General features: G+C 66.3%; 100 protein-coding genes, 6 pseudogenes and 2 riboswitches (2 of these 108 cut by a window edge). Of the genes and pseudogenes, 65 read left to right on the top strand and 41 right to left on the bottom strand.

Annotation, left to right across the window (positions count from 1 at the left end):
• Both G6N33_RS27920 and G6N33_RS26200 read left to right on the top strand, forming a co-directional pair.
• Positions 1-62: pseudogene (locus tag G6N33_RS27920) on the top strand (oxidoreductase); its annotated part reaches 22 nt to the left of the window's first position; the annotation flags it as partial.
• Positions 63-66: 4 nt separating this feature from the next.
• Positions 67-905 (top strand): annotated as a pseudogene (locus G6N33_RS26200) (hypothetical protein).
• On the opposite strand, the gene G6N33_RS26195 reads toward G6N33_RS26200, so the two are convergent.
• The 5 genes and pseudogenes from G6N33_RS26195 to G6N33_RS26175 form a co-directional block, all read right to left on the bottom strand.
• Positions 906-2,267 (bottom strand): HNH endonuclease signature motif containing protein, encoded by a 1,362-nt coding sequence (locus tag G6N33_RS26195; RefSeq protein WP_044505773.1) that lies wholly within the window; start codon positions 2,265-2,267, stop codon positions 906-908.
• A gap of 82 nt (positions 2,268-2,349) precedes the next feature.
• A pseudogene (locus tag G6N33_RS26190) lies at positions 2,350-2,989 on the bottom strand (M24 family metallopeptidase); the annotation flags it as partial.
• A 25-nt stretch (positions 2,990-3,014) separates the two neighbouring features.
• Positions 3,015-3,692 carry a TetR/AcrR family transcriptional regulator gene (locus tag G6N33_RS26185; RefSeq protein WP_044505775.1) on the bottom strand — a complete coding sequence of 226 codons (678 nt, stop codon included), beginning with the start codon at positions 3,690-3,692 and terminating at the stop codon, positions 3,015-3,017.
• Positions 3,693-3,875: 183 nt separating this feature from the next.
• On the bottom strand, positions 3,876-4,499 hold the full coding sequence (locus G6N33_RS26180) for a hypothetical protein (protein WP_044505777.1): 624 nt from the start codon (positions 4,497-4,499) through the stop codon (positions 3,876-3,878).
• Between the two features lie 104 nt (positions 4,500-4,603).
• Positions 4,604-5,410 carry a SigB/SigF/SigG family RNA polymerase sigma factor gene (locus G6N33_RS26175; protein WP_044505778.1) on the bottom strand — a complete coding sequence of 269 codons (807 nt, stop codon included), beginning with the start codon at positions 5,408-5,410 and terminating at the stop codon, positions 4,604-4,606.
• Positions 5,411-5,966: 556 nt separating this feature from the next.
• On the opposite strand from G6N33_RS26175, the gene G6N33_RS26170 reads away from it, so the two are divergent.
• The 4 genes from G6N33_RS26170 (at position 5,967) to G6N33_RS26155 (ending at position 9,601) form a co-directional block, all read left to right on the top strand.
• Positions 5,967-6,851 (top strand): SDR family NAD(P)-dependent oxidoreductase, encoded by an 885-nt coding sequence (locus G6N33_RS26170; protein WP_044505779.1) that lies wholly within the window; start codon positions 5,967-5,969, stop codon positions 6,849-6,851.
• 293 nt (positions 6,852-7,144) lie between these two features.
• A complete protein-coding gene (locus G6N33_RS26165; protein WP_044511740.1) occupies positions 7,145-8,365 on the top strand; it encodes an FAD-dependent oxidoreductase in 1,221 nt (406 codons plus the stop codon).
• Positions 8,362-8,982: a DUF4389 domain-containing protein gene (locus G6N33_RS26160; protein ID WP_044505781.1), complete on the top strand. Its 621-nt coding sequence runs from the start codon at positions 8,362-8,364 to the stop codon at positions 8,980-8,982. Before G6N33_RS26165 ends, G6N33_RS26160 begins: the two co-directional genes overlap by 4 nt.
• Entirely contained in the window at positions 8,972-9,601 is a 630-nt protein-coding gene (locus tag G6N33_RS26155; protein WP_044505782.1) for a class I SAM-dependent methyltransferase, read from the top strand. Before G6N33_RS26160 ends, G6N33_RS26155 begins: the two co-directional genes overlap by 11 nt.
• A gap of 14 nt (positions 9,602-9,615) precedes the next feature.
• Here G6N33_RS26155 and G6N33_RS26150 read toward each other — a convergent pair whose 3' ends face one another.
• Together G6N33_RS26150 and G6N33_RS26145 are read right to left on the bottom strand one after the other, a co-directional pair.
• Positions 9,616-12,141, bottom strand: a complete 2,526-nt coding sequence (locus tag G6N33_RS26150; RefSeq protein WP_044505784.1) for an ABC transporter permease — start codon at positions 12,139-12,141, stop codon at positions 9,616-9,618.
• Positions 12,138-12,824, bottom strand: coding sequence for an ABC transporter ATP-binding protein (locus G6N33_RS26145; RefSeq protein ID WP_408632810.1), 687 nt, complete (start codon positions 12,822-12,824; stop codon positions 12,138-12,140). The genes G6N33_RS26150 and G6N33_RS26145 overlap by 4 nt, the downstream gene beginning before the upstream one ends.
• Before the next feature lie 376 nt (positions 12,825-13,200).
• Between G6N33_RS26145 and G6N33_RS26140 the strand changes: the two genes are divergently transcribed.
• Positions 13,201-13,986, top strand: coding sequence for a heavy metal-binding domain-containing protein (locus G6N33_RS26140; protein ID WP_044505785.1), 786 nt, complete (start codon positions 13,201-13,203; stop codon positions 13,984-13,986).
• Complete coding sequence (locus G6N33_RS26135; protein WP_044505786.1) at positions 13,986-14,363, top strand: DUF5073 family protein; 378 nt, start codon at positions 13,986-13,988, stop codon at positions 14,361-14,363. Before G6N33_RS26140 ends, G6N33_RS26135 begins: the two co-directional genes overlap by 1 nt.
• Before the next feature lie 42 nt (positions 14,364-14,405).
• Here G6N33_RS26135 and G6N33_RS26130 read toward each other — a convergent pair whose 3' ends face one another.
• Together G6N33_RS26130 and G6N33_RS26125 are read right to left on the bottom strand one after the other, a co-directional pair.
• Positions 14,406-14,810: a hypothetical protein gene (locus tag G6N33_RS26130; RefSeq protein WP_081662288.1), complete on the bottom strand. Its 405-nt coding sequence runs from the start codon at positions 14,808-14,810 to the stop codon at positions 14,406-14,408.
• Between the two features lie 80 nt (positions 14,811-14,890).
• Complete coding sequence (locus G6N33_RS26125; protein WP_044505789.1) at positions 14,891-15,556, bottom strand: TetR/AcrR family transcriptional regulator; 666 nt, start codon at positions 15,554-15,556, stop codon at positions 14,891-14,893.
• 163 nt (positions 15,557-15,719) lie between these two features.
• Here G6N33_RS26125 and G6N33_RS26120 point away from each other — a divergent pair, with 163 nt between their 5' ends.
• Positions 15,720-17,486, top strand: coding sequence for an N-acyl-D-amino-acid deacylase family protein (locus G6N33_RS26120; RefSeq protein WP_044505791.1), 1,767 nt, complete (start codon positions 15,720-15,722; stop codon positions 17,484-17,486).
• A 59-nt stretch (positions 17,487-17,545) separates the two neighbouring features.
• Here the strand turns inward: G6N33_RS26120 and G6N33_RS26115 are convergent, their stop codons facing one another.
• The gene (locus G6N33_RS26115; protein ID WP_044511744.1) at positions 17,546-18,145 is read right to left on the bottom strand and encodes a TetR/AcrR family transcriptional regulator; all 600 of its coding nucleotides are present in this window, start codon (positions 18,143-18,145) and stop codon (positions 17,546-17,548) included.
• A 202-nt stretch (positions 18,146-18,347) separates the two neighbouring features.
• Between G6N33_RS26115 and G6N33_RS26110 the strand changes: the two genes are divergently transcribed.
• Positions 18,348-18,893, top strand: a complete 546-nt coding sequence (locus tag G6N33_RS26110) for a class I SAM-dependent methyltransferase (protein ID WP_044505792.1) — start codon at positions 18,348-18,350, stop codon at positions 18,891-18,893.
• A gap of 14 nt (positions 18,894-18,907) precedes the next feature.
• Here the strand turns inward: G6N33_RS26110 and G6N33_RS26105 are convergent, their stop codons facing one another.
• From G6N33_RS26105 to G6N33_RS26090, 4 genes are all read right to left on the bottom strand, one after another.
• Positions 18,908-20,269 carry a DEAD/DEAH box helicase gene (locus G6N33_RS26105; RefSeq protein WP_044511746.1) on the bottom strand — a complete coding sequence of 454 codons (1,362 nt, stop codon included), beginning with the start codon at positions 20,267-20,269 and terminating at the stop codon, positions 18,908-18,910.
• Positions 20,270-20,524: 255 nt separating this feature from the next.
• Positions 20,525-20,806, bottom strand: a complete 282-nt coding sequence (locus G6N33_RS26100) for a thiocyanate hydrolase (protein WP_231382641.1) — start codon at positions 20,804-20,806, stop codon at positions 20,525-20,527.
• A gap of 89 nt (positions 20,807-20,895) precedes the next feature.
• Complete coding sequence (gene scnC, locus G6N33_RS26095; RefSeq protein ID WP_044505794.1) at positions 20,896-21,606, bottom strand: thiocyanate hydrolase subunit gamma; 711 nt, start codon at positions 21,604-21,606, stop codon at positions 20,896-20,898.
• Positions 21,603-22,463, bottom strand: coding sequence for an SH3-like domain-containing protein (locus tag G6N33_RS26090; protein WP_044505795.1), 861 nt, complete (start codon positions 22,461-22,463; stop codon positions 21,603-21,605). The genes scnC and G6N33_RS26090 overlap by 4 nt, the downstream gene beginning before the upstream one ends.
• A gap of 168 nt (positions 22,464-22,631) precedes the next feature.
• Here G6N33_RS26090 and G6N33_RS26085 point away from each other — a divergent pair, with 168 nt between their 5' ends.
• Entirely contained in the window at positions 22,632-23,480 is an 849-nt protein-coding gene (locus G6N33_RS26085; protein ID WP_044505796.1) for an enoyl-CoA hydratase-related protein, read from the top strand.
• Here the strand turns inward: G6N33_RS26085 and G6N33_RS26080 are convergent.
• The 7 genes from G6N33_RS26080 to G6N33_RS26045 form a co-directional block, all read right to left on the bottom strand.
• Complete coding sequence (locus G6N33_RS26080; protein ID WP_044505797.1) at positions 23,477-25,177, bottom strand: FAD-binding protein; 1,701 nt, start codon at positions 25,175-25,177, stop codon at positions 23,477-23,479. The two genes, G6N33_RS26085 and G6N33_RS26080, sit on opposite strands and share 4 nt — an antisense overlap.
• A complete protein-coding gene (locus G6N33_RS26075; RefSeq protein ID WP_044505799.1) occupies positions 25,174-26,559 on the bottom strand; it encodes an aromatic ring-hydroxylating oxygenase subunit alpha in 1,386 nt (461 codons plus the stop codon). Before G6N33_RS26075 ends, G6N33_RS26080 begins: the two co-directional genes overlap by 4 nt.
• Positions 26,560-26,584: 25 nt before the next feature.
• On the bottom strand, positions 26,585-28,135 hold the full coding sequence (locus tag G6N33_RS26070) for an acyl-CoA synthetase (RefSeq protein ID WP_044505800.1): 1,551 nt from the start codon (positions 28,133-28,135) through the stop codon (positions 26,585-26,587).
• A 9-nt stretch (positions 28,136-28,144) separates the two neighbouring features.
• Positions 28,145-29,017, bottom strand: coding sequence for an enoyl-CoA hydratase/isomerase family protein (locus G6N33_RS26065; RefSeq protein ID WP_044505802.1), 873 nt, complete (start codon positions 29,015-29,017; stop codon positions 28,145-28,147).
• A gap of 5 nt (positions 29,018-29,022) precedes the next feature.
• Positions 29,023-29,268, bottom strand: coding sequence for a lipoyl domain-containing protein (locus G6N33_RS26060; RefSeq protein ID WP_044505803.1), 246 nt, complete (start codon positions 29,266-29,268; stop codon positions 29,023-29,025).
• Positions 29,208-30,182 carry a transketolase C-terminal domain-containing protein gene (locus G6N33_RS27630; RefSeq protein WP_081662289.1) on the bottom strand — a complete coding sequence of 325 codons (975 nt, stop codon included), beginning with the start codon at positions 30,180-30,182 and terminating at the stop codon, positions 29,208-29,210. Before G6N33_RS27630 ends, G6N33_RS26060 begins: the two co-directional genes overlap by 61 nt.
• Positions 30,183-30,273: 91 nt before the next feature.
• The gene (locus G6N33_RS26045; protein ID WP_044505805.1) at positions 30,274-31,149 is read right to left on the bottom strand and encodes a mycofactocin-coupled SDR family oxidoreductase; all 876 of its coding nucleotides are present in this window, start codon (positions 31,147-31,149) and stop codon (positions 30,274-30,276) included.
• A gap of 265 nt (positions 31,150-31,414) precedes the next feature.
• Between G6N33_RS26045 and G6N33_RS26040 the strand changes: the two are divergent.
• A pseudogene (locus tag G6N33_RS26040) lies at positions 31,415-32,560 on the top strand (CaiB/BaiF CoA transferase family protein).
• A 163-nt stretch (positions 32,561-32,723) separates the two neighbouring features.
• A complete protein-coding gene (locus tag G6N33_RS26035) occupies positions 32,724-33,011 on the top strand; it encodes an ANTAR domain-containing protein (RefSeq protein ID WP_044505806.1) in 288 nt (95 codons plus the stop codon).
• 199 nt (positions 33,012-33,210) lie between these two features.
• On the opposite strand, the gene G6N33_RS26030 is transcribed toward G6N33_RS26035, so the two are convergent.
• Complete coding sequence (locus G6N33_RS26030; protein WP_044505808.1) at positions 33,211-33,957, bottom strand: IclR family transcriptional regulator; 747 nt, start codon at positions 33,955-33,957, stop codon at positions 33,211-33,213.
• A 66-nt stretch (positions 33,958-34,023) separates the two neighbouring features.
• Here G6N33_RS26030 and G6N33_RS26025 point away from each other — a divergent pair, with 66 nt between their 5' ends.
• A complete protein-coding gene (locus tag G6N33_RS26025; protein ID WP_044505810.1) occupies positions 34,024-35,364 on the top strand; it encodes an FAD-binding oxidoreductase in 1,341 nt (446 codons plus the stop codon).
• On the top strand, positions 35,364-36,197 hold the full coding sequence (locus tag G6N33_RS26020) for a DAPG hydrolase family protein (protein WP_044505811.1): 834 nt from the start codon (positions 35,364-35,366) through the stop codon (positions 36,195-36,197). Before G6N33_RS26025 ends, G6N33_RS26020 begins: the two co-directional genes overlap by 1 nt.
• Positions 36,198-36,201: 4 nt before the next feature.
• On the opposite strand, the gene G6N33_RS26015 is transcribed toward G6N33_RS26020, so the two are convergent.
• Positions 36,202-36,756 (bottom strand): TetR/AcrR family transcriptional regulator, encoded by a 555-nt coding sequence (locus G6N33_RS26015; protein ID WP_044505812.1) that lies wholly within the window; start codon positions 36,754-36,756, stop codon positions 36,202-36,204.
• 198 nt (positions 36,757-36,954) lie between these two features.
• Between G6N33_RS26015 and G6N33_RS26010 the strand changes: the two genes are divergently transcribed.
• Positions 36,955-38,169, top strand: coding sequence for a cytochrome P450 (locus G6N33_RS26010; protein WP_044511749.1), 1,215 nt, complete (start codon positions 36,955-36,957; stop codon positions 38,167-38,169).
• 19 nt (positions 38,170-38,188) lie between these two features.
• Here G6N33_RS26010 and G6N33_RS26005 read toward each other — a convergent pair whose 3' ends face one another.
• Positions 38,189-40,012 (bottom strand): DUF4407 domain-containing protein, encoded by a 1,824-nt coding sequence (locus G6N33_RS26005; RefSeq protein WP_101528369.1) that lies wholly within the window; start codon positions 40,010-40,012, stop codon positions 38,189-38,191.
• A gap of 216 nt (positions 40,013-40,228) precedes the next feature.
• Between G6N33_RS26005 and G6N33_RS26000 the strand changes: the two genes are divergently transcribed.
• Together G6N33_RS26000 and G6N33_RS25995 are read left to right on the top strand one after the other, a co-directional pair.
• Positions 40,229-40,786, top strand: a complete 558-nt coding sequence (locus G6N33_RS26000) for a hypothetical protein (RefSeq protein WP_044505817.1) — start codon at positions 40,229-40,231, stop codon at positions 40,784-40,786.
• Between the two features lie 92 nt (positions 40,787-40,878).
• On the top strand, positions 40,879-41,307 hold the full coding sequence (locus tag G6N33_RS25995; protein ID WP_081661941.1) for a type II toxin-antitoxin system Rv0910 family toxin: 429 nt from the start codon (positions 40,879-40,881) through the stop codon (positions 41,305-41,307).
• A 21-nt stretch (positions 41,308-41,328) separates the two neighbouring features.
• Here G6N33_RS25995 and G6N33_RS25990 read toward each other — a convergent pair whose 3' ends face one another.
• The 3 genes from G6N33_RS25990 to malQ form a co-directional block, all read right to left on the bottom strand.
• A complete protein-coding gene (locus G6N33_RS25990) occupies positions 41,329-41,613 on the bottom strand; it encodes a hypothetical protein (protein ID WP_044511752.1) in 285 nt (94 codons plus the stop codon).
• 117 nt (positions 41,614-41,730) lie between these two features.
• The gene (locus G6N33_RS25985; protein ID WP_044505819.1) at positions 41,731-42,201 is read right to left on the bottom strand and encodes a nuclear transport factor 2 family protein; all 471 of its coding nucleotides are present in this window, start codon (positions 42,199-42,201) and stop codon (positions 41,731-41,733) included.
• Positions 42,202-42,203: 2 nt separating this feature from the next.
• Positions 42,204-44,354: a 4-alpha-glucanotransferase gene (malQ, locus tag G6N33_RS25980; protein WP_044511753.1), complete on the bottom strand. Its 2,151-nt coding sequence runs from the start codon at positions 44,352-44,354 to the stop codon at positions 42,204-42,206.
• Between the two features lie 409 nt (positions 44,355-44,763).
• Between malQ and eccB the strand changes: the two genes are divergently transcribed.
• Positions 44,764-46,284 carry a type VII secretion protein EccB gene (gene eccB / locus G6N33_RS25975; RefSeq protein ID WP_044505820.1) on the top strand — a complete coding sequence of 507 codons (1,521 nt, stop codon included), beginning with the start codon at positions 44,764-44,766 and terminating at the stop codon, positions 46,282-46,284.
• Positions 46,281-50,453, top strand: coding sequence for a type VII secretion protein EccC (locus G6N33_RS25970; protein WP_044505822.1), 4,173 nt, complete (start codon positions 46,281-46,283; stop codon positions 50,451-50,453). Before eccB ends, G6N33_RS25970 begins: the two co-directional genes overlap by 4 nt.
• 52 nt (positions 50,454-50,505) lie before the next feature.
• Here the strand turns inward: G6N33_RS25970 and G6N33_RS25965 are convergent, their stop codons facing one another.
• Positions 50,506-51,681: a cytochrome P450 gene (locus G6N33_RS25965; RefSeq protein ID WP_044505824.1), complete on the bottom strand. Its 1,176-nt coding sequence runs from the start codon at positions 51,679-51,681 to the stop codon at positions 50,506-50,508.
• Positions 51,682-51,916: 235 nt separating this feature from the next.
• Here G6N33_RS25965 and G6N33_RS25960 point away from each other — a divergent pair, with 235 nt between their 5' ends.
• The 22 genes and pseudogenes from G6N33_RS25960 (at position 51,917) to G6N33_RS25855 (ending at position 76,287) form a co-directional block, all read left to right on the top strand.
• Complete coding sequence (locus tag G6N33_RS25960; RefSeq protein ID WP_044511755.1) at positions 51,917-52,123, top strand: ferredoxin; 207 nt, start codon at positions 51,917-51,919, stop codon at positions 52,121-52,123.
• A 465-nt stretch (positions 52,124-52,588) separates the two neighbouring features.
• Positions 52,589-53,818, top strand: coding sequence for a PPE family protein (locus G6N33_RS25955; protein ID WP_044505827.1), 1,230 nt, complete (start codon positions 52,589-52,591; stop codon positions 53,816-53,818).
• Between the two features lie 175 nt (positions 53,819-53,993).
• Positions 53,994-54,293: a PE family protein gene (locus tag G6N33_RS25950; RefSeq protein ID WP_044505828.1), complete on the top strand. Its 300-nt coding sequence runs from the start codon at positions 53,994-53,996 to the stop codon at positions 54,291-54,293.
• 10 nt (positions 54,294-54,303) lie between these two features.
• A complete protein-coding gene (locus G6N33_RS25945) occupies positions 54,304-55,509 on the top strand; it encodes a PPE family protein (protein WP_269473925.1) in 1,206 nt (401 codons plus the stop codon).
• A gap of 485 nt (positions 55,510-55,994) precedes the next feature.
• Positions 55,995-57,218 carry a PPE family protein gene (locus G6N33_RS25940; protein WP_101528848.1) on the top strand — a complete coding sequence of 408 codons (1,224 nt, stop codon included), beginning with the start codon at positions 55,995-55,997 and terminating at the stop codon, positions 57,216-57,218.
• Positions 57,219-57,276: 58 nt separating this feature from the next.
• Complete coding sequence (locus G6N33_RS25935) at positions 57,277-58,485, top strand: PPE family protein (RefSeq protein WP_269473924.1); 1,209 nt, start codon at positions 57,277-57,279, stop codon at positions 58,483-58,485.
• A 476-nt stretch (positions 58,486-58,961) separates the two neighbouring features.
• Complete coding sequence (locus G6N33_RS25930; RefSeq protein WP_044505831.1) at positions 58,962-59,261, top strand: PE family protein; 300 nt, start codon at positions 58,962-58,964, stop codon at positions 59,259-59,261.
• A gap of 185 nt (positions 59,262-59,446) precedes the next feature.
• The gene (locus tag G6N33_RS25925; protein WP_025735564.1) at positions 59,447-59,743 is read left to right on the top strand and encodes a WXG100 family type VII secretion target; all 297 of its coding nucleotides are present in this window, start codon (positions 59,447-59,449) and stop codon (positions 59,741-59,743) included.
• Positions 59,744-59,792: 49 nt separating this feature from the next.
• Positions 59,793-60,077 (top strand): WXG100 family type VII secretion target, encoded by a 285-nt coding sequence (locus G6N33_RS25920; protein ID WP_036469090.1) that lies wholly within the window; start codon positions 59,793-59,795, stop codon positions 60,075-60,077.
• Positions 60,078-60,167: 90 nt separating this feature from the next.
• Entirely contained in the window at positions 60,168-61,070 is a 903-nt protein-coding gene (locus G6N33_RS25915) for an ESX secretion-associated protein EspG (RefSeq protein WP_044511756.1), read from the top strand.
• A 257-nt stretch (positions 61,071-61,327) separates the two neighbouring features.
• Positions 61,328-62,839 (top strand): type VII secretion integral membrane protein EccD, encoded by a 1,512-nt coding sequence (eccD, locus tag G6N33_RS25910; protein ID WP_044505840.1) that lies wholly within the window; start codon positions 61,328-61,330, stop codon positions 62,837-62,839.
• Positions 62,817-64,718, top strand: coding sequence for a type VII secretion-associated serine protease mycosin (locus G6N33_RS25905; protein ID WP_163771726.1), 1,902 nt, complete (start codon positions 62,817-62,819; stop codon positions 64,716-64,718). Before eccD ends, G6N33_RS25905 begins: the two co-directional genes overlap by 23 nt.
• A 19-nt stretch (positions 64,719-64,737) precedes the next feature.
• Complete coding sequence (gene eccE / locus G6N33_RS25900) at positions 64,738-65,934, top strand: type VII secretion protein EccE (protein WP_044505846.1); 1,197 nt, start codon at positions 64,738-64,740, stop codon at positions 65,932-65,934.
• Complete coding sequence (eccA, locus tag G6N33_RS25895) at positions 65,931-67,766, top strand: type VII secretion AAA-ATPase EccA (protein ID WP_044505848.1); 1,836 nt, start codon at positions 65,931-65,933, stop codon at positions 67,764-67,766. The genes eccE and eccA overlap by 4 nt, the downstream gene beginning before the upstream one ends.
• Before the next feature lie 96 nt (positions 67,767-67,862).
• Positions 67,863-68,038, top strand: a riboswitch (M-box (ykoK) riboswitch).
• 339 nt (positions 68,039-68,377) lie between these two features.
• On the top strand, positions 68,378-69,577 hold the full coding sequence (locus tag G6N33_RS25890) for a PPE family protein (protein WP_044505850.1): 1,200 nt from the start codon (positions 68,378-68,380) through the stop codon (positions 69,575-69,577).
• A gap of 21 nt (positions 69,578-69,598) precedes the next feature.
• Entirely contained in the window at positions 69,599-70,804 is a 1,206-nt protein-coding gene (locus tag G6N33_RS25885) for a PPE family protein (RefSeq protein ID WP_044505852.1), read from the top strand.
• A 5-nt stretch (positions 70,805-70,809) separates the two neighbouring features.
• The gene (locus G6N33_RS25880; RefSeq protein WP_044511758.1) at positions 70,810-71,118 is read left to right on the top strand and encodes a DUF732 domain-containing protein; all 309 of its coding nucleotides are present in this window, start codon (positions 70,810-70,812) and stop codon (positions 71,116-71,118) included.
• A gap of 1,010 nt (positions 71,119-72,128) precedes the next feature.
• Positions 72,129-73,382: a PPE family protein gene (locus G6N33_RS25875; RefSeq protein ID WP_163771724.1), complete on the top strand. Its 1,254-nt coding sequence runs from the start codon at positions 72,129-72,131 to the stop codon at positions 73,380-73,382.
• Positions 73,383-73,386: 4 nt separating this feature from the next.
• Positions 73,387-74,786: pseudogene (locus G6N33_RS25870) on the top strand (PPE family protein).
• Between the two features lie 46 nt (positions 74,787-74,832).
• A complete protein-coding gene (locus G6N33_RS25865; RefSeq protein WP_044505854.1) occupies positions 74,833-75,156 on the top strand; it encodes a DUF732 domain-containing protein in 324 nt (107 codons plus the stop codon).
• Complete coding sequence (locus tag G6N33_RS25860) at positions 75,153-75,485, top strand: DUF732 domain-containing protein (RefSeq protein WP_231382387.1); 333 nt, start codon at positions 75,153-75,155, stop codon at positions 75,483-75,485. The genes G6N33_RS25865 and G6N33_RS25860 overlap by 4 nt, the downstream gene beginning before the upstream one ends.
• A gap of 91 nt (positions 75,486-75,576) precedes the next feature.
• Positions 75,577-76,287, top strand: a complete 711-nt coding sequence (locus G6N33_RS25855; RefSeq protein ID WP_231382388.1) for an MgtC/SapB family protein — start codon at positions 75,577-75,579, stop codon at positions 76,285-76,287.
• 3 nt (positions 76,288-76,290) lie between these two features.
• Here G6N33_RS25855 and G6N33_RS25850 read toward each other — a convergent pair whose 3' ends face one another.
• On the bottom strand, positions 76,291-77,484 hold the full coding sequence (locus G6N33_RS25850) for an NAD(P)/FAD-dependent oxidoreductase (protein WP_044505856.1): 1,194 nt from the start codon (positions 77,482-77,484) through the stop codon (positions 76,291-76,293).
• Positions 77,485-77,544: 60 nt separating this feature from the next.
• On the opposite strand from G6N33_RS25850, the gene G6N33_RS25845 reads away from it, so the two are divergent.
• Positions 77,545-78,489 (top strand): sterol desaturase family protein, encoded by a 945-nt coding sequence (locus G6N33_RS25845; RefSeq protein WP_044505857.1) that lies wholly within the window; start codon positions 77,545-77,547, stop codon positions 78,487-78,489.
• A 107-nt stretch (positions 78,490-78,596) separates the two neighbouring features.
• Positions 78,597-79,274, top strand: a complete 678-nt coding sequence (locus G6N33_RS25840; protein ID WP_044505858.1) for an Rv1815 family serine proteinase — start codon at positions 78,597-78,599, stop codon at positions 79,272-79,274.
• A 49-nt stretch (positions 79,275-79,323) separates the two neighbouring features.
• Here G6N33_RS25840 and G6N33_RS25835 read toward each other — a convergent pair whose 3' ends face one another.
• Positions 79,324-79,767, bottom strand: a complete 444-nt coding sequence (locus tag G6N33_RS25835; RefSeq protein ID WP_101528786.1) for a nitroreductase family deazaflavin-dependent oxidoreductase — start codon at positions 79,765-79,767, stop codon at positions 79,324-79,326.
• Between the two features lie 119 nt (positions 79,768-79,886).
• Between G6N33_RS25835 and G6N33_RS25830 the strand changes: the two genes are divergently transcribed.
• From G6N33_RS25830 to G6N33_RS25820, 3 genes and pseudogenes are all read left to right on the top strand, one after another.
• Positions 79,887-80,570: a TetR/AcrR family transcriptional regulator gene (locus G6N33_RS25830; RefSeq protein ID WP_196806359.1), complete on the top strand. Its 684-nt coding sequence runs from the start codon at positions 79,887-79,889 to the stop codon at positions 80,568-80,570.
• Between the two features lie 145 nt (positions 80,571-80,715).
• Positions 80,716-81,219, top strand: a complete 504-nt coding sequence (locus G6N33_RS25825) for a VOC family protein (protein WP_044505861.1) — start codon at positions 80,716-80,718, stop codon at positions 81,217-81,219.
• 49 nt (positions 81,220-81,268) lie between these two features.
• A pseudogene (locus tag G6N33_RS25820) lies at positions 81,269-82,761 on the top strand (FAD-binding protein).
• A 184-nt stretch (positions 82,762-82,945) separates the two neighbouring features.
• Here the strand turns inward: G6N33_RS25820 and G6N33_RS25815 are convergent.
• Positions 82,946-84,865 (bottom strand): ABC transporter ATP-binding protein/permease, encoded by a 1,920-nt coding sequence (locus G6N33_RS25815; protein ID WP_044505865.1) that lies wholly within the window; start codon positions 84,863-84,865, stop codon positions 82,946-82,948.
• 94 nt (positions 84,866-84,959) lie between these two features.
• Here G6N33_RS25815 and G6N33_RS25810 point away from each other — a divergent pair, with 94 nt between their 5' ends.
• The 13 genes from G6N33_RS25810 to gcvP all read left to right on the top strand — a co-directional run bounded on the left by G6N33_RS25810 (position 84,960) and on the right by gcvP (position 98,514).
• Positions 84,960-86,603: an acetolactate synthase gene (locus tag G6N33_RS25810; protein WP_044505866.1), complete on the top strand. Its 1,644-nt coding sequence runs from the start codon at positions 84,960-84,962 to the stop codon at positions 86,601-86,603.
• 56 nt (positions 86,604-86,659) lie between these two features.
• The gene (gene secA2 / locus G6N33_RS25805) at positions 86,660-88,990 is read left to right on the top strand and encodes an accessory Sec system translocase SecA2 (protein WP_044505867.1); all 2,331 of its coding nucleotides are present in this window, start codon (positions 86,660-86,662) and stop codon (positions 88,988-88,990) included.
• A 92-nt stretch (positions 88,991-89,082) separates the two neighbouring features.
• Positions 89,083-89,682 (top strand): CDP-alcohol phosphatidyltransferase family protein, encoded by a 600-nt coding sequence (locus G6N33_RS25800; RefSeq protein WP_044505868.1) that lies wholly within the window; start codon positions 89,083-89,085, stop codon positions 89,680-89,682.
• Positions 89,675-90,601 carry a DUF881 domain-containing protein gene (locus G6N33_RS25795; RefSeq protein WP_044505869.1) on the top strand — a complete coding sequence of 309 codons (927 nt, stop codon included), beginning with the start codon at positions 89,675-89,677 and terminating at the stop codon, positions 90,599-90,601. The genes G6N33_RS25800 and G6N33_RS25795 overlap by 8 nt, the downstream gene beginning before the upstream one ends.
• Before the next feature lie 31 nt (positions 90,602-90,632).
• A complete protein-coding gene (locus G6N33_RS25790) occupies positions 90,633-90,965 on the top strand; it encodes a small basic family protein (protein ID WP_044505870.1) in 333 nt (110 codons plus the stop codon).
• Positions 90,966-90,988: 23 nt separating this feature from the next.
• Positions 90,989-91,864, top strand: a complete 876-nt coding sequence (locus G6N33_RS25785; protein WP_101528668.1) for a DUF881 domain-containing protein — start codon at positions 90,989-90,991, stop codon at positions 91,862-91,864.
• A 26-nt stretch (positions 91,865-91,890) separates the two neighbouring features.
• Positions 91,891-92,289: a glycine cleavage system protein GcvH gene (gene gcvH, locus G6N33_RS25780; protein WP_044511764.1), complete on the top strand. Its 399-nt coding sequence runs from the start codon at positions 91,891-91,893 to the stop codon at positions 92,287-92,289.
• Positions 92,290-92,557: 268 nt separating this feature from the next.
• Positions 92,558-93,031: a glycogen accumulation regulator GarA gene (garA, locus tag G6N33_RS25775; RefSeq protein WP_408632809.1), complete on the top strand. Its 474-nt coding sequence runs from the start codon at positions 92,558-92,560 to the stop codon at positions 93,029-93,031.
• The gene (gene ftsR, locus G6N33_RS25770) at positions 93,031-93,771 is read left to right on the top strand and encodes a transcriptional regulator FtsR (RefSeq protein WP_044505873.1); all 741 of its coding nucleotides are present in this window, start codon (positions 93,031-93,033) and stop codon (positions 93,769-93,771) included. Before garA ends, ftsR begins: the two co-directional genes overlap by 1 nt.
• Positions 93,772-93,888: 117 nt before the next feature.
• Positions 93,889-94,383, top strand: coding sequence for a bifunctional nuclease family protein (locus G6N33_RS25765; RefSeq protein WP_044505875.1), 495 nt, complete (start codon positions 93,889-93,891; stop codon positions 94,381-94,383).
• A 27-nt stretch (positions 94,384-94,410) separates the two neighbouring features.
• Entirely contained in the window at positions 94,411-94,560 is a 150-nt protein-coding gene (locus G6N33_RS25760; protein ID WP_155945854.1) for a hypothetical protein, read from the top strand.
• Positions 94,561-94,746: 186 nt separating this feature from the next.
• Positions 94,747-95,379, top strand: a complete 633-nt coding sequence (locus G6N33_RS25755) for a MerR family transcriptional regulator (RefSeq protein WP_044505877.1) — start codon at positions 94,747-94,749, stop codon at positions 95,377-95,379.
• A gap of 42 nt (positions 95,380-95,421) precedes the next feature.
• Positions 95,422-95,519: riboswitch (glycine riboswitch) on the top strand.
• Between the two features lie 157 nt (positions 95,520-95,676).
• Positions 95,677-98,514 carry an aminomethyl-transferring glycine dehydrogenase gene (gene gcvP, locus G6N33_RS25750; protein ID WP_044505878.1) on the top strand — a complete coding sequence of 946 codons (2,838 nt, stop codon included), beginning with the start codon at positions 95,677-95,679 and terminating at the stop codon, positions 98,512-98,514.
• An 11-nt stretch (positions 98,515-98,525) separates the two neighbouring features.
• On the opposite strand, the gene G6N33_RS25745 is transcribed toward gcvP, so the two are convergent.
• The 9 genes from G6N33_RS25745 to G6N33_RS25705 form a co-directional block, all read right to left on the bottom strand.
• Complete coding sequence (locus G6N33_RS25745) at positions 98,526-99,386, bottom strand: alpha/beta fold hydrolase (RefSeq protein ID WP_044511765.1); 861 nt, start codon at positions 99,384-99,386, stop codon at positions 98,526-98,528.
• 226 nt (positions 99,387-99,612) lie between these two features.
• Positions 99,613-101,730 (bottom strand): substrate-binding domain-containing protein, encoded by a 2,118-nt coding sequence (locus G6N33_RS25740; protein ID WP_101528667.1) that lies wholly within the window; start codon positions 101,728-101,730, stop codon positions 99,613-99,615.
• A 63-nt stretch (positions 101,731-101,793) separates the two neighbouring features.
• Positions 101,794-103,989 carry a malate synthase G gene (locus tag G6N33_RS25735; RefSeq protein ID WP_044505880.1) on the bottom strand — a complete coding sequence of 732 codons (2,196 nt, stop codon included), beginning with the start codon at positions 103,987-103,989 and terminating at the stop codon, positions 101,794-101,796.
• 307 nt (positions 103,990-104,296) lie between these two features.
• Positions 104,297-105,337, bottom strand: a complete 1,041-nt coding sequence (locus G6N33_RS25730) for a hemolysin family protein (RefSeq protein ID WP_044505882.1) — start codon at positions 105,335-105,337, stop codon at positions 104,297-104,299.
• Positions 105,334-106,701 (bottom strand): hemolysin family protein, encoded by a 1,368-nt coding sequence (locus G6N33_RS25725; RefSeq protein WP_044505884.1) that lies wholly within the window; start codon positions 106,699-106,701, stop codon positions 105,334-105,336. Before G6N33_RS25725 ends, G6N33_RS25730 begins: the two co-directional genes overlap by 4 nt.
• A 219-nt stretch (positions 106,702-106,920) precedes the next feature.
• On the bottom strand, positions 106,921-108,357 hold the full coding sequence (locus G6N33_RS25720) for a GuaB1 family IMP dehydrogenase-related protein (RefSeq protein ID WP_044505885.1): 1,437 nt from the start codon (positions 108,355-108,357) through the stop codon (positions 106,921-106,923).
• 49 nt (positions 108,358-108,406) lie between these two features.
• On the bottom strand, positions 108,407-109,873 hold the full coding sequence (gndA, locus tag G6N33_RS25715; protein WP_044505886.1) for an NADP-dependent phosphogluconate dehydrogenase: 1,467 nt from the start codon (positions 109,871-109,873) through the stop codon (positions 108,407-108,409).
• A gap of 98 nt (positions 109,874-109,971) precedes the next feature.
• On the bottom strand, positions 109,972-110,922 hold the full coding sequence (locus G6N33_RS25710) for a M56 family metallopeptidase (protein WP_061555649.1): 951 nt from the start codon (positions 110,920-110,922) through the stop codon (positions 109,972-109,974).
• Positions 110,923-110,963: 41 nt separating this feature from the next.
• On the bottom strand, positions 110,964-111,353 hold the full coding sequence (locus tag G6N33_RS25705) for a BlaI/MecI/CopY family transcriptional regulator (RefSeq protein ID WP_044505888.1): 390 nt from the start codon (positions 111,351-111,353) through the stop codon (positions 110,964-110,966).
• A gap of 348 nt (positions 111,354-111,701) precedes the next feature.
• Between G6N33_RS25705 and G6N33_RS25700 the strand changes: the two genes are divergently transcribed.
• Genes G6N33_RS25700 through G6N33_RS25680 form a run of 5 tightly spaced genes read left to right on the top strand, consistent with a single transcriptional unit; the run spans position 111,702 to position 115,145 of the window.
• Positions 111,702-112,124, top strand: a complete 423-nt coding sequence (locus G6N33_RS25700) for a PaaI family thioesterase (RefSeq protein WP_044505890.1) — start codon at positions 111,702-111,704, stop codon at positions 112,122-112,124.
• Positions 112,125-112,172: 48 nt separating this feature from the next.
• Positions 112,173-112,475: an urease subunit gamma gene (locus tag G6N33_RS25695; RefSeq protein WP_044505891.1), complete on the top strand. Its 303-nt coding sequence runs from the start codon at positions 112,173-112,175 to the stop codon at positions 112,473-112,475.
• Positions 112,472-112,783: an urease subunit beta gene (locus G6N33_RS25690; RefSeq protein WP_044505892.1), complete on the top strand. Its 312-nt coding sequence runs from the start codon at positions 112,472-112,474 to the stop codon at positions 112,781-112,783. The genes G6N33_RS25695 and G6N33_RS25690 overlap by 4 nt, the downstream gene beginning before the upstream one ends.
• Positions 112,783-114,504 (top strand): urease subunit alpha, encoded by a 1,722-nt coding sequence (locus G6N33_RS25685; protein WP_044505893.1) that lies wholly within the window; start codon positions 112,783-112,785, stop codon positions 114,502-114,504. Before G6N33_RS25690 ends, G6N33_RS25685 begins: the two co-directional genes overlap by 1 nt.
• Positions 114,505-114,509: 5 nt before the next feature.
• Positions 114,510-115,145, top strand: a complete 636-nt coding sequence (locus tag G6N33_RS25680; RefSeq protein WP_044505894.1) for an urease accessory protein UreF — start codon at positions 114,510-114,512, stop codon at positions 115,143-115,145.
• 125 nt (positions 115,146-115,270) lie between these two features.
• On the opposite strand, the gene G6N33_RS25675 is transcribed toward G6N33_RS25680, so the two are convergent.
• A protein-coding gene (locus tag G6N33_RS25675; protein WP_044505895.1) for an agmatinase family protein crosses the window boundary here: on the bottom strand, positions 115,271-115,343 show its end. Its footprint extends 1,091 nt past the window's final position; only the last 73 of its 1,164 coding nucleotides appear in the window; its start codon lies off the right edge, out of view — the gene reads right to left on this strand; its stop codon occupies positions 115,271-115,273.

Genomic DNA, 115,343 nt, shown 5'->3' with positions numbered 1-115,343 from the left:
CCCGTGACCGCCGGGTGGCCGTCAACCACATGCTGGTGCGAGCCGCCGAACAGACCTGGTAACCAGATGGGTTCACGGTGGGTCGTCGGCGATCGGTACGACCTGCGCATTCCCGCCGACCCAGCGTCGCTGCACGCGGCAGGAGCGGAATTTCCCACCGAGGCGTTCCGGGCACCGGGTGTGCTGAGGGACGGCGTTGCCGTCGCCGGTGTCACGGATTTCGCCGAAGTGGATGGCGGCAGCACGGGCCGAAAGGCCGTGCTGGCGGTCGAATCTGACACGGCCGCACCGACTCCGCACACCCACCTGTTCGTCAAGTTCTCCCGGGATTTCGACGATCCGATTCGCGACGCAGCTGGAGCCCGAAGTGCGATTCGGGGCCCTGTCCCGGACGCCGGGGTTTCCGATCGCGGTGCCTACGGTGCTGTTCGGCGACTACCACCGGGCCAGCGGGTCGGGGATAGTGATCACGGAGCGGATCCGATGCGGCACCAACGGGATTGAACCCCAATACCCCAAGTGCCTGGACTACGAAATGCCCGAGCCGCTCGCGCACTACGGCGCGTTGGTCGCCGCACTGGGACGCCTTGCCGGAACGCATCGATCCGGGCGCCTACCGGCGGAGGACTTTCCGCCGGCACGGCGGCCCGGAGCTGGACGTTGCCCGGTTGCGTCGCCACACGCTGCTGTACGCGGCGGCCATGGGGGTCGCCTGGCTGTTGGACGTGCCCGCGTTGATTCGCAAGCGGTTCGATATCGCGCCGAGCAGTCGCACCGCTCCGCGGATCCGCAACGACGAAAGCGTGCGTGCGCCACTGCAGATGTTGGCGAACCTGCTGACTGTGTGGGAGCGGTACCGGGTGGGGGATTTACTCGATGCCGCCCTGGCCGAAGAAGCCGCCTAGCTACGGCACTTCGTCGTCGGCGTCCTCCAGTAGCTTTTCCGGGTGGTGGAATGTGTTGACGCGCGGCTGGCCACGATCCACGTGCGGTGGCGGAAGCCATTCGGTGTCGCCTTTGGCGTTCTTGCGCGTAGTCCAACCCGTTTCGACCAACCGATTGTCGACCCCACACGCCAGCGTGAGTTCGTCGATGTCGGAGCGGCGGTTGGTGGTCCAGCCGCGCACATGGTGGACCTGACTGTGGTACGCGGGTGCGTCGCAACCCGGTCTCGAGCAGCCGCGGTCTTTGGCATACAGCATGATTCGTTGTGCCGGGGACGCCACCCGCTTGGTGTGGTACAGCGCGAGCGGCTTGGCGCTGTCAAAAAGAGCCAGATAGTGGTGGGCATGGCTGGCCAAGCGCAATAGATCGGTCATCGGAATCACGGAGCCACCGCCGGTATGAGCCTTGCCCGCGGCGGCTTGGACATCTTTCAATTCGGCGGTGACCACGATTGATACCGGTAGACCATTGTGCTGGCCAAGCTTTCCCGACGCCAGCACGCCGCGTAGACCGGCGAGCAGTCCATCGTGGTTGCGTTGGGCTTGAGTTCGGATATCGCGCCGGACCGCGTCCGCATCCGGAGTCTCGTCGACGATGGGCGTCGGATCGTCGGGGTTGCATGCGCCTGGAGCACCCAGCTTGGCCAACACCGGTTCGAAGGTGGCTCGGGCTTCGGGGGTGAGGTAGCCGCTAATCCGCGACATGCCATCGCATTCCTGTGTACCGAGGGTGATTCCGCGCTTGCGGGCGCGGGCCTCATCGCTGAATTCGCCATCCGGGTTGAGCCAGTCCATGACGCGCTGGGCGTACTTGGCCACCTCGTCAGGACGATATTCGGTGGCCTTTTGGGCCAGATCCTTTTCCGCGGCTTCCCGGGTGAGCACGTCGACTTCGGCCGGCAGGTGGGCGAAGAAGCTGCGGATCACCCGGACGTGCCCGTCGCCGATCAACCCGTTGCGTTGCAGGGTGGCCGTCGCAGTCAACTTGGGTGCCAAGGGCTCACCGGTGAGTGTCTGTCGTTGGCCGAGATCGGCGGCCTCGTCAATGCGACGGCCGGCCTCGGCCTTCGTGGTGTGCAACAGATCCGCCAACGCGGAGCGCAATTTGCCGCCCAGTTCCGCCTCGCTCGCCCGCGCACCAAGCTGATTGATCAGCGCGTGCTGCGGAGCACGCAGCCGACGCGCGACGCGTTCCAAACGCTCCAACGCCCGCAATCCCTCGGGGGTGGTGAACACATCGAACGACAGGTCACACAAGTGGTCCAGGTCCGCATCCAGTGCATCGAAGACCTCGACGATCTCTTCACGACTGCTGGAACCCATACCTCGATTTTAGGAAGGGGTACCGACAAGAAATGCTGGTTAGGGACCCTTGAAACCCAAGTGATGCAAGTGAATTCGTTGCTCAAGACCATTCGGACCACGACGGGATTGCGGTCAGCACCTCCGGACCGGTGGCAGTGACGTGGATAGCGTCGCGGCGGAACACCGCACCGACGCCGGGTTGCCACACATATCCGGTGAGCGCCGGCACCATCCCGGCATCCAGCTGGTCGTGTTCGCCCGCGGCCAGCAGCGTTTCGGACACCACCGGCGGGTCGAAGCCCAGTCCCAACCCGTGCGCCACCGGCATCGGCGGCGGCACCGGCTCGCCGGCCGCGCGGTAGGCGGCCAGCAGGTTCCGGGTGGTCGCGCCGGAGTGGCATGCGGCAAGCATCTTGTCGTACAACGTGTTCGAGCGGGTGGACAGCTCACGGGCCGCGCTGCTGATGTGACCACCGGCCGGGAAAGTGCGGCCCGCCTCCGTGACATAACCGTTGGCCAGCGCGCCCCAGCGAACGCGACGAGGTCGCCGGCACTCCCGGCGCCAATCCGCTTACCGCAGCGGCAAGCCCAACCTCGGCGACCCGCAGCGCGGCAGCCATCGCGGCAATCCCGTCGGCGGTCTTGATACGCCGCGCCGCGCGCAGGGCGGGCTCGGCATCGACCAGCTCGGCAGTCACCGAGTTGGCCACGATCATCGTGCTCCTCGCAGGTGTCCGGGCCTTATCTCTAGGCTGGTCTGCCGGGTCAGGCGCCCGCCGCGCCCACGTGCACCGGTGCCCGCCACAGCCCGACGATCGCGTCGATCAGCCCCTCGCCGGCAACGGGCCAGGCCGACCGTGCCCGCGGCCCGTGTTCGGCCAATTCGCCTTCATGCTCGGCGCAGGTGTGCATCAACAGATTTCGGACCATGACGATGCGCTCGGATCGCACCCGTCTGGGCAGCTCGGGCAGACACCGGTTGATGCCCTCAATAGTGCGCACCAGCCTCGGCGAGGCCAGTGCGTCCTTGGTGACGACGTGGCGGTAGGTGGGATCTGCCATCGCTTGGGCCGCGAACCGCGCATACCAGCTAGGAGTGCCCAACGCCGCAAGATGGTCGGTGAGCGGGCGCACCAATGTGCTTACCCAGTCCCGCAATTCGGTCGAATTACCGATCTCGTCCAACATTTGGGCGCGCAGTTCCTCGATCGGTTCTCGATGTTTGCTCTCGATCGCCCGCAACAGCTCAGTCCGGGTGCCGAAGTGGTAGCACGCCGCCGCGTTGTTGCCCTGCCCCGCCGCCTCACTGATCTGCCGGTTGGATACCGCATACATCCCGCGCTCGGCGAACAACCATTCGGCGGCCGACAAAATCGCTTCACGGGTTCCCGTCGACCGGTGGGAGCGCAGCGTCCGCTCAGCTTTCATCGCCTCAGTGAACATTGCCCCACCGATTAAATCAAGCAGTTTATCTAGCGGTGTGCCGCGGAGCGCTGACGACAATCGTTGAGAACGATCAGGTGAGGTCAACCATTGGCGTTGTCGCAGTGTGCCATTGGCCGCACGGCGATCGATTGTCGTGCTCAGCAGTCGTGGCGAGTGGCCGCGGCGACCCGCGGCCCGAGATCAGCCGCCCAGACCCTTCTTGACCGCGGCGTCCTGCTTCTGACCAACGTCGCTGACGAAGTCCGGCGGAGGAAGCGTGTCGGCGGGGCCGTCGAATTCCAGCGTCACCAAGACCTTGCCCTCGGTGAACAGCAGCACCGCAATGCCTTTGGAGTTGTCCGTGGAGTTCCCGGACACCATAGTTCCGTCCGTGCCGACTTTGACCGGGTCGGTGGCAGGGTGTTTGATGATGCCGCCCTGTCCCGTTTTGGCAACGTTCAACGCGGCGGTCGCCGCGCCGGGATCGTCGTATACCTGGATCGTGTCCTTGATGACGTGGCTGTTGTCCTGGGTGCTGAAGACGGCGGAGGCACCGGGTTGGCCGTTCGGGTTGCTTGTCGGTGGTGCACCCGTGAAGGGCACCGGTGCGTCGATGTCGCTGGCCTGAATCAACCAGGTCGTGTACTCGTTGGGCTGCGCCGGGGCAGCCGAGGACGACGGCGCCGCAGTGCCCGAACTGGTCGATGAGGTGGCCGACCCCGACTTGGTCGGCGCAGTGGTCTTGTTGCCGCCGCAGCCGGCGACCGTCAGCGCCAGCGCCGTGACGCCGACGACTCCCGCGACCACTGGTTGTGAAAGCCTCATCGCAAAGTGCTCCTTTGGGCTCGGTCAGTCGACAGGGCCGATTACACCCCAAAGGCACAGTACAGTGCATGCGTCGCCGGGCTGCCCAGGCACCGCTTGGCGAACTATTCCAGCTGGTCACGCAGCGACGTCAAGGTGTTGGCCAGGATGCGCGAGACCTGCATCTGCGACACCCCGATGCGCTCCGCGATCTGGCTCTGCGTCATCGATTCGAAGAATCGCATATGCAGAACTTCGCGTTCGCGCTCCGGGAGCGCGGCGATCAACGCACGTACTGCTTCCCGGTTGGTGATGTGGTCGATTTGGGGATCGACGCCGCCGACCGCGTCGGCCACCAGGCGCGTCTTGCCCGAGCTGTCGGCGCCCACCGGCGCATCCAGCGATTCGAGCTGGTACGCGTCACCCGCCACCAGGCATTCGACGATTTCGTCATGTGCGACGCCTAGCTCTTCCGACAGCTCACGAGCCGTTGGAGCGCGTCCCAATTTCTGAACTAAATCTCCTGTGGCGCGGCTGATTTGGACGTGGAGTTCGCGCAGCCGGCGCGGGACTCGCATCCCCCAGCTGTAGTCGCGGAAATGGCGGCGAACCTCGCCCATCATGGTGGGGATCGCGAAGCCGATAAAGCTCGGCCCCTTGTCCGGGTCAAACCGGTTGATGGCGTTCATCAAGCCCAGCCGTGCGACTTGAGTCAGGTCGTCGAGACCCTCGCCGCGCCGCCCGAAGTGACGAGCCACATGGTCGGCCAGCGGCAGGCACCGGTTCACGATGCGCTCACGCTGCCGGCGATATTCGTGTGATTCGGCCGGCATAGTGCGTAGCACCACGAACATTTCGACTACATCGTCGTAGGAATCGTCGTTGCGAGTGGCCGGACGAGCCGGCCGGGTGGCAGTGAGAACTTCGCTCATTTCCTCAACGCCCCTTCGCCACAAGGGATTTCGCGAGAGAAACTGCGTACCAATGATTTTGCATTGCGGCACTTCCTTCGAAGTCGCGTGCAGGGGTATCGCAGGCGTGCACACGGCACTCCACTGCACCAGATCCGTCGACACGGATTGGTTGTTACAGCGCACGCATCGCCGGGGAAAGGGACGACCGGATCAACGAAGATCGCCGGAGCCATAACCCAGCAGCCGTGCGGCTGACTGACCGCTTTGAGCTAAACGGCGACGTGTCCAGAACGGACTCAGTGTTCGATACTACGCCCCTGAGGTCTGATTGCACGATCGTTTCCGCTGAACAGCCCCCTAGCAACCTCGTCGAGGCACGAACTGCCCAGTCTGACGCCGGTCGCGGTGGGCCAGCAAACATGAAATCACGTCGGGTTAACCCGGTGACACGGTGCGGGCGGGCATGATTCTCATTTCGGCGCCTGCTGGGTACTCTTCGGCAAATGTGCGTAACCGGCGCCGAGCGGCGCGCTGAGGCGTCTGACCGTACGATCGCCGCCGGGTGCCGGCGGCGATGAGCGGCGCGGACCAGCTGCTGGCCGGCCGCGGGGTCGTCGTTTCCGGGGGCAGCCGGGGAATCGGACGTGCCGTCGCCGAACTGCTCTGCAGCCTGGGTGCCGGGGTGGTGGTCAACGGCCGGGACCCCGGCGCGGTGGCCGAGACCGTCGCGACGCTCTCCGCGGCGGGTGGACGGGTCACCGGCGTGACCGGGGCGGCCGATGACGAGCACATTGCCCAGCTCCTCGTCGACACCTGCCGCAACACGTTCGGGAGCCTCGAGGTGCTGATCAACTGCGCCGGGATCGCGGAACCTGCGGGCTCGTCGATCCTGGACATCTCACCCGCCGAATTCGATCGGCTGATCAGTGCACACGTCGGCACGGTGTTTCACACTTGCCGGGTCGCCGCACCCGTGATGGTTGCGCAGGGGCACGGCGCGATCGTCAACACCAGCTCTGTCGCCTTCCTCGGCGACTACGGCGGCACCGGCTACCCGGCCGGCAAGGGCGCCGTCAACGGTCTGACGATGGCGATCGCCGCGGAGCTCAAAACCAGGGGCGTCCGGGCCAATGTGGTGTGCCCGGGTGCGCGGACGCGACTGTCCACCGGTGCCGACTACGAGGAACACATCGACGATCTGCACCGTCGTGGCCTGCTGGACGACGTGACTCGGCAAGCCTCGTTGGACAGCGCCCCGCCGACCTTCGTGGCCCCGCTCTACGCCTATCTCGCCAGCGATCTGTCGCGGGAGGTGACCGGTCAGATCCTGGTCGCCGCAGGCGGATTCGTCGGCCGCTTCGACCAGCCGACCCCGTCGCTGCTCGGTTACCGCGACCATCACGGCGCCGAGCCGTGGTCGGTCCAGGAGCTGCACACGATGATCCGTCCCGCGAACTAACACTCGCAGCACGGCATAAGCCGCCGCAGCGCCAGTTCGCTTTCCGCGGCGTTGCATTCAGCTTCGCTGCCATGCAATCGGGCACCGCGCGCATCAACTGTGTCGAAGGTAACTTCACCCGTCCAAACGAGCGGCACGCCGCCTTGAACCGATTTGCGGGCCCCAACGTCTCTAGGGAAGTGACGAGCCGAAGCAAGGTAGCCGATCACCCAACGGCCGAACCGCAATCGGGGGGCCCGATGGAACAACGTGATCGGGTAGGCACCGGCGGTCGTATCAGTTGTTTGCCGCACATGCAGGCATCCTCAGCGCGGCCGCTGCGGGTGTTGGTGGTGGGCGCCGGGGTCAGCGGGATTTCGGTGGCCCGTGGGTTGTTGCGGGACGGGCACGAAGTCACGATCTTCGATCAGCGGGCCAACACCCAGGCCGGTGGTGGCGCCGTGACCATCTGGTCCAACGGGGAGACGGTGCTGCGGCAGCTCGGCGTCGACATGGGCGGGGCCGGCCAGCTGCTGTCCAGTGTGCGGGTGCGTACGTCAACGGGGCGCCGCATTGCGACCGTCGACGTGAGTGCCTTGGCGCGCCGACTGGGCGCCTCGGTGCGGATGGTCCCTCGCCAGGTCTTGCTGGAACGGCTGATGGACGGGTTTCCAGGTGACGTCATTCGGTGCAATGCCCGCGCGACCCGGGTCGTCACGATGCCCGACGGCGTGGCCGTCGGTTTCGACGACGGCAGCGTGGTCGAGGGCGACCTGCTGATCGGTGCCGACGGCTTGCATTCGGTGATCCGGGATGTGGTCGGCGCTCCTGCCGCCGAAGCAACGGGATGGTGCAGCTGGCAGGGTCTGGTGAGCGTCCCGGAGCTCGGCGATCGAGACGTCGCCTACATCGTCATCGGCGAACGTGGGAACTCGGGTGTCTGGCCCGCCGGCGACGACAAGGTGCAGTGGTGGTTCGACTTGCCGTGGGCCCATGATTTCGTGCGGCCCGAACGACCCATCGAGGTGATCCGTTCCACCTTCTCCGGCTGGTCCGACTCGGTCGATTTGGTGCTCGACAAACTCACCGACGCGGATCTGGCCCGCTCGCCCTACCCGCACTTCAGGCACCCGGTTCCCGGCGCGCTGAACGCGGGACCGGTCACCTTGCTCGGCGACGCCGCGCACACGATGCCGCCGACCCTGGCACAGGGGACCAATCAGGCGCTGCTGGACACCATGGTGTTGTGCGCGTCGCTTGCGGATCTGCGCGCCGACAGCGGCCGCACCGCGCTCTCCCGGGCGCTGCGCACATACGAGAAAACTCGGCGCCGACAGGTACGGGCGGTGTCCAAGGCGGCGTCACTACAGGTCGCCCACGGTGAATCGGTGTTGCGGCCCGCGGCGTTGCTTCCGGATCGGCTGCATACCTGGGTGCTGACACGTTTCGTGCGATCGACCAGCCATCCCGGCATCGCCGCACAGGTCAATCGGGATCTCGCGGTGGCACGCCCGGTCGCGTCTGGACGGCGATGACCACGAGCGCTGTCGCCGAAGCACCCACGCGGACCGACACCGTGCGAGTCAGATGCGTCGACGATGGGCCCTCACGCTGGCTCTGGCTGGTCAAATGGTGCGCGCTGGCCGTGCCGCACTATCCCATCCTGATCTCGCTCTACCTGGTCTATCCACCGCTGACCCTGATCGCGGGCATCGCGATCCTAGTGACCGGGCGGTATCCGCGACCGATCTTCAATTTCAATGTCGGCGTGCTGCGTTGGTCGTGGCGGCTGATGAACTACCGGTTCCCGATGAACAGCACCGACAAATACCCACCCTTCACGCTGGCCGCCCGGCCCGACTACCCCGGCGACCTCGAGGTCGAATATCCGGAGCGACTATCTCGGTGGGGTGTGTTGGTGAAGTGGTGGCTGCTGGGATTGCCGCAGATACTGCTGTGTTGGGCGATGGAGCCCCTGTTGCAGGTGCTCACGGTGATCGCCGCCGCAGCGTTGTTGGCCACCGGGTCCATCCCGCAGGGCATGTTCGATCTGCTGGTGGGCATTTGTCGATGGCGCTATCGGGTCGCGGCATATGTATCGTTGATGTGTGACGAATATCCGCCTTTCCGAATGGACTTAGGTGGCCGTTAAGCGCGCTAATCCGTTATTTCCCTTGATATACCGGTTCGGCCAGCCGCTCTTCGACCGACTGTTCTATAACCGGTATCGCCGCGACGCGATCGCTCATGCCAGGGGCCGGCTGCTGATGGTGGGGCTCGGACCGGGCACCGATTTGAAGTTCGTGCCGCCCGCGGTGACATCGGTCGCCGCGGTGGAGCCGGTGGCCGCGTTCCGCCAGGCTGCGTCTCGTCTGGCGCTGCGGCACGGCATCACCGCCGATATCGTGGACGGCACAGGCGAGTCAATACCGTTTGCGGACAACAGTTTCGACTCTGTTCACATCGGACTGGTGCTGTGCTCGGTCGACGATGTCGGCGCGACGCTGCGGGAGATACGCCGCGTCCTGGTGCCGGGGGGCAGGCTGGTCGTTCTCGAGCATGTCCGCGGCGAGGGCGCGACCGGGCGGTTCCAGGATTTGATCGCCAAACCGTGGTCTTGGCTGGCCGCCGGGTGTCAACCCAACCGCCGCACGATCGATTCCATCGCGGCCGCCGGATTCGACACCAGCGGACTGACCCGGCTCGCCCGGACGCCGGTGCCGTTTCCCTGCAAGCCTCATCTGCAGGGCTTCGCCACGCTGACCGAATAGCGGTCGATTAGCCGCTACTCGACACCGACCGCTTCGATGATGTTGAGTCCCGCGGCCCGGCGCGCCGGCGGCACGGAGCCGAGCAGGCTGATGATCAACGCGCCCAGGGTGAACGCCAGCGACATCCAGCTGGGCCGGAAAGAGACTTGGAAATTCATCATGTCACCACTGACCAAGCTGAACAGCCACTGGTCGGCGCAACCGAACCCCAGCCCCAAAAGCCCTCCCACGATACCGATTCCGGCCGCCTCGGCCAGCACCATCCGTAGCGTGAAGCGGCGGCTGGACCCCATCGCCCGCAGCACCCCGATTTCGCGCCGACGTTCGAGCACGGACAGCGTCAAGGTGTTGAGCAGCGCGACCGCGGCCACCAACATCACGATGATCCACACGGCGTTGGCGATGAACATGCTTTGGTGCATGGGTGCTTCCAGCCCGGCCAACTCGGCGCGACCGTCAAAGACATAATTCGGTGCGGGCACGGCGCCGCGGATATCGCTGAGCAGCCGGTGCGGGTCGACGCCCGGCGCGGCGGCGATCTGCAGGCTGGTCGCCACTGGGCGATCGAACCAGGACCGCAACTGATCCAGGCTCATGCCAACCGAGCCGATTACCGTCGAGAAGTAGGGGACCAGGGCCAGTACTGTGGCCTGCTGCACACCGTGCGGCGTTTGCATGCGCAAGGGATCACCGACCCGCACGTGCAGCGTCTTGCCCAGGTTCTGGGTGAGCACGACTCCACGTCCGGCCACTACCGCCTCGCGTGCCTGTTGGTCGAGCGCCCGGTACAGGGGATCCGCGGTTCCGGACGCGAACCCGTCGAGCATCACCCGGGTGCCGCCGACTTCGGCGAACCCGAAGGCACCCTCGGTGACCCCCGCGACACCTGGCAGGGTGGCCAGTTTCTGCGAAAGTCCTTGCGGCAGCGCATCTGTTGGGTAGGTGTCGGGAGGGCTCGCGCTGACCCACACCGGGCTGTCGGTCACCGGGGCGAAGATGGCGCGGGCGGAGCGAAGCATGTCGGTGTTGGTCCCGGTGATCGTGACGGTCGTGACGACCGCGATGACCACCGTCATGACTGTCGCCCAGACCCGCCGCGGCGCGCGCTCGATGGTCGCCGCCGCGAGCGCACCCGCGGTGCCGAAGATCCGCGCCGTGGCGGCCGCGGCGCCGACAATGGGCATGGCCAGGGCGAAGCCGAGCGCCACCTCTGCGGAGAAGACGGCGGACATCGCCACGAAGGCGAGCACGCCGCGCTGGTAGATCACGACGACGATCGCTGCCGCGAATACCAGCACCGCGCCCACACCGCAAACGATGCGCAGCCAGCGCGGCACCCGGTCCGCCACCGACACACCCACGGGCGCCAGCGCCTCGATGGGTGCCACCTTGTACACCTGACGTGCGGCCATGGCCGAGGCGACGACGCTGGTGAGCGTGGTGGTGACCAGCGCGATCGGTATCGCGTAGCCGGGTAGCCAGTATTCGATGCGGGCCTCTAGTCCCTGCGTCAGGGCCGCGGGCAGCCGGCCAATCGCCAAGCGGCCCAGCCCGATTCCGAGTACTGATCCGATTCCGCCGCCGATCACGCCGAGGATCGCCGCCTCGGCGAGCATGTCGCGGACGATCGTCGTCCGCCGCCCGCCGATGGCGCGCAGCAGCGAGATGACGGGGCGCCGTTGGGTGATCGCCATGGTCATCGTGGTGTAGATCAAGAAGGCGCCGACCATCAAGGCGACCATCGCGCCCATCAGTGCCATGTAATTCATCAGCTTGACACCATCGCCGGCGCGGGTGGCGCGCATACTCGGGTCGGCCACGATGGCGCGTCCGTTCACCGCCGCGCTCACCGCGCCGCGAACCTGCTGCAGATCGGCGCCGGGCTTGACGGTGATCAAGATGGAATCGAGCTGGCCCTGCCTGCCGGTGAGCTGCTGCGCTAACGCCAGTGGTGCCAGCACATAATGTCCGCCGTTGAGGGCCGACACGTCTTTACCGGTGAGCACGTCCGTCACGCTGACCGAGCCCGAGCCGAGTTGGAACGTCTCACCTTTGCGACGGCCGACGCCGGGGCCGACCTGAACGCCGTTGGCGGGCCCGGATGGATGGGCCAGCTGCGCTGCCGGGTCCTTCGCCCCACCCTTTAAGGCGTCTTTGAGCGCACCGCCCAATGCCGAGAGGCGTTGGTCGGCACCGAACAACAACACCGGTCCCGACGGCGTCGACGCGGACGTCCGGATCATCGGTGCGGCCGTCGCCACCCCGGGCACCGCCGCGACGTCGGCGGTGATGCTCTCCGGGAAGCCGGCGTCGGTGATGCCCGATACCTCGAGCGAGGCGATGCCGGCGATCCCGTCACTGAGCCGATTGACCGATCCGGTAATCGAGCCGAAGATGCCGAACACCGCGACTAAATACATGGCGGAGACCGCCATTACGGCCATCGACGCGAACGTGCGCCGCCGGTGCACGGCGAGCTCGCGCAGGCTGAACAGCCGCAGCCGACTCGCCGTGGCGCCGAAGGACGAGCCCAGACTCACACCAAGACCGCCGCTCGCTCGTTGGAGACGATGCGGCCGTCTTGCAGCATGATCACCCGGTCGGTCGCTTCGGCAGCCTCCGGGTTGTGCGTCACCATGACCACCAGCCGCCCCCGGCCGGGCTCGTGCGCCACCTCACCCAACAGTTCCAAAATCGAGGCCCCGGTGACGGAATCGAGGTTGCCAGTCGGTTCGTCGGCCAGGATCAGCGGCGGGTCCATCATCAGTGCGCGCGCCACCGCGACCCGCTGCATCTGCCCGCCGGACAGTTCCGCCGGTCGGTGGTCGGTTCGGTTCCCCAACCCGACCCGCTCCAATAACCGGATCGCGTCCGGCTTGGCCTTGCCCAGCCGAACCCCATCCAGCAGCTTGGGCACGGCGACGTTCTCCCACGCCGACAGGGTCGGCAGCAGATTGAAGAACTGGAAGATGAAACCGACACGATGGTGCCGAAACCGCGACTGCTGTTCGTCGTTGAGCTGGCTGATTTCGTCGCCATCGAATTCGATCGACCCGGAGTCCGGGGTATCCAACGCGCCGAGCAAATGCAGCATGGTGCTCTTGCCCGCGCCGGACGGTCCGACCATCGACACGAACTGACCGCCCTCGAGCTCCAGGCTTATCCCGTCGAGTGCGCGCACGGTTTGCCCGCCGATCCGGTACTGACGCACCACGTCGCGCATTTCAATTGTCAGTAGTTTGTGCTTGGGACCAACGCTGGTGCCGGCTCGTCTGAACATGACCCTCCCGCGAGTCCCCATCTCATCGGCGCATGGCTACCGCTAAACCGTGCACGGCGCCCAAAGCGCCGGTATCGGTTATCACGAGACCAAAACGTGATCGGTTCAGCGCGCAGCCCGCCAGACGGCTGGTCCAGCAATTCCTGCCGCAAGCACAGCTACCCGCCGCAGGACCGCGGGGGTGAGCACGGCCGGGGGTGACCCGTCCCCGCCGCCGGGCCGATCTTGGCGCCACGCGGCTGGTGATGTCGCACGTTATGCGTGTGCGCGCGGACGTCCCGGCCTACGCTAGCTGCGAACCGCAGGAGGGTACTCGACAATGCAGCCAACCCCGCTCGATCCCGTCGCCAGCGAACGTCTCTCGCATGCTGGGAAAATATTCACCTCCGATCTGTCGATCAATGAATTCGCGTTGCTGCATGGGGCGGGATTCGAGCCGATAGAGCTCGTGATGGGCGTCTCGGTCTATCACGTGGGCTACCAGTTCACCGGGATCCGTCAACAGTCCGAGCTGCCGGTGCTGACCGATGCGACCTACCGGGCCCGGTGGAATGCGATGTCGCGGATGCAGGCGGAGGCCGACGCGTTGGGCGCCGACGGGGTGGTCGGCGTTCGGCTTGAATGGCGCCACCAGGGCGAGGGTGAACACCTCGAGTTCATCGCGGTGGGAACCGCCGTGCGCTACGCCGAGAAGCCGGGTGCCTATCGGCGTCCCGGCGGCCAGGCGTTCACCAGCCATTTGACCGGCCAGGATCTGACGACGCTGCTGCGCTCCGGGTTCGCGCCCGTTGCCTTCGTCATGGGCAATTGTGTGTTTCACATTGCCGTCCAAGGCTTCCTACGCACGCTCAGCCAGGTGGGCCGCAACGCGGAGATGCCGCAGTGGACCCAGGGCAGCTATCAAGCGCGGGAGCTGGCCATGTCGCGCATGCAGAGCGAGGCCGAGCGCGACGGCGGAAACGGCGTCGTGGGCGTGCATTTCGCCATCTCGAACTACGCATGGGGGCATCACACGGTCGAGTTCTACGTGGCGGGCACGGCCGTGCGTCGCATCGGCGAGCCGCAAACCATCACACCGACATTCGTTCTTCCGATGAGTGATTGATGACGAACTTTGACCAGGAACGGGCGAGCCGCGCGATCGGCGGCGCGCTCGGCGGTCCTGGGGGAGTTGGCCAGGTCATCAAGGTGTTCTGCGGTGTTCCGGGCGTCCTCCTGACGCCGGCGCGCCGCGGGTTCTTTCGTTCACAGCCCGAGCGAGTCCAGATCGGGGAGTGGCGCTACCAGCTCACCCCCGACGGCCGCCTGACCGCCGCACATGTCGTCAACGACATCGTGCTGGCCGAGGAGGTGCTCGCGGCCGCCGTTGTCGGACCGCATATCGCGCGGGCACTGGCGCGGGTGGTGGCCGCCTACGGCCCGTCGATCATCCCGCACATCGACGCGGCGGTCGAACTTCTCGAAGCAGCACCCCGCTACTGAGCGAATCAGACGGCGGCCCAATGCTTTCGGGATCCTCTGCGGTCACCGGGCCCGGTGTCGCCGCTGGACAAATGCACTGGCCGCACGCAACGCACCGCGAAACGCGTAGGCGGCCGCCACGAGGCACAGCATGATCAACAGGATGAACATCGGCAGCCAATTGGTTCGGCCGTGGTCGACGTTCCACCAGACGATCGTGAACAGCACTGCGCATAATGCGACCACCACGTCGCGCCAGTTGCCCTGATAGGACAGCGCGGCCCGGCGCCAGGCCCGGCTCCGATCCGCGGCGTCGATCAGATCGTCGATGCGGGCATCGATTGAGCGGCGCAGCGCCTCCCGTCGCGCAGTGGCCTCCGTCGGGAGGCGCTCCAGCAAATCCATGTCCTGTTGGATCAGCTTCCGGTAGTCGGGGCCACGGAACTGCACGGCCGCGATCGCCAGCATGGCACCGCCAAAAACCGGTGCACTGTCCAGCGCGAGCTGTCCCAGTCCGACCACGTCGCCTCCTTGACCAGAGCCCGCAATCAGGATGCCGCCGAGCGCCGCCGCGCTCGCGGCTCGGGGGCTCGCAGCGGGTCCAATGCCTGGGCGATGCGCGGATAGGCGATCGCGGGTCCGATCCACCGAATCAGGTACCGCCGGAGGTCCGCACCGCTGCGCGCCGGCCGGCCGGGATCGGCCAAGAACGAGTGCAGCAGCCGGAGGGTGAATTCGTTCAGTTCGTCCAGGCCGGCGTCGTCGAAACCGTGCTGCTCCCAGTCGATGTCGAAGCGGTGCAGCATCGATCGCCCAAATGCCAGCGCGGTGTCCGACACGATGGAGACGGCCTGACCATCCCGGTTGCGCCGGTTGAGCACCACCTCGAGTTGATTGTCGGCGGCCAACTGCTCGACGGCGAACGCGAACGATTCCGTCACCGCCAAAACGGGATCGGTGATGCCTTTGAGGTGGGCCGCAAGATGGTCAAGGAAGCCGTCGGCCGACCGCATCGCGCTCGCGACCAACAGCGCTTGCGTTCCCGGAAAGTACCGATAGACCGTTTGTCGGGTCACCCCCAACGCCCGGGCCACGTCGGCGATGCGCATGGACGAGCCGCGTTCCTCGATGATCTTGTCTGCCGCATCCAGGATCCGCGCGATCGCCTCCTCGTCGGAGGCGGGCGTGTTTCCCGCCCAGCCGTGGCTGCGCATGCTCAGCGAACGGCGGGAGCGTCGTCGGTCGTCTGCACCGCTAAATCATATCGTCGCAGCTGGTCGATCGTTGCTGGCGCGCGCCAACTCCCCCTCGCTAACAAGATACTGACAAGACATTATTGGATGTATGTATGATCACAGCGCATCCAGGAGGCCGAACATGCCCTACGACACCGTGATCGTGAATGGACGCTGGTTTGACGGGACCGGCGCTGGGTCGGCTGTGCGAAACATCGGCGTGCGCGACGGCCGGGTCGCGACCATCAGCGCCGAACCACTCGATTCGACCGGCGCCGACGTCATCGACGCCACCGGACAGTGGGTGATCCCCGGAATTATCGATATCCACACCCATTACGATGTTGAAACGCTTTGTGAGCCAGCGCTTTCCGAGTCATTGCGGCACGGCGTGACGACGGTACTGCTGGGCTCGTGTTCGCTGTCCACGGTGTATCTGGATAACGTCGACGCAGGCGACATCTTCGGCCGGGTAGAGGCGATTCCCCGCCGCTACGTCATCGAGCACCTGGACGAAGCGCGCTGCTGGACCAATCCCAAGGAATACGTCGCCGCACTGGAGCAGCTGAACCTGGGGCCCAACATCGCGGCATTCATCGGCCACTCGGACATGCGGGCCGCGACCATGGGCCTGGATCGGGCCACCCGCAAGGAGATTCGCCCGTCTGGGGCGGAACTGGCCCGGATGGAATCGATGCTCGAAGAGGCCCTCGATGAGGGATTCGTCGGCCTGTCGTCGCAACAGCTACTGTTTGACAAACTCGACGGCGAGGTCTGCCGGTCGCGTACGCTGCCGTCGACCTACGCCACCGCACGCGAGCTACGGCGGCTGAACGCTATCCTGCGGCGACGCAACAAGATTCTGCAGTCGGGACCCGACATCAAGAACCCGTTCTGCGTCGTCTCGCAGCTCGCCGCGTCGCTGGGGATCGGGCGGCGTCGGCTCAAGACGAGCCTGTTATCGGCGGCCGACGTCAAGTCCTTACCGCCGGTTATCTACCTCATGGAGGCGCTGGCGCGGGTCGTCAATGCCCTCGGTGGCGACTTCCGGTGGCAGCATCTGCCGGTGCCGTTCGAGGTGTACGCCGACGGGATTTCGTTGGTGATCTTCGAAGAGTTCGGTTCCGGTGCGGCGGCGCTGCACCTGCAGGATGAGATTGAGCGCAACGAGCTGATGCGCGATGAAGAATACCGCCGCCAGTTCCGTAAGGACTACGACCAGAAATACGGGCCGCGGGTGTGGCACCGCGACTTCTTCGATGCCGAGATCGTGGCCTGCCCCGACGAATCGGTCGTCGGCAAGTCGTTCGGGCAAGTCGGTCTGGATCGCGGTGGCCTCCATCCCGTCGACGCATTCCTGGATCTGGTGCTCGAGCACGGCGAAGCGCTGCGCTGGCGCACCACGATCTCCAATCACCGCCCCGAGTTGCTCAAGAAGTTGGCGCAGAGCCCGCACGTGCAAATGGGTTTCTCCGACGCGGGCGCACACCTGCGCAACATGGCGTTCTACAACTCCGGCCTGCGGCTGCTGCGGCACGCGCGCGACGCCGAACGACACGGCACACCCTTCCTGTCGATCGAACGTGCGGTGCACCGGTTGACCGGCGAGCTGGGCGGCTGGTACGACATCGATGCCGGCACCCTGCGCGAAGGCGACCGCGCCGATATCGTCGTGATCGACCCGGAGAAGCTCGACGACTCCCTCGACGCCTACGCCGAGCACCCGGTCGAGTCCTACGGCGGGCTGTCCCGCATGGTCAACCGTAACGACGAGACGGTCCGCAGTGTGCTGGTGTCAGGGCAACTCGTGTTCGGTGCCGGGCAGGCAGCGCCCAACTTGGGCAAGCAGCGGTTCGGCCAGTTCCTGCGCGCGGGGCAGCGGATCGGGGCGCTCACACCGACGGGATAACCCGGATCGCATGGTGGCGGGCGGGCTTCCGCGGTCAGTCGCCTTGAAACGCATAGTAATTAGGCGACCGAAGCCCCCAGGATGAGGTTAACGGCCTCGTCCAGCTGCCCGGCGATTTCCTCGTAGCTGACAAATCGCGCCGTCATCAGGGCGCCGGCGAACGTCATCTGCAGGGTGGATTTCACGGCGCGCGGCCATCCCGGTCCCAACGCCGCCGCGATGCGCTTGGAGACTTCGTCCCCGATCTGTTCGCGGATCGGTGCAACGGCGGGATCGTCGGCCATCAAGGCGGTCCCGCATGCGGCGCTCAATTCGGGCTCGTCGGCCACGGCCACCGCCATGTCGCGCAGCGTCGAGCTCACCCGCGTCTTAGTGGTGTCATTGACGTCGGTGTGCCATGGCAATTCGCGCAAAAAGCGGAGATAGACCGCGGCCACCAGCGCGCTCTTCGACGGGAAGTACGTATACGCGCTGGCCGGAGACACCCCCGCCCGAGCCGCCACGGCGCGCATCGTCAGGTTCGCGAACGAGGATTCCCGCAACTCCGCGAGCCCGGCGTCCAGCACCTTGCGGATGGTTTGTCCTGGCCGGCGGTCCGACCGGCGAGTACCGCCGGCGCCGGTGACCGTCTGGGCGGGAGCGGCCGCTTCTCTAGACACTCGTCCAGTGTAAGGAAAGGCTCGGTCGTAGCGCAGCGACACCGTCGTCGCGCGCTCAAAACCGCTCAACGCCGCAGTGACAACGCCAATGGCCATCTTGCCGGCCGCCTCACACCGGGAATCCTGCCCGCAGCGTCGAGGTCAAATACAGACAACTGTCCAGAATCCCTGGTATCAAGTGCGCCGGTCGTATGGTGACGCTGTGACCCGAGAAGACCAGCGCCGTTGGGACGAGCGGTATGCCGCGCGGGGACCGGCGACGCGCGGCGGGGTCGGTCCGCCCAGCGTGTTCGCCGCCTATGCGGACGTCTTTCCGACGGTGGGGCGGGCCCTCGACATCGCCTGCGGCCAGGGCATCACGAGCGTCTGGCTGGCCCGGCGCGGACTGCAGGTGGCCGGGTTCGACATCTCCGCGGTGGCGATCGGTCAAGCGCGAGACCTGGCCCGCGACAGCGGCGTCGAGGATCGCTGCCGGTTCGACGTCGTGGACCTCGACAGCGGACTGCCGGACGGCCCAGTGGTCGACGTCATCGTCTGCCACAGGTTCCGCGATCGCCGCCTGGACCCGGTGATCGTCGACCGCCTGGCGCCGGGCGGGTTATTGGCGATCGCGACGCTCAGCGCCGTGAACGCCGCACCCGGGCCGTTTCGGGCGGCCGCCGGGGAGTTGGCCGAGGCTTTCGCGGCGTTGACCGTTATCGCGGCCGGTGAAGGCGACGGACAGGCGTGGCTGCTGGGCCGAGCGTGACGCGCGCCCCGAGATCACCCGCCTTGCGCGCGGACCACACGACGCCGGTGTTCGGCCCGTCTGGCTGGCGTCGCGCTGCGGTGTGTCGCGGCAGATTCGGTAGGGGCGCCCGTTGATTTCGGTGCCCGGGGTTTGCTCCGCCGACGGCGCGTGGCGCTTGTGGTCGCTCGCTGCGGCTGCGGCGAGCGCACGGGTGCGGGGGTCTGGTACGGCGCGATCTCGCCGACGAGCGCTTCCACCACTTCCGAGGCGGCGGTCACCTGCTGAGGTGCGACTTTGATGCCGGCCTTGCGCATCATGGCCTCGGTGTCTCGGCGCTGCTCGGGCAGGACCACGGTGACGACATCACCGGCGCTTCCCGCCCGTGCCGTGCGTCCGGATCGGTGCAAATAAGACTTGTGCTCGCTCGGCGGGTCGATGTGCACGACCAGTTCGACCTCGTCGACATGCACCCCGCGCGCAGCGATATCCGTTGCCACTAGCACCCGGGCACTGCCCGAGGCGAAGCGCGCAAGGTTGCGTTCCCGCGCGGCCTGAGACAGGTTGCCGTGCAAGTCAACCGAGGGAACACCCGATTCGGTGAGCTGTCGCGCGAGCTTGCGCGCCTGATGCTTGGTGCGCAGGAACAGGATTCGGCGTCCACTCCCGGAAGCAAGCCGGTGCACGACCGCCCTCTTGGCCTCGACGTCGGCAACGTGGAACACGTGATGGGTCATTTCCGCGACCGGCGAGTCGGCACCCTCGACCGAGTGCAGCACCTCATTGCGCAGGAATCGTTTGACCAGTTGGTCGACGCCGTTGTCCAGCGTCGCCGAAAACAGCAGCCGCTGACCGCCCTTGGGGGTTGCAGTCAGGATCCGGGTGACGCCGGGCAGGAAGCCGAGATCCGCCATATGGTCTGCCTCATCGATTACCGTGATCTGAATCGCATCGAGGCTGATCAGGCGCTGCTTCATCAGGTCCTCGAGCCGCCCCGGACAGGCGACTACGATGTCGACTCCAGCGTTGAGCGCGGTGACTTGGCGGCCCTGGGAGACGCCGCCGAAGATGGTCGTCACGCGCAGGCCACCGGCGGCCGCCAGCGGCTCGAGCGTCGCGGTGATCTGGCTGGCCAGCTCGCGGGTAGGCGCGAGCACCAGGCCCGTGGGCCGCAACGGGCGCCTGCCCCGTGCGGAGAGCCGGCTGACCAGGGGAATGGAGAAGGCGAGCGTCTTACCGCTGCCGGTTTTCCCGCGGCCCAGCACGTCCCTACCGGCGAGCGTGTCGGGCAGGGTGTGCACCTGAATCGGAAACGGTCGGGTGATGCCGCGCGAGATGAGCGCGTCGACTATTGGTGTGGGCACGCCGAGGTCGGCAAAGCTCTTGTCGGTAGTCAATTTTCGGTGCCTTTCCGGCATCTGTGGCGCGGGGCGGCGGACGTCGACGTCGCGCGGCCCTGGGCACTTGGGTGGCGAGATTGCCGGTCGGCAAAATCGATCGCCGCGAGACAAGCTGGATTCGGTGTCCTGCGCGACCTTCGGGCCGGCACCGGGAAGAGAAAGCATTTCACGACGGTGTTGGCATGCAACGGAGTGACGCCAACGTTGCCACTACTCTAGCCCACCGGGAACCGGACGGCGAAACGCCCTCCCTCAGGCTTCCAGCCTGGCCCGGACCGCCGCCAATCGCTGGGCTAGCTCGTCCTCGTCGATGATGCCGCGCACCACCAGCGAGTGCGCCAGCGCCATCAAGCGGTTCTCCGGATATGGCAGGTCCGCATAGACGGTTGCGGACAGGGTGTCTTCTTCGTCGCGGCGGTCGACGAGGCTGAGAACCTCAGCGCCGCAGTCGCTTTGATCGATTGCGTCGCAGATCCCGTCCAGGCTCGTTTGCCACGGGGGCACGGGGTTGTGCACCCCGTATTTCGCCGCCATCCGGTTCCAGACCTGGTTGCGCTCGACAATTTTGGTCAGTGATGCGATAGCGGACCATTCCGAAGTGCTCACTCGTGCGCCCTCGACCGTCAGTCCGGGATCGGGTGGTTGGCCGGCCGGGTTGCGGTGATGGCGTTCGTCATCACGCCGGGCTTCGGCAGTGCAACGCCGATCAGGCAATCGCGCGTGATGATTTCGACCAGTTGGTCTTCAGTCCAGCCGTCGGTCCCGGTGGGGCGCACGGGCAGCACCATGAAGCGGTGCTTCTGGTTGGAGTCCTCGACCCGAATTTCGACATCCTCGGGCAGATAGAGGCCGAATTCGGCGAGGACCTGACGCGGCCACCGCACGATGCGACGCCGGAAGTTCGGCGTGCGGTACCACTCCGGCGAATTGCCCAAAATCGGACGCGGATAGCACGAACACAGCGTGCACACGATCACGTGGTGCAGGTTCGGGGTGTCCTCGAGCACGTGAAACGCGGTGAAATCGCTCGGGGTTCCGAATCCCGTCGGTGCCAGCCAGTCGACGCCGACTTCCTTGCTGGCCGCCATCGGGTCGGATACGACCAGTTCCTTGTACGCGGGGTCGAGCCAGGCTCGGGCCACCAGCCGCGCGGCCGGCGTCGGGCCGATGTGCTCGGCGAATTCGGTCAGGCGTCGGTGGTCCTCCGCAGTGAAAATGCCTTTCTCGATGCACAATTCACGCAATGCGATCTCGAGAACTTCGAAATCGGTGATTTCATCGACCATTGGCGCGGCCGTACGGTCATGGTCATGGTCATGGTCGTGCTCAGTCATGCCGAGGTCCCTTCGGAGCAGACAGCGGGTTGCAGCCATCGCTCGGGAAGCTCGGTCTGCAGCGTGTCAGTGCCGGGACCGGTGTAGCCGTGCCAGAGCTCGGCGAGGTTGAAGCGGACGATGTAGAACCACTCCGGCTTTTGGTTGGGGCCGTCCCACGTTTCGTCTTCGGCGGCTGGACTTTCGTAGGAGACTTTCGCGATCTCCCCCGTTGCGCCCCGCACGTATTCCTGGGTGCGGGTGTAGAGCAGGACGGGCAGCTCGCGCACCGTCACCCTGTCGCCGGCCTTGAATCTGGGGGTGCCGGCTTGCCCGGCGAACACCTGCGGATCGCCTTTTCCTGCCGCGTGCAGGTGATGTCGATTGCGCCGCACCGCGGATGGGTCGCCCTCGAATCTGGGCTTGGCCGCCAACGGCTTTCCCTGGATACCGTCCTCATAGCGGGCCTTGACCTCGGCCATCCGTTCGGCAAGCTCGCTCAGCCCGATGTGGTGTTTTTCGACGAGGACGCGGACCACCGCGAGTAACCAGCGCGCGTAGTAAGGCAGCCCAAGATAGATCGTGCGGCCGAGGTCGACGTTGCCCATTCGGCGTCGTTCCTCGGACAACCAGATTCCGCGCATGCCGAGGACCTCGCAGAGGACGTAGGTGTTCTCTTCCCAGATCTCGTACTGCTTGTTCTGGTACTCGATGGGCGCGTCCGGCTCGCCACCGACATCGTGTGGAGTCTTGACGTAGGCGGCGAAACGATCGTGATCGATGAGGTCGGGGGTGGGCGCGTCGGGCAATTCCGGGTAGGCGGACTTGAGCCTGGCCACCAACTCGAGCTGGTTTGCCCGGTCCAGGGGAGTCGCCATAAGATGCCGCCATTCGTCGATGCGTGCGCAGGGATGGCCGCCCCGCGTGTTATCAGATACAGCTCACTACTACCGCTCGGATCGCGCAAGTCGTGGCGACGTTTTCGCCGCAAAGTTCGCGGCGCTTTTGGGGTTTCACGCACCTTGCCTTCCGGTAATGTCACGCAAATGCAGCGTCGCGTCTTGGAAGCGATCATTTACGAGCGCGATCCGCCGATTGCGCGGATCATTCTGAATCGGGTCGATAAGGCCAATACCAAGGATGCCGTGCTCGTTACTGAAGTCGACGATTGCCTGCACGAGGCGGACCGGGACAGGGAGATCAAGGTCGTCATCCTCAAGGCCAACGGCAACGGCTTCTGCGGCGGCCATGTGGCCCGCTGGGGTCCCGACGAAAACCCTTACCCCGCCTTCGGAAACACGTTTGAGGATCTGTACAAAGGCACCGCAGATTTGTTCCTGTGGCCGACGCTGTACCTATGGGAGTTTCCCAAGCCAACCATCTCGCAGATCCACGGTTACTGCATGGGCGGCGGAATTTACCTCGGCTTGCTGACCGATTTCTGCGTCGCCTCCGAGGATGCCTACTTCCAGATGCCCCTGGCGCAAAGCCTCGGCGAACCCGGCGGGCACACGATGATCGAGCCGTGGTTGCTGATGAATTGGCACCGCACCATGGATTGGTTGCTGCTGGCACCGACGCTGACCGCCCGGGAGGCCCTCGATTGGGGACTGCTCAACCGGGTGGTGGCGCGCGACGATCTCGAGGACACCGTCGAGGACATGGCGCGCAGGATCGCCCAGATCCCGTTGACCACGCTGATGGCGGTGAAGAACAACGTCAAACGCGCCTGGGAGCTGATGGGTATGCGCGTGCATCTTCAGGTCAGCCATATCCTGACCAACCTCGTCGGCGCTGCCTCCGACGTCCAGGCGCGACGAGCCGAACTGATGCAGTCGGGGATGAAACCGCGCGAGTTCGTCGACCGCGACCACTCACCGCCCTCAAGTGACTAGCGGCCCATCTCGCCGGCGATTCGTCGCCCGGCCGCATGCCGCGCCGCGACGTAGCCGAACACCATCGAGCTGGCAATGCTCGCGCCGGCGCCCGGATACGTGCGCCCCATCACGGTCGCGGTGGTATTACCGGTCGCGTACAGGCCGGCAATGACGTGGTCGTGCTCGTCTAGCACCTGGGCGTACTCGTTCGTGATGAGACCGCCGCAGGTCCCGACGTCGGCCGGCAGAACCCGGGTGGCGTAATAGGGCGCACGGTCCAGCGGCCCGATGGCGGCGTTCGGCCGATGCCCGGGGTCGCCCAGACAATCGTTGTACGCCGACTGGCCACGCCCGAAGTCGGGATCGAGGCCCTTGGCGGCGAAACGATTGAACCGCGCGATGGTGCGCATCAGCTCGTCGGCCGGCAGCTCGATGTGTCGGGCAAGCTCGGCGATGGTGTCACCCCGTTTGACCGCGCCGCTGTCGATCAGTTCGGACGGCAGGTGCTCGTTGCGCTTCAGCGGATTGGCACTGGTGACGTAGCGGCGCACGTATCCGGCGTCGAAGATCATCCAGCACGGCACCGCCTTGTTGGCGTACATCGCCTTGCCGACCTCGACGTAAGAGTTCGACTCGTTGCAAAACCGGCGTCCGGTGGAGTCGACATAGATGGCCCCTGGCCGTTGTCTGCCCGACCCCAGCGAGGCGGCCACGGCACCACCGCTGGCGATGAAAACCGATGGCAGCCACCATGCTTCGTCGAGGAGGTCCGTCTTGGCGCCCAGCCGCATCGCCGCCTCGAGCACTTCGCCGGTGTCGCCGGCGTTGGCGATCGACCAGCGGCCGTCGTTGGGTTGGTCGCCGCTGTACCGGCGGCGCATCTGTGTGTTGTGACCGAAACCGCCGGCGGCCAGCAAGACGCCCTTGCGCGCCTCGATGTTGAGCGTCGCCCCGTCCCGGTTGACACGCGCACCGGCCACGCGACCGTCCTCGACGATGAGGGCTTCCAGCGCCGTGTTGGTCCACAGCGGCGGTGCAGGTCCGCCGAGCTTGATCATCACCTTGAGCATTTGGGCAATCAGCGACGCGCCGTTCGTCAGGACGTGGCGGCGGCGCGCGCGGGCCGCCGCGGTGCGCAGGAACACCCTTGTCGCCACCGCGAACGCGCGCGGTGACCGGTTGAAGTACTGCACCGAGCGCAGCTCGTTGGTCAGTACCACGTAGCCATAGTTTTGGGCCAGCGGCGGCTGCACCCTGTCGCGCCAGCTGCCCAGCTCGGCGGCGTCGAACGGGATACCCTCGACCGCTCGACCGGACTCGTTGCCGCCCTTATGGTTTGGGTAGTAGTCGCTCCAGCCAACGCAGCGGATCAGCCGAACGCCCTTGCGGAGCAGAAAGTTCAGCATCTCGTAGCCCCCGGTCAGGAACATCTCACGCCGCTGCGGTGAGGAGGCGGGCCCGATGTCGCCGACGACGTCGGCCAGGTACGCCAAGCCGTCCTCATGCGTATCGGCGATGCCGTCCGCGCGCATCAATGGGTTGTTGGGCAGCCACACGATGCCGCCGGAAAGCCCGGTTGATCCACCGACAAGCGCCTGCTTTTCGACGATCAGCGGCTCGATCCCGCAGTCCAGCGCGGCCAGACCGGCCACCATGCCGCCGCCGCCGCTGCCCGCGATGAGTAGATCCACCGACCGATCCCAGGCGGCAGTCATGAGCCGAATCCCAAGTCGGCGATCGGCACGTCAATGGTCGTGTTGGTTTTCTGGATCGCGGGAATCAGTGTGTCGTAGGGCAGACCGGCCAGAAAGCCGTCGATGACCCGCTCGAAGTTCGAGATCAGCCCCTCAATCCGGTCTGACAGCCGCATGTACGCAAACCCTTTGGAGTGCAACCCCTTTTGCTGACGCGGCAGGTTGGAGAAGTCTTGAGCGGGGATCGGCGGCCAGCGCGGGTCGTCGGGCGCCATTGGTTCCGGCGGGGTCGGTTTGCCCGGGGAACGGTCCGACGGAAAACGGGTGAGCGACCAGATCTCGAACAACGTTTCCTCGGGCCCCAACGGGCGAATCCGGTACGACGACGCGCTGCTGTAGGTGGGAAGGATGAAATGGTGCGGGAAGCAGAACCCGATCGCATCGGTGATCCCGCGCCGGGCCAAATCATTGAGATCGGGCACGACGCTGCCCCGGGCGCGGTGCCAGGTGACGACGGCGTCGTTGAGGGCGGTGCGCCAGGCGGCCAGCGCCTCGGTCGGATCCGCTGGCAGCTCGATGGTCTGCAGTCCCTCGGCGATCCGGATGTCGTTCTCGTGGGTCATGCCGCCCATGCCCGCGCCAAGAGTGCGCATGAAGTACAGGCTGGTTTGGACGACCGGATGCACTGCCGCCCAGTCGGTCTCGTTTTGTGCCGACGGCAGCAGTTGCGGGTGCGTCTGCGGGACGTGGTAGCCCTCCATGAACGCCGCGGTGGCCAGTTTCCAGTTGACCGGAAGCCGGCATGCCTGCCACCATTCGGTACGCAGCGTTTCGACCCGCCATGCGTCGTAGATCGACGCGAAGGGCTCCATGCAGTCTCGCAGCCCGGGGGCGCCGTCGTCGAGGTTGATCCACGCGCATCCACCCCACAGTTCGCATCGGACCGAAACCAGCTCCAGGTCATCGGGGTGCATGTTGTCCGCGGTAAAGGCCTCGGGACGTAATACAAACGTGTTGCGCCCGTCCAGGCCCCAGCACCAGCCGTGAAAGGGGCAGACGAAGGTGCGACGATTTCCGTTGCCCTCCACCAGCTTTACGCCGCGATGGCGGCATGCGTTGTGATAGGCCCGCACCGTGCTGGTATCGACGCGCACCACGACGATCGATTCGTCGAGGATCTGGTACTCGACGTAGTCGCCCGCCCTGGGTATTTCCTCGAGCCGGCAGGCCATCTGCCATACCCGGGGCCACAACTTCTCCGCCTCCAGGGCGTAGAACTCGGGATCGTAGTAGCGCTGCTTGGGAATCCGATCAGCGGTCTGGACCGCCCAAGGTACCGGCAACGCCGTCCAGTTCGCCTCTACCGTGTGCGAGGTGCGCACCCCGCCGGTCTCTACCGCCATCTTCACCCCTTGCGATCGCTTGTGATCACACGATTCGTGATTCGCGCCCGCGCCAGTAGCGGTCGCGGATCCGACGTTTGTACAGCTTGCCATTGGGATCGCGAGGCAATTCCGGATCGAAATCGACTGTGCGGGGACATTTGTAGCCGGCCAAGTGATTCCGGCAATACGCGATGAGTTCGGCTTCGAGGTCCGGTCCCGTCGCCACTCCGGCCGCCGGTTGCACCACCGCCTTGACCTCCTCGCCGAACTCGTCGTTCGGGACGCCGAAGACCGCGGCGTCGACCAGTTTGGGGTGCATGACGAGCAGGTTTTCTGCCTCCTGCGGATAGATGTTCACCCCGCCGGAGATGATCGTGAACGTCGATCGATCGGTCAGGTACAGGTACCCGTCCTCGTCGAGGTAGCCCATGTCGCCCAGGGATCGCCAGCCGCGGTCGTGGTACACCGACGCTGTCTTCACCGGATCCTTGAAGTACTCGAAGGCGGGGCCACCCTCGAAGTAAAGCTCTCCAGCCGCCCCGATGGGAAGCTCCTGTCCGTCGTGGCCGACCACATGCACCGGGGACGTCGGTCTGCCCACCGAACCGGGGTGGGCGAGCCACTCTTCGGGACCGATCACGGTTCCCGCGAACCCTTCTGTGCCGCCATAGTATTCGTGAATGATCGGCCCGAACCAGGTCATCATTTGGTGCTTGACGTCGACGGGGCAGGGCGCGGCCGCGTGCAGCACACAGCGCAGGCTGGACATGTCGTAGCTGCTCCGCACCGCCTCGGGCAGTTTGAGCATCCGAACGAACATCGTCGGGACGAACTGGGCGTGGGTGACCCGGTGGCTTTCGATGAGTTGCAGCACGGTCTCGGCGTCGAATTTGCGCATCAGCACCGACGCGGCACCCACCCGGTTGACGGCCATCGTGTAGTTCACTCCGGCCGCGTGATACAGCGGCGCGGGGGACAGGTACACGCTCGACGGGTTCATTCCGTAGCGGTGGGTGAGCGCCATTTCCAGCATGGCCTGCGCCCAGGAGCCGTTGCCGTCCGCGGGCAGCGGCCGGCGGACCGCCTTGGGCCGCCCGGTGGTGCCCGACGAGTAGAGCATCTCGGACCCATCGGCCAAGGGCGGAGCCGCGCCCGCCGCCGCGATCGCATCCTCGTATCGGCACCACCCCGCCGGCGTGGCCTCGGCGGCTCCGACAACGATGTGGACGTTCACCACCGTGTCGGGTGCGCGCACGTGGTCGGCCACGGCGATCATGGCCGCCGCGGTGCCGTCCACGAACACCGCCTTGGCGTCGGAATCCCCGATCACGTAGGCGACCTCGTCGGGCGTGAAGTGGGTGTTGACCGCGGTGTAGTACAGCCCGGAAAGCTGGCAACCCCAGGTGATTTCGAGAAACTCGAGCCGATTCGGCAACACCAGAGCCACGCCGTCGCCACGTCGCAGCCCGGCATCGTGCAACATGGCGGCGACCCGCTGGCTGCGAGCATACAGATCGCCGAACGACGTCGTGTCGCCGTCGATGATCAGCGCCGGCGATGCCGCGGCGGCGATCGCGTGGTCGGCGATGTTCACCAGCCGGCCTTAAGTCGCTACGGCACCGTCGGTCTGGGCGGCCGCGGCGGCTTGGCGGCGGGCCTGCTCGGATGGCAGCACCTTGTCCTTGAACACCGTCTGGATCAGCTCCTGCACATCCTTGCTGATCGAGGCCAGCGCGACCAGATCGTTGGAGCTCTGCCAGTGCACCCGCATCCCCATCAGCTCCCACGCCCGCTTGAGATTGGCCTTGGTCGCCAACAGGGTGGTCATCGGCGCCTGCGCGATGTGGCGGGCGATCGCCTCGACGCGGTCGTCGAGCTGATCGCGCGGAACGACCTCGTTGACCAGACCGACGTCCAAGGCTTTCTTGGCGTCGATCACTTCGGCGAGGTACAGATAGTAGGCGGCGCGCCGCCAGTTCATGAAAACCCAAGGCTCGATTGAACATTCGCCGGACGGCATTCCGAAGCCCTGCAGCGGTGGGTAAGAGAAGTAGGCGTCTTCGGCGGCGATGACGATGTCGGTGGTCAATCCGTAATGGGTGCCCCCACCCACGCAGTATCCATGCACCTGGGCGATCGTGGGCTTGGAGAACTCCCAGAGGTTGAGGATCGGCTTGACGAACAGGTCGGTCTGCGGCTTCCACGGTGTGCCCATGGCCTTGGCGCCCTCGACGAACGCCGGATAGTCCACGGCGTTGTTGCCGATCGCATGTCCGGAGCAGAAGCCCTTGCCGTTGGCCTTCATGATCAGCACTTTGATGTCGTAGTCGCGGTCGGCGTCCAGTAATGCGGCATCAACTTCCTCGGCCAGCTTCTGGTCCTGTGCGTTCGCCTTCTCCGGCCAGTTCAACGTGACGCGGGCGATCGGCCCCTGCTTTTCGTAGATGATTCGCTCGCGGGTCTCGTTGAGATCCATGGGGCTTACCCTTTCTTCGTGGTGATGACGCCGATTTCGGCACCGATGTCGTAGTTCGTCCCGACCTGGCCCGTCCACCGCACGGTGCCGGATGCGCCCGCCGCGATCTCCTGCTCCACCTTCTCGGTGGCGATGACGTAGATCGGTGTCCCGGCCTCGACGTGCTCGCCGGTGTCCACCAGCAGCCCGGTCAACTCGGCCTCGGCGACGGCCACCGACACCCGAGGAATACGAATGATGAAGTCAGCCATGCCGATTCGGTCTCGCGCGGACCCCGTCCCAGGTGTGCAGGGCTGCTTCGACTCGGTGCCGCGAGCTCGCCGAACAATTCGGCGCTCAGTATGGCGGCGACTTCGGCTCCGGGGCCCGCGAATTGCACCGCGTCGTGCACGATGACGGCCCTGCGGGTACGCCGGACGGACTCGATGACGGCTTCGACGTCGAGCGGTACCAAAGTCCTCAGATCGACGACCTCGGCGCTGACGCCCTGTTCGGCCAGTGTGTCCGCCGCCGCCAGAGCGTCGTGCACGCTGCGGCCGTAGCCGATCAGCGTGACGTCGGTGCCCGGCCGCTTGAGGTCGGCCAGTCCCAACGGGATGCTGAATCCGGGGTTGACGGGCACGGGTCCTTTTCTGCTTTGTAACCGGATGGTCTCGACGAACAGGCACGGATCTTCGTCGAAGATCGCCGAATTTCGTGGACAGGCCATCGGCAGATCCCACAGGGCGGCCATGTTGGCCGCTTCGTGAAAGGAGCCGGTGTTGGTGGCGCCGTCGCCGAAGCTGACCACGGTGACGCGATCGAGCTGCTTGCGCTTGGCGGCCAGCGCCAGCCCGACCGCCACCGGCGGCCCAGCGCCGACGATGCCGGTCGAAAACATCACGCCAAGTTGGGGTTTGGCGATGTGCTTGGTGCCGCCCTTGCCGCGGCTGGCGCCAACCGTGCGACCCATCATCTCGCCGTAGATCTCTTCGAGCGGGACACCCTTGCCGATTAGATCGTGCAGTCCGCGATAGGTGGTCACCAGTTGATCGTCGGGTCGCAGCGCGATACCCGTCGCTGCGGCGATCGCCTCCTGCCCTCGGGAGGGCCAATACACGCATAGGAATTCGCCGGTGCCGATGCCGCCCGACAGCCGATCGTCGGCCGTCTTCATCAGCACCATCAACTCGTAGAGACGTCGCTGGATGTCTGGGGTAGGGGCGTCGGTCACCACGGGGTTCCGTTGTGCTGCAGTCTGATCGGTGGCACCGCCGTCATGCGCCGGCCCAGGCCTTGACCTTGAGGAAGCCACCGCCGTCCACCCGGAGCTGCTGACCGGTGATATAGCGCGCGGCATCGGAGGCGAGAAACAGCACCGCCTCGCTGATGTCCTCCGGTTCGACGTACGGAATGGGCATCGCTTGCACGAGCGGGAAGATCGGCTCGGCATCCGCGCGGGTCGGCTCCTTGAGGTCCGGACGGAACGCCCGATACATCGGGGGGCTGTGCAACATGTCGGTGTTGACGTTGGTCGGGTGCACCGCGTTCATGCGAATGGAGAACGGGGCCAGCGCCCGCGCGAAGTCGTTGACATAGTGGGCCGCAGCGAGTTTCGCGAAGGCATAGCCGGCTCCGCCGGGACCGCCGTCGATACCGGTGGTGTTCATCGACGACATGAATGCCGCGTTGGATCCGATAACGATGATCGATGCGCCGGCCTGCAGATGTTTGAGACTGGCGTGGACCAGATTGAGCACACCGATCAAATCGACGTCCACGGCGTCGGCGAACGCCCTGGGCGGCAGCCCCGCGGTGAGCGGGCAGATGCCCGCATTGGCGACGACGATGTCGAGGTGCCCCAGCGCGGCGACGCCGTCGTCGATGGCTGTGCAAAGCGCCGCCCGGTCGCGAACATCGGCGATCGCGCTGATGACGCGCCGGCCTTCCTTCTCCACCAGTCGCGCCGTTTCGTCGAGATCTTCCGGTCGGGCCAATGGATATTCGTTCGTCTCAATATCTCGGCACAGGTCCACCGCGATGATGTCGGCACCTTCGGCGGCGAGCAATCGGGCGTGTGACCGCCCCTGGCCCCGTGCCGCACCACTGATGACGGCCACCTTGTTGGCCAACCGGCCCGTCACCCCGTCCATCGCGTGTCCTTCGTCCCGGGGTCTACCGCCGGGCCCGCTGGGGCGAGCCGGACCGAATGCCCAAAGTCGCAGGTGCACACGGCATCCACCGCGTCAACCGCATCAATAGGAAGGTTCTGACCAACGAGCGGCTCCATCGCATCTCTTCCACGAGCACCATCGCGTGGCTGTAGCCGAGCTATCGATATCTCTTAGAGTAACTAGAATATCTAAAATAGCAAGGACAGGCGGAGGGGCGGGCGAGCAGCGTGGGGTTCTGCATGTGGTGCGGGTGGTCGAATTGGCGTCGTGGACATACGTGCCCTCGGCTGGAGCCGCACTGGCGGACTGGGGCCTCGACGTGATCAAAGTGGAGGGCGTTACGTCCGGCGACCCAGGGCGCGCCCTGGTCATCGGCGGCTTCACCCGCGAAGCGGCCCGGCCCGACGCCGACTTCCTCCTCGAGTTGGGCAATCGCGGCAAGCGCCGCGTCGCGATCGACCTCAAGTCCGAGGCCGGCCTCGAGTTCTTCGGCCGGCTGATAGCCACGGCCGACGTGTTTTTGACGGACTGGTTGCTCGGCGCACTGCGACGCGTCCGGCTGACTGTCGAGGACATCCGCGCCTTCAATCCGAGCGTGATCATCGCCCGCGGCACCGGTATGGGCGTGCGCGGTCCGGATCGAGACCGCGGCGGGTTTGACGCCGCGACATACCTGGCGCGCGGCGGTGTCGCCTACACCCTCACACCGTTCGGCTGGGCGACCCCAGCGGTCCAAGGGCCTGGATTCGGGGATCTGCAGGGCGGTGCGACGTTGGCCGGCGGTGTGTGCGCGGCGCTGTTCCACCGGGAACGCTCCGGCGAGGCCACCATCGTCGACTCGTCGTTGCTGGCCCAGGCGATGTGGTCGATCGCGCCGTCGATCTCCGCAGCGGATTTCTTTGACAGCGACGGCATTCCGGGGGCACCCCGGGATCGGCGATCAACCCGCTGGTCAATCGATACCAGACCAAGGACGACAGGTGGATTCAACTTGTCTTTCTGCAGCCGGACAAGTTCTGGGCCGGCTTCTGCGAACGGATCGGCCTGCCGGAGTTGGCCAACGACGAGAGATTCTTCCCGTTCGCCAACCTCATTGCCAACGCGGCGGTGGCAACCGAACTCGTCGCGAACCGGGCGTCTGGCGCGTACTCGCGACACCGCGGGAGACGCTCAATGACCCACAGGTGGAACCGAACGGCTACGTCGTGACAAAGTCGACGACCACGGCGAACAATACCGAATCGTTGCCGCGCCGGTGCAATTCAACGAGACGCCGCCCCTTCCCGCGCGGGCGCCCGAACACGGTCAACACACCGAGGAGATACTGCTCGAACTCGGCGTGGACTGGGACGAGATCACTCGAACGAAAGAGCGCAACGCCATTCTGTGACATTGCGAGTCCGATATCGACACGGTCACAGGCGGGTATCGATGTGCACGGTGCTCTGGCATAACCTCGTCAATCCACAAATCATGGCACAGTGCGCCTTTGGTCCGGCCCGGTAAATCGTGGTCGCGAGTTCTGTAGCGGCGCAACAGGAGGTAGGCAAAGCATGGCGAACTGGGTGCCCGCACAGACTTCTGGCGGGCCGAACTCCAGCCGCATTCTCGACACCGCACGCGGCATCATCATCGGGCTGCGCCGGTGCCGTTCGGACACCGCGCTCGACGAACTGCACAACGCGGCCGTGCGGCACCGGGTTCCGGTGTTCGCGATCGCATGGGCGCTCGTGCATCTCGCCGGTGACGGGGAGAAGACGTCCAGTTTCAGCGAGGCGCAATCAGCCGCGCGGCGCGAGTGGGGCCAACTGTTCACCGGCACAACAGCGCTGAGCTGTTGACACGTGATCACGAACTTGGCGCGGCCGGGGTCCCTGGGGGGTACCGCGGCCGTGCCAACCTACCTGAAGATTCCACCGAGAAAAGCGCTTTCGAGCTCGACATTTTTCCGCTCGAGTTGCACTGGCCGGCTAGGTCGCGAGGCTCGCGGCGGCGTCGCGGCCGAATCAGGCGGGCGATGAGGTTGCTCGGCTGACGCCGTCATCGACTCCATGCCGGTGACTCCGCCGCGGCACGCAATGCGGCCACGATGCGCTGCTCCTTGTTCAGGAAGCGTTCGGTAGGCGCCGGAACAGAGACAGCAACGACGTTGCCTCCCATGGCCCGTCGTGCAATCGCGGCTGCCGAAATACCCGGCGTGTGCTCGCCGCGATCGAAAGCTACTCCGGTACGCCGGATCTCGGTGATCTCGCGCCGCAGGGGGTGCGCGACGCCGGCGCCAAACCGTGCGAGCATCGCCTCGACATCGGTGTCGTCGAGAACCGCCAGCGCCGCCTTGCCGTTGGCTGTCACCTCGAGCGGGAATCGCACGCCAACAGCCGAGACCGCCCGCAGCCGATGGGACGATTCGACCTGGTCGACAAACCACATCCGGTGGCCACGCAACACCGAAAGATCGACGGTTTCGCCATCGGTCGCCCTGGCCACCTCCTCGATGGTCGGCCGGAAGATTGCCGCGACATGCGCTCCGCCGGCACTGCCGAACCCGAGCAGGCGCTCGCCCAGCGAGAAGTGACCCTGCGCGTCGACGCTGGCCAGCCCCACTTCGACGAGGCCGACGAGGAGGCGGCGCGCCGTCGACTTGGCCAATCCGAGGCGTTCACCGAGGTCCACCAACCGGAGTTCGCCCGGCTCGGAGGCGATCTCATCCAATGCCGCGGCGGCGCGACGCAGCACCTGGATGCCTTCGTCACGGCTGGAAGACGAAATGGGTTCCCTGGGCCGCATCAGTCAACTATAGTGTGCCGCATTCCGGACTATCAAGGACCGGTAGGTGGATCTTAGGAGGTCCCCGTGGCTGCGTTACCTGTAGGTCGACACTTCAAGCGCGGCGACGAGGGGTACGAACCTGCCCGTCGCGGCACGGTCTGGAATCAGCGGGTGCCCGGTCGATATCCGGAGGTGATCGTGCAGGCTGTCGACACCGAGGACATCGTCGCCGCCCTGCGCTACGCCAAGACCAACCGCCTCAAGGTCAACATTCGGTCCGGGGGCCACAGTTGGGCGGCCAACCACCTTCGCGATGGGGCGGTGTTGATCGACGTCAAGCGGATCGACCACGCCACCATCGATGTCGACAAGCATGTCGCCATCGTCGGGCCGGGCAAGGGCGGCAGCATCCTGATGAGTGAGTTGCAGGCCCAGAATCTCTTCTTTCCCGCCGGGCACTGCAAGGGCGTGTGCCTCGGCGGCTACCTGCTGCAGGGCGGATACGGCTGGAACAGCCGTGTCTGGGGGTTGGCTTGCGAGAACGTCATCGGCCTGGACGTGGTGACCGCCGAGGGGGAGTTAATCCATTGCGACGCAGACAATCACAGTGACCTGTACTGGGCCGCGCGCGGCGCCGGGCCGGGCTTCTTCGGTGTCGTCACCTCGTTCTACCTCAAGCTGTATCCACGCCCGGGCGCCTGCGGCACCAGTGTCTACGTCTATCCGATCGAGCTGGCCGACGAGATCTACACCTGGGCTCGCAACGTCAGCGCCGAGGTCGACCGCCGGGTCGAAATGCAGATCGTCGCGAGCCGCAGCGTGCCGAGCATGAACCTCGACACCCCGGCCATCACCTTTGCCTCGCCGGCGTTTGCCGACACCGACAAAGAAGCCGAGGAAGCGTTGGCCATCTTCGACACCGTGCCGGTGATCGACAAGGCGCTGGTCAAGATTCCTTACCTGCCAACCGATATGCCCACCTGGTACACGGCGGTGATGAGCAACTACCTGTCCGACTACCGCTACGTCGCGGACAACATGTGGACGTCGGCGCCCGCGGCAGACCTACTGCCGGGCATCCACCGGATCATCGACACGATCCCCGACCACCCGTCGCACTTCCTGTGGCTGAACTGGGGACCGTCGCCGAAGCGGCCAGACATGGCCTACAGCATCGAAGACGAGGTCTACCTCGCGCTCTACGGTGCCTGGAAGAACGAGTCCGACGATCCACGGTACGGCGACTGGGCCCGGTCCAACATGGCCGCGATGTCGCACCTGGCGACCGGGATTCAGCTGGCCGACGAAAACCTCGGCCAGCGTCCCGCACGGTTCGCCAGCGACGAGGCGATGGAGCGCCTCGACAAAATACGGGCCGCCTACGATCCCGATGGTCTGTTCAACAGTTGGATGGGACGACTCTGATGGGCGGCCAACTGTACCTCGGCTACCGTGACGACGACGCGAACACGCCGTTCGGCAAGTTCTTCAATCCCGAGATGGCCGCGCTGCCAACGCATGTGGTCCGTGCGCTTGAACACGGACCGCAGGGCGGGATGGCGTTGGTCTCCTTTCCGGACGCCGCGACCGTCGCCGATGACGGGTATCAGCAGACCGAGAACGGCTACGGTCTGCTCGACGACGGGAGCTATCACGTCGCGGTGCGCACCGACATGCCCGGCGTCACACCGGCGATGTGGTCGTGGTGGTTCGGCTGGCACGGCAGCGACACCCGCCGCTACAAGTTGTGGCACCCGCGGGCGCATCTGTCCGCGGCCTGGAAGGACGAGGGGAAACCGGGGTGCCAGGACGGCGAGGACTACGAGCCCCGAGGTGCCGAGCGGTACATCGGGCGCTGGTCGTTGATCAGCGAGTACATCGGGTCGACGATGCTCAACGGTGCGATTCAATTCCTGGCGCCGCCGGAGCTGGGCTGTCCGCCCGACGAAGCCGACGCCGTGGCGATCTGTGCCCGGTTGGGTGCCAGCGATGCGCCGGTGGATGTCGGCTGGTTCATCCATCACGTCCGCTCGACCCCGGACGGGTCGGAGATGCGGTCCCGATTCTGGATGGGCGGTCCCCATATTGCGGTACGCGGTGCCCCCGGCGTCGCGTCGCGGGCGGTGCGTCCGATCGCGGCTCGGGTCTTGGGCAGCCCGGAAGCCAACGCCCGCAACCTGCTGGTGCATTGCGCGCAGGAGATGAATCATCTGGCCGGCTTCCTGCCGGAGCTCTACGCCGCGTTCGGCGACGAGTAGCCCGTCAGCCGGAGTCGGTGAAGGCCGGGGCGACGAAACGCTGCACCAGTTGGTATTCGACCTCGTCGTCGCCGACCGGCCAGGACATCAGCGACAGCACGATGCGCACCACCCAGTGGGCGGCCTGCGAGTCGCCGTCGGTGAGCCCGGTGAGATCGGTGGCGAACTCGGACAGCAGCGGCGACTCGGTCAGCCAGGCCATCTCGTCGACCCGGACCGGACTGATCATCAGGTGATACAGCGGGTCGGCGCGGATCAGTTTGAGCGCCACCGTGATTGCGGTGACGACCCGCTGCGCTCCGCTCAGATTCTCGACGGTGGTGCGCACCGTTTCGACAATGCGCGATGCGGCCCGGGTGATGACCGCGTCGCGGATCTCAGCCTTGCCGCCGGCGTAGCGGTACACCGTGGCGCGCGAGCAGTGGACGCGCTTGGCCAGCGCGTCGATGTCGAATCTCTCGAAGCCCTCGCGGGTGAGCATTTCGGTGGCGGCCGCATAAATGCGCTCGGTGGCCAGCGCGCGCCGGTCGCCACCGACCAACCAATCGGCTCGGGCCATCCTCGGTGCCCCCGTCTGCGAGAAGCAATACATCTTTATCTCATAATGAGACGCAAAATGGGAATCGTCTCAGTGTCGCCGCAGGTCCGGGCCACGCTTGAGACGACTGGGCGCGGAACCACCGATCGGCCGATGTCAACTTTGCAAATCGGTGTTGACGTGGGGTTATCGCGTTCCGAAGCTGAGGTGGTGACCTCGGTGGAAGCGGTGACCCAGGCGGGCGCATTCTTCGGCCCCGACGCGCTGCAAGATCCCTACCCGCTGTACGAGCGTATGCGTGCCGCCGGGCAGGTACACCGGATCGCCGACTCCGGGTTCTATGCCGTATGCGGGTGGGACGCCGTCAACGAGGTCATCGGCCGGCCCGAGGACTTTTCGTCGAACCTCACCGCCACGATGACCTACACCGCCGAGGGCACCGTCAAGGCCTTCGAGATGGATGTGCTGGACGGACCGACACACGTCCTGGCGACCGCCGACGATCCCGCCCACGCCGTGCACCGCAAGCTACTGGTCCGGCACCTGGCCGCCCGGCGGATCCGTGCGATCGAGCAGTTCGCCGCCGAGACCGCGGATCGGCTCTGGAACGACGGGCTGTGCAACGGGCACATCGAATGGATGGACGCGGTCGCCAACACCTTGCCGATGATGGTGGTAGCCGAATTGATCGGGGTGCCCGTGACCGACACCGCACAACTGGTGCGATGGGGGTACGCCGCCACCCAAATGCTGGAAGGGCTGATCGACGAGGAACAACTGGCCAGCGCCGGCATCGCCGTCATGGAACTCAGCGGCTACATCAACGCCCAATTCGACAGCGCCGCAACCGATCCGCAGGACAATCTGCTGGGCGAGCTCGCGACGGCCTGCGCCGCCGGTGACGTGGATGCCTTCACCGCACAGGCCATCATGCTGATCCTGTTCGCCGCCGGGGGAGAGTCGACGGCGTCGCTGCTGGGCAGTGCGGCCTGGATACTGGCGCAGCGTCCCGACATCCAACGGCAGGTGCGGGAAAACCCGAGCCTGTTACCAGCATTCATCGAAGAGACGTTGCGGTTTGAGCCTCCATTTCGCGGCCACTATCGACACGTGCGACACGACACCACCCTGGCCGGAGTCACCCTGCCCGCGGGCTCGCGTCTGTTGCTGCTCTGGGGAGCCGCTAACCGCGATCCCGCGCATTTCGAGAGACCCGGCGAGTTCCTGCTCGACCGTGCGGAAACCAAGGGGCACATCAGCTTCGGCAAGGGCGCGCACTTCTGTGTCGGTGCCGCGCTGGCGCGCCTGGAGGCCACGATCGCGCTGCGCCTGCTGCTTGACCGAACCACGAGCATCGAACCCTCCGGCGTGGGGCCCTGGTTGCCCAGCCTGCTGGTCCGGCGGCTGCAGCGACTCGAACTCGCCGTGCGCTGAGGCGGGGAACTACTCTGGCCTACGTTCCGGGCGGCAGCTGGCGCGGACTTTCGGGCGCGCCCAGTTCGGTCGGGCCGTTGCGGTGCGGCAACTGACGCGGGCGTTCCCCCGCCGCGGCACTCAAGGACCGATCCTCGACGTCGGCGGTGGTGAGCCCTAACGGGGAGCGCTCGTCGCGCCCGCCGACCCGATCGGCCGGATACCCGCGCGAAGCCGCGGGGGTGTCGGGGGTCACAGCCGAGCTTCGAGGCTGTTCGTCGCGCTCGGAGCTCTCCGAATGGACCGTCACCTTGCGACTGCGCTTGAGGGAGAACGTGATCTCTTCGACCTCTTCGAACACCTGGCGCGCGGTGCGCAGCGGCGCGGCTGTGTTGTCGATCACGCGCGTGAGAATGGGCGGCACCAGCGGGCGAATCCAGCGCGCCGCCGCCCGGGTCGCGTCGGGCAGCGAGGGGATCAGCGGTGCGGCGCGTTCCGCCGGCATCTCTACCTCGCCGGCCGGCTCAATCTGCGCCGGCAGGTTCCTCGGCGTCGGCGGTGTATCGGATTGGTCTGCGCCAGAAGTGATTTCGGCGATGGCTCGGCTGGCGGCCTCGGCCTCGGCGGCGATCGGAAGATACATCTCCCCGTCGGCCTCGTGGTCCTCGTGGTCTTCGTTGGGGACCGGTTCGAGCGGCGCCCGCGACGACGGCGACCGAGGACCCTCGACGGCTGCGGCGACCCGACGGCGTTGCTGCTCGCGGTCGATCTCGATCTGCGCCTCGATGGCCAGCCGCGCCTGAGTGAGTTGGTGTTCGGCCCACAGGATCTCGGCCTCGCGACGAACTTCGGCCCGCTTAATCGCGATCGCGGTGTCCGAGTCGAGCTCGGCGCGCTCGCGCTCGGCGCGGGCCCTCGCGTGGCGGTCGTAGGTCGTCTCGCCGCGCCACGCCCGCAGGATGAGCGGCAGCAAGTACACCAACACGAAGAATGCGACCGTCGCCAGTCGCAGGATCAGCGCCCCGGTGCTGGCGAGGGTCAGGTCATTCATGGCGATCCACCGCGCGCCGAGGCCGTCGGGGTGTGCATCGGCAAGCACTCGTCGCCGAGCCTCGGCGACGACCTGCTCCTGGCGCGAAATGGTGGCGTCCAATTCGGGGGCCTGACCAGCTCGAGCCGCCAACGCCGCATCGAGCTCACGCTGTGCGTCGGCGAGAAGCTCGTTGGCAGTCCGGGTTTCGGGACCCGAACCGGGGTCGCCGGTGATCCGAGTCTGTGGGCACTGGGGGCTGGGGTGGTATTCGCAGCGAGCGACGACCAACGCATTGTCCTGACGGACGCGGGCCTGTGCGACGGCGTCGTCGAGTGCGCCGCGGGCATTGCGCGCCTGTTGCAGGATGGCCGACGGTTGCGCGACTGCCGGCACCGAATCGGCGGTGCGTAGCGCCCGTTCGTCGAGACGATGATCGATCGACCGGGAAAACACCGCGAGCGCGGCGAGCTCACCGACCATGACGCCGAGGGCAACCGCAACGAGTGCACGGCCCATGATGCCGGTCCGGCCGCGACGCGGCCCGCTCGCGATGCCGCGCGTCACCGCCCCGACCAGTAGTCCGAACCCGAACGTGCCGACGACAATCGCAGTCAGCGCAGCCACCGGGCCGCGGGTAGCAGCGTGCAGGGCCAACGCCGCGACAGCCCACGCCAAAGCCGCCCCCAGCATCACCACGGCGCCCGCGACTACATGGGTCGACCGCTCATGCCGCTCGCCCAGGTCTCGCCAGTGCCCGCCGCCGAGCCAGGTTAGAACCTCCTCGACCCGGGAGACGGCTGAGCGCTGCTCGGTTACCTCGTGGGCGCCCATCAAACTCAACACCTCCCGACTAACCAGCCTCCCAGCTGACCACCCGACACACCGAATCGAAGCGCCGGCATGTGGTCTTCTTCACAGCACCAGCAAACATGTGCCGGGCGAGCCGTCGCGCATGCTCGGCCCCGGCACGGGTATCCGACGCAAAATTCCTGCGACGCGGCCGGATCAGCGAAATTTCCGGTAGGGAGCGTGAGACGGTATAAGCCTATGCAGAACTACGACTACCTGACCTACGAAGAGTTCGGACGCAGGTTCTTCGAGGTCGCCGTCACCCCGGAGCGGGTCGCCGCGGCGTTCGCCGAAATAGCCGGCAATGAGTTCGCGATGGAACCGATCGCCCAGGGACCCGGCGGAATCGCCAAGGTGAGCGCGAATGTCAAGATTCACGATCCGCGGGTGACCCGGCGGCTGGGCGACAGCATCACCTTCGTCATCCACATCCCGCTGTCCATCGACTTGCTGCTCGACCTGCGGCTGGACAAGCAGCGATTCCAGGTCTCCGGCGATATCGCCTTGCGCGCCACGGCCCGGGCCGCCGAGCCCCTGGTGCTGATCGTCGACGTCGCGAAGCCGCGGCCCTCCGACATCACGGTCAATGTGTCGTCAAAGTCTTTTCGGGGTGAAATCTTGCGGATCCTGGCCGGTGTGGACGGGGAGATCCGCCGCTTCATCGCCCAGTACGTCGCCGACGAAATCGATGCGCCGGAATCGCAAGCCGCACAAGTCATCGATGTGGCCGAAAAACTGACCGAGGCCTGGCCCTAATACGCCGGCAGCGTTTACCAGTTCCGCCCGCGCGGGTATGCGGGGCCGAACGGCCGCGAACCAGGCCCCCATCCTACGAGGAGCGACAAGCCTTGGCACAAGTAGACGTTTCGACTTCGTCGGAGCTGAACCCCGCCGCCGCCTGGAAGTTGGCCTCCGATCTGGGCCGCTTCGGCGAATGGATGACGATCTTCGGTGGCTGGCGCGGCGAGATACCGTCCACGATCGAGCAAGGAACCAAGATCTCGTCGTGCATCAAAGTGAAGGGCTTCCGCAACGTCGTGCATTGGACGGTGACCCGCTACGACGAACCCAAATCGATTGAGCTGCAAGGCCGCGGGCGGGGCGGGATCCGGCTCACCGTGGCCATGGACGTCACCGACACGCACCCTGGGTCGATATTTCACCTCAACGCCGACATCAGCGGTGGGGTGCTCAGCGGGCCGATCGGCAAGGTCGTGGCCCGCGTGCTGCGCTCGGATGTCCGCAAATCGGTGGAAAACCTCGCCGCCCTGCACTAACTCGCGCATTAACGCCGGCACTCACCGGCCTGGATGGCTGGCGAACCACTCGCGTTCGGCCTGACGGATCCGTCTGCGGTCCATGCCCAGCCAGTCCAGGCCGGCTCCCAGGGCCATCAGTCCGACGATCGCAGCGGTCACCCCCGCACCAACCTGGCCGAGGGCGAAGTTGGCAACACATACCGCCAGCGCCAGGACGGCGGCCGCGACGACGAGAAGTCCCGGGGCGCGCACCGAATCCTGCGGGGGCCCATCAGGCCGGGTGTTTGCCCCATCGCTGACCGGGTTGCGGCTGTTGTGCTCCATCAGCGCCTCCATAGCTTGTGTGCGTTCGCCGCGTGCGTAGCTCCTTTCCGCTAGCTACCCGAAGACGGCCTGGCCAAACGATTTCGATGCACCGAGCGCCATGTGGGCGGGTGGCGGTCAGCCCCGATCGGGCGGCAACACCTTCCGCACGGGTCGCGCTTCGATGGCGTGGACGGTCAATGCGCGCCGGTGGATCCGCCATCCGTTCGCGCTCGACACGTACTCGTCGTCGTAGCGCAGATGCCAGATCACGTCGAGCACGTCGTCGGCGCGCTGTGTCCAGTGATGGGCTACGCATGCGACGCGCCCGCGCGCAGTGTCCGACGGTGGGTCCGCGTCATACACCTCACCGACAATCGCGTGCTCGGTACGCGTGACCGTGGCGACCGCCGCCAGCGCTTTCGCGATGGCCGGCCGTCCGCGGTGCGGGTGAACGGGGGTCAGGATATTCGGCGGTTCTGGCACTATCAGTTGGGCGTCGACCGTGAAAAGCGATGCGACAGCATCGAATTGGCGATCGTCGACGCCGGCGGCATATCGGTGCACCAAATCGGCGAGAGCGGCCCGGTCGTCCGCGGAAACGGTCATGGCTAGATCGTCGGCGGCGCGAGCGTCATGCGGACCGCCTCGGCCAGGGCGGCGGCCCGCCGATCGGTGAACACGTCCTCGAGCTTGACCGGGCGACCGTCCGGACCGGTCAGCGGGACGCGCCAGTTCGGATACTCGTCGGTGGTGCCGGGCTGATTCTGCGTCCGCCGATCTCCGACCGCGTCGGTCAGCGCCACCCCGAGCAGCCGGGACGGCGTTCTACCCAGGTAGCGGTAGAGGGCGACAACCACGCGCTCCGGATCGTCGTCGTCGGCGGCGAGCAGACCTACCCGCCGCAGCTCGCCCAGCCAACCCGCCAACTCGGTCCGGTCGGCTTCGAGCTCCTCGGCGACCGGCCGGGTCAACAAACCCAGCGACTCCCGCAACCGGACGTGGTCGCCGGCGAGATAACCGGCGGTGGGCGGCAGATCGTGAGTGGTCACCGAGGACAGGCAGTACTCGCGCCAGCGTTCGGCGGGCAGGGGACCACCGGTTCCCTCCCGGTCCAGCTCGAACCACAGAATCGAAGTGCCCAGCACGCCGCGGAGTAAGAGGTAATCGCGTACCCAGGGCTCCACGGTGCCGAGATCCTCGCCGACCACCAATGCCCCGGCGCGGTGCGCTTCCAGCGCGACGATGCCGACCATCGCCTCGTGGTCATAGCGCACGTAGGTGCCGTCGGTGGGCGGCGCCCCCTCCGGGATCCACCACAGCCGAAACAACCCGATGATGTGGTCGATGCGCACGCCGCCGGCATGGCGCAGCACCGCCCGGATCAGCGCCCGGAACGGCCGGTACTCGTGCTCGTCCAGCCGATCCGGGCGCCACGGCGGTTGCGACCAATCCTGGCCCCGCTGGTTGAACTCATCGGGCGGCGCCCCCGCCGTCACCCCCAGCGCCAGCACATCCTGCAGGGCCCAGGCGTCGGCGCCGCAGGGATGAACGCCGACGGCCAGGTCATGCATGATGCCCAGTGCCATCCCGGCGCGAACGGCCTGCGACTGGGCCGCGGCCAATTGTTCGTCGAGCTGCCACTGCAGCCAGCGGTGAAAATCGATTGCCTCCGCATGTTTTGCGGCGAACCTGGCCACCCCGATGGCCGTGGGGTGGCGCAGGAAATCCGGCCAGGTGCGCCAGTCGCCGCCGTACTTTTCGGCCAGCGCGCACCACACCGCGAAGTCGTCGAGGGCTCGGCCTTCGCGCTCGCGGAAGGCGGCATAGGCCAGCTCGCGGCCGGCCGACCTCGGTGCCCGGTAGAGCACCGTCAACGCCTCCCGCTTGGCTGCCCACGCCGTGTCTCGGTCGATGGCATCGACACCGTCGGCGTGCTGTTGGACTCGCTCCCGCAGCCGTCGCAGCCGCCCGCGCTTGGCCAGGCTGCCGTACTCGGGGATGGCCTCGACGCGCAGGTAGAGCGGGTTGAAGAACCGCCGCGAGGTCGGAAGATACGGCGACGGCTCCATCCGCGCGGATGGCCCCGAGAACTGGGCCGCGTGCAGCGGGTTGACCAGCAGGTAGTCGGCGCCGTGCCGGGCGGCCGACCACACCGCCAAGTCGGCCAAGTCGGTGAGATCGCCGACGCCCCAGGACTGCTCGGACCGCACGCTGTACAGCTGAGCGGCCAGGCCCCAGGCTCGTCGAGCGCCGAGCTGCTCCGGCACACCGAGCCAGTCCGGCGTCACGATCAGGGCCGCGCTGGTCTCGGTACCCCTGGACCGCAGGTGCACGCGGTGATAGCCCAGCGGCAGGTCGGCCGGAAGCATGAAGCTGGCCTCGCCGACCCACCGCCCGTCCAGATTGAACGGCGGGGTGAAGTTGTCGACCTGCCCTACGCCGCCGTGCACCGTGCCATCCTCGAGACGCAGCAGCACCTCGGCAGGATCCCCGTGCGTGACATGCACCCAGAACCGAGTCGGCGTACCGGTGCGCGCGACAATGGTCGCCGGCAACTGCCGCGCCCAATACGAGCGCAATTGCGCCGCCAGAGCCTCGTTGCGTTCTTGTTCCGTGCCGGCGGCCACGCCGAGCGCGCCGAGCACGGCGACCAGCGTGCTCTCCGAGATCTGCACCCGACGCCCCGTCCAGTCGTCGAATTGGGTGGCGATGCCGAACCGCCCGGCAAGTTCGACCAACGACGGGGCGAGCTCACTCATGCTGTCATCTTGCTGCCAAACCCCGTGCGGCACGACGCGGGGGAGGCCCGACGATTTTGCTGGCCCCCGCGTACCCGTGCGGATCACACCCGGTGGCGCGGGCTCCGCCGGGGTGCCCGCTCGACAGGACGGGGTGGCCGTGCGCCGCTACGATCCCAGTGGGCATACGAATTATCCGGGCCGGGGGATTCCGTGGGACGTGGAAATCGCCAGCTCAGCGGCGCTTGCCAGGATGGCGGCCGCCGCGATCGCCACAATGCGGGCGACCGGATCGATGGACACGACAAGGCTTGGGAGTGAACGCCACATTGCGCTACATGGCGAGGTCATTGCGCGTGGCTTACCGTTATCGATGTAATTCGCGCGCTGGACGGTGTCCAGGCGTTCTCACAGACCGGATGGTGAATTAGTGGCGGAAGACAGTCGCGGGCAGCGCGGCTCGGGGTACGGCCTCGGGTTATCGACGCGCACGCAGGTGACCGGCTATCAATTCCTCGCACGCCGGACGTCCATGGCGCTGACCCGGTGGCGGGTCCGCATGGAGGTCGAGCCGGGACGACGGCAGACGCTGGCCATTGTCGCGTCGGTGTCCGCGGCGGTGGTGATCTGCCTGGGTGCGCTGCTGTACTCGTTCATCAGCCCGGCCGGACAGGTCGGCGACTCGCCGATCATCGCTGACCGCGACTCCGGGGCGCTGTATGTCCGCGTCGGCGACAAGCTCTACCCGGCGCTGAACCTGGCATCGGCCCGGTTGATCACCGGACGCCCGGACAACCCGCACCTGGTGCGGTCCAGCCAGATCGCCAACATTCCGCGCGGTCCCATGGTGGGCATCCCGGGCGCGCCATCAACCTTCGGGGCGAAGACTCCGACGTCGTCGTCCTGGCTGATCTGTGACACGGTGGCCGGCTCGACCGGCGTCGGCTCGCCCTCGGGTGTGACGGTCACGGTGATCGACGGCACGCCCGACCTCAGCAACCGCCGCCGGGTCCTGAACGGCTCGGACGCGGTGGTGTTGAGCTACAGCGGCGACACCTGGGTGATCCGGGAGGGGCGCCGGTCGCGCATCGACGCGGCCAACCGCTCGGTGTTGTTGCCGCTGGGATTGACGCCCGAACAAATCAGCATGGCCAAGCCGATGAGCCGCGCCCTGTTCGACGCGTTGCCGGTCGGTCCCGAGCTGACCGTCCCGGAGGTGCAGAACGCGGGCGCCCCGGCGACCTTCCCCGGCGCGCCGGGCCCGATCGGGACGATCCTCGTCACGCCGCAAATCAGTGGGCCGCAACAGTATTCGCTGGTGCTTGCCGATGGTGTGCAGACCCTGCCACCGCTGGTCGCCCAGATCATGCAGAACGCCGGCGGTGCGAACAACAGCAAGCCGGTGACCGTGGAACCGGCCGCGCTGGCGAAGATGCCGGTGGTCAACAAACTGGACCTGTCGTCCTACCCCGACAACCCGTTGAATGTCACCGACCTGCGCGAGAATCCGTCGACCTGCTGGTGGTGGCAGAAGACCAGCGGTGAAAATCGGGCTCGCATCCAGGTGGTGTCCGGCCCGACCATCCCGGTCTCCCAGTCCGAGACGAAAAAGGTCGTCTCGCTGGTGAAGTCCGACACCACCGGCCGCACCGCCGACCAGGTCTATTTCGGACCCAACTTCGCCAACTTCGTGGCCGTCACCGGTAACGATCCCGGCGCCAAAACCACCGAATCGCTATGGTGGTTGACCGATGCCGGTGCTCGATTCGGCGTCGACGATACCCGTGAGGTGCGTGAGGCCTTGGGCTTGCAAACCACACCGAGTTTGGCGCCGTGGGTGGCCCTCCGACTCCTTCCGCAGGGCCCGACGTTGTCCAGGGCTGATGCGTTGGTGCAGCACGACACCCTCCCGATGGATACATCCCCTGCAGAGTTGGTGGTACCGAAGTGAAGCGTGGATTTGCCCGGCCGCAACCGGAGAAGCCGCCGGTCATCAAGCCGGAAAACATCGTCCTGCCGACACCGCTGAGCATTCCCCCGCCGGAGGGTAAGCCCTGGTGGATGGTCGTGGTTGGCGTGCTGGTGGTCGGCTTGCTGATCGGCATGATCGCCATGACGTTCGCCAGCGGCTCCCGCGTATTCGGTGGCGCCGGCGCGATCTTCCCGATCTTCATGATCGGTGGCGTCGCGATGATGATGTTCGGCGGTCGGTTCGGCGGTCAGCAGCAGATGAGCCGTCCCAAGCTCGACTCGATGCGCGCCCAGTTCATGCTGATGCTGGACATGCTGCGGGAAACCGCGCACGAGTCGGCCGACAGCATGGACGCCAACTACCGCTGGTTCCACCCGGCGCCGGACACCCTGAGCGCCGCGGTGGGATCGTCGCGGATGTGGGAACGCAAGCCCGACGGTAAGGACCTCAACTTCGGTGTCGTCCGTGTCGGCGTGGGGATGACCCGGCCCGAGGTGACCTGGGGTGAGCCCCAGAACATGCCGACCGACATCGAGCTCGAACCCGTGACCGGCAAGGCGCTGCAGGAATTCGGTCGCTACCAAAGCGTCGTCTACAACCTGCCCAAGATGGTCTCGCTGCTCGTCGAGCCCTGGTACGCGCTAGTCGGCGACCGTCCGCAAGTCTTGGGTCTGATGCGGGCGATCGTCTGCCAGTTGGCCTTCTCGCACGGCCCCGACCACGTGCAGATGGTCGTGGTCAGTTCGGACTTGGACGAATGGGATTGGGTCAAGTGGCTTCCGCACTTCGGTGACTCCCGTCGCCAGGACGCGGCCGGCAACGCGCGGATGGTCTACAGCTCGGTGCGCGAATTCGCCGCCGAGCAGGCTGAATTGTTCGCCGGGCGTGGATCTTTCACGCCCCGCCACGCCAGCTCGTCGGCGCAGACGCCGACACCGCACACCGTGATCATCGCCGATGTTGTTGACCCGCAATGGGAATACGTCATCAGCGCCGAAGGTGTCGACGGCGTGACATTCTTCGACCTGACCGGGGCTTCCATGTGGACGTCGGTGCCGGAGCGGACGCTGCGGTTCGACGACAAGGGCGTGATCGAGGCGCTGCCCCGCGACCGCGACACCTGGATGGTGATCGACGACAAGCCATGGTTCTTCGCGCTGACCGACCAGCTCAGCGCCATCGAAGCCGAGGAGTTCGCCCAGAAGCTGGCGCACTGGCGCCTCGCCGAAGCCTACGAGGAGATCGGCCAGCGGGTCGCCCACATCGGCGCCCGAGACATCTTGTCCTACTACGGAATCGACGATCCAGGCAACATCGACTTCGATTCGCTGTGGGGTTCCCGGACCGACACGATGGGCCGCTCACGGTTGCGGGTGCCGTTCGGCAACCGCTCCGACAACGGCGAATTGCTGTTCCTGGACATGAAGTCGCTGGACGAGGGCGGCGACGGTCCGCACGGTGTCATGTCCGGAACGACGGGTTCCGGTAAGTCGACGCTGGTGCGCACCGTAATCGAGTCGCTCATGCTCGCCCATCCGCCCGAGGAGTTGCAGTTCGTGCTGGCCGACCTCAAGGGTGGGTCGGCGGTAAAGCCGTTCGCCGGGGTGCCGCACGTCTCCCGCATCATCACCGACCTCGAAGAAGACCAGGCGCTGATGGAACGGTTCCTGGACGCGCTCTGGGGCGAGATCGCCCGTCGCAAGGCGGTGTGCGACAACGCCGGTGTCGACGACGCCAAGGAATACAACTCGGTGCGGGCCCGGATGCGGGCCCGCGGCCAGGACATGCCGCCGCTGCCGATGCTCGTCGTCGTCATCGACGAGTTCTACGAATGGTTCCGCATCATGCCGACCGCGGTCGACGTCCTCGACTCGATCGGCCGGCAGGGCCGCGCATACTGGATCCACCTGATGATGGCCTCGCAGACCATCGAAAGCCGGGCCGAAAAGCTCATGGAGAACATGGGTTATCGCCTGGTGCTCAAAGCCCGCACCGCGGGCGCGGCACAGGCCGCCGGTGTGCCCAACGCCGTCAACCTGCCCGCACAGGCCGGTTTGGGGTACTTCCGTCGGAGCCTGGAGGACATCGTCCGGTTCCAGGCGGAGTTCCTGTGGCGCGACTACTACGCCCGGGGTGTCGACGCCGACGGCGACGAGGCGCCGGTGTTGGTGCACAGCATCGATTACATTCGCCCGCAGCTGTTCACCACCTCGTTCACGCCGCTCGAGGTCAGTGTCGGCGGGCCGGAGATCGAGCCGGAAGCCATCATCGGCAATGGTGAGCTGCTCGACGGGGAGCCGGTCGAGGTCGAAGAAGAAGACGAGGAAGGCATCCGGACGCCCAAGGTCGGCACGGAGATCATCAACCAGCTCCGCAAGATCGATTTCGAGCCGTACCGGCTGTGGCAGCCGCCGCTGACCCAGCCGGTCGCGATCGACGACCTGGTCAACCGATTCCTGGGCCGGCCGTGGCACCAGGATTACGGCACCGCCCGGGATCTGGTCTTCCCGATCGGCATCATCGACCGGCCGTTCAAGCATGACCAGCCGCCGTGGACGGTCGACACTTCCGGGCCGGGCGCCAACGTGTTGATCCTGGGTGCGGGCGGTGCGGGAAAGACGACGGCACTGCAGACGCTGATCTGCGCCGCGGCGCTGACCCACACGCCCGAGCAAGTCCAGTTCTACTGCCTGGCATACAGCAGCACGGCGTTGACGACGATCGCGCGTCTTCCGCACGTGGGTGAGGTCGCCGGTCCGACCGATCCGTACGGTGTCCGCCGGACGGTGGCCGAGTTGCTAGCACTGGTGCGTGACCGTAAGCGCAGCTTCCTGGAATACGGCATCGCCTCGATGGACGTGTTCCGCCGCCGCAAGTTCGGCGGTGAGGCCGGACCGGTACCCAACGACGGCTTCGGCGACGTTTACCTGGTGATCGACAACTACCGCGCGCTCGCCGAGGAGAACGAGGTGTTGATCGAACAGGTCAACCAGATCATCAACCAGGGTCCCTCGTTCGGGGTGCACGTGGTGGTGACGGCCGACCGCGAATCGGAGCTGCGCCCGCCGGTCCGTAGCGGGTTCGGTTCCCGCATCGAATTGCGCCTGGCCGCAGTCGAAGACGCCAAGTTGGTGCGCTCCCGCTTCGCCAAGGATGTTCCGGTCAAGCCCGGACGCGGCATGGTTGCGGTCAACTACGTGCGCCTGGACAGCGATCCGCAGGCGGGTCTGCACACGCTGGTGGCCCGGCCCGCAATGGCCAGCACCGCCGACAAGATCTTCGAATCCGACAGTGTCATCGCGGCCGTCAGCCGGCTGGCAAGCGGCCAGGCGCCGCCGGTGCGCCGGCTGCCGGCCCGGTTCGGGGTGGAGCAGGTGCGCGAACTCGCCGCCCGCGACCACCGCCAAGGCGTGGGTGTGGGCGGAATTGCTTGGGCCATCTCGGAATTGGACTTGGCGCCGGTGTACCTCAATTTCAACGAGAACGCCCACTTGATGGTGACCGGCCGACGCGAGTGCGGCCGCACCACGACACTGGCGACGATCATGTCCGAGATCGGTCGGCTGTATGCGCCCGGATCCAGCACCGCACCGACACCGCCACAGGGCAAGCCGTCGGCCCAGGTCTGGCTCATCGACCCGCGCCGTCAGCTGTTGACCACGCTGGGCACCGAGTATGTGGAAAGGTTCGCCTACAACCTGGATGGCGTGCACGCCATGGTCGGCGAGTTGGCGGCCACCCTGGCCACCCGACAGCCTCCGCCCGGTCTGTCCGCCGAGGAGTTGCTGTCGCGGTCGTGGTGGAGCGGCCCGGAGATCTTCCTGATCGTCGACGACGTCCAGCAGCTGCCGCCCGGCTTCGATTCGCCGCTGCAGCAGATCGCTCCGTGGGTGACGCGGGCCGCGGACGTCGGTCTGCATGTCCTGGTCACCCGCACCTTCGGCGGTTGGTCCTCGGCGGGCAGCGACCCGATCCTGCGGGCGCTGCACCAGGCGAACACCCCGTTGCTGGTGATGGACGCCGACCCCGACGAGGGCTTCATCCGCGGCAAGATGAAGGGTGGCCCGCTGCCCCGTGGTCGAGGCCTGCTGATGGCCGAAGACACCGGTGTGTTCGTCCAGGTGGCGGCGACCGAAATACGCAAGTAGTGGCTAGTCGCCGAGTGGGGCTTGACCCCGGGTTAATCGTGGTCGAGCCTGGTCAAGCCCAACTCAGCGGCAACGCCTTGAGCGCGAACGTCTTTGACGGGAACAGAATCTCGGGCTTGTAGTCCAACGGGACCTCGAAGTCGGGGATCTGCTTCAACCATTCCGAGACGATCACGGTCAGCTCGATACGCGCCAGGTGAGAACCCAGGCAGCGATGCGGACCGCCGCCGAAACCCCAGTGCCGGTGCACCTTTCCGTCCATCACCAACTCGTCGGTCGACACCGAGTCGGTGCCGTCGCGGTTGATCGCGGCCATGCACAGCCGCACCGGAGTGCCCGCCGGTAGCGTCATGCCGCCGATCTCGACCATTTCGGTCGTCACTCGGGGCGCAACCGGCGCGGATGGTTCCAGCCGGACGATCTCCTCGATGAAGACCCTGGTCTGCCTTGGGTTGTCGCGAAGCATATCTCGCAGCTCGGGTCGGCGCGCCAACTCGTAGATCGCGTAACCGATCGCCGCGGTCACCGTGTCCAGACCGGCCAGGATCAACAAGTGACTCATGCCGAGTAGTTCGAGATCGCTGAAGTTGCCCTCGCCGGTCATCACCTTGGACAGCATGTCCGATCCCGGATTCTGCCGCCGCGCCGCAATGACGTCACTCAGATAGTTCAGTAGCGCGATCCCCTTCGCCAGGTCCTCCTGGCTAAGATTCGGCTTGTCGGCGATAACGGCGTCTTTCCATTCGATCAGCATGTCGCGGTCTTCCAGCGGCAGGCCGTAGAGGTCGAGAAACACCTGAAATGGGTACAGGCGCGCGAACTCCGCCATGACCTCGCAGTGGCCCCGACCGGCGAATGCGCCAATCATGTCGGCGGCATGGCGTTCCAGCACGGGCCGGGACTGGCTCAACGCATGCGGGCTGAAGTACGGCTGCAGAATCTTGCGGTAGCGGGTGTGCTCGGGCGGATCGAACGCCAACGGGACCACAGGCAGTGGGTAGCCCGGGGGCTGTAGCGCCAACCGCGACGAGAAAACCTTCGGATTACGCAACGCCGCCAGGACGTCCTCGCGCCGCGTCAGGTAGTAGAAGCCGTTCATGAACACGACCGGACCCGCGTCCCGCAGCACCTTCCATCCGACGCCGCGGTCTTCGGTCATGGGCAAGCTGACGTAGTCGAGCCGCGGTAGGTAGAAGTCACCTGCCTGGTAGTCGCCCAGGGTGCTCATGTGCTCTATCTCCGCTTGTCGTCTTGAATTTGGGGTCACCGCGTCGTCACCGAATGTGGCGGCACATCAATATCCCACGGGATTCGCGGCGGCTCCAATCCGGCTGGCGGACCATCGAACTGGCCGGCCGCGGCCGTCGACAAATCTTCTAGAATTGGCCACCGACTGTGTACCTATCGATGCAAACAAGTCCGAACCGGCCGATTTCGCGGCGCCGTTCGGGGGAGGGAACCTAGTGAGGGTTCGTCTCGAGAAGTCCAAATGCGTTGGCCACGCTCAGTGTTATGCGGTCGACCCGAACTTGTTCCCGATCGACGAATCGGGCTATTCCACGCTCGAGGAGCACGTCGTGCCCCCCGAGCAGATCGAGGTGACCCGCGACGGGGTGGCCTCGTGCCCCGAGATGGCACTGGTTTTAGAACAAGACGGACACGCGGATTGAGGGTGTGTGCACGCCCCGCGTTGAAACCTCAAGCGAACCGAAGGTGAACAACCGGACGCAATAAATGAACATGAGTTGGCCGGGAATGAACAATGGTTGGCTCGGCATGAATAGTTGGCATCACCGGTCGGCGATGACGCTGACGAGCCATTAATGTCTTCCACGAGCGGCAGTTCAGCGCAATGAGCTGTCGCTCGGTTGCTGACAGCGGGGGCGATCGACGCGGGACGGGTAGGCCGCTCGTGTCACGGCCCGGAAAAACGATGGTGGAGCGCGTTTTCCGGGACCGTGAGGCGGACACACCGGACGCGGTCGGATTGCTCGCTGCCCGGACTGCCGACGGCTGGATGCGCCTGACATCCAACGAGTCGGCCGTCCACGGTGGCAATTGCCGAAGCGGCCAAAAGTTCGTGACGTTCTTATGCGATAGCCCAAATTCAATTGCGGCCATTTGAGGAGGACACGGTGTTCGACTTCGGGGCGTTACCGCCCGAAATCAATTCCGGTCGCATGTACGCGGGCCCCGGATCGGGGCCGATGATGGCTGCGGCCGCAGGGTGGGACGCGCTGTCGGCGGAGTTGGCCATGGCGGCCAGCGGCTACCGTTCGGTGATCGCCGAGCTGACCGCCGGGCCGTGGATCGGGCCCGCCTCGCAGCGGATGATTGCCGCGGTGTTGCCCTACCTGACCTGGCTCAGCGGCATGGCCGCCGACACGGAGCAGACCGCCATCCAGGCTCGCAGCGCCGCGGCGGCTTTCGAGACAGCGTTCATGATGACTGTGCCCCCGCCAGTGATCGCCGCCAACCGCATGCAACTGGCGATCCTGATATCGACGAACTTCTTCGGCCAGAACACGCCGGCGATCGCCGCCACCGAAGCCCACTACGTTGCGATGTGGGCCCAAGACGCCGCCGCGATGTACAGCTACGCGGCGGCGTCCGCGATCGATACGCAACTGCCGCCGATCACGTCGTCGCCGCAAACCACCAACCCGGAAGGAACGACCAACCAGGCGCTCGCCACCAGCAAGGCGGCCGCAGAGCCGGCCGGGAAATCCGGACAGACAGCGGCGAGCACCACCCAGATGGCCACCAACGGCACGGTGCCCCAACTGTTGCAACAGCTCGCGACGGCGCCCGTGACGGCCGATCCGTCCAGCACCGCCGCAACGGATCCGCCCTGGTGGGCTGGGTGGCTAGGCATCCCGACCCCGAGCAACCCCATGGGGCTCAACCCGAGCTTCTTTAATACCTTGCGCCAGGCCCTGCAGGCTTACTTCGGCGTCGGTATCGGCAACTTCGGCTACGGCATTGGCCAGCAGCTGACGTTCGGTACCGGTGCGACGGCCGGTGCTAGTGGTGCGTGGTACCCGACGCCGCAGTTCGCTGGACTGGCAGCACTCGGCGGTGGTCACCCCGGCGGCATTGCGGCAGCGAACTTCGCCAGCTCGATCAAGGTGGGCGGATTGTCGGTGCCCTCCACGTGGACCGGCGCCACACCACCCGTCGTCGAGGAACCGGCGATCCACGCCACGACCGTCAACTACACCGCGCCGGCAGCCGCAGGCCCCACCAACAACGGTGTCTTGCAGGGCATGCCCATGGGCGGTACGGGCCGACGCGGCGCCGCCGGCTTCACCCACAAATACGGCTTCAAACGAAGTGTTCTCATTCGACCTCCGTCCGCGGGATAACACGATGGACACTTCGATTTCTTCAACAAATAAAAAGCGTCCAAAAGATGAACAGAAGTTGTCCGGGTCTGAACAGTTCGCGGGGAGACGGCATGGCAAACCGCGATCAAACTAACGTCATTGTTGGGAAAGCCCGCCGGCGTGTGTGCCGGACGGTTATCGAGGAAGGAATCACATGTCGTTTGTGACAACGCGGCCAGAAGCGTTGGCGGCGGCGGCGGGTACGTTGCAAGGGATCGGTTCGGCGTTGACCGCCCAGAATGCCGCGGCCGCGGGGCCGACGACGGGCGTGGTGCCGGCCGCGGCCGACGGCGTCTCCACGATGGTTGCCGCGCAATTTGCCGCGCACGCGCATATGTATCAGACCATCAGCGCCCAGGCGGACTCGATTCACCAACTATTCGTCCAGACCCTGCGCACCAGTTCGGATTCGTACGCGCTCACGGAAGCGGCCAACGCGGCCGCGGCGGGCTAAGGAGATCACAATGATGGATTTTGGGGCGTTACCTCCGGAGGTGAATTCGGCTCGCATGTATGCGGGTGCGGGGTCGACGTCGATGACGACGGCGGCGTCGGCGTGGCGTTCTCTTGCGGCGGAGTTGAATTCGGCTGCGATGGGTTATGAGAACGTGGTGACGCAGTTGGCGAGTGAGGAGTGGCTGGGTGCGGCCTCGGCTGCTGCGGTGCAGGCGTTGACTCCGTATGTGACGTGGATGAAGGCCACGGCGGTTCAGGCTGAGCACACGGCGTCGCAGTTGTCTTCTGCGGCGGCGGCGTTTGAGAGTGCGTTCCAGTCGGTGGTGCCGCCGCCGTTGGTGGCGCAGAACCGTGCGTTGTTGATGCAGGCGTTGCAGACCAACGTGTTGGGTCAAAACACCAGTGTGATTGCCCAGTTGGAAGCGCAGTACGGGCACATGTGGGCGCAGGACTCCAGCACTATGTTTAGCTATGCTGCGCAGTCGTCGACGGCGACGAAGGTGACTCCGTTCAAAGAGGCGCCCGAGGTCACCAACGCGAACGGTCAGGCTCAACAGGGCAGTGCGGTCAGCTCGGCGACGAGTACCGCCGCGGGTAATGCCAGTAGCACGACGGCGAGCGCGATCACGCAGACGCCTAAGGCGTTGGCCGCCGCGGCTACTCCGACTGCGACGGATCCGTTCAGCGAAATATGGTTTTTGCTGACCGGGCAGACGACGTTGCCGACGAGCTTCGCCAACTTCGTCAATGGTTTGAGTCCGTTTGCCGGTTTCGCTTATAACACTGAGGGTTTGCCGTACTTCAGTGTTGGTATGGGTAACTTCGGTGTGCAGATCGCCAAGAGTACCGGGGCTATTGGTGGTGCGGCTGCCAGTGCGGCGGCGGCGGCGCCTAAGGGTTTGGCTGGTTTGGGTGGCATGCTGGGCGGCGGTGCGGCTCACGCCGCTCCGGCGGTGGCCGCGGGGCTGGGTAATGCGGCCTCGGTCGGTAAGTTGTCGGTTCCGGCGGTGTGGTCTGGGGCGGCGCCGGCGATTAGTCATGCCACCGCGGTGCCGGTGAGTGCGATCAGTGCTGCCCCCGAAGCTGCCGGATCGGGGAATCTGCTCGGTGGCATGCCCTTGGCGGGCATGGGTGGTGCACATGGCTTCGGCGCGTCGGGACCACGGTACGGTTTCAAACCCACCGTCATGGCCCGCCCACCCTTCGCCGGCTAACCCACCGCGCGATTGTGGAATGCACGCACGACGGTCAATGCCGTCGTGCGTGCATTCCGTTGGGGCATCAACGGGTTAGCGCCTAAAAGCGGTCCGCGCATTGCACCGGTTTGACCGTTTTGCGGCTGTTTAGCCGTTCGCGACGCGGCTTTTTGCCGCTGGCGGATTTTTATCCGAAACTGGTGTTTTTTGTCGCCCGTCAATTGACGGGCATGCCCGCAAATAGCAAACTCCGGCACGCTGAGCTGTTTGCATATCTTCGCAGGTGGCCGCCGCACCCGCGCGGCAGGACCGCTCGCCTGGCATCTTCGACGTCTGTCGGATAGTCCCGGCCCGTTCGGCGGCTGGTCGTGCGTTCGGTGACGCCACGGACCTTTGCCGCCGGTTCCCATCGTTTTAACCTCGCTTCCGACAACTTCGGGTCAGGTCGTCGACACTGCACTTGCGAGGAACACATGCCATTCCAACGGGCCGCTTCGTAGCACATGGACTACGGTGCCGTACCGCCAGAAATCACCTCGGGTCTGATCTATACGGGCCCGGGATCGGGCCCGCTGATGGCCGCCGCCGCTGCCTGGGACGGGCTGGCCGCGGAATTAGGCACCGCAGCCAGCGGCTACAGCTCGGTCATCGCGGAGCTGACCGCCGGCCGGTGGCTTGGGCCCGCCGCCGCGTCGATGGTGTCCGCGGCGGCACCTTTCGTGACGTGGCTGGTCGCCGCGACCGCCCAGGCCGAGCAGGCCGCCGCCCAGGCCCGCGCGGCCGCGGCCGCTTTCGAGACCGCGTTCGCGATGACGGTGCCGCCACCGGTGATTGCGGCCAACCGCATGCTGCTGGCGACCCTGATTGCGACCAATTTCTTCGGCCAGAACACGCCGGCGATCGCGGCCACCGAGGCCGAGTACCTGCAGATGTGGGCCCAGGACGCCGCAGCGATGTACGGGTATGCCGCAGCGTCGGCCGCCGCGACCGAGCTGTCGCCGTTCGAGGCGCCGCCCGACACCACCACCCCGGACGCGACGAGCGACCAGGCACTCGCGGTGGCCCAGGCCACCGCCGAGCCCGCGGGCCAGTCCGGGCAGACCGCCGCCGGGGTTGCGTCGCAGCTCGGTTCGACCGATGCGGTTCCCCAAGCGCTGCAACAGCTTACGACGGCGACAGCCGCCAATCCCACGGCCGCGGCGACCGACCCGCCGTGGTGGTCGGGCTGGTTCACCATTCCCACTCCGGACAACCCGATGGGGCTGACTCCCAGCTTCTTCACCGTCGTCTTCAAGAACTTGACCGGCTTTCCGTATTTCGGGACCGGGATAGGAAGCTTCGGCTATTCGATTCAGCAGCAGCTCACGTTCGGGGCGGGAACCACCGCCGGCGCGTCCGGTGCCTGGTATCCGACCCCGCAGTTCGCCGGGCTTGCGGCCCTGGGCGGCGGCCATCCGGGCGGAATTGCGGCGAATTTGGCGTCCTCGACCAAGATCGGTGGACTGTCGGTGCCGTCCGCGTGGGGCAGTGTCCCCAGCGGAGCGCAGGAATCGGCCATTCCGGCGACGACCGTCACCCAGGTGGCACCCTCCGGGCCTGGGCCCACCAACAACGGCATCTTGCAGGGCATGCCCATGAATGGCATGGGACGGCGCGGCGCCGCCGGCTTCAGCCACAAATACGGCTTCAAACACGCCGTGCTGGCTCGACCACCCTCGGCGGGATGACCTCCATTCCTATGAGTGCATCTGGACAACCGCGATCCGACAACAATCAGGAGGCAACATGTCGATGGATTTTGGGGCGTTACCTCCGGAGGTGAATTCGGCTCGCATGTATGCGGGTGCGGGGTCGACGTCGATGACGACGGCGGCGTCGGCGTGGCGTTCTCTTGCGGCGGAGTTGAATTCGGCTGCGATGGGTTATGAGAACGTGGTGACGCAGTTGGCGAGTGAGGAGTGGCTGGGTGCGGCCTCGGCTGCTGCGGTGCAGGCGTTGACTCCGTATGTGACGTGGATGAAGGCCACGGCGGTTCAGGCTGAGCACACGGCGTCGCAGTTGTCTTCTGCGGCGGCGGCGTTTGAGAGTGCGTTCCAGTCGGTGGTGCCGCCGCCGTTGGTGGCGCAGAACCGTGCGTTGTTGATGCAGGCGTTGCAGACCAACGTGTTGGGTCAAAACACCAGTGTGATTGCCCAGTTGGAAGCGCAGTACGGGCACATGTGGGCGCAGGACTCCAGCACTATGTTTAGCTATGCTGCGCAGTCGTCGACGGCGACGAAGGTGACTCCGTTCAAAGAGGCGCCCGAGGTCACCAACGCGAACGGTCAGGCTCAACAGGGCAGTGCGGTCAGCTCGGCGACGAGTACCGCCGCGGGTAATGCCAGTAGCACGACGGCGAGCGCGATCACGCAGACGCCTAAGGCGTTGGCCGCCGCGGCTACTCCGACTGCGACGGATCCGTTCAGCGAAATATGGTTTTTGCTGACCGGGCAGACGACGTTGCCGACGAGCTTCGCCAACTTCGTCAATGGTTTGAGTCCGTTTGCCGGTTTCGCTTATAACACTGAGGGTTTGCCGTACTTCAGTGTTGGTATGGGTAACTTCGGTGTGCAGATCGCCAAGAGTACCGGGGCTATTGGTGGTGCGGCTGCCAGTGCGGCGGCGGCGGCGCCTAAGGGTTTGGCTGGTTTGGGTGGCATGCTGGGCGGCGGTGCGGCTCACGCCGCTCCGGCGGTGGCCGCGGGGCTGGGTAATGCGGCCTCGGTCGGTAAGTTGTCGGTTCCGGCGGTGTGGTCTGGGGCGGCGCCGGCGATTAGTCATGCCACCGCGGTGCCGGTGAGTGCGATCAGTGCTGCCCCCGAAGCTGCCGGATCGGGGAATCTGCTCGGTGGCATGCCCTTGGCGGGCATGGGTGGTGCACATGGCTTCGGCGCGTCGGGACCACGGTACGGTTTCAAACCCACCGTCATGGCCCGCCCACCCTTCGCCGGCTAACCCACCCACCCGGCACCGAGCGGACGCACCGTGACCACCGCAAACCGTGACCAGCGCGTCCGGCGTAGCTGGTATCGAGCACCGGCGCACTTGCCGTATGCATTTGCGCAGGCAGCGGCGACCGACGCCGCGGCTGGACGGCATGACGCCGAGCACCGGCACCCCATGGCGGCGTTGCTGCCGGCGCGGCCGATTAACGGCCGGAAGATTTTTACTCAGCCAGCGGTGGCATCGCAGAAAACAAATCCCTGCCAGCGACCCTCGACGACGGGGCAGGCTTGCCTGTGGCAGTACTGTGATTTCGCTGCTCAGGGACCCCAAAGAGGCCAGAACGCTGTTACTGTGTCGTTACTGAAAGTGAATTCGCCGTACTGTTCCGTGAACAATTGTGAACGGACGGTCCGCGAAACAGGCTTAATCGAAGAAGGTCATCTACTCTCATGCAGAGAGTTTGGGGATTACGGAGGAGGAACAACATGTCGTTCGTGACGACACACCCCGAGGCGTTGGCCGCAGCGGCCGGAACCCTGCAGGGCATCGGGTCCGCGCTGAGCGCTCAGAACGCGGCTGCGGCGGCTCCGACGACCGGGGTGGTGCCGGCAGCTGCCGACGAAGTCTCGACGCTCACCGCGGCGCATTTCGCCGCACACGCACAGATGTACCAGGCCGTCAGCGCCCAAGCGAACGCGATCCACGAAGCGTTCGTCCAGACCCTGCGCACCAGCTCCGGGTCGTACGCCATAACCGAAGCCGCCAACGCGGCCGCTGCCGGTTAACCGGCTTGCTCAGTGAGGCACGGGAGGCGTCCGACGCAGGACATCCGACCGGCCTGCACAGCAGCAGAGCGGCAACGTTCTTAGACATCCAGTTCGGCAGTCGCAGCACGATTCGCGGCTGATCCGAGCATTCATGTCCATCACAACAGAATCTCGACACGCAAGGAATTAAGGAGAAAGGCAACATGGCAACACGTTTCATGACCGACCCGCACGCGATGCGGGCGATGGCGGGCCGCTTCGAAATGCACGCGCAGACGGTGTCGGATGAGGCTCGCAAGATGTGGGCGTCGTCGATGAACATCGCCGGTGCGGGTTGGAGCGGTCAGGCTCAGGCCACCTCGTACGACACGATGGGCCAGATGAACCAGGCGTTCAACAACATCGTCAACATGCTCCACGGTGTGCGCGACGGGCTGATCCGCGACGCGAACAACTACGAGACGCAAGAGCAGGCCTCGCAGCAGGCCCTCAGCCACTAGCCGTAAAAGCTACGGCTGCGTAACCTTCAGACTTTAGGAGAACAACGCTATGAGCATTAATTACCAGTTTGGCGATGTCGACGCGCACGGCGCGCTGATCCGCGCGCAGGCCGCCTCGTTGGAGGCCGAGCACCAGGCCATCGTTCGCGATGTGCTGGCTGCCGGCGACTTCTGGGGCGGCGCCGGTTCGGTGGCTTGCCAGGAGTTCATCACCCAGTTGGGCCGGAACTTCCAGGTGATCTACGAGCAGGCCAACCAGCACGGGCAGAAGGTGCAGACCGCGGGCAACAACATGGCCAGCACCGACAGCGCCGTCGGGTCCAGCTGGGCCTGACGCCCCACAACTTCAGGCGCGGCAGCACACCGAAAAATGGTGTGCTGCCGCGTCCTGCGGTTTCCGTGCACAACGATATTCGAGGTACTGATGGACCAGCAAAGCACTCGCACCGACATCACCGTTAACGTCGACGGCTTTTGGATGCTCCAGGCACTCCTGGACATTCGGCACGTCGCTCCGGAATTGCGGTGCCGTCCATACGTATCCACCGACAGCAATGACTGGCTGAACAATCACCCCGGCATGGCGGTGATGCGCGAGCAGGGCATTGTGGTCGGCGACGAAGTCCACGAGGAAGTGGCGGCGCGGATGCGCGTGCTCGCCGCGCCCGACCTCGAAGTCATCGCGCTGCTGTCCCGGGGCAAGCTGCTTTACGGCGTTGTCGATGACGAAAATCAGCCGCCAGGCTCACGCGATATTCCGGACAACGAGTTCCGGGTGGTCCTCGCCCGGCGTGGCCAGCACTGGGTTTCCGCGGTGCGGGTTGGGGCCGACATCACGGTCGACGACGTCGCCGTCGCGGATAGCGCGTCGATCGCCGCGCTCGTGCTCGACGGCCTGGAGTCGATTCACCACGCCGAGCCGGCGGCCATCAACGCCGTCAACGTGCCCCTGGACGACATGCTGGAAGCCACCAAGTCCTGGCAGGAATCCGGCTTCAACGTGTTTTCCGGCGGAGACCTGCGCCGGATGGGAATTAGCGCCGCGACGGTCGCCGCTTTGGGGCAAGCGTTGTCGGACCCCGCCGCCGAGGTTGCTGTCTACGCACGCCAATACCGAGACGACGCCAAAGGCCCCAGCGCCTCGGTGCTGTCATTAAAGGACGGTTCCGGCGGCCGAATCGCGCTTTATCAACAAGCGCGGACCGCCGGCTCGGGGGAGGCCTGGCTGGCCATCTGCCCGGCCACCCCGCAACTTGTGCAAGTCGGTGTCAAAACCGTGCTGGACACCCTGCCTTATGGCGAGTGGAAGACCCACAGCCGGGTCTGATCGATGCCAATTGTTAAGCCCTGTAACGCTTTTGAATTCAACGTGCGGGGGCGCCGCAAAGGCGTCATACTGCTCTAGGAATCTGCGACAACCACAAAAGTCAATGTCACCGGAATCATCAATCGCGAGGCGGACTAAATGGAATTGGAAAACGTCGAACTACTACTTTCCGGCCACTCGGTGAGTATGTCGACACCACTGTCCACGCGACTGGCGACCCGGACCCATACATTCATCACGACAGGGGGTGCAGCCCGATGACTGCGGTAGCTGACGCACCACAGACTGATCTCGAGGGAATCTCACAACCACGGGCAGTCGTCGTCGGTGTCATGGCCGGCGAGGGCATCCAGATCGGCGTCCTGCTCGACGCCAACGCCCCGGTCTCGGTGATGACCGACCCGCTGCTCAAGGTGGTCAACAGCCGGCTGCGCGAGCTCGGCGAGACGCCGCTGGAAGCCACTGGTCGCGGCAAGTGGGCGCTGTGCCTGGTCGACGGCTCACCGTTGCGGGCCACCCAGTCGCTGACCGAGCAGGAAGTGTATGACGGCGACCGCCTGTGGATCCGGTTCATCCCGGACACCGAGAAGCGCTCGCAGGTCATCGAGCACATCTCCACCGCGGTGTCGCAGAACCTGAGCAAGCGGTTCGCCGCGATCGACCCGGTGGTCGCAGTGCAGGTCGGCGCCTCGATGGTGGCCGCGGGCGTGGTCGTCGCCTCGGTTCTGCTGGGCTGGTGGCGCTGGCATCACAACTCGTGGCTGACCACGATCTACGCCGCCGTCATTGCCGCGGTCGTGCTCGGTGTTTCCATGATGCTGCTGATGCGCGCCCAAACGCAGAGCGATCGACGTGTCGCCGACATCATGCTGGTCAGCAGCCTGGCTCCACTGGCCATCGCCGCGGCCGGTGCACCGCCCGGCGGTGTCGGATCGCCGCACGCGGTCCTGGGCTTCGGTGTGCTCACCATCTCCTCGCTGTTGGCCCTGCGGTTCACCGGGCGGCGGCTGGCGTTGTACACCGCGCTCGTCACCATCGGGGTGATCGCCACTATTGCCGCGTTGGCCCGGATGGTGGCGCTGACCAGCGCGGTGACCATGCTGACCACGATCGTCCTGGTGAGCGTGATCGGTTACCAGTGCGCGCCCGCAATGTCGCGCCGGTTGTCCGGCATCCGACTGCCGGTCTTTCCGTCGGCCACCAGTCGCTGGGTTTTCGAAGCGCGTCCTGACCTGCCGACCACCGTGGTACGCAACGACGGTGGCCCGCCGGTCCTGGAGGGTCCGGCATCGGTGCGCGACGTGTTGTTGCAGGCCGAACGTGCCCGCTCGTTCCTGTCCGGTCTGCTGATCGGGTTCGGCGTGCTGATGGTGGTGTCCTTGTCCGGCCTGTCGGACCCCCACACCGGACAGCGTTGGCTGCCGCTACTGCTGGCCGGCTTCTGCGCTGGCTTCCTCATGCTGCGTGGCCGCTCCTACGTGGACCGCTTGCAAGCGGTCTCGTTGGCCGGCACTTCCGTGCTGATCGTCGGTGCGGTCGTGGTGCGGTACGCCCTCGAGCTGCAGTCGCCGCTGTCGATGTCGATCTGCGTAGCGATCCTGGTACTGCTGCCCGCTGCGGGTCTGGTGTCCGCGGCGGTTGTGCCGAACAGCATTTACAGCCCGCTGTTCCGCAAGTTCGTGGAGTGGATCGAATACGTCTGCCTGATGCCGATCTTCCCGCTTGCGTTGTGGTTGATGAATGTTTATGCAGCAATCCGGTACCGGTAACGGCAAGGTGTGGCATGTTCGCGCTTCTCGTGCGGCAGTCGCCGCACTCTTGCTCACGTCGGGTGCCCTAGCCGGTTTACCTCCTGCCTACGCGATATCGCCGCCGCAGATCGATCCCGGCGCGGTGCCACCCGACGGCCCGCCCGGACCGCCTGCCCCGATGAAGCAGAATTCGTACTGCACTGAGGTTGGGGTGCTGCCCGGCACCGATTTCAAGCTGCAGCCCAAGTACATGGACATGCTGAATCTGCAGGAGGCCTGGCAGTTCGGTCGCGGCGCCGGAATCAAGGTCGCCGTCATCGATACCGGCGTCACGCCACACCCCCGGTTCCCCCACCTGGTTCCCGGCGGGGACTACATCATGGGCGGTGACGGGCTGTCGGACTGCGACGCGCACGGCACCATCGTGGCGTCGATGATCGGTGCCGCGCCGGCCAACGGTGCACCGGCACCGCCGGCGGCTCCCCGCAAGCCGGTGACCATCCCGACCACCGAGGCACCGCCGAAGGCGCCGCCGCCACAGACCGTGACGCTCTCGCCGCTGCCCCAAACCGTGACGATGGTGCCCGCGCCGCCCCCCGAGGAAAACCAGCAGGGGCTGCCGCCGTGGGTGCCCGCCCCGCCGCCTCAGCAGCCCCCGGCAGGGGCCCCCGCGGCGCCGGGTGCCCCGGCCGCGCCACCCGCTCCCGGCGCACCAGCCGCACCACCCGCTCCTGCGGCGCCTGCCCCCGCGGGTCCGCCGGCGCCGGGCCCGGGTAACGCCGGGGCGGCCAACTTCGGCGGCGGCACGGTGACCATCCCGAATTACTCGGGTCGCGGCCAGGTGGTGCATGTCGGCAATCCGCAACCATTGGCACCCGCGCCCGCCGCGCCACCCCCAGGACCCGGGGCCGCGCCGGACGCCTACAGCGGTATCGCGCCGGACGTCGACATCATCTCCATTCGGCAATCCAGTCAGGCGTTCGGTTTGAAGGACGCTTACACCGGCGACGAGGACCCGCAGACCGCGGCGAAAATCACCGGTGTCCAGACGATGGCTCGCGCGATCGTGCACGCCGCCAACATGGGGGCCTCGGTGATCAACATTTCCGACGTGACCTGCATGAGCGCCCGCAACATCATCGATCAGCGGGCGCTGGGGGCGGCAGTGCGTTACGCGGCGGTTGACAAGAACGCCGTCATCGTCGCCGCCGCGGGCGACACCAGCAAACGCGACTGCAAGCAGAATCCGGCCTTCGACCCGCTGAAGCCGAAGGATCCGCGCGACTGGAACGCCGTCACCACGGTGGTGACGCCGTCCTGGTTCAGCGACTACGTGCTGACTGTCGGCGCCGTGGACGCCGAAGGCCGTCCGCAAACCCAGGGCGGCCAGGGGCAAGCCCCGTCGAGCGTCGCCGGACCATGGGTGGGGATTGCCGCGCCCGGCAGCGACGTCGTCGGGCTCTCGCCCCGCGACGACGGCCTGATCAACGCGATCGACGGACCCGACAACTCACTGCTGGTGCCCAGCGGCACCAGTTTCTCGGCCGCGATCGTGTCCGGGGTGGCGGCGCTGGTGCGTGCCAGGTATCCGCAGTTGTCCGCCTACCAGGTGATCAACCGACTGGAGCGCACCGCCCGGGCGCCGGCCCGTGGTGTCGACAACCAGATCGGCTACGGCATCGTAGACCCGGTGGCGGCACTGACTTGGGATGTGCCCGACGGCCCGCTGAAACCGCCACAGCAGCTGTCGATACCGTTGAACGTGCCGAAACCGCCCCCAAGCCGCGACATGGTTCCGGTGTGGGTAGCCGCTGGGGGGTTGACCGGAGCACTTCTGATAGGCGGCGCAGTATTTGGCATCGCGACGTTGATGAAGCGCCGCAGACAGCAGCAATAAGGGCGGAGCAGCGACAGCAATGAAGGCTCAGCGTAGGTTCGGGTTGTCTTTGTCGTGGGCGCGCGTCACGACGGTGTTTTTGATCGTCATTGCGATCTTGTTGATCGCCAGCCACTGCCCCGAGTCGTGGCAGGGTCAGTACCGCATCGCGTGGTGGGTGGGCGTCGCCATCTCGGTGATCGTCGTGTTGCTGTCGGTGGTCACCCATCACGGGCTGACCGTGACGTCGGGCCTGGCGGGATGGCTGTGGGACTGGTCGGCCGACCCGGGCACCACCCTGGCAGCGGGTTGCACCCCCGCGCTGGACCACCAGCGCCGATTCGGCCGGGACAAGGTCGGCGTCCGTGAGTACGACGGCCGACTGGTCACGGTGATCGCGCTCGACGCCGAAGACGACGCGACGACCCGACACCGCCCGCGCAGTGCCCCGCCGGCCTCGGTGGTGGTGCGCTCGGTTGCCGCCGGGTTGCGCCAGTTCGACGTTCAGCTCGACGGCATCGACATCGTTTCGGTGCAGATGCGCCGCGGGGGCAACGCGGCCGAGTTGTCCAAGCTCGACAAGTTGGGCCCCGAAGAGTGGGGGCTGGTCACTGAACAGCCAGCCTCGTACCTGCGCCGGACATGGCTGGTGCTGCGGATGAACCCACAGGCCAATGTTGCCGCGGTGGCGGCCCGGGATTCCCTCGCCGCTACGCTGGCCGCTGCCACCGAGCGGCTGGTTCAGGATATCGACGCGCCGGGCTGCGTCGCCCGGCCGTTGACCGCCGAGGAGATCGCCGAGGTCGACAGCGCGGTGCTGGCTGATCTGGAGCCGACATGGAGCCGGCCCGGCTGGCGCTACCTCAAGCACTTCAACGGCTTCGCCACCAGCTTCTGGTTGACTCCGTCGGACATCACCACCGAGACGCTGGACGAGCTGTGGTTGCCCGACGCGGAGGCGACCGTGGTGACGGTGCAGCTCACCTCGGACAACGGCCAGCCCCAGGTGTCGGGCTGGGTTCGCTATCACAGCGACAGCAGGTTGCCCCGCGGGGTGTCGTCCGGGCTGAACCGGCTGACCGGGCGTCAGTTGGCCGCCGTACGCGCCAGCCTGCCCGCCCCGACAACCCGTCCACTCCTGGTCGTCCCCACCCGCGATCTACTCGAGGACGATGACCTAGTGCTGCAGGTGGGCCAGGTGCGAGAGGGCGCCGAGCGCTCGCTTGCAAGTCAATGAGCCGTCCGCAATCAGCGGCGGAGGACGCCCGTAACGCGTTGATCGCCGGGCTGCTGGCGTCGGGTATCTCGGTCAACGGACTGCAGCCCAGCCACAACCCGCAGGTGGCCCTGCGCATGTTCACCACGGCCACCACGCTCGACCCGGCGATGTGTGACGCATGGTTGGCCCGCCTGTTGGCGGACGACCCCAACGTTTTGGAAGTGGTCTCCGGCGCCTGGGCATCGGTCAGCACCTTCGGCTGGGAGACCCGTCGGCTCGGGGTCAGCGAAATCCAGTTTCATCCCGACGTTTCCGACGGGTTGTTCCTGAAGCTAGCGGTCATCAGCGTCGAGTCGCTCGCGTGTGCCTACGCCGCGGTGCTCGCCGAGGCGAAGCGTTACCAGGAAGCGGCCGAACTGCTCGACGGCATCGAACCCCGTCAACCCATCGATGAAGAGCTGATCGCGTACGTGCGCGGCGTCCTGTACTTCCGCACCGGGCGCTGGCCGGATGTGCTCAACCAATTCCCCGAGGGGAAGATCTGGCGCAATCCCGAGCTGAGGGCCGCTGGAGCGGCGATGGCGACGACGGCGCTGGCGTCGCTCGGAGTTTTCGAGGAGGCGGTGCGCCGCAGCAAGGATGCCATCGAAGCGGATCGCGTGCCGGGCGCGGCGAACGTTGCGCTGTACACCCAGGGCATGTGCCTGCGACACCTCGGGCGCGAAGACGAGGCCGTCGAGGTGCTGCGGCGGGTCTATTCGCGGGATCCCAAGTTCGCACCGGCCCGCGAAGCTCTCGACAACGCCAATTACCAACTGATACTGACTGATCCGGAAACCATCGAGGCCCGAACGGATCCGTGGGACCCGGCCAGCGCGCCGACGCGGGCGCAGACCGAGGTTGCCCGGCACGCCGAAGAGGCGGCGCGGTACCTGGCCGAAGGCGATGCCGAGCTCAACGCCATGCTGGGCATGGAACGCGCCAAGCGCGAAATCAAGCTCATCAAGTCGACGACCAAGGTGAATCTGGCCCGCCAGAAGATGGGCCTTCCGGTGCCGGTGACCTCGCGGCACACCTTGTTGTTGGGCCCGCCCGGAACCGGAAAGACGTCGGTCGCACGGGCTTTCAGTAAGCAGTTGTGCGGCCTGACGGTGCTGCGAAAGCCGGTGGTGGTGGAAACCAGCCGCACCAAACTGTTGGGCCGCTACATGGCGGATGCGGAAAAGAACACCGAAGAGATGCTCGAGGGCGCCCTGGGTGGTGCCGTCTTTTTCGACGAAATGCACACGCTGCACGAGAAGGGGTACCAACAGGGCGACCCCTACGGCAACGCCATCATCAACACATTGCTGCTCTACATGGAGAATCACCGGGACGATCTGGTGGTGTTCGGCGCCGGGTACGCCAAGGCGATGGAAAAGATGCTCGATGTGAACCAGGGTCTGCGACGTCGCTTCTCGACGGTTATCGAGTTCTTCAGCTACACCCCGGACGAGCTGGTGGCGTTGACCCGCTTGATGGGCCAGGAAAACGACGACGTCATCACCGAGGAAGCGGCCCAGGCGTTGTTGCCCTCGTATACCAAGTTTTACCTTGACGAAAGTTACTCCGAAGACGGCGACTTGATTCGCGGCATCGACACGCTTGGTAACGCCGGCTTCGTGCGAAACGTGGTGGAGAAGGCGCGTGACCACCGTAGCTTTCGTCTGGACGACGAGGATCTCGACGCGGTATTGGCCAGCGACACCATGGAATTCAGCGAGCGTCAACTGCTGCGGTTCCGCGAGCTGACCCGCGAAGATTTGCTCGACGGCCTCAGCGCGGCAGTCGCGGAGAAGAAGCCGGACTAGGGACCCCAACCGGTGTAATGACATCGGTGGATGAATTCTTGCAAACGCGTCGCATCTAGCTTGACTCGCTGTATGCGGGGTGCCACGATGTCCGTGCAAGCACCTCGTTAGGTGAGGCTTCCACACCGATATAGGCCACTGACCCCAAACGTCGAAAGACGCCCAGGGTCAGGACAGCTCTTCCCGGCTTAAGGGTTGAGCCCAAGTGGCTTCTAGCTTGGGTCAGCTGGATACGCAGTGTGGTGCCAAAGCTCTGACGAGAGGGGTGCGGGAACGGGCGAATCGGCCCGGCATCCTCACTCCTCGTGCAAAATTGGCATCGCGGTGTGCCCAGGCGTGGAGGAGGTGAGAGCGAAATTAGTCCCTGTGATAGTCCCGCTGTTCGATCAATGACGTTTCGTTCGAGCCGACCGCGGCGCTGCTCACCGTCTGCACCGAGCTATTTACCCGTGTTGCACAAGCGGTGTATGCCCTAGCTGACGTCGCAGCCCCCGGCTCACTTGCTTCGAGGAGAACTTCGATGAGCTCTGTCGTACAGACCAATGCCGGGTTGCATGCAACCACCGAGGCAGCGATCGCACCAACCACCTGTTAAGCGCCGAGGGGGAACCATGCTGGATTTTGCGGCGTTACCGCCGGAAGTCAATTCGGCCAGACTGTACTCTGGCCCCGGTTCTGGGCCGCTGCTGGCCGCTGCAGCCGCCTGGAACACATTGGCCGCTGAGATACGTTCAGCGGCAACGGATTACGACTCGGTGATCCGGGAGCTGACCAGCGCCGGATGGTACGGCCCGTCGTCGGCATCGATGATTGCCGCCGCGGTGCCCTACCTGACCTGGCTGACCACTACCGCGGCCCAGGCCGAACAGACCGGCATGCAGGCCAACGCGGCGGCGACCGCCTTCGAGGGCGCGTTCGCCATGACCGTGCCGCCGCCGGTGATCGCGGCCAACCGCAGCCTGCTGCTGAACCTGGTGGCCACCAACGTCTTCGGCCAGAACACGCCGGCGATCGAGGCCACCGAGGCACTGTACATGGAGATGTGGGCGCAAGACGCCGCCGCGATGAACGGCTACGCCTTGGCGTCGAGCTCCGCGACCCAGATGACGCCGTTCACCTCACCGCAGACCAACACCACGCCCGAGGGGGCGACCGAGCAAAGCCAGGCGGTCAATCAGGCAGTAAATTCCGGCGCCGGCAACGCGCAGTCGATCTTGTCGCAGTTCTCGGCGACGGATGATCCGACGGCTGCGGCGGCCCCGGCGCCGGGATCCCTGTACTGGTACCTGACGCAATTCCTCGACGGGAACAACAACACGGCCCTAGGCCAGTTCTTGCAGAGCAACTTCTTTGCCAACTCGATCGTCAACGGTTCGCTCGCGGGCGGTCCGTTCAATCCGCAGAGCATCATCGGCACCGTGGAAGGCTTCAACTTCCTGCAGACGACGGCCACGTCGCTGGGCGGTTTGGGCACCTTCGCAACCGGCGCCGAAAGTGTTACCGCCGGCCTGGCCTCCGACACGGTGGGCACGGCGGGACTGGCCTCGACCTCCGCCGGCGTGGGCAATGCGCATCTGGTGGGTTCGTTGTCGGTGCCGCAGAGTTGGACCAATGCGGCCGCGATCAGTGCGGGCAATGGGCCGGCTCCGGTCACCGGGCTCAGCGACATCGGGTCGTCCGGGACGCCGTCGGCGGGCGGCCCGGGCGGGGTTGCCGCACCGCTGGGTGGCACCGGCCGCAGGATCCGCCGCGCCATCCCCAGGTACGGGTTTCGGCCCGTCGTCATGCCGCGACCGCCGGCCGCCGGTTAAGAGACTTCAGGAGAGAATGTGATGCTGAACTTTGGGGCTTTGCCGCCGGAAGTCAACTCGGCGAAAATGTACGCCGGGCCCGGATCGGGATCGTTGTTGGCGGCCGCAGCCGCATGGAATGCCATATCCGCTGAAATGCGGTCCGCCGCAACAAGTTACGAGGCGATCATCAAGGCGCTGGCCAGCGAGGACTGGCTCGGCCCGGCCTCGGCGAAGATGGCGGCCGCGGTCGAACCCTATGTCGAGTGGATGGGCACAACCGCCATCCAAGCTGAGCAGGCTGGCGCTCAAGCGAATGCGGCCGCGGCTGCATACGAGGCGGCATTTGCCGCGACGGTGCCGCCGCCGCTCGTCGCCGCCAACCGCACGCTGCTCTCGAACCTGGTGGTCACCAACATCGTTGGCCAGAACACGGCCGCCATCGCGGCTACCGAGGCGCAGTACCACGAAATGTGGGCACAGGATGCCTCCGCGATGACCAGCTACGCCGCCTCGGCGCGAGCCACGACCGAGATGACGCCGTTCCGCCAGCCGCAGTCCGACACCACGACAGACGGAACGCAGCAGCAGTCCAGTGCGGTTTCGCGGGCGCTCAACGACACGAGTTCGACGCTGGCTGCAGGCTCGGGGGACAACCCGTTGGCGCCGGGCTCGGGGGATTCCACCACCGGACTGTCCGGGCTGCTCAACCTCTTGAGTAACCAACCCAACAGCGAGAACCTGTTGGGCGCATTCCTCAATAACAACACCGTCTCGGGTCTGTCCAACGCCTTCACCACCAACGGCATCCTCAACCCGACGACCATCATCGATCCCGCCGCCACGGCCGCCGCAAACGCCGCCGTGCAAAGCGCGACCCCGTTGGGGCTGGAGGATCTGTCTGCTGGGCTGAGCGGTGCGGGGCTGGCCTCGTCGACGAGGAGTGTGGCCGGCGCAGCCACCACCGCCGGCCTGGGCCAGGCGAGTCTGGTTGGCAGCCTTTCGGTCCCGCCCTCGTGGGCCGGCACCGGTGCAACCGTGAGCACAGTTGCGGCGACGACTCAGGTGGGCGCGGGGGCCTACCACGGTTTCGGCGCCGCGACCCCGATGGTGATGGAAGAAGCGGGGGCCGTCGGCATGCCCGGGGTGCCGCTTGCTGGCATTCCCGGTTCACACGAGGACGAATTTGCCGATCCGATCTACGGGTTTCGTCCACGCGTCATCGGACGCCCGCCCGCGGCTGGGTGATCGCGATGAAAGTGCTACCGCTGCTGGCGAGCGGTGTTGTGTTGATCGGTGTGGCCGCCCCGGCATACGCCGACTCGGATGACGACACCTTCCTCGCCGCGCTAAAGGATGCGGGCATCACCTATCACGATCCGGAACACGCGATCAAAGCCGGACAAAAGGTATGCGACTTGGCGAACTCGGGGACGTCAGAACTCGACATCATCCGGGATATTCGAGATCTCAACCCGGCATTCACCTTGGCCAAAGCCGCCAAGTTCGCCAAGGCCGCCGCCAGCGCGTACTGCCCCGACCGACTGTCCGACGACAGTTAGCCGCCGGCGGCCGCCGCACACCGGGCCTCGCCGGCCCGTGACATTGCTGTATCACCGGTCGCGTTGTCGGCTCCCGGGTGCTCGTGCCTCACAGCAAACCCGAAGAAGTCAACAAGTCGGGTTGCAGCTGCGCTGCTTACGCTGAGCAAAACATTGGGGAGCAAACTGTGACCATTGGCGTACAACTGGGCGATACGAATGCCGCCTATGCACCGACCCGTGCCCGGGCCGCACCCCGCGAGTTCCCGGAGAGCTAAGGGCCGCCGGTCAGGTTCGGGCGGCGCCGGGCACAGCGCGTTGGCACCACATCGGAACGAAACGTTGGCGATTCCTGGTTAGACTAATTGCTCACGGGCAAAGTAATTGTACGGTTGGCACAAATCTGGCTGGCGGGTCGCAACATAGCTATGCAGGCCAACATTAGAAATCACCGTCCTGCGAATAGGCAAACTCGATTTGTGCGTATTCTTGAGCCGCTATTACCTAAGGTGATCCCGTCAAATGATAATTATCACGAGCCGCCCGGTTAGCTCCTCGTCGCGCCGTCAGAACAATGGCTGGTGACACCGTTCAATCGATCGCGCCAATTTTGCCGAGAATCGATTCCGGTCGCACGGGAAGACGATCCGAAGACAAATCGGAAGTGTCGCTGGTTACGGTGTAAATGCGTTGCAAGCTGGGTTTACCTGGCATTTTTCGTTAGCTGACCCGCAATACTGCCCTCACACCGGCCAAGGCACCGCTGTTATTTAGTTTTTACAGTTCGATTACTCGACGGGAACGCATTGCGAATAATTTCTGCGCATCATCATCACGATATTAGTCACGAGTTACGTACGGGCTCGCGCAATCCTGAGAATTTCTCAGCAAGGGGACCGCGGGCATGTTGCGTTAGACACGTGTAATACACGGCAGATTCGATGGATTTCGTTAGAGCCGCGGCGGGTTAGCGGCGATGGTCGCAAAGCCGCGCCTACCATGGCGGCCACTGAGGGAGTGGAGGTAACAAAATGCTGGACTTTGGGGCCTTACCACCGGAGGTGAACTCCGGCCGAATGTATGTGGGGGCGGGGGCGGGGCCGTTGCTGGCGGCGGCCGCGGCCTGGGATGAGTTGGCCGGCGAGCTGCATTCCACGGCGGCCACCTACGGTTCCACGATCGAGAGTCTGGTGGCCGGGCCGTGGGGTGGACCGTCGTCGATCGCGATGGCGGCCGCGGCGGCGCCGTATGTGGAGTGGATGAGTGCGACCGGGGTGCAGGCCGAGCAAGCCGCCCTGCAGGCCAAGCTGGCCGCCGGCGCCTACGAGACGGCCTTTGCCGCCACGGTCCCGCCGCCGATCATCGCGGCTAACCGCTCCTTGCTGGCCACCCTGATCGCCACCAACCTTTTGGGCCAAAACACGGCGGCGATCGCGGCCACCGAGGCCCATTACATGGAGATGTGGGCCCAAGATGCGGGGGCCATGTATGCCTATGCCGCCTCCTCGGCGACGGCCTCCCAACTCGCCGCGTTCACCGAACCACCCCAAACCACCAACGGTTCCGGCGCACAGACCCAAGCCGCCGCCGTGGCCCAATCAACCGGCACCTCCAGCGGCAACACCGCCGCGACCCTGTCCCACCTCGCCACCAGCACTGGGATCGAGACGCTGGCGAGTGGCCAAAACGCGGCCGCGCCGTCGACGGGGTTGACGGTGCCACCGGCCATCACCAACTGGAACACGATCTGGTCGGCCATCACCGGGGTGTATTCGCCGCAGTCCTGGACCACCATCCCGGGTGGGCCGTTCCTGTCCTTCGGTCAGGCCTACGCCTGGGGCCAGAACGGGCAGGCGGCCGCGGCGTATCTGTCCGGGCCGAAGGCGATTTCGGGCGCTTTGGCGCCATTGACACGCGGCGCCTCTGTCATGCCGATGTTGAGTTCGTCGGTGAGCGGTGTTCCGGTGTCGGGGTCGTTGGGTAAGGCGGCGTTGGTGGGCAGTTTGTCGGTGCCGCAGGGGTGGACTGAGGCGGCGCCGGCGATTCGGACCTTGGCTCAGGTGTTGCCGGCCAACCTTGCTGCGGCCCCGGCGGCCACGTTGATGGGTCAAGAGGGTGTGTTTAGCCAGATGGCGTTGTCGAGCCTGGCCGGTCGCGCGGTGGCTGCCGGCGCCACCCATTCGGTCAGCGCCAACACCGCCACCGCCGCCGCCTTGGGCGGCCTTGTCGCCGAGGCCGATCCGGCCGCGGCCACCATCATCGTCATCCCGGCTTTGGAGGACTAAGACCATGTTTTATGCAGCGTTTCCCCCGGAATTCAACTCCGGGCGCATCTACACCGGCCCCGGCGCAGAATCGTTGGTCAGCGCGGCCACCGCGTGGCAGAACCTGGCCACTGAATTGCAGGCCACCGCCGATAGCTATTCGGCGGTGCTGGCCAACCTCACCGGTGGACCCTGGGTGGGTCCTCCGCGCTGACCATGGCTGCTGCGGCCGCACCCTACGTGGGCTGGATGCGCCAGACCGCCACCCTGGCCGCCCAGACCGCGACCCAGGCCAGCGCGGCTGCCACCGCCTATGAGACCGCGTTCGCCGCCCATGTGCCCCCACCGGTGATCGCGGCCAATCGCGCGTTGCTGGCGCAGTTGATGGCCACCAACATGCTCGGCCAAAACACCGCAGCGATTGCGGCCACCGAAGCCAGCTACAGCGACATGTGGGCCCAAGACGCGGAGGCCATGGACACCTACTTCGCCTCCTCGGCCACCACCACCACCAACCTCACCGCATTCACCCCCGCCCCCCAAACCACCAACGAACAAGGCCCCGCCCTGCAAGAGGCCGCCGTTAGCACCGCCTCCTCCACCGGCGCCGGCACCGCCGCGAAAAATGTTGCTTCTTTAGCAACGACGGCGACCACTCCCAGTGGGCCGTTGGGGTGGTTGGCCCAACTGGCCACGGATTACCAGAACTTCTGGACCAACCTGCTCAACACCGTGCCGGGCGGCGCGAACTTCTACACCGCCTTCTACAACGCCGTGAAGGTTCCGCTCGGACTCACCACGCAGTTCAATGACATTGGGCTGCTGATCAACTTCCCCGTGTCCCAATGGCTCAAGTTCGCCCCGCCGGTGGCCTACGGGGCGCTGCCCAAGGAGGCACTCGGTGCGGGCTTGGGCGCGTTGGGATTCGGGCGCGGCACCCTTTTTGATGCGGTCACTCCGACCGCCGGCTTCGCCCGCGGCACCTTGGTGGGTGCGTTGACTGTTCCGCCCAGCTGGGCCTCGGCCACCCCGGCGATCCGGACCGTGGCCGCCGCGCTGACCGCGGCCGGCCCCCAAGCCATTCCCGCCGCCGCGCTGGGGGAGGGCAGCCTGTTTAGCTCCCTGGGCACGGCCGGCATGCTGGGCAGCGCCCTGGGCGCCGGCGGACCCACCGTGGTCGGAGCCGGCATCCGCAACCGGATGACCCCGCTCAAAGACCTCAAGGACAAAAACTCCCCCGAACACCTCAAACGACTGGTCGCCCAAATCTCCGAAAAACCCGAAACCGTCCAACACCACAACGTCGACCAAGAAGGCCTCGACAACCTCCTCGAGCAACTCGCCAAAAAACCCGGCATCCACGCCGTGCACCTCAAAAAGCGCAAACCCAAGATCATCCCAACCGAAGAAGCCCAAATCAGCTGAGGCACAAGCCTTTCCACGCAATGAAAGCACGAGAGAAGGTACACCGATGAAACGGCTCGCAACGCTCCTCGCGGCTGTTGCCATGGTCGGATTCGCGGCGCCCGCCTACGCCGACCCCATCCCCGAACCCGACGGTGACGACGCAGCCTTCATCGCCGCCCTACATCAGGCTGGTTTTACGTTTGCCAGCGAGGGTTCGGCCGTCACCGCGGGCCGCGCGGTGTGTTCCTGTCTGAACAACGGCGAAAGCGGCCTGGAACTCGTCCACGACGTCAAACTGCACAACCCCGGCATGGACATGGAAATGGCCTCCAATTTCGCCCTGATCTCCGCGAAGTACTACTGCCCACACCAACTCTCCAAGGCGTGATCCGGGCGCTGGCGCTGCTCGGCGTCGCCGCGCTGACGATGGTTTCGGGTCCACTCGCGCACGCCGATCCCGACGGCCCCGGCGACAGCGCATTCCTGGCCACCGTGCGCGGCGCCGGCATCGCCTTTACCGACCCCGACCAAGCCATCGCCTCGGCAAAAACGGTGTGCGAATTGATCGGCGCAGGTAAACCCGGCCCGGAGCTGGTCGGCGACCTGACCCGCAACAACCCCCGCCTGACCACCGACCAGGCCACCCGATTCGTCGGAATCTCCGCGAAGTATTACTGCCCACAGCAACTCACGGACCAGCCGGCATCGGCCCGGTAGCTGCGGCCATCCTGGGCACGCCACCTGCTGTTCACCCCGGCGTGGTTAGCTGCCGCGGCCGGGTGAGCGTGTCATGTGGAAGGAGCGCGCTGTGACACAGACGCTGAGCGTTGTCGATTTCGCGCTCCGCCTGGGCGCCGGGGTGGGCTGCGGCGCGCTGGTGGGCGTCGAACGCCAGTGGCGGGCCCGGCGGGCCGGTCTGCGCACCAATGCGCTGGTCGCCGCCGGTGCCACGCTGTTCGTGCTGTACGCCGTGGCTACCGAGGACAGCAGCCCGACCAGGGTCGCGTCGTACGTTGTTTCCGGGATCGGGTTTCTCGGCGGTGGGGTGATCCTGCGTGAGGGCGTCAACGTTCGAGGCCTCAACACCGCCGCGACGCTGTGGTGCTCGGCGGCGATAGGTGTCCTGGCCGCCTCCGGGCACCTGGTGTTCACCCTGATCGCAACGCTCACCGTCATCGCCATCCATCTCGTGGGCCGTCCGCTGGGCCGGGTGATCGACCACGACGACAACAACGACGACGACGAGGGCCGTCAACCCTTTCTGGTGCAGGCGATCTGTCGCCCGAAAGCGGAGAAATATGCCCGCGCCCAGCTCGTCCAGCACGCCAGCAGTAACGACCTGGCGCTGCGGGGCATTCACACCGGCCAGGCCGGTGACGACGAAATCACGTTGACCGCCCACGTGCTCGTCGACGGTCATACCCCGGCCAAACTCGAGCGGTTGGTCGCCGAGCTGTCATTGCAGCCCGGAGTCCGCGCGGTGCAGTGGTACGCCGCCGACGAAGGCCAGCCCGACTGAGGCCTACGGGCGGGCCTGCAGTGTTGGCGCCGCGGCTTCGAGCAGGTCGGCCCGGGTGCCGGTCAGTGGGGGATAGATCCGCTGGGCGTTGATGGTTCGTTTGGTCGTCTTGGCCTTCTCGCCCGTGGCAATCACCACCCGGTCCCAGCCTTCGGTGTAGACGGCGCCCGCCGGTCCGAGATCGAGAACCGTTACGTACCAAGGGATCCGGAGCGCCAACATGGGCTCGTCGAGCAGGTCGCTGATCACGTTGTAGCCGGCATACCGGCCCATCGGCCGGCCATGCTGGCACGACATCACCGACAGGTGCTCGTCGTCCATGCGGGCGGCCGCCACGTCACCGGCCGCGAACACCGATTCGGCGCCGAGCACCCGCAGATAATCGTCGACCGGTAGCCGGCCAAACCGGTCGCGTACCACCGGCAGCTGCCCCGTCAGCGGGTTGGCTCGTACCCCAGCGCACCACACCACCGTGGCCGCATCGAGGTGCTCGCCCGACGATAGCGACACGCCGCGCGGACTGACAGCCGTGACATCGACTCCGGTCCTGGTTGCCACACCGTTGTCCGACAACGCCTGTTCGATGACGGGTCTTGCCGAGGCACCCATACCCGCTCCGACCGCCGGATCCTGGTCGACCAGAATCACCTGCGGTGCGATCTGCGGGAACAACGCGCGCAATCGGTTCGGCAGTTCGCATGCCACCTCGATGCCGGTCAGCCCGGCGCCGACAACAACGACCGTCGCCGCCGCGGGCGTCGGGGAGTCACCGGCGAGCCGGTTCAGATGCCGCTGCAGGGCGTGAGCGCCGTCATAGGTGTCGACGTCGAAGCCGAAGTCGGCCAGGCCGGGGATGGCGGGCTTGACCACCTGGCTGCCCGCCGCCAGCACCAGCCGGTCGTAGCGGTACGTCTGGCCCGCCGAGGTGCGCACGGTTTTCGCGTCGGCGTCGATTGCGGTTACTTGAGCGGCGACGTGGGCCACCCCGACCGGATCGAGCAGGTCGGCGAGCGGAATGCGGCACGGGCTCAGATCCGCCTCGTAGTTGCGAACCCGGATGTCGTGGAATGGTGCCGGACTCAACACCGTGACGTCGACAGTTCCCGCGGGCACCGCGAGTTCATCGAGGCGACGAGCTGCTCCCAGCGCCGTCCACAACCCCGCAAAACCGGCCCCGACCACCAACACAGCGGCCACTTCTCACCCCTAATCCGTCGGGGCGCCGGCATTCGCGACCGACCGTCGTAATCTATCCGTGTGAATGCCGTCACCGGGTTCTGGTTCGGGTTGCCGCCGCAGATGCGGGACCCCGTGCTGTTCGCGATCCCATTCTTCCTGCTGCTGTTGACTCTTGAGTGGACGGCGGCGCGCAAGCTGGAGCGCCTTGAGCAGGCAGCAAACGACGACACGTGTCCCGCCGCGGGGGCCTATGTGACTCGCGACTCGATCGCAAGTATTTCGATGGGGTTGGTGTCGATTGCTACCACCGGCGGATGGAAGGCGCTGGCGCTGCTGGGGTATTCGGCGATCTACGGCTACCTGGCGCCGTGGCACCTACCGGTGAACCGGTGGTACACGTGGGTCATCGCGATTCTCGGGGTCGACTTGCTGTATTACCTCTACCACCGGATGGCCCATCGGGTACGGCTGGTCTGGGCCACACATCAGGCTCACCACTCCAGCCAATATTTCAACTTCGCGACCGCGCTTCGGCAGAAATGGAACAACAGCGGCGAGATCCTGATGTGGATCCCGTTGCCGCTGTTGGGGCTTCCGCCGTGGATGGTGTTCTTTAGCTGGTCGCTCAACCTGATTTACCAGTACTGGGTGCACACCGAGCGCGTTGCCGAGTTGCCCCGCCCGATAGAGTTCATCTTCAATACCCCGTCGCATCATCGGGTCCACCACGGCATGGACCAGCTGTATCTCGACAAAAACTACGGCGGCATCTTCATCCTGTGGGACCGGATGTTCGGCACCTTCCAAGCGGAACTGTTCCGTCCGCACTACGGCCTAACCAAACAGGTGGACACCTTCAACATCTGGAAGCTGCAGACCCACGAATACGTCGCGATCGCGCGAGACTGGCGCTCGGCGAACCGGTTACGCGACCGGCTGGGCTATGTGTTCGGGCCGCCGGGCTGGACTCCGCGCCCCGCAGCTCGGCTCGACGAAAGCGTCCGGCTGGCCACCTCGATGTAACGCCGGGCCCGGCTGCGGCGATTAGGTCGATGTCGAAACAGTAACGACGTAATCTCAACTTGTGGTCGGCGCGCGCGTCGGCCTCGACGGAGAAACGGAGTCCGTCCATGGTGTTTCGCCTGGCTTTTCGCGTCGCGGCCGCGTCTGTTGCCGTGTTCGGCTTCGGCCCTGGCCTACCGGCCGCCCACGCTGACCCCGTCACGGTGTACCCGGGCATGGAAATCCTGCAGGAAAACCGGTTGTGCACCCTGGGTTACGTCGACGCGGGCCAGCGGCTCGCCTACACCGCCGGGCACTGCCGTAGCGGTTCGGCAACCGTCGTCACCGACAAGAACCGCAACGCCATTGGCCATCTGGTGACGTTCCGCGACGACACACCCAGTGGCTCGACGGTGGCGGTGGACCAAGCGATCAGCGATTACGAGGCCATCGTGCTCGACCCCAACATTCCGGCGAACAACATCCTGCCGGGCGGACGTCCGCTGGTGTCGAGCCCGAACGTCGCAGTGGCGCCCGGGCAGTCGGTCTGCCACTTCGGGGTGGCCACCGGCGAGACGTGCGGGACCGTCGAGGCCGTAAACAACGGTTGGTTCACCATGTCCCACGGAGTCCAAAGCCACCCCGGCGACTCGGGTGGGCCGGTGTACCTGGCCCCGCCCGGTGGACCCGGACAGATTGTCGGGATCTTCAACAGCGTGTGGGGGGACCTGCCCGCCGCGGTGTCCTGGCGGACCACCTCCGAGCAGGTCCATCAAGATCTCGCGGGCCGCGTCGGGGACGGCTAGGGGACCGCTAGGGGACGGCTAGGGGACGGCCAGGAACGGCTACGACGCCTCAACGGGACGCCAACGCGAACACCGGGATCGAGGCCGCCGCGGCGACAAACTCCTGATCGGTCGATTGGGGGGTCAATCCGGCGATGTGTCCCTTGACCTGCCAGTACCACCGATCGAGGTAGCACTTCAGCAGTTCCGGCTTGGCGGCGTCCTCGACCTCGGCCGCCTGCACGCGTTGCCGCCGCCAGCGGGGTCCGATTTCGACCTCACCCGCGGCGCGGATGTTGCGAGCCCACTGGGTGTTGCCGCGGGGGGACACGAGGTAGTCCACGCCGTCGATGGTCAACAGGTTGATCACCACGGCGCGTGGTTGACCGCTCTTGCGGCCGCGGACCCGGAGGGCCCGCGTCCCCGCGATGCTGATGCCGGATTCGGCGAGCCAACGAACGACGGCGTTACCGGCCCGGGCGGCCCGGTTGGGCTCTTCATACCGAGTGGACATCTGGGGTCCTTTCCGCGGGCTTCATTCGCTGGGAGAGCACTGCTCTCTTTGCGGAACAGGCTGCCACATGCCATCGGCAAAAGCAAGAGCAGTGTTCTCGGTTGTGTCAGACTGACGGCGTGGGCAAACGCCAAGATTCGCGGGAACAGATTCAGGCGCGCATCGTCGAGCTGGGCCGCCAGCACCTGGTCGACCGCGGTGCCGGCGGGCTATCCCTGCGCGCCATCGCGCGCGACTTGGGCATGGTGTCCTCGGCCGTGTATCGCTACGTCGCAAGCCGCGATGAATTACTGACACTGCTGCTCGTCGACGCCTACTCCGACCTCGCCGAGACCGTGGACGGCGCCCGCGACACCCAGGGCGAACTGTGGAGCGACGACATCGTCGCCATCGCGCGCGCCGTGCGGCGCTGGGCCGTGGCGCATCCCGCGCAGTGGGCCCTGCTGTACGGCAGCCCGGTCCCCGGATACCACGCACCGCCCGAGCGCACCGTCGCGGTGGGCACCCGCGTAATCGGCGCCATCTTCGACGCGATCGCCGCGGGAATCACCACCGGCGATATACGGCTGACGAGTATGGTTGTGCACCAACCCATGTCGTCAGATTTCGACCGAATCCGGCACGAATTCGGCTTTCCCGGCGACGACGCCGTCATGGCCAAGTGCTTCGTGTTCTGGGCGGGGGTGCTGGGCGCGATCAGCCTCGAGGTGTTCGGCCAATATGGCGCCGGCACGCTGACCGACCCGGAGGCCGTCTTCGACATCCAGTTGCGGCTGCTGGTAGACATGCTTGCCCAGCATTGACGACCCTCCGGCCGGTGACCAGCGGCTGGTCCACCGAGAAATTAGAACGTGTTCACCTCGGCATCTCGGCGGCCGGACATCTGATCATGGCAAAGAATTTATGCCCCCTTCTGGCGGCCGGCAGCCTGGGCTATCCTGCCAAGCGATGACGCTTCCCGTTCAATCGCCGATCCAGATCGCGTGGGTGACCGCCGATCTGGCCGCCACCGAAAAGGCTCTCACCGGCCTGTTAGGCGCCCGGAAGTGGGTCCGGATTCCAGACGTGCACTTTGCTCCGGACCGCTGCAGCTACCATGGCAAGCCCGCCGACTTCGTCGCGAACATCTCGCTGAGCTATCTCGGCGACATGCAACTCGAGCTCATCGAGCCGGTCCGCGGGGAGAACGTCTATAGTGACTTTCTGCGGGAATCCGGGCCCGGTTTGCACCACATCTGCATGGCGGCCGAAACTCCCGAGCAATTCGACGCGGCGTTGGCCGATGCCGCCAGCCGAGGCGCCTCGGTGGTACAGCAGGGCGTGATGCCCGGAGGCATCCAATTCGCCTACGTGTCACTGCCACAGGGCGGTGTTCCGTACCTGGAGATCGCCTACATCTCGCCCGACATGAAGGCGCTCTACGAGCACATCAAACAGGAACAACAGCGGTGAGCCGCGCCGGCGACGAGGCACGACGCGGCGATGAGAAGGAGTGGCGGCCATGAGCACTGAAATCCCGGCAACCGTCCCCGTGGACGGCGTGACGGCCTGGTCGGATGACGTCGACGTGCTGGTGATCGGCTTCGGCATCGGCGGGGATGTGCGGCGGTGAGCGCGGCGGCCGCGGGCGCGCGGGTGTTGGTGCTCGAACGCGCCGCCGCCGCCGGTGGCACCACCGCCATGGCCGGCGGCCACTTCTACCTGGGCGGGGGCACGGCGGTCCAGCGGGCCACCGGGCACGACGATACGCCCGAGGAGATGTACAACTACCTCGTCGCGGTATCTCGTGACCCCGACCACGAGAAGATTCGCGCATACAGCGACGGCAGCGTCGAGCATTTCAACTGGTTGGAGGATTTGGGCTTCCAGTTCGAGCGCAGCTACTACCCGGGCAAGGTGGTCGTGCCCCCGGGCACCGAGGGGCTGAGCTACACCGGCAACGAAAAGGTGTGGCCGTTCTGCGAGCAGGCCAAACCGGCACCGCGCGGGCACTCGGTGCCGGTGCCCGGCGAGCTGGGCGGCGCCTCGCTGGTCATCGACCTGTTGGTCAAGCGCGCCGCCGATCTGGGCGTGCAAGTGCGCTACGAAACCGGGGCGACGAACCTGGTTCTCGACGGCGACGGCGCGGTGGTCGGCGTCATCTGGAAGCATTTCGCCGAAACCGGTGCGATCAAAGCAAAGTCGGTCATCATTGCCGCGGGCGGCTTCGCGATGAACGCCGAGATGGTGGCCGAGCACACGCCCGCGCTGGCTCAGGAGCGGAAAACCAAGCACCACGGCACCGTGGCGCCGTATATCCTGGGCAATCCCAACGATGACGGGCTGGGCATCCGGATGGGCATCTCGGCGGGCGGCGCGGTCAAGTACATGGATGAGCTGTTCATCACCGCAGCCGCCTACCCGCCCGCGGTGCTGCTGACGGGTGTGATCGTCAACAAGGAGGGTAAGCGGTTCGTCACCGAGGACTCCTATCACTCGCGCACCTCGGCGTTCGTGTTGGAGCAACCGGATCAGACCGCGTACCTGATCGTCGACGAGGCGCACACCGAGATGCCCGAGATGCCGTTGATCCGATTCCTCGATGGCTACGAGACCGTCGCCGAGATGGAGGAGGCGCTGGACATTCCCAGCGGCAACCTCGCGGCGACGCTGCACCGCTACAACGAATTCGCCGCCAAGGGCGAGGACCCGGATTTCCACAAGCAGCCGGAATTCCTTGCACCACAAGACAATGGGCCGTGGGCTGTGTTCGACCTGTCGCTCGGGCGGGCGATGTACTCGGGGTTCACCATCGGTGGGCTGGCCACGTCGGTGGATGGCGAGGTGCTGCGGGCGGACGGCACGGTGGTGCCGGGCCTCTACGCGGCGGCGGCGTGCGCGTCCAACATCGCCCAGGACGGCAAGGGGTATGCCAGTGGCACGCAGCTGGGCGAGGGGTCGTTCTTCGGGCGCCGCGCCGGAGCGCACGCGGCAGCGGGAGCGCAGGCGCGCTAAGTCAGAGCCGGAGCGCACGCGGCAGCGGGAGCGCAGGCGCGCTAAGTCAGAGCCGGAGCGCACGCGGCAGCGGGAGCGCAGGCGCGCTAAGTCAGAGCCGGAGCGCACGCGGCAGCGGGAGCGCAGGCGCGCTAAGTCAGAGCCGGAGCGCACGCGGCAGCGGGAGCGCAGGCGCGCTAAACCGCTAGACGTTCGCGGGCTGCGAGCCGACCGGTCCCAGGCGCCATTGACCCCCGCCGAGCAACTGCAGCTCTTGTTCGTGGTGCTGCTCGACGGTGTGGCGGTGGCTCACGCTGACCACTACGCACTCCGGTAACTCGCTGCGCAGCAACTGATACAACGCGAACTCCAGCCCCTCGTCGAGGGCGGAGGTGGCCTCGTCGAGGAAGACCGCCCGCGGCTTGGTCAACAGAATGCGGGCGAACGCCACGCGCTGCTGCTCGCCGGGGGAGAGCACCTTGGCCCAGTCGCGCTCTTCGTCGAGCCGCTCGATGAGCGGGGCCAGCGCCACCTTGGTCAGCGTTTCCCGCAGCATGTCTTCGCGGATGTCGTCCGGCGAGTTCGGGTAGCACACAACGGTTCGCAGGCTGCCCAGCGGCACGTAGGGCAACTGCGACAGGAACATCGTCGCGTTCTCGCCGTCCGGCCGGCACAGCGTTCCCGAGGCATACGGCCACAACTCGGCCAGACTGCGCAGCAGCGTGGTCTTGCCCGCACCGGATCGGCCGGTGATCACCAGCGAATCACCGGTGTCCAACTGCACGTCGAGGGAGTCGATCAGCTGGTCGCCCTCCGGCGTCCGCACCTCGACATGGGCGAGTTCCACGGCGGTGTCCTCGCTCGGCTTGACCAGCAGTGCCGGCAGCGCACGACCCTGGGCGTTGGCGTCGACCAGGCCGTGCAGACGCAGAATGGCCGCCCGGAACGAGGCAAACGCGTCGTAGTTGTTCCGGAAGAACGACAGCGAGTCGTGGATGTTGCCGAAGGCGGTCGCCGTCTGGCCTACGTCACCGAAGTTGATTTTGCCGGCGAACAACCGCGGCGCCTGGATGATCCACGGCAGCGGGACGATCGCCTGCGACACCGACCAGTTCCAGCCGTTGAAGATGATGGTCCGACGAACGAACTTGCGGTAGTTGTCGATGATCGGGGTGAAGCGCCGCCACAGCTGCCCGCGCTCGACCAGCTCGCCGCGGTAGAAGCCGACGGCCTCCGCGGCGTCGCGCAGCCGTACCAGCGCGTAACGGAACGCGGCGTTGAGCTTTTCGTTGTTGAAGCTGAGCCAAATCAGCGGGCGCCCAAGCCAAATCGCGACGACCGTCGCGATCAGCACGTACACCAGCACGGTCCAGAACATGGCCCGCGGCAACGTGACGCCGAACAGGGTCAGATCTCCGGACAGGTTCCACAGGATGGCCGCGAAGGAGATCACCGAAGCGACCGCGTTGACCGCCCCGAACAGCAACGTGCTGCCCGTCCCGTTGGATGGAATGTTCGGGGTCGCACCGGCGTTGGCGGTGAAGATGTCGATGTCCTGCTGGATACGCTGGTCGGGGTTGTCAATCGTATTGTCGATGAACAGATCCCGGTAATAGGCCTTGCCGTCCAGCCAGTCGTCGGTGAGGTGCGCGGTCAACCACATGCGCCAGGCGATGATGAATCGCTGGGTGATGTAGATGTCGAGCATGAAGCGGATGACGTAAAGCGTGGCGAGAAGGCAGAAAATTGCGATCGACATCCAAAAACCCTGAATGCCAGACTGTTTGACGGTGTCATCACCCGCGGCCGTGCCCTGGACGGCGATCTGGACCGACGTGTACAGGTCGTTGCCCTGGTAGCTGAGCAACACGGTGAGGCGCACCGCGAGCAGCACCGAAAGCAGCAGCACGCCGAGCATCAACCACACCTTCACGCTGGCCGCGCCGACGAAGTAGCCGCGGGTGATGCGCCAGAACTGCCGGCCCCACGGTGTGAAAAACCTGAATGCCACCAGCACGATCAGCAGGCAGACAGCGCCCACCGCCCAAGCGATGGCGACCCACTGCAGGGAATCGACTAGTGCCGACGACCAGTCGATGGATGGCTTGAACAGCGTCGGACCCAACTTCGACGTCTCCTGGCTATCGAGGCCTCCCGAGGAGCCTCTGGGCGAATGCTTCCCCGCGAAGGTACCCGAGACCGGCCGATAGGCTGCGGTTATGAGCATCGACGCTCCGTCCAGCGAAATCGTCCACGCCGGTCGTCTCGTGGCCCGCAGGCTCAAATCCAGCGGCATCGACACCCTGTTCACCTTGTCGGGCGGCCACCTGTTCTCCATCTACGACGGCTGCCGGGAAGAGGGCATCCGGCTCATCGACACCCGCCATGAGCAGACGGCGGCCTTCGCCGCCGAGGGCTGGTCGAAAGTGACGCGAATCCCGGGCGTGGCGGCGCTCACCGCGGGCCCCGGTGTCACCAACGGCCTGAGTGCCATGGCGGCCGCGCAACAAAACCAGTCACCGCTGGTCGTGCTCGGCGGGCGCGCACCCGCGCAGCGTTGGGGCATGGGATCGCTGCAGGAAATCGATCACATCCCATTCGTGGCGCCGCTGAGCCGCTTCGCCGCCACCGCCCAGTCCGCCGCGGATGCGGGCCGGCTTATCGATGAGGCGCTGCAGGCCGCCGTCGGGGCGCCGTCAGGCGTCGGTTTCGTCGACTTCCCGATGGATCACGTGTTCTCCGTGTCGGAGGACGACGGCCGGGCCGGCGCGCTGCACACGCTGCCACCGGCCCCGGTTGCCGACGGTGCGGCACTGGACCGCGCCGCCGCGCTGCTGGCCCGGGCACAGCGGCCGGTGATCATGGCCGGCACCAACGTCTGGTGGGGGCACGGTGAGACGGCACTGCGGCGACTGGCCGACCAGCGGCAGATCCCGGTGTTGATGAATGGGATGGCGCGCGGGGTGGTGCCTGCCGATCACCCGTTGGCGTTCTCCCGGGCACGGTCCAAGGCACTCTCCGAGGCGGACGTGGCCGTCGTTGTCGGCGTGCCGATGGACTTTCGGCTCGGTTTCGGCAACGTGTTCGGGCCGGACACGGCGCTCATCGTGGTCGACCGGGCCCAACCCGAACGGGAGCACCCCCGGCCCATCGCGGCAAGCGCATACGGCGATCTGGGCACCATCCTCGCGGAGCTATCCGGCCCGAGTGGCGCCGACCATCGGGACTGGATCGAGGCGTTGCGGACGGCCGAGACCGCAGCCCGCCGGCAGGAGGCCGGCGAGCTCGGCGACGATCGAATCCCGCTGCATCCAATGCGGATCTACGCCGAGTTGGCGCCGATGCTCGCCCGCGACGCCATCGTCGTCATCGACGCCGGCGACTTCGGTTCCTATGCAGGCCGGGTGCTTGACAGCTACCAGCCGGGCTGCTGGCTGGACAGTGGCCCGTTCGGCTGCCTCGGCTCGGGCCCCGGCTACGCGCTGGCCGCCAAACTCGCCTATCCACAGCGGCAGGTCGTGCTGCTGCAGGGCGACGGCGCCTTCGGGTTCAGCGGCATGGAATGGGACACGCTGGTGCGACACCAGGTCCCGGTCGTGTCGGTGATCGGCAACAACGGCATCTGGGGCCTCGAGAAACATCCGATGGAGGCGATCTACGGGTATTCGGTGGCGGCCGAGCTGCGTCCGGGCACCCGCTATGACGAGGTGGTGCGCGCGCTGGGCGGGCACGGCGAATTGGTATCCGCGCCCGCCGAGCTGCGCCCCGCACTGGAGCGGGCGTTTGCCAGCGGCCTCCCGTCGGTGGTCAACGTGCTGACCGACCCGACCGTCGCCTATCCCCGCCGATCGAACCTCGCCTGACCAGCCGGATGGGTCGCCTCAGCAAAGCGACCCTGCTCACCGCGTACCGTTGACCTGTGCCACAGACCACCCGCACCCAACCCGGCCGCCTGACCAGCAGATTCTGGCGACTGCTCGGCGCAAGCACGGAAAAGAACCGCTCTCGCTCGCTGTCCCAGGTCAGCGCCTCGTCGGATTACGACGAGAAAGCCGCCGGCCTCAAGGACGAGCAGCTGGGCAAAGCGGCGGGCCTGCTCAACCTCGACGATCTCGCCGACTCCGAAGACATCGCGCAGTTCTTGGCGCTCGCCCGGGAAGCCGCCGAACGCACAACAGGCCTGCGGCCCTTCGACGTTCAGCTGCTGGGGGCGTTGCGCATGCTCGACGGCGACGTGATCGAAATGGCCACCGGCGAGGGTAAGACACTTGCCGGCGCGATCGCGGCCGCCGGCTACGCCATCGCCGGTCGGCACGTCCATGTCGTCACCATCAACGACTATCTCGCCCGCCGCGACGCCGAATGGATGGGTCCGCTGCTGGAGGCCATGGGGCTGACCGTCGGCTGGATCACCGGGGAGTCGACGAGCGAGGAGCGGCGGGCGGCCTACGGCTGCGACGTCACCTACGCGTCGGTCAACGAGATCGGTTTCGACGTCTTGCGCGATCAGCTGGTGACCGATGTGAAGGACTTGGTATCGCCCAATCCCGACGTGGCCCTGATCGACGAGGCCGACTCGGTACTGGTCGACGAGGCGTTGGTGCCGTTAGTGCTGGCCGGCACCACCCATCGTGAGACGCCGCGCCTTGAGATCGTCAAACTGGTCGGCGAGCTGGAGGCCGGTGCGGACTACGACACCGATGCCGACAGCCGCAACGTGCACCTCACCGAGACCGGTGCACGCAAGGTCGAGAAGGCGCTCGGCGGCATCGACCTGTACTCCGAGGAGCACGTCGTCACCACCCTCACGGAGATCAACGTCGCACTGCACGCCCACGTGCTGTTGCAGCGCGACGTGCACTACATCGTGCGCGACAACGCGGTCCATCTGATCAACGCCTCGCGGGGCCGCATCGCCCAGCTGCAGCGCTGGCCGGACGGGTTACAGGCCGCCGTCGAGGCGAAGGAAGGCATCGAGACCACCGAGACGGGCGAGGTGCTCGACACCATCACGGTGCAGGCGCTGATCAACCGCTACGCCACCGTCTGCGGGATGACCGGCACCGCGCTGGCCGCCGGTGAGCAGCTGCGCCAGTTCTATAAGCTCGGTGTTTCGCCAATTCCGCCGAATACTCCCAACATTCGTGAGGACGAACCGGACCGGGTCTATATCACCGCCGCCGCCAAGAACGACGCGATCGTCGAGCACATCGCGACGGTGCATGAGACCGGGCAACCGGTCCTGGTCGGAACCCGCGATGTGGCGGAGTCCGAGGAGCTGCACGAACGCCTGGTGCGCCGCGGCGTTCCCGCGGTCGTGCTGAACGCCAAGAACGACGCCGAAGAGGCCGAGGTGATCGCGGAGGCGGGCAAGTACGGCGTGGTCACCGTGTCAACCCAAATGGCTGGGCGGGGAACCGATATCCGCCTCGGCGGGTCCGACGAGGCCGACCATGATCGCGTCGCCGAGCTGGGCGGGTTGCACGTCGTCGGCACCGGCCGCCATCACACTGAACGGCTGGACAACCAGCTGCGCGGGCGTGCCGGCCGCCAGGGCGACCCGGGGTCGTCGGTGTTCTTCTCGAGTTGGGAGGACGACGTCGTCGTCGCCAACCTCGACCGCAACAAGCTGCCCGAGCAGACCGACGACGACGGAAAGATCCTCAGCCCCAAGGCAGCCGGGCTGCTCGACCATGCGCAACGCGTCGCCGAAGGGCGGATGCTGGACGTGCACGCGAACACCTGGCGCTATAACCAGCTGACCGCCCAACAACGCGCCATCATCGTGGACCGGCGAAACACGTTGTTGCGCGCGGCGACTGCGCGGGAAGAGCTGGCTGAGCTGGCGCCGAAGCGGTATCAGGAATTGGCCGAGACCGAGGGAATCTCGCAGGAGCGGCTAGAAACGATCTGCCGCCAGATCATGCTCTATCACCTGGACCGCGGCTGGGCCGACCATCTGGCCTATCTCGCCGACATCCGGGAGAGCATCCACTTGCGGGCGCTGGGCAGGCAAAATCCGCTCGACGAATTCCACCGGCTGGCCGTCGACGCCTTCGCGTCGCTGGCCGCCGACGCGATCGAGGCGGCTCAGCAGACGTTTGAAACCGCGAACGTCCTCGATGAGGAGCCCGGGCTGGATCTGTCCAAGCTGGCGAGGCCGACCTCGACGTGGACGTACATGGTCAACGACAATCCGCTGTCCGACGACACGCTGTCCACGCTGAGCCTCCCCGGAGTGTTCCGCTAACCCGCTAGCCCGTCTCGCCGCTTCGCGGTTGGGGTAGCCCCTCCTCAGTCCGCATCGCGGACTGCATCGTCAGCGGGCTAATGTCACGGCTCATGGAGCAGGAGCCGCCAGACCGGGTGCTGACCGTGCCCAACGCGTTGAGCGCCGTCCGTCTGCTGCTCATCCCCGTGTTCATCTATCTGCTGGTATTCGCGCACGCCAATGGGTGGGCCGTGGCGATCCTGATGTTCAGCGGCGCCTCCGATTGGGCCGACGGCAAAATTGCGCGCACGCTGAACCAGTCGTCGCGGCTCGGTGTCCTGCTGGACCCTGCGGTCGACCGCCTCTACATGGTGACGGTGCCCGTCGTGCTGGCGCTGAGCGGCATCGTGCCGTGGTGGTTCGTGGTCACGTTGCTGGTGCGCGACGGGCTGCTGGCCGCCACGTTGCCCCTACTGCGCAGCCGTGGGTTGACGGCGCTGCCCGTCACCTATGTCGGCAAAGCGGCCACGTTCGCCTTGATGTCCGGCTTTCCGCTCGTTTTGCTGGGTACGTGGAACGCATTGTGGAGCCGCGTCATCGGCGCCTGCGGGTGGGGTTTTCTGATCTGGGGTCTGTACGCCTACCTGTGGTCGTTCGTCCTGTACGCGGTCCAGATGGTGATGGTGCTGCGCCAACTGCCGAAGGTCACCCGGGCGGTTGATCATGGCTGAACCGGATCGCCTGCTGGGCGGCTACGATCCGAACGCGGGCCGCAGCGCGCACGCGGCGGCGAGCCCGACGCTCATCCCGGTTCCGTCCCTGCTGCGGGCCCTGCTCTCGGAGCACCTCGATCCCGGTTACGCCGCCGCCGCCGAACGGCGGGCCGATGCCGCCGCACCACCGGTCGGGCGGGCCCGCGTGTTCAGCTGGCTATGGCAGGCTCTGGCGGCCATGCTGGTTGCCACCGTGTTCGCCGCCGCAGTCGCACAAGCACGTTCGGTGGAACCCGGCGTGCGCACCGCACAGCAGCTGCTGGCGCGTAGCGTGCGAGCGACCGAAGACGCCGCGACCAAGCTCGCTCAGCGACGCAGCATGCTGTCGCGCCGGGTCGACGACGTGCAGCGACTCGCGCTGGCCGACGACGCTGAAGGCCAGCGGCTGCTCAGCCAACTGGACGGGCTGAGCCTGGCAGCGGCCAGCACCGCGATCCTCGGCCCCGGCCTGACCGTCAAGGTGACCGATCCCGGCGCCAGCCCGAACCTGTCCGACGTGTCCAAGCAACGGGTGAACGGCAGTCGGCAAATCATCTTGGATCGCGACCTGCAGCTCGTCGTCAACTCGTTGTGGGCCAGCGGTGCCGAGGCCATTTCGGTCGGCGGTGTGCGCATCGGGCCCAACGTGACCATCCGCCAGGCCGGCGGCGCGATCCTGGTCGACAACAACCCCACCAGCAGCCCCTACACGATTCTCGCCGTGGGGCCGCCGCACGCGATGCGCGACGTGTTCGACAACAGTCCCGGGTTGCAGCGGCTTAGGCTGCTAGAGGTTTCCTACGGTGTTGGCATCACGGTGACCGTCTCCGACGGTCTCTCATTGCCAGCCGGATCGATTCGAGAAGTCAAGTTCGCCAAGGAGATTGGGCCTTCGTGACAACACAGCTGCCCCGGCCGGGAGCCCGCGCATGATCGGTATCGCGGCGCTGGCGGTCGGCATCGTGCTGGGGTTGGTTTTCCACCCCGCCGTGCCCGAGATCGTTCAGCCGTACCTACCCATCGCCGTGGTCGCGGCGCTGGACGCGGTTTTCGGCGGCCTGCGCGCCTATCTGGAGCGAATCTTCGATCCCAAGGTCTTCGTCGTGTCGTTCGTGTTCAACGTCTTCGTGGCGGCGCTGATCGTCTACGTCGGCGACCAGTTGGGCGTCGGCACGCAGCTGTCGACGGCCATCATCGTCGTGTTGGGCATCCGGATCTTCGGCAATGCCGCCGCCCTGCGGCGCCGCCTCTTCGGAGCGTAGGAGCATAGCGAGATGGGGTCAGCTTGAGCCAGGATCAGCCGTCCGGGGCGGCCGAAGAAAGTCGTGACGCCCCAGCGCGGCACGACGATTCGCGGGCCGACACGGAGGCCGGGGCGCCGCACGGCCGCCACGAATTGCCCGACCACAGCCCGCGTCCCGAGATCGGACCGGTGCGCCGCACCGGCTTGTCCGGCCTGCTGCGCGGTGGCCGGTCGCGGCTGATGTTCGGCAGCCTGGCGGTCCTGCTGTGCCTCGTCCTGGGCATCGCCATCGTTACCCAGGTCCGGCAGACGCGGTCCGGCGACTCCCTGGACACGGCGCGCCCGGCGGACCTGCTGGTGTTGCTGGACTCGCTGCGCCAGCGCGAGGCCACACTGAATAGCGAAGTCACCGAACTGCAGAACACGTTGAATGCCCTACAGGCGTCCGGTAATAACGACCAGGCCGCGATCAAGAACGCGCAGGCTCGGCTGGCCGCGCTGTCCATTCTGGTCGGCGCAGTGGGCGCTACTGGCCCCGGCGTCACCATCACCATCGAAGACCCCGGCCCCGGTGTGTCACCCGAGGTGATGCTGGACGTGATCAATGAGTTGCGGGCCGCCGGCGCCGAAGCGATCGAGATCAACGGCGGACGCGAGTCCGTGCGGGTCGGTGTCGACACCTGGGTGGTCGGCTCGGCCGGCTCGCTGACCCTCGACACCAAGACCCTGTCGCCGCCGTATTCGATTCTGGCGATTGGTGATCCACCCACGCTGGCCGCGGCCATGAACATTCCGGGCGGCGCCGAGGACAGCATCAAGCGCGTCGGTGGCCGGATGTCGGTGCAGCAGAGTGACCACGTGGATGTGCGCACCTTGCGACAACCAAAACCCCACCAATACGCTCAGCCCGTCAAGTGAGCCACACCGACCAGAACAGGATTCCCGTGAGCGATATCCCGGCCGACCTGCACTACACCGCCGAACATGAGTGGGTTCGCCAAAGCGGTGGCGATACCGTGCGGGTCGGGATCACCGACTTTGCACAATCGGCACTGGGCGACGTCGTCTTCGTCCAGTTGCCCGAGGTGGGCGCCCAGGTGACCGCGGGCGAATCGTTCGGCGAGGTCGAGTCGACGAAATCCGTGTCCGACTTGTACGCACCGGTGACCGGCACGGTGATCGCGGTCAACGATGATCTGGAGGGCAGCCCACAGCTGGTCAACTCCGATCCCTACGGCGACGGCTGGCTGGTCGACGTCCAGGTCTCCGATGGCGGGGAGTTGGCAGCGACGATTTCGGCTCTGCTGGATGCCGAGGCCTACCGCGGCACGCTGACCGAGTGACGGTTGCTAATGTCCCTGCCAGCCCCGCCGGTGGCCGCAGCATCTGTCACGACACGGCGTGCAGTGGGGCAACGGGGGCCGGCCGACCAATCGGTTTTCGATCCTGCCGGTGGTTGGCGCATTCGCGACCCCCGCGCGGTACGGTCAACACAACAGCGTCAAAAGGCAGTAATCGGCAAAACAGGGTCGACAACCTAGTGGGGAAGCCGGCCGAACGGCCCGGTCAGACAACGCCACAGCGGCCAGTGAGGAGCAGCGGGTGACGGACATGGACTCAGGAAGTTCGCAAGACCAGACTTCTGACGAAGTCACCGTGGAAACGACTTCGGTCTTTCGCGCCGACTTCCTCAACGAATTGGACGCGCCGGCCCAGTCGGGCGCCGAGAGCACGGTCTCCGGGGTCGAGGGACTGCCGGCCGGCTCGGCGTTGCTGGTGGTCAAACGAGGCCCTAACGCGGGGTCGCGCTTCCTCCTCGACCAGCCCATCACCTCGGCGGGCCGGCATCCGGACAGCGACATCTTCCTCGACGACGTCACGGTCAGCCGCCGCCACGCCGAATTCAGGTTGGAAAACAACGAATTCCACGTGGTGGATGTGGGTAGCCTCAACGGCACCTACGTCAATCGCGAGCCGGTCGACTCCGCGGTGCTGGCTAACGGTGACGAGGTACAGATCGGCAAGTTCCGGCTGGTGTTTTTGACCGGCCCCAAGGGTGATGACAATGGGGGATCTGGAGGCTAGTGAGCGCACCCGATAGCTCGGCCCTGGCCGGGATGTCGATTGGGGCGGTCTTGGATCTGCTGAGGCCGGATTTCCCCGATGTCACGATTTCCAAGATTCGTTTCTTGGAAGCCGAAGGACTGGTGACGCCCCAGCGTGCCGCGTCGGGATACCGCAGATTCACCGCGTACGACTGCGCGCGGTTACGTTTCATCCTCACCGCACAGCGCGACCACTACCTGCCGCTGAAAGTGATCCGGGCACAGCTGGACGCCCAGCCCGACGGCGAGTTGCCGCCCTTCGGATCGCCTTATGGCGTACCACGATTGGTGTCGGTCACCGATGGCGACACCGCACCCACGCCCGATGCCGCCGCGGTTGCGCCCACCCGCGTGCGGTTGAGTCGCGAAGAGGTGTTGGAACGTTCCGGGGTTGACGAAGACCTGCTCACCGCCCTGCTCAAAGCCGGGGTGATCAGCCGCGGCCCGGGCGGGTTTTTCGACGAGCACACCGTGGTGATCTTGCAATGCGCCCGGGCGTTGTCCGACTACGGTGTCGAACCGCGGCATTTGCGTGCCTTCCGGTCGGCCGCCGACCGGCAGTCCGATTTGATCGCCCAGATCGCCGGGCCGTTGATGAAGGCCGACAAGGCCGGCGCCCGCGATCGCGCCGACGAGCTGGCGCGTGAGGTGGCCGCGCTGGCAATTACCTTGCACACGTCGCTGATCAAGTCGGCCGTTCGCGACGTTCTGCGACGCTGAGGACTAGACTTCGTTGAACAGCTTGGTGTTCGGCGGCACGCAGAGGGACGGTGGACCATCGGGTCGTCGCGCTGAGTGAGAGTCGGACACGGCGGCATATGCGGAGGGCAGACACAAATGGGTGAAGTACGTGTTGTCGGCATTCGCGTCGAGCAGCCGCAGAACCAGCCGGTGCTGTTGCTGCGCGAGGCCAACGGTGACCGTTACCTGCCGATTTGGATCGGGCAGTCCGAGGCTGCCGCCATCGCGCTCGAACAGCAAGGCGTCGAACCGCCCCGCCCGCTGACCCATGACCTGATCCGCGATCTGATTGCGGCGCTTGGACATTCGCTCAAAGAAGTGCGGATCGTCGACCTGCAGGAAGGCACCTTCTACGCTGACCTGGTGTTTGACCGCAACATCACCGTGTCCGCGCGTCCGTCGGATTCGGTGGCGATCGCGTTGCGCGTCGGCGTCCCTATCTACGTCGAGGAAGCCGTGCTGGCCCAGGCGGGTCTGCTGATTCCGGACGAAAGCGACGAAGACTCCAACAGCGCGGTGCGTGAGGACGAAGTGGAGAAGTTCAAGGAGTTTCTCGACAGCGTGTCTCCTGACGATTTCAAGGCCACCTGAGCCCAACCGCGAACCACGGAGCGCGTCGTGACGAAGTTGCGGGTCAGCGGACGGCGGCCAGGCGTTAGGCTGGACGCGTTAAGGCTGGACCTGGACGTCCCCGACATCCCCGACATCCCCGACATCCCGGACAACCTGGACATTGACATCACGGATGCGTCTCATCTGACACTGTGATGTCGACACGCCTGACGGATAGCGCGCCCCTCGCCGTCGCGGCGGCCATACTTTGAGAGCGAGTTAAGGCACGGCAGCGATCGAACGGCGTAAGCTCTCTAGCACTCGGGCCTTAGCCAACGTGGCTGTGCAGGCAGCCAATGGACGCAGCTAGTGACAAGAGCGCGATCGGCGAGAGGAACCACTGTGAGCGACCGGCCACGCCAAGAACAGCTGGATCTTGCCGGCCACGCGGATGCCGCGAACCCAGGTGAGCCGAGCATCACCGTGGCCAGCGGACCCGTGCAGCCGGGGCTGTTTCCTGACGACTCGGTGCCCGACGAGCTGGTCGGCTACCGGGGTCCCAGTGCGTGCCAGATCGCCGGGATCACCTACCGTCAGCTGGACTATTGGGCGCGCACCTCGCTGGTAGTGCCCTCGATTCGGAGCGCGGCGGGGTCCGGCAGCCAACGCCTGTACTCCTTCAAGGACATCTTGGTGCTCAAGATTGTCAAGCGGCTGCTGGACACCGGCATCTCGCTGCACAACATCAGGGTCGCGGTCGACCACCTGCGCCAGCGTGGGGTCGAGGACCTAGCCAACATCACCCTGTTCTCCGACGGCACCACCGTTTACGAGTGCACGTCGGCCGAAGAAGTGGTCGACCTGCTGCAGGGTGGGCAGGGCGTGTTCGGCATCGCGGTGTCCGGCGCGATGCGCGAGCTGACCGGCGTGATCGCCGATTTCCCAGGTGAGCGCGCGGACGGCGGCGAGTCGATTGCGGCACCGGAGGACGAGTTGGCCTCCCGGCGCAAACATCGCGACCGCAAAATCGGATAAGCCCGTTTTTCGGGTTACTGGAGGGTAAACTCGACTCCGCATCGAGCCCGCGCGGGAGAGTTTCGTGGCCGCCAGTCACGGACGCCGAAGGAGCAATACCTCTCCGTCAACCTCTCAGGCACCAGGACCGCGTATCGGTGGCGATGCCTCTGGAAAGCGGTGCGACCGTCATGGTCCACCCGCCGATGGGGAAAGGCGCATGGGGGGACTACGCGCCGAATCTCTCAGGCGCCCGGTGACTGGGTGGAGGACAGAGGGGGAGGGCCATTAGTCCCTCTGCCTATGTCAGGAGTACCGATGCCCACCCAAGCACCTTTTTCGGCCCGACACATCGGACCGGACGCTGCGGCCGTCTCAGCGATGCTGGACGTGATCGGCGTCGGCTCGCTCGACGAGCTGGCCGGCAAAGCGGTTCCGCACCGCATTCTGGACAAACTTTTCGATAACGGGACCGCACCGGGCTTGGCTTCGTTGCCACCGGCGGCCACCGAGGCCGAGGCGCTCGCCGAACTGCGCGCGCTGGCCGACAACAACACCGTGGCGGTGTCGATGATCGGCCAGGGCTACTACGACACCCTCACGCCGCCGGTGTTGTTGCGCAACATCCTGGAGAACCCGGCCTGGTACACCGCATACACGCCTTATCAGCCGGAGATCAGCCAGGGCCGGCTGGAAGCGCTGCTGAACTTCCAGACCATGATCACCGATCTGACCGGACTCGAGATCGCCAATGCCTCGATGCTCGACGAGGGCACCGCGGCCGCCGAGGCGATGACGCTGCTGCACCGGTCGGCGTCGCGTCGCGGCGGTGCGGGTGCCAACCGGTTGGCCGTCGACGTCGACCTCTTCGCACAGACCGCCGCCGTGCTGGCGACGCGCGCCCGACCGTTGGGCATCGAGATCGTCACCGCCGATCTGCGCGACGGCCTCCCCGACGGTGACTTCTTCGGTGTCATCGCCCAGTTGCCCGGTGCCAGCGGCAGGATCACCGACTGGTCGGGACTGGTGGCCGAGGCACATGAGCGTGGCGCGCTGGTTGCGATCGGCGCTGACCTGCTGGCCTGTACCTTGATCACCCCGCCCGGCGAGATCGGCGCCGACGCCGCCTTCGGTAGCTCCCAAAGATTCGGTGTACCAATGGGGTTCGGTGGTCCACACGCCGGCTATCTGGCGGTGCACGCCAAACACGCGCGGCAGCTGCCGGGCAGGCTAGTCGGCGTCTCGGTCGACAGCGACGGCTCCCCGGCCTACCGCCTGGCGTTGCAGACCCGCGAACAGCACATCCGCCGCGACAAGGCCACCAGCAACATCTGTACCGCGCAGGTGCTGCTGGCGGTGATGGCCGCGATGTACGCCAGCTACCACGGCGCCGACGGGCTCAGCGCCATCGCGCGCCGGGTGCATCGGCATGCCCGATCCATCGCGGCCGCGCTGGGCGATGCGTTGGTGCACGACGACTACTTCGACACGGTGTTGGCGCATGTGCCGGGTTGCGCGGACGAGGTGGTGGCCAAGGCGAAGGCCAAGGGCATCAACCTTTGGCGCGTCGACAAGGACCACGTGTCGGTGGCGTGCGACGAGTGCACCACCGACGTGCACGTGGAGGAGGTTCTGGACGCCTTCGGGGTGTCGGCCGCAGAGCCCGCGGACACCGATATCGCCACGCGTACAACGGAGTTCCTCACCCATCCGGCATTTACCCAATACCGCACCGAGACGGCGATGATGCGCTATCTGCGGACCCTGGCGGACAAGGACATCGCCTTGGACCGCAGCATGATTCCGCTCGGGTCGTGCACGATGAAGCTCAACGCCGCGGCCGAGATGGAGCCGATCACCTGGCCGGAGTTCTCGCGGCTGCACCCGTTCGCGCCGGCCGACGACACTGCGGGGCTGCGACGTCTGATCAGTGACCTACAGACCTGGCTGGTGGCGATCACCGGCTACGACGCGGTGTCGCTGCAACCCAACGCCGGTTCGCAAGGCGAGTACGCGGGCTTGTTGGCGATCCACGAGTACCACGCCAGCCGGGGCGAGGCGCATCGCGATATCTGCCTCATCCCGTCCAGCGCACACGGCACCAACGCGGCGTCGGCCGCGTTGGCCGGCATGCGGGTGGTCGTGGTGGGTTGCCACGACAACGGCGACGTCGATCTGGACGATCTGCGAGCCAAGGCGGCCGAGCACGCCGACCGGCTCGCCGCCCTGATGATCACCTACCCGTCCACGCACGGGGTGTACGAGCACGACATCGCCGAGATCTGCGCGGCCGTGCACGACGCCGGCGGCCAGGTGTATGTCGACGGCGCCAACCTCAACGCGCTGGTGGGTTTGGCGCGGCCGGGCAAGTTCGGTGGCGACGTGAGCCATTTGAACCTGCACAAGACGTTCTGCATCCCGCACGGTGGTGGCGGGCCGGGTGTGGGTCCCGTCGCCGCGCGGGCGCACCTGGCGCCGTTCCTGCCAGGTCACCCGTACGCCCCCGAACTGCCCGGCGGGTATCCGGTCTCGTCGGCGCCCTACGGCTCGGCCTCGATCCTGCCGATCAGCTGGGCCTACATCAGGATGATGGGCGGTGACGGACTGCGGGCGGCCTCACTCACCGCGATCGCGTCGGCCAACTACATCGCCCGCCGGCTCGACGAGTACTTCCCGGTGCTCTACACCGGCGCCAATGGCATGGTCGCCCACGAGTGCATCCTGGATCTGCGTGGCATCACCAAATCGACCGGAGTGACGGTCGACGATGTCGCAAAGCGATTGGCGGACTACGGCTTTCACGCTCCGACCATGAGCTTCCCGGTGGCCGGTACGTTGATGGTAGAGCCCACCGAGAGCGAGGATCGCAACGAGATCGACGCGTTCTGCGACGCCATGATCGCCATCCGCGCCGAGATTGACAAAGTGGCGGCCGGACTCTGGCCTGTCGATGACAATCCGCTGCGCGGGGCGCCGCATACCGCCGGATGCCTGCTCGTTGCCGACTGGAATCATCCGTACACGCGGGAAGAGGCCGCCTATCCGCTCGGGACGGCGTTCCGGCCCAAAGTGTGGCCGCCGGTGCGTCGTATCGACGGAGCCTACGGCGACCGCAACCTGATGTGCTCGTGCCCGCCAGTGGAAGCGTTCGCCTAGGCGCGCTCGCTCTAGGCGCAGACCGCCGGCTGGGAGCGCAGGAAATCCAGGGTCAACTCCGTAAACGCTTGCGCTGCTTCCAGGTGCGGCAGATGACCGGACCCGTGAAACAGTTGCACCCGAGCGTGCGGAAAGTGTCGCCGCGCCGCGTGGACCTGCTGCACGGGCAGAATGCGGTCGCGATCGCCCCACACGATCAGCGTGGGGCGAACATGGCCGGATACCTGGTCCAGCAAGTCCTTTCGCCAGTGCGGTCGGAACCCCCGAATGCTGGCACTCCAGCGGGCGGTCTCGTGCAGCACCGCCCCCGTTTCGGGTCGCCGGGCAAACATCATCGCACGGTCGATGCGCTCAGCGGTCGCCAACGATCGGTCGACGTAAAGCTGACGTTCGAGCAGTTGCGCGGTGGCCCGGCTGGTGTGCCACGTCGCCAGGGCACCGATGACCGGGGTGGCTGCCAGCCGCAGCATGGGATGAACCTCGGCGCCGAAGCCGGCACTGCTCACCAGATTCAAGGTGGCCACCCGGTCCGGTTCCAGCGCCAACAGCTGAAGTGCCACCGCGCCGCCGATCGAATGACCCATCACATGCAGGCGCCTGGTCTCCGCGATCGCGTCGAGCGTCTGCAATGTCGCTTCGGCGAGCCCCGTCAGGGTGATGGCGGCCGGGAGGCGTTCGGATAGTCCCGAGCCGGGTAGGTCGGGAGCGATTACGCGGTAGCCGGCCCGGCGTAAGGCGACGTATTGCGGCTCCCAATCCTCGAGGCTGCGACCGATGCCGTGCAGCAACAAGATCGGGGGCTGCTCGGGCTGACCATCGATGAGCACTCGGGTACGTCGCCCGTGGACATCGATGGACCTGATGGTTCGCATGCGTACGCCCTGAAACGGGTACTCGCGCATAGTAATTCGCTACTCCGGTGAAGGCTTAGCGCGCACGGCCCGGTTCGGTCGACGCAACTGCCGGAAATATGACAGGTCGACGATACGTCGCATCGAGCGCTGTGGCGGAGTCTGCGCAACACGGATCAGTAAGGACGTTCGGTGTTGTCAGCCCCTGGCGGCAGTCCGCTGGCCGGTGGCTGTTAGATCCGCTGTCTCAGCTCAGGAAGGTGCTGATCGCCGTCGCCAGGTCGGGCGAGGCCGATGTCGCCACATTCTGGTAGCTGCCGCCGCTGAGCTGGGCAACCGCCTCCCAGGTTGCCCGGTCCGGATCGGTCCCCAAGTCGATGACGTTGACCGCGATCGGTTTGGCCGGGTCGGCACTGGTGCGGATGAAGTTCTGCAGCCCCGGCCCGTCCAGGCTCTGGTCCGTGTGCGGACCGGCCGTGATCACCAGGATCGAATTATTCTGCCCGGCACGGTAATTGGTCTGCATATCCTGGTAAATCAGGCGCAGCGTGGTGAACGACACCGCACCGCCGGCCGATGAATACTGCTTGTCCAGGGCCGCGGCCAGGGCGGCCGACCGCGGCTGACCGTTGACGGGGTCGGTCAGTGCACCGGTCGTCACCTCGGAGCGGCCTTCGTGACCGTCGAACGTCCACAAGCCCACGACCGCGGTCGGTGGCAGCGCCTTGATCCGGTCCTGCAATGCCGCGATCACATTGGCCAGCCGCGATTTTCCGCCCTCGTCACCGGGCATCGACTGATCCAGCATGATCGTCGCCGCCACGCCGCTGGACGGCGCGGACATCGCGTCGGCCAGCGTGACGCGCATGGCGTCGTCACCTACCGACAGCGTGGCGGGCAGCGGCGCGAAACTCGTTACCGGGCTAGTCGGTGGCTTGACGCCGTTGACCCGGAAACCGGCCTTGGCCAGCTTCGCCAGCTGCTCGGGCTTGCGGATGAAGTGGGTGAACTCGCTCGCCGCCGATGTCTGCTCCGAGGTCAGCCAGGAGCCGCTGAGCAGGACGGTCGGATAGTCGGCGACCGGCGCGGGCCCCTGCGGCAGCCAGGACGTCAAGGTCTTGTTGGCATCAGACAGCGACTGGCCTCGCTGGAACAGCTGCTGCTCGGTGGTGATGACGGCGTGCACCGGCGCAGTCGCCACATCACCGGGCTTCAACAGCGCGTTCATCGCCTCGGTCAGTGAGTTGTCGGAAAGCTTCGGTTGAGCGCTGGTCAGCGCACGGAGCGCGGCGGTGCCCTGGGTGGGCGGCGTGCCGGGCGGCACCGACGCGGCCGCGACCGCTTCGCCCGCGAGGTAGGCGGCGTCGCCGTTGCCGCTCGTCGGTATGGCCAGCCGCAATCCGCCCCAGCCGGGCAGCTTCAATCCCGCCAATGAGTTCGGGTTGGTTTGCAGGCCGGGCAGCGCGCCCCAGGTCTGATCGGTCAGCGCCGGTTGAAGCTCGGGCCGGATGGCCAACACCACCGGGGATGTCACCAGCGAACGACTGTCGCTGACCGTCTTTTGCCCCGCGGCCGCGGTCAACCGCGCGGCCGACACCGAACTGCCCGGGATCCACAACGCCGGCTGGCCTCCGAGTTCGGCCGGCCACTTGCCGATGAAGCCGTTGATGACGGCGTCGGAGCCGGCGGGTTTGACGTTGACCACCATGCATTTGTCGCCGACGGGACCGGCGGTGGAGTTGAAGGTTTCGGCGAATTGCTGCACCAGGTCGGTCATCGACGGGTCGACAATGACGGCCACGTCCTCCTTGCCGCCCACGCAACGCGCCGCGGCCGTGTGCGAGCGGTTCGACAGCGCGTCGCCGAAGAATCGCCACAGGATGATGGTGCCGACCACGACGATGACCGCGACCAGTGCGACGATGACGCCGACGCTGACGCCCCGGCGGCCGCTGGCGCTGCGGTGGCCACCCCGCCACTCGCCCAGTACGCGACGGCCGGTCGCGGCGATGCCCGGACGCGGGTCGGACGGGCCGGTCTGCGCGCGGTCCGGAAACTCGGGATAGTCGTCATCCGCGAACCGCGCGTCGGGCTCGTCGGAGGCGCCATAGCGGTCGGCGCTGTGATCGTCGTCGACCGGGAAGTCCTCGCCGAAGTCCGCATCGCCGAATTCACCGAAGTCGTCATCACCGAAGTCCGCGTCGGCGAGCTCCGGATCGGGGTCGCCGGCAGCCGGGCCGCGCGGGTTGTCCCGTTCCTCGCGGTAGCGGGAGACGATGTCGCGGGCGGTGAATCGGGCGGTGTCGGGCTCGTCGGACGGCTCGTCGGGCGACTTGCCGCGGTCGGGCATGCTGTGCCTACCCATACCGGCGCCCGCTACCCTTCCGTCGACCCGTCATCGTTGTTGGCTGGAATCGTCGCGCCCGAATCAGGCACCTGCGCGCGCCTTGAGCTCGCGGCGGCGGCGATGCAGGATCGGCTCGGTGTAGCCGCTGGGCTGCTGCCCGCCGGTCAGGATCAGTTCCTCGGCGGCCAGGAACGCGATGCTGTCGTCAAAGTTGGGCGCCATCGGTCGGTAGCCGCGGTCACCCTCGTTCTGGGCATCAACCAGCGGGGCCATCCGCTCCAAGCTGGCGCGGACATCCTCGCTGGTGATGATGCCGTGCCGCAGCCAGTTCGCCAGCAACTGGCTGGAGATCCGCAGCGTCGCGCGGTCTTCCATCAGCGCGACGTCGTGGATGTCGGGCACCTTCGAGCAACCGACGCCGGCGTCGATCCAGCGCACGACGTAGCCCAGGATCGACTGACAGTTGTTGTCGACCTCCTCGCGGATCTCCTCGGGAGCCCAGGCGAGTTCTTTGGCCAGGGGAATAGTCAGCAGCTCGTCAATCGTCGTCCGCTTCTTGCCCGCGAGCTCCTGCTGCACGGCGAACACGTCCACCTGGTGGTAATGCATGGCGTGCAGCGTGGCGGCCGTGGGGGAGGGCACCCACGCGGTGGTGGCGCCGGCCTTGGGCTGGCCGATCTTCTGCTCAACCATGTCGGCCATCAACTCGGTCATGGCCCACATGCCCTTGCCGATCTGAGCCTTGCCGCTAAAGCCCGCGGCGAGTCCGATGTCGACGTTGGCGTCTTCGTAGGCCTTGATCCAGGTGGTGTTCTTCATGGCGCCCTTGCGGATCATCGGCCCGGCCTCCATAGACGTGTGGATCTCGTCGCCGGTGCGGTCCAGGAAGCCGGTGTTGATGAAAACGACCCGGTCGGCGGCGGCCTTGATGCACGCCTTGAGGTTGACCGAGGTGCGGCGCTCTTCGTCCATGATGCCGACCTTCAGGGTGCCCTGCGGCAAGCCCAGCACGTCCTCGACGCGGCTGAACAGCTCGCAGGTGAACGCCACTTCCTCGGGCCCGTGCATCTTCGGCTTCACGATGTAGATGGAGCCGGTGCGGCTGTTGATCAGGGGGCCGTTGGCGTCGCTCGACCTCAGCCCGTGGATCGCGCACAGCCCGGTGAACAGCGCATCCATGATGCCCTCGAACACCTCGTGTTCGCCGTCGCCTTCACCGACGACGATCGCGTCGTTGGTCATCAGGTGGCCGACGTTGCGCACGAACAGCAGGCTGCGACCGGGTAGCGTCAGCTCGCCGCCGTCCGGGGTGACGTAGGTGCGGTCCTGGTTGAGCACCCGGGTGAAGGTCGCGCCGTCCTTGCTGACCTGTTGGGCCAAGTCACCCTTGTTCAGGCCCAGCCAGTTGCGGTAGCCCAGCACCTTGTCCTCGGCGTCCACGGCAGCGACCGAGTCCTCGAAGTCCATGATCGTGGTGACCGCGGATTCCAGCACCACGTCCTTGATGCCGGCCGGGTCGGTCTGGCCGATCGGCGACTCCGGGTCGATCAGAATCTCGACGTGCAGCCCGTGGTTGGCCAGCAACACCGACCAGTTGGGCGAGCCCAGCTCGCCGCTGTACCCGACGAATTTCTCCGGACTGGCCAGCTCGGTGGAGTCCGCGCCGAGCGCGACCTGCAGCCGTCCGTCGGCGATGCTCAGCCCGGTCACATCCGCCCATGAGCCCGACGCCAGCGGCGCCGCCTGGTCGAGGAATTTGCGCGCGTACGCGATGACCTTGTCGCCGCGCACCTTGTTGTAGCTGGTGCCCTTTTCGGCGCCGTCGTCTTCCGGGATGACATCGGTGCCGTACAGGGCGTCGTAGAGGGAACCCCAGCGGGCATTGGCCGCATTGAGCGCGAACCGCGCATTGAGCACCGGCACCACCAGCTGCGGGCCCGCGGTGGTGGTGATCTCGTCGTCGACTCCGGATGTGGTGATCATGAAGTCTTCGGGTTCCGGCAGCAGGTACCCGATGTCGATCAGGAACTGGCGGTAGGCCTCCGGGTCGAGTGGCTCGATCACGCGCTGCCGGTGCCATTTATCGATCTGCGCCTGCAGCTCGTCACGGGTGTGCAGCAAGGTCTGGTTCTGCGGGGTGAGATCGGTGACCACCTTGTCCACGCCTGCCCAGAAGCTGTCCGGGTCGATGCCGGTGCCGGGCAGCGCCTCGTTGTTGACGAAGTCGTAGAGCACCCGGGCAACACGCAAATTCCCGGCTGACACGCGGTCAGTCATCTTTCTCCTCCATAGTTGCCTCATTGGTTCCCACTCGACTCCCGACCGGCCCCAATCAGCCTCAATCAGCTACGTCGTCAGCCTACCGACCAACGGCTCGAACGATGGCATCCGTTCACCCCGCAACAGCAGGTCACGACGCGCTTGGCGGGCGTCGCCGCGGTCTTCCCGATGGGTCGTGGGGAGCGCCGTCTGGCAACACAGCTGTTCCGCCGCCGCACGCTGGCGCCTCGCCCTGTCCTGGACCGGCGCCGTTCAATCATACGGGCTGTTAACGGCCCACTTGGGTAGCGCCCGGCGGCCGCTCTCACTGCGCGTCGCGCATGCTGCCGACCAGATCTTCCACTAGGTCCTCCATCGCCACCATCGCCACGATCCGCAGGCCGTCCGTCACTAGTGCCAGGTGGCTGTTGGTGCGGCGCATCCGGGAAAGGGCGTCGGCCAGCGGTAATGACGCGGCGACCCGTGGCAGGGGACGCACCAGTGTGAGATCGATGACGGTTTGGGGATCGTCGCCCAGCGGCAGCATGTCCTTGATGTGCAGGTAGCCGATGAAGCGTCCGTCGGCGGCGGCGACGGGGAAGCGGGAATAGCCCGTCTCGGCCAACGCGCTCTCGACGGCACCGATCGTCGGCCCGGAGCCGGGCGCGGCCACCGGCACCGCCCGAATGTCAGCGAGCGCCACGGCGACGTCGCCGACGACGCGGCTGCCGATCTGCAAGGCGCGGGTCAGCCGGGTGTGTTCCTCCTGATCCAGCAGACCCTCGGACACCGATTCGGCGATCATCGCGCTGAGCTCAGTCGGTGAGACGGTGATGTCGAGTTCGTCTTTGGGTTCCACCCGCAGCAGGCGCAGCACCGCATTCGCGCATTTGTTGTAGAAGACGATCAATGGCCGCGCGACGCGCACGTAGGCCAGATACGGGGGAACCAACAGCATCGCGGTGCGTTCGGGCCCGGCCAGCGCGATGTTCTTCGGCACCATCTCGCCGAGCAGCACGTGCAAGGTCACCACCACCGCGAGGGCGAGCACGAACGACAGCGTCTCGATGACCGCCGGGGGCATCGTGGTCAACCCGAATGCCGAGTGCAGCAGGCTGGCCACCGCCGATTCGCCGATGCGGCCCAGCAGCAGCGAGGCGACCGTCACACCCAACTGCGACCCAGCCAGCATTGAGGCCAGCTGTTCACCGGCGTGGATCACCGTCACCGCCCGCTTCTTGCCCTGTTCGGCCAGCGCCTCGAGCCGGTCGCGGCGGGCCGAGATCAGCGAGAACTCGGCGCCGACGAAGAAGGCGTTCATCGCGATCAGCAGGATCGCCAGCAGCACGCCGAGGGTGTCGCTCATCGCCAACCCCGCTCCGCCGGTGTTTCGCTGTGGCTACCCAGTTCGGTCAGCTCGACCACGTCGATGCGCCGGCCGTCCATCCCCACCACCACGGCTCGCCAGCGAATGCCGTTGTCGGGCAAGCCGTCTCCGTCCAGCGCGGTCAGCTCCACCGTTTCTCCGACGGTCGGAATGTGGCCGAGCTCGCGCAGCACCAAGCCGCCGATCGTCTCGTAGGGTCCCTCAGGCGCCCGAAACCCGATGGCCGATGCCACCTCGTCGATGCGCAGCAGCCCCGAGACCCGCCAACCGCTACCCGCGGCCACCACATCCGGTGTGGCGTCGTCGTGTTCGTCGCGGACATCACCGACGATTTCCTCGATCAGGTCCTCGACGGTCACGATGCCGGCTGTCCCGCCGTATTCGTCGACGACCAACGCGGTCTGCAGCGGGTTGGCGCGGATCTCGGCCATCACCGCATCCCCGTCCAGCGTCGAGGGCACCACCGGAACCGGTTGCACCAGCGTAGTCAGCAGCGTCCGGCCACGCTCCTCCCGTGGTACCCGGAAGATCTGTTTGACATGCACGATCCCCAACGTCTCGTCGAGGTCGCCGTCGACGAGGGGAAACCGGGAGAAACCGGATTCGGCGGCGGCGGCAACCAGATCGGCGACCGTCTCGTCGGTTTGCAGCGCCACGATCTTGGACCGCGGCGTCATCAGCTCTTCGGCAGTGCGGCCACCGAACTGCAGCGAGCGTCGCACCAGCGCCGCGGTGGCCTGGTCGAGGGCGCCGCTGCGCGCCGAGCTGCGCACCAGCGAGAGCAATTCCTGGGGGGAGCGGGCCGACCGCAGCTCCTCGGCCGGCTCGATGCCCAACTTGCGCACCAGCCAGTTCGCCCCACCGTTGGTGAGCCGGATGACCGGCGTCAGCAGCAGGGAGAAGAACAGTTGAAAGCCCGCGACGGCACGGCCGGTCGACAGGGGCCGCGCCACGGCGAGGTACTTCGGGACCAGCTCGCCGAACACCATCGACACCGACGTCACGATCACGATCACGATGAACGAGGTGACGGCGTCGGCCATCGGATCCGGCACCCCCAGCGCGTCCAGCCACGGGTGCGGCAGGTCGGCGACCATGGGTTCGGTCAAATAACCCGTGACCAGCGTGGTGATCGAGATGCCCAGCTGGGCGCCTGAGAGTTGGAACGACAGCCGATGCTGGGCGCGCTGGATGAAGCGGTCGCGCCGGCCGCCCTTGCGGGCGTTGGCGTCGACGGTGCTGCGATCCAGCGCGGTCAGCGAGAACTCGGCCGCCACGAACACGGCGTTACCGAAGATGAGCACCGCAACAGCGAGCACGCTGACGATGACGGTGAGGTTCATGACGGGCTCGGCTATCGCGACGGCCCGGGAGGCCAGGGTCGAGCCGGGGTAGCTGTGGGTAGCCGCTTCGCCCGGAAACCGACGGGCTCGACGGGTGCCTGCGGCACGTCATCCCTTTCGCTTGAAGTCACGCTGCTGCGCGCGGACCAGATCCGTAAATTCACATGGTAGCGAAGAGATCTGGTCCGACCCGGTGCGACGTGCCCGCCCCGGTCGGGGTCACCAGCCGTACGGCAGCGGATGGCCCTCGGCGAAGCCCGCCGCCGACTGCACTCCGACGACGGCTTGCTCGTGCAACTCGGTCAGCGTCGCGGCGCCGACGTAGGTGCAGGTGCTGCGCAGTCCGGACGTGATGTGGTCGAGCAAATCCTCGACGCCGCCGCGGTCGGGGTCCAGGCCCATTTTTGAGGTGGAGATGCCCTCCTCGAACAGCGCTTTGCGGGCGCGGTCGAAGGCGCTGTCCGCGGCGGTGCGGGCCGCGACCGCCCGCTTGGATGCCATGCCGTAGCTCTCTTTGTACGGCCGGTCCTCACGATCGCGCATCAGGTCACCGGGCGACTCGTAGGTACCGGCGAACCACGACCCGATCATCACGTTGGATGCCCCGGCGGCCAGCGCCAGTGCGACGTCACGCGGGTGCCGGATCCCGCCGTCGGCCCACACGTGTCCGCCGAGATTCCTTGCTGCAGTGGCGCATTCAAGCACAGCGGAGAACTGCGGGCGACCGACGCCGGTCATCATCCGGGTGGTGCACATCGCGCCGGGCCCGACGCCGACCTTGACGATGTCGGCGCCCGCGCCCAGCAGGTCGCGAGTGCCCTCGGCCGACACCACGTTGCCGGCCGCCAGCGGCACACCGAGGTCCAGTGACGCCACCGTCTGGATCGCGTCCAGCATCCGGGCCTGGTGTCCGTGCGCGGTGTCGATGACCAACACGTCGACGCCGACCTCGACCAGCGACCGGGCCTTGGCCCCCACATCGCCGCTGATGCCGACGGCCGCGCCAATCCGCAGCCGGCCGGCAGCGTCGGTGGCCGGGGTATACAGACCGTTACGCAGCGCCCCGGTGCGGGTCAGCACACCGGCAAGCTTGCCGTCCGCGGCGGTGACCACGGCGACGTCGATTGAGGCGTGCTCGAGCAGGTCGAAGATCTTGCGCGGCTCGGTGCCCAGCGGCGCGGAGACGAAGTCGGTCACGGCCACGTCGCGCACCCGGGCGAAACGATCCACGCCGGTGCAGGACGGCTCGGTGACCAGGCCGATCGGCCGGCCCTCGAAGACCACCACCGCGGCCCCGTGAGCCCGCTTGGGGATCAGCGCCAGCGCGTCGGACACCGAGTCGTCGGGTTCCAGGACCACCGGAGTGTCCAGCACCAAATCGCGGCTTTTGATGAACTCGACCGTCTGCTGCACAGCGGTGATCGGGAGATCCTGCGGCAGCATTACGATGCCGCCGCGCCGCGCGACGGTCTCGGCCATCCGCCGCCCGGCGACGGCGGTCATGTTGGCGACGACGACCGGGATGGTGGTGCCGGAGCCGTCGCTGGTGGACAGGTCGACGTCGAACCGAGACGCGACCTCCGACCGGTTCGGCACGATGAACACGTCGTCGTAGGTCAGCTCGTAGCCGGGCCGGTGCTCGTTGAGAAACTTCATCGCGATCGCCCCACCCTGTGCAGCCCCTTCGTCACGCTCGTTGTCCCCGCTAGGCGGGCACCTCGGTGCGGTCCGCGCTCCACAGCGTGTGGAAGCGCTTGTCCGGCTCCTCGTCGGTGCGCCCGTAGGTGTGCGCGCCGAAGTAGTCCCGCAGCCCCTGGGTCAGCGCGGCGGGCAGGCGTTCGGTGCGCAGCGCGTCGTAGTACGACAGCGCCGAGGAGAACCCGGGGACGGGGATACCCAACTGCGTCGCGGTCACCACCACGCGGCGCCAACTATCGATGGCGGCCTCGATGGCGCTACGAAAGTAGGGCGCCACGATCAGCGTCGGCAGCTCGGCGTCCTCGTCGTAGGCCTCTTTGATGCGATTGAGGAACTTCGCGCGGATGATGCAGCCGCCGCGCCAGATGGTGGCCAGATCGCCGGGCGTGATGTGCCAGTCGTACTCGGCGCTGCCGGCCTGGATCTGGTTGAAGCCCTGGGCGTAGGCAATGATCTTGGACGCGTACAGCGCTTGCCGGACGTCCTCGACGAATTGCGTCGCGTCCGTGGGCCGCGCACCCAGGTCGCCGGAGGCAAGCCCGGTGGTGGCCTTGCGCTGGGTCACCGAACCCGACAGCGCCCGAGCGAACACGGCCTCGGCGATGCCGGTGACCGGCACGCCCAGGTCCAGCGCCGACTTCACCGTCCAGCGGCCGGTGCCCTTCTGCTCGGCTTCGTCCAAGATGACGTCCACCAACGGTTTGCCGGTCTTGGCGTCGGTCTGCCGGAGCACCTCGGCGGTGATTTCGATCAGATAACTGTCCAGGTCGCCCTTGTTCCATTCGGCGAAGACGTCCGCGATTTCCCCAGCGGTCTTGCCGAGGCCGTCGCGCAGCAGCTGGTAGGCCTCTCCGATCAGCTGCATGTCGGAGTATTCGATGCCGTTGTGCACCATCTTCACGAAGTGGCCGGAGCCGTCGGGCCCGATGTGGGTGCAGCACGGCACGCCGTCGACGTGCGCGGAGATCTCTTCGAGCAGCGGGCCCAACGACGTGTAGGACTCAGCCGGACCGCCGGGCATGATCGACGGCCCGTTCAGCGCACCCTCCTCGCCCCCGGAGATGCCGGCACCCACGAAGTGCAGGCCCCGCTCCCGCATCGCCTTCTCGCGGCGGATGGTGTCGGTGTAGAGGGCGTTGCCGCCGTCAATGATGATGTCGCCTTCTTCCATGGCGTCGGCGAGCTCGTTGATGACGGCGTCGGTGGGGTCGCCCGCCTTCACCATGATCAGCACCCGGCGCGGCTTCTCCAGCGCGTCCAGGAATTCCGCGATGGTCTCCGACCGCACGAACTTGCCCTCGTCACCGTGGTCTCGCAGCAGCGCATCGGTCTTGGCGACGGACCGGTTGTGCAGCGCGACGGTGTAACCGTGATGCGCGAAATTGCGGGCGATGTTCGATCCCATGACGGCCAGGCCGGTGACGCCGATCTGTGCGGTGCCAGTCTTCGAATCCGTGGAGTCCGGGCCACTCATGTCTTCGCCTCTCATGTTGAGCACTTCTGCTACGCGGTTTCCGTCACACTGTGGCACAGCGCAGTTCCGGTCCACCCGGAGGATTCACCATGCTGGCGCTAGAGGTTGAACAAGCGACGGAGCTCGGTGAGCCACGGCACGGCCAGCGCGACCGTCGGCACCACCAGCACGGCCGCGGCGGCCAGGTACGCGGCCGCGGCGAGCAGCGCGCTGTTGCCCCGGCCGGACAGCCGTCGCACCCGCACCACCGTGCTGGTACCGCCGACGGCCAAGGCACCCGACGGAGCCCGCCCCGCCGCGCAGGCGACCAGCGCCCGGGCCAGGGGAGTGCGCCCGGCCGCGCGCACCGCCGCGTCGTCGGCGAGCAACTCCACCAGCAGGTGCACCGCGCCTAGGGCGTTGGAGCTGCGGACCAGGCGCGGGAAGGCGGCATGCACCGCGGTGAAGGCTTCCAGTACCAGGTCGTGGCGGGCGCGCAGATGCGCCCGTTCGTGGCTGAGGATGGCCGAGACTTCGTCGGTGGTCAGCTGACTCAACGCTCCCTCGCTGACCACCACGCGGCTGCGCACGCCGGGTAGGCAATAGGCGATGGGCTCGGCGACCTCCAGTACGCGCAGGTCCGGGGTGCGCGAACAGGGTTCCGCGCGTGCCGCGTCGTGGCCGACCCCGACAAGATCGACGACCATGCGGTGGTGGGCCCGCCGGCGCCGGTTGGCGATGGCCACCCGCACGACCGCGACCACCAGCCGAACCCCGACCAGCACGGTCAGCGCGAACGCGGTGACATATGCCGTCCACAACGGCCAGCCCAGGCGATCGGCCGCACCCACCACACTGGCCGTCGGGCGGCCGTCCGGGCCGGGCATCAAAATGCGGGTGGCGATCGCGATTCCCGCGCTGAATGCCGACAGCACGGCAGCCACGGCGATGGCTTGCCATAACACCATCGCCGCGCGCGGGGCCCGCAGTGGCCAGGATGCCCGCGCCAACAGGGCTGGCGCGGGACCGATCAGCAGGACCGCGAGGAAGGTAAAGGCCAACGCGGACACATACCTAGTGTCCCTCAGGCGTCAGGTCAAATTCCAGCCGATCAGGTATCGCGTTGATTCGCTTCCAATTCGGCAAGCGCGCGGCGTAGTGCCGCCGCCTCGTCGGCGCCGACGCGCTCGACGAAATGCACCAGCGCGGCCTGCCGGCTCCCGGAATCCTCGGCCTGGGACAGCGCGTCGACCATGAGTCCGGCGACCAGCTCGTCGCGTCCATGCACGGGCGCATACCGGTGAGCCCGGTCGTCGCGGATCTGCGACACCAGATTCTTCTTGGCTAGCCGCTGCAACACGGTCATCACCGTGGTGTAGGCGAGGTCGCGGCGCGCCGACAGGGACTCGTGGACTTGGCGGACCGTTTGTGGTTCCGGTGCGGACCACAGGTGATCCATCACCGCGCGTTCGAGGTCCCCCAGCCGTGTCAGCTTGGCCATAGTTCCTTCATCTCCTGAGGCTTGTCACCAGCGTACTCCGGCTTACTACCGACGGTCGTATAAGCGACCGACGAATCCGCGTCTGCTGCCGCGGTGGACTCCGCGCTCGCGAAGGCGATTCCAGCTTACCCCTTGCGAAGTTAGGGCAGCCTTGCCTACACTCATGGAGGTCGAGCGGAACAGACCGTCGGAGTGTCCTGAGGGCTGCAGTGACCCCCGGTCTTCTCGATCGGCGAGCCCCGTGCCGTAGCGCACGGGGCTCGCCTGCTTTTCCCGTAGGTCGCGGGGCGGCCGGCGCGATGCGCAGATCCGGCGAGACACACGCGCGTGATGGTGTAAACACAGAGCGTGCCATCGACTCCCGACGCCGTGATCCCTCCCCACTTCACCGCTCCCTTCGACACCGAGCTGGGTCTGCGATTCACCGAGCTCACCCCCGACGGCGCCCACGCTCAGCTCGAGGTCACGCCGAAACTGCTGCAGCCGATGGGCCTGGTGCACGGCGGCGTGTACTGCTCGATGGTGGAAAGCATGGCCAGCGTGTCCGCCTACACCTGGCTGGCAACCCAGGGCGGTGGTGAGGTCGTCGGGGTGAACAACAACACAGACTTTTTGCGGTCGATCCACTCGGGCACGGTCTACGGCGCCACGGAGCCGATTCACCGCGGCCGGCGCCAGCAGTTGTGGCTCGTCACCATTACCGACGACCGGGATCGCGTCATCGCTCGTGGACAGGTGCGGTTGCAGAATCTCGAGCCCCGACACAGCTGACTTTGCTGCACAGGAATTCTCCAGGGCGACGTGGCAGGATCCCAAACCATGCGCCTGACGCCGCACGAGCAGGACTTGCTCCTGCTTTCCTACGCCGCCGAATTGGCCCGCAAACGCCGTGCCCGTGGCCTGCGCCTCAACCATCCTGAAGCCGTCGCCCTCATCACCGACCACATCCTCGAGGGAGCACGCGATGGGCGTACGGTGGCCGAGCTGATGTCAAGCGGCCGTGAGGTTCTCGGTCGCGACGACGTAATGGAAGGCGTGCCCGAGATGCTGGACGATGTGCAGGTGGAAGCGACCTTTCCCGACGGCACCAAGCTCGTCACCGTCCACCATCCGATCTCATGATTCCTGGCGAAATCCTCTACGGCAGCGGCGATATCGAGATCAACGCCGGCGCCCCCCGGATCGCGATGCAGATCCTCAACACCGGGGACCGTCCGGTCCAGGTGGGCAGCCATGTCCATCTGCCGCAAGCCAACTCGGCGTTGTCCTTCGATCGTGCCGCGGCCCGAGGGTACCGGCTCGACATCCCGGCGGCCACCGCGGTGCGCTTCGAGCCCGGTGTGGCCAAGACCGTCGGTCTGGTTCCGCTGCGTGGAGGCCGAGAAGTTCCCGGCTTGACGCTGAACCCTCCTGGACGACTGGACATTTGATGTCATACCTTTCGCGGAAGCAATACGCGCAGCTGTACGGTCCCACCACCGGCGACCGGATCAGGCTGGCTGACACCGACTTACTGGTAGAGATCACCGAAGACCGCAGCGGGGGACCGGGACTGGCCGGCGATGAGGCGGTGTTCGGCGGCGGAAAGGTATTGCGGGAGTCGATGGGCCAGGGCCGCGCCACCCGGGCCGAGGGCGCACCCGACACCGTGATCACCGGGGCGGTGATCATCGATCATTGGGGAATCATCAAGGCCGACATCGGTATTCGCGATGGCCGCATCGTCGCTATCGGCAAGGCCGGCAATCCAGACATCATGACCGGTGTGCACCCGGATCTGGTGGTCGGGCCGTGCACCGAGATCGTCGCCGGCAACGGCCGGATTGTGACCGCGGGCGCCGTGGACTGCCATGTCCACCTCATCTGCCCGCAGCTGATGTCCGAGGCGCTTGGGTCGGGAATTACCACGATCGTGGGCGGCGGCACCGGCCCGGCGGAGGGCAGTAAGGCCACCACCGTGACCCCGGGTTCATGGCACCTGGCCCGGATGCTCGAGGCGCTCGACGGGTGGCCGGTCAACGTGGCACTACTGGGTAAGGGCAACACCGTCAGCAGCGAGGGGCTGTGGGAGCAGTTACGCGGCGGCGCTTCGGGTTTCAAACTACATGAGGACTGGGGGTCGACCCCTGCGGCCATCGACGCCTGCCTGACCGTGGCGGCCGCCGCCGGGGTTCAGGTGGCGTTGCACACCGACACCCTCAACGAGATGGGCTTCGTCGAGGACACCCTGGCCGCGATCGCTGGCCGCTCGATCCACACGTATCACACCGAAGGCGCGGGCGGCGGCCACGCGCCCGACATCATTCGGGTGGCCGGACAACCGAATGTGCTGCCCAGTTCCACCAACCCCACCCGCCCGCATTCCGTCAACACCCTCGATGAGCATCTGGACATGTTGATGGTCTGCCATCACCTCAACCCACAGGTACCCGAGGATTTGGCGTTCGCCGAAAGCCGTATTCGGCCGTCGACCATGGCGGCCGAGGATCTACTGCACGACATCGGCGCGATCTCGATGATCGGCAGCGACTCACAGGCGATGGGCCGCATCGGGGAGGTGGTGCTGCGCACCTGGCAGACCGCGCACGTAATGAAGCGCCGACGCGGCGCGCTGCCCGGTGATGGTGCCGCAGACAACCTGCGAGTGCGCCGCTACGTGGCGAAATACACGATTTGCCCTGCTATTTCGCACGGACTCGACGCCGAGGTCGGGTCGGTGGCGGTGGGCAAACTGGCCGACCTGGTGCTCTGGGACCCGCGGTTCTTCGGGGTTCGCCCGCATGCGGTGATCAAGGGCGGCATGATCGCCTGGGCGGCGATGGGTGACGCGAATGCGTCCATCCCCACCCCGCAGCCGGTGCTGCCACGGCCGATGTTCGGGGCGGCCCCGGCGGCCGCGGCCGCAACCTCGGTCCATTTTGTCGCGCCGCAGGCGATCGAGGCCGGCCTGGCCGAGAAGCTGGCGGTCAATCGCCGACTGGTCCCGGTGGGCGACACCAGTGCGATCGGCAAGGCGGCCTTGCCGCTCAATGACTCGTTGCCCGACATAGAGGTGCACCCGGACACCTTCACCGTGCGCATCGACGGTGAAGTCTGGCAGGAACAACCGCCGGCCGAACTGCCGCTGGCGCAACGCTATTTCCTGTTCTGAGACCCATGTCCGTACTGGCGACGCTGCTGACCCTGGCCGATTCTCGACTCCCGGCCGGCTCCCACGTGCACTCCGGCGGCGTCGAGGAGGCGGTGACCAGCGGCCTGGTGGTCAACGTGGAAACACTGGAGGCCTTCTTACGCCGCAGGATTCGCAGCCACGGGGTGGTGACCGCCTCGATCGCGGCGGCGGTCCAGCGCGGCGAGCTCAGTTGCGAGCGAGCCGAGCAGGAAACCGATGCGCGCACACCGGCACCTGCGGCTCGGCAGGCGTCCCGCGGCCAGGGCCGCGGGCTGACCCGATTGGCGCGACGCGTATGGCCGACTGCCTGTTGGACCGATCTGGGCAGCCGGCCGCATCTTGCCGTCGCATCTGGACGGGTCGGCGCGGTCGCCGGTCTGGATCCACAGCAGAACGCCCTCGCGATCGTCTACACCACAATGACGAGTTCGGCGACCGCGGCGCAGCGGCTGCTGGCCCTCGACCCGGCCGATGTGTCGGCACTGACGTTTCGGCTGGCGGAGCTGTGCGAATGCGCCGCAGCGCAGGCGGTAGCCGGACTGGCCGACCTGTCCGACCCCTTGCTCGACACCCTGGCGCAACGCCATGCTCAGCGCGAGCGGCCGCTATTCGTGTCGTGAAACCGTTGCGGAGGTTACGCGACGATGGACGGCTCTCGCATATCCGTTGCACCGCAAGCGTTTTGATTACGTGCGTGCACCGATGGTCGGAGAGCTAAGGGATAGTCACGCGAGCGGCCGCGCCTCTAATCGGTGTACGGTCCCCACGCGTGCCGTTTGAGGGCGGCGGCCTTTTTGCCGAGTTTGCCTGCGCGCACC

This window comes from Mycobacterium simiae (assembly GCF_010727605.1).
Taxonomy (GTDB): Bacteria; Actinomycetota; Actinomycetes; order Mycobacteriales; family Mycobacteriaceae; genus Mycobacterium; species Mycobacterium simiae.
This window is presented reverse-complemented; position numbering and strand designations above follow the sequence as displayed.

Excerpts from the sequence above, each read along its gene's own strand:
- G6N33_RS26195 (WP_044505773.1), bottom strand. The coding sequence starts at position 2,267 with ATGGGTTCCAGCAGTCGTGAAGAGATCGTCGAGGTCTTCGATGCACTG.
- G6N33_RS26185 (WP_044505775.1), bottom strand. The coding sequence starts at position 3,692 with ATGTTCACTGAGGCGATGAAAGCTGAGCGGACGCTGCGCTCCCACCGG.
- G6N33_RS26180 (WP_044505777.1), bottom strand. The coding sequence starts at position 4,499 with ATGAGGCTTTCACAACCAGTGGTCGCGGGAGTCGTCGGCGTCACGGCG.
- G6N33_RS26175 (WP_044505778.1), bottom strand. The coding sequence starts at position 5,410 with ATGAGCGAAGTTCTCACTGCCACCCGGCCGGCTCGTCCGGCCACTCGC.
- G6N33_RS26170 (WP_044505779.1), top strand. The coding sequence starts at position 5,967 with ATGAGCGGCGCGGACCAGCTGCTGGCCGGCCGCGGGGTCGTCGTTTCC.
- G6N33_RS26165 (WP_044511740.1), top strand. The coding sequence starts at position 7,145 with ATGCAGGCATCCTCAGCGCGGCCGCTGCGGGTGTTGGTGGTGGGCGCC.
- G6N33_RS26160 (WP_044505781.1), top strand. The coding sequence starts at position 8,362 with ATGACCACGAGCGCTGTCGCCGAAGCACCCACGCGGACCGACACCGTG.
- G6N33_RS26145 (WP_408632810.1), bottom strand. The coding sequence starts at position 12,824 with ATGCGCGACGTGGTGCGTCAGTACCGGATCGGCGGGCAAACCGTGCGC.
- G6N33_RS26140 (WP_044505785.1), top strand. The coding sequence starts at position 13,201 with ATGCAGCCAACCCCGCTCGATCCCGTCGCCAGCGAACGTCTCTCGCAT.
- G6N33_RS26135 (WP_044505786.1), top strand. The coding sequence starts at position 13,986 with ATGACGAACTTTGACCAGGAACGGGCGAGCCGCGCGATCGGCGGCGCG.
- G6N33_RS26130 (WP_081662288.1), bottom strand. The coding sequence starts at position 14,810 with ATGCTGGCGATCGCGGCCGTGCAGTTCCGTGGCCCCGACTACCGGAAG.
- G6N33_RS26125 (WP_044505789.1), bottom strand. The coding sequence starts at position 15,556 with ATGCGCAGCCACGGCTGGGCGGGAAACACGCCCGCCTCCGACGAGGAG.
- G6N33_RS26120 (WP_044505791.1), top strand. The coding sequence starts at position 15,720 with ATGCCCTACGACACCGTGATCGTGAATGGACGCTGGTTTGACGGGACC.
- G6N33_RS26100 (WP_231382641.1), bottom strand. The coding sequence starts at position 20,806 with ATGGCGGCGAAATACGGGGTGCACAACCCCGTGCCCCCGTGGCAAACG.
- scnC (WP_044505794.1), bottom strand. The coding sequence starts at position 21,606 with ATGACTGAGCACGACCATGACCATGACCATGACCGTACGGCCGCGCCA.
- G6N33_RS26090 (WP_044505795.1), bottom strand. The coding sequence starts at position 22,463 with ATGGCGACTCCCCTGGACCGGGCAAACCAGCTCGAGTTGGTGGCCAGG.
- G6N33_RS26085 (WP_044505796.1), top strand. The coding sequence starts at position 22,632 with ATGCAGCGTCGCGTCTTGGAAGCGATCATTTACGAGCGCGATCCGCCG.
- G6N33_RS26080 (WP_044505797.1), bottom strand. The coding sequence starts at position 25,177 with ATGACTGCCGCCTGGGATCGGTCGGTGGATCTACTCATCGCGGGCAGC.
- G6N33_RS26075 (WP_044505799.1), bottom strand. The coding sequence starts at position 26,559 with ATGGCGGTAGAGACCGGCGGGGTGCGCACCTCGCACACGGTAGAGGCG.
- G6N33_RS26065 (WP_044505802.1), bottom strand. The coding sequence starts at position 29,017 with ATGGATCTCAACGAGACCCGCGAGCGAATCATCTACGAAAAGCAGGGG.
- G6N33_RS26060 (WP_044505803.1), bottom strand. The coding sequence starts at position 29,268 with ATGGCTGACTTCATCATTCGTATTCCTCGGGTGTCGGTGGCCGTCGCC.
- G6N33_RS27630 (WP_081662289.1), bottom strand. The coding sequence starts at position 30,182 with ATGGTGCTGATGAAGACGGCCGACGATCGGCTGTCGGGCGGCATCGGC.
- G6N33_RS26045 (WP_044505805.1), bottom strand. The coding sequence starts at position 31,149 with ATGGACGGGGTGACGGGCCGGTTGGCCAACAAGGTGGCCGTCATCAGT.
- G6N33_RS26035 (WP_044505806.1), top strand. The coding sequence starts at position 32,724 with ATGGCGAACTGGGTGCCCGCACAGACTTCTGGCGGGCCGAACTCCAGC.
- G6N33_RS26030 (WP_044505808.1), bottom strand. The coding sequence starts at position 33,957 with ATGCGGCCCAGGGAACCCATTTCGTCTTCCAGCCGTGACGAAGGCATC.
- G6N33_RS26020 (WP_044505811.1), top strand. The coding sequence starts at position 35,364 with ATGGGCGGCCAACTGTACCTCGGCTACCGTGACGACGACGCGAACACG.
- G6N33_RS26015 (WP_044505812.1), bottom strand. The coding sequence starts at position 36,756 with ATGGCCCGAGCCGATTGGTTGGTCGGTGGCGACCGGCGCGCGCTGGCC.
- G6N33_RS26005 (WP_101528369.1), bottom strand. The coding sequence starts at position 40,012 with ATGGGCGCCCACGAGGTAACCGAGCAGCGCTCAGCCGTCTCCCGGGTC.
- G6N33_RS26000 (WP_044505817.1), top strand. The coding sequence starts at position 40,229 with ATGCAGAACTACGACTACCTGACCTACGAAGAGTTCGGACGCAGGTTC.
- G6N33_RS25990 (WP_044511752.1), bottom strand. The coding sequence starts at position 41,613 with ATGGAGCACAACAGCCGCAACCCGGTCAGCGATGGGGCAAACACCCGG.
- G6N33_RS25985 (WP_044505819.1), bottom strand. The coding sequence starts at position 42,201 with ATGACCGTTTCCGCGGACGACCGGGCCGCTCTCGCCGATTTGGTGCAC.
- malQ (WP_044511753.1), bottom strand. The coding sequence starts at position 44,354 with ATGAGTGAGCTCGCCCCGTCGTTGGTCGAACTTGCCGGGCGGTTCGGC.
- G6N33_RS25965 (WP_044505824.1), bottom strand. The coding sequence starts at position 51,681 with ATGAGCACCCTGGGCGACTACCAGGCAGGTGACTTCTACCTACCGCGG.
- G6N33_RS25950 (WP_044505828.1), top strand. The coding sequence starts at position 53,994 with ATGTCGTTTGTGACAACGCGGCCAGAAGCGTTGGCGGCGGCGGCGGGT.
- G6N33_RS25945 (WP_269473925.1), top strand. The coding sequence starts at position 54,304 with ATGATGGATTTTGGGGCGTTACCTCCGGAGGTGAATTCGGCTCGCATG.
- G6N33_RS25940 (WP_101528848.1), top strand. The coding sequence starts at position 55,995 with ATGGACTACGGTGCCGTACCGCCAGAAATCACCTCGGGTCTGATCTAT.
- G6N33_RS25935 (WP_269473924.1), top strand. The coding sequence starts at position 57,277 with ATGTCGATGGATTTTGGGGCGTTACCTCCGGAGGTGAATTCGGCTCGC.
- G6N33_RS25930 (WP_044505831.1), top strand. The coding sequence starts at position 58,962 with ATGTCGTTCGTGACGACACACCCCGAGGCGTTGGCCGCAGCGGCCGGA.
- G6N33_RS25925 (WP_025735564.1), top strand. The coding sequence starts at position 59,447 with ATGGCAACACGTTTCATGACCGACCCGCACGCGATGCGGGCGATGGCG.
- G6N33_RS25920 (WP_036469090.1), top strand. The coding sequence starts at position 59,793 with ATGAGCATTAATTACCAGTTTGGCGATGTCGACGCGCACGGCGCGCTG.
- G6N33_RS25915 (WP_044511756.1), top strand. The coding sequence starts at position 60,168 with ATGGACCAGCAAAGCACTCGCACCGACATCACCGTTAACGTCGACGGC.
- eccD (WP_044505840.1), top strand. The coding sequence starts at position 61,328 with ATGACTGCGGTAGCTGACGCACCACAGACTGATCTCGAGGGAATCTCA.
- G6N33_RS25905 (WP_163771726.1), top strand. The coding sequence starts at position 62,817 with ATGCAGCAATCCGGTACCGGTAACGGCAAGGTGTGGCATGTTCGCGCT.
- eccE (WP_044505846.1), top strand. The coding sequence starts at position 64,738 with ATGAAGGCTCAGCGTAGGTTCGGGTTGTCTTTGTCGTGGGCGCGCGTC.
- eccA (WP_044505848.1), top strand. The coding sequence starts at position 65,931 with ATGAGCCGTCCGCAATCAGCGGCGGAGGACGCCCGTAACGCGTTGATC.
- G6N33_RS25890 (WP_044505850.1), top strand. The coding sequence starts at position 68,378 with ATGCTGGATTTTGCGGCGTTACCGCCGGAAGTCAATTCGGCCAGACTG.
- G6N33_RS25885 (WP_044505852.1), top strand. The coding sequence starts at position 69,599 with ATGCTGAACTTTGGGGCTTTGCCGCCGGAAGTCAACTCGGCGAAAATG.
- G6N33_RS25880 (WP_044511758.1), top strand. The coding sequence starts at position 70,810 with ATGAAAGTGCTACCGCTGCTGGCGAGCGGTGTTGTGTTGATCGGTGTG.
- G6N33_RS25875 (WP_163771724.1), top strand. The coding sequence starts at position 72,129 with ATGCTGGACTTTGGGGCCTTACCACCGGAGGTGAACTCCGGCCGAATG.
- G6N33_RS25865 (WP_044505854.1), top strand. The coding sequence starts at position 74,833 with ATGAAACGGCTCGCAACGCTCCTCGCGGCTGTTGCCATGGTCGGATTC.
- G6N33_RS25840 (WP_044505858.1), top strand. The coding sequence starts at position 78,597 with ATGGTGTTTCGCCTGGCTTTTCGCGTCGCGGCCGCGTCTGTTGCCGTG.
- G6N33_RS25835 (WP_101528786.1), bottom strand. The coding sequence starts at position 79,767 with ATGTCCACTCGGTATGAAGAGCCCAACCGGGCCGCCCGGGCCGGTAAC.
- G6N33_RS25825 (WP_044505861.1), top strand. The coding sequence starts at position 80,716 with ATGACGCTTCCCGTTCAATCGCCGATCCAGATCGCGTGGGTGACCGCC.
- G6N33_RS25810 (WP_044505866.1), top strand. The coding sequence starts at position 84,960 with ATGAGCATCGACGCTCCGTCCAGCGAAATCGTCCACGCCGGTCGTCTC.
- G6N33_RS25800 (WP_044505868.1), top strand. The coding sequence starts at position 89,083 with ATGGAGCAGGAGCCGCCAGACCGGGTGCTGACCGTGCCCAACGCGTTG.
- G6N33_RS25795 (WP_044505869.1), top strand. The coding sequence starts at position 89,675 with ATGGCTGAACCGGATCGCCTGCTGGGCGGCTACGATCCGAACGCGGGC.
- G6N33_RS25790 (WP_044505870.1), top strand. The coding sequence starts at position 90,633 with ATGATCGGTATCGCGGCGCTGGCGGTCGGCATCGTGCTGGGGTTGGTT.
- garA (WP_408632809.1), top strand. The coding sequence starts at position 92,558 with ATGGACTCAGGAAGTTCGCAAGACCAGACTTCTGACGAAGTCACCGTG.
- G6N33_RS25765 (WP_044505875.1), top strand. The coding sequence starts at position 93,889 with ATGGGTGAAGTACGTGTTGTCGGCATTCGCGTCGAGCAGCCGCAGAAC.
- gcvP (WP_044505878.1), top strand. The coding sequence starts at position 95,677 with ATGCCCACCCAAGCACCTTTTTCGGCCCGACACATCGGACCGGACGCT.
- G6N33_RS25745 (WP_044511765.1), bottom strand. The coding sequence starts at position 99,386 with ATGCGAACCATCAGGTCCATCGATGTCCACGGGCGACGTACCCGAGTG.
- G6N33_RS25740 (WP_101528667.1), bottom strand. The coding sequence starts at position 101,730 with ATGGGTAGGCACAGCATGCCCGACCGCGGCAAGTCGCCCGACGAGCCG.
- G6N33_RS25735 (WP_044505880.1), bottom strand. The coding sequence starts at position 103,989 with ATGACTGACCGCGTGTCAGCCGGGAATTTGCGTGTTGCCCGGGTGCTC.
- G6N33_RS25730 (WP_044505882.1), bottom strand. The coding sequence starts at position 105,337 with ATGAGCGACACCCTCGGCGTGCTGCTGGCGATCCTGCTGATCGCGATG.
- G6N33_RS25725 (WP_044505884.1), bottom strand. The coding sequence starts at position 106,701 with ATGAACCTCACCGTCATCGTCAGCGTGCTCGCTGTTGCGGTGCTCATC.
- G6N33_RS25720 (WP_044505885.1), bottom strand. The coding sequence starts at position 108,357 with ATGAAGTTTCTCAACGAGCACCGGCCCGGCTACGAGCTGACCTACGAC.
- gndA (WP_044505886.1), bottom strand. The coding sequence starts at position 109,873 with ATGAGTGGCCCGGACTCCACGGATTCGAAGACTGGCACCGCACAGATC.
- G6N33_RS25705 (WP_044505888.1), bottom strand. The coding sequence starts at position 111,353 with ATGGCCAAGCTGACACGGCTGGGGGACCTCGAACGCGCGGTGATGGAT.
- G6N33_RS25695 (WP_044505891.1), top strand. The coding sequence starts at position 112,173 with ATGCGCCTGACGCCGCACGAGCAGGACTTGCTCCTGCTTTCCTACGCC.
- G6N33_RS25690 (WP_044505892.1), top strand. The coding sequence starts at position 112,472 with ATGATTCCTGGCGAAATCCTCTACGGCAGCGGCGATATCGAGATCAAC.
- G6N33_RS25685 (WP_044505893.1), top strand. The coding sequence starts at position 112,783 with ATGTCATACCTTTCGCGGAAGCAATACGCGCAGCTGTACGGTCCCACC.
- G6N33_RS25680 (WP_044505894.1), top strand. The coding sequence starts at position 114,510 with ATGTCCGTACTGGCGACGCTGCTGACCCTGGCCGATTCTCGACTCCCG.